Origin of the sequence: Bacillus sp. FJAT-29814 (assembly GCF_001510715.1) — a bacterium.
Lineage (GTDB): Bacteria > Bacillota > Bacilli > Bacillales > Cytobacillaceae > Neobacillus.
The window spans coordinates 241,494-356,836 of record NZ_LMTJ01000006.1; the positions used below are offsets into that span (position 1 = coordinate 241,494).

Annotated in this window: 119 protein-coding genes, 1 tRNA gene and 1 riboswitch (2 of these 121 cut by a window edge); of the genes, 26 read left to right on the forward strand and 94 right to left on the reverse strand. The window is 43.7% G+C overall.

Translation table 11 applies throughout. From position 1 onward, the window contains the following. From gpmI to rpoN, 7 genes are all read right to left on the reverse strand, one after another. Positions 1–677: the 5' portion of a 2,3-bisphosphoglycerate-independent phosphoglycerate mutase gene (gene gpmI, locus AR334_RS18010; RefSeq protein ID WP_066314497.1), read on the reverse strand. It extends 856 nt beyond the left edge of the window; only the first 677 of its 1,533 coding nucleotides appear in the window; the start codon lies at positions 675–677; its stop codon lies beyond the left edge, outside the window. Then, a complete protein-coding gene (gene tpiA / locus AR334_RS18015; protein WP_066314500.1) occupies positions 670–1,431 on the reverse strand; it encodes a triose-phosphate isomerase in 762 nt (253 codons plus the stop codon). The genes gpmI and tpiA overlap by 8 nt, the downstream gene beginning before the upstream one ends. Before the next feature lie 101 nt (positions 1,432–1,532). Further along, a complete protein-coding gene (gene pgk / locus AR334_RS18020; RefSeq protein ID WP_066314502.1) occupies positions 1,533–2,717 on the reverse strand; it encodes a phosphoglycerate kinase in 1,185 nt (394 codons plus the stop codon). Between the two features lie 144 nt (positions 2,718–2,861). Beyond that, entirely contained in the window at positions 2,862–3,869 is a 1,008-nt protein-coding gene (gene gap, locus AR334_RS18025) for a type I glyceraldehyde-3-phosphate dehydrogenase (RefSeq protein WP_066314505.1), read from the reverse strand. An 84-nt stretch (positions 3,870–3,953) separates the two neighbouring features. Beyond that, a complete protein-coding gene (locus tag AR334_RS18030) occupies positions 3,954–4,976 on the reverse strand; it encodes a sugar-binding transcriptional regulator (RefSeq protein ID WP_066314507.1) in 1,023 nt (340 codons plus the stop codon). Between the two features lie 133 nt (positions 4,977–5,109). Further along, positions 5,110–5,367, reverse strand: a complete 258-nt coding sequence (locus AR334_RS18035) for a glutaredoxin family protein (RefSeq protein ID WP_066314508.1) — start codon at positions 5,365–5,367, stop codon at positions 5,110–5,112. Between the two features lie 192 nt (positions 5,368–5,559). Beyond that, entirely contained in the window at positions 5,560–6,882 is a 1,323-nt protein-coding gene (gene rpoN, locus AR334_RS18040; protein ID WP_066314511.1) for an RNA polymerase factor sigma-54, read from the reverse strand. A gap of 500 nt (positions 6,883–7,382) precedes the next feature. Here rpoN and AR334_RS18045 point away from each other — a divergent pair. The 4 genes from AR334_RS18045 (at position 7,383) to AR334_RS18060 (ending at position 9,936) form a co-directional block, all read left to right on the forward strand. Next, positions 7,383–7,454: transfer RNA gene (locus AR334_RS18045), tRNA-Arg, on the forward strand. Between the two features lie 149 nt (positions 7,455–7,603). After that, positions 7,604–8,566, forward strand: a complete 963-nt coding sequence (locus AR334_RS18050; protein WP_066314513.1) for a tyrosine-type recombinase/integrase — start codon at positions 7,604–7,606, stop codon at positions 8,564–8,566. Positions 8,567–8,764: 198 nt separating this feature from the next. Beyond that, entirely contained in the window at positions 8,765–9,664 is a 900-nt protein-coding gene (locus tag AR334_RS18055) for a hypothetical protein (RefSeq protein WP_066314515.1), read from the forward strand. A 71-nt stretch (positions 9,665–9,735) separates the two neighbouring features. Next, positions 9,736–9,936, forward strand: coding sequence for a hypothetical protein (locus AR334_RS18060; protein ID WP_066314518.1), 201 nt, complete (start codon positions 9,736–9,738; stop codon positions 9,934–9,936). A 117-nt stretch (positions 9,937–10,053) separates the two neighbouring features. Here AR334_RS18060 and AR334_RS29565 read toward each other — a convergent pair whose 3' ends face one another. The 4 genes from AR334_RS29565 to AR334_RS18075 form a co-directional block, all read right to left on the reverse strand. Beyond that, positions 10,054–10,218, reverse strand: coding sequence for a hypothetical protein (locus AR334_RS29565; protein ID WP_156431310.1), 165 nt, complete (start codon positions 10,216–10,218; stop codon positions 10,054–10,056). 645 nt (positions 10,219–10,863) lie between these two features. Further along, positions 10,864–11,121 carry a hypothetical protein gene (locus AR334_RS18065; protein WP_066314520.1) on the reverse strand — a complete coding sequence of 86 codons (258 nt, stop codon included), beginning with the start codon at positions 11,119–11,121 and terminating at the stop codon, positions 10,864–10,866. A 53-nt stretch (positions 11,122–11,174) separates the two neighbouring features. Further along, positions 11,175–12,245 carry an HK97 family phage prohead protease gene (locus tag AR334_RS29045; RefSeq protein ID WP_253701315.1) on the reverse strand — a complete coding sequence of 357 codons (1,071 nt, stop codon included), beginning with the start codon at positions 12,243–12,245 and terminating at the stop codon, positions 11,175–11,177. 286 nt (positions 12,246–12,531) lie between these two features. Continuing rightward, the gene (locus tag AR334_RS18075) at positions 12,532–12,750 is read right to left on the reverse strand and encodes a hypothetical protein (protein ID WP_066314522.1); all 219 of its coding nucleotides are present in this window, start codon (positions 12,748–12,750) and stop codon (positions 12,532–12,534) included. 216 nt (positions 12,751–12,966) lie between these two features. Between AR334_RS18075 and AR334_RS18080 the strand changes: the two genes are divergently transcribed. Next, positions 12,967–13,671: a hypothetical protein gene (locus AR334_RS18080; RefSeq protein WP_066314524.1), complete on the forward strand. Its 705-nt coding sequence runs from the start codon at positions 12,967–12,969 to the stop codon at positions 13,669–13,671. A 36-nt stretch (positions 13,672–13,707) separates the two neighbouring features. Here AR334_RS18080 and AR334_RS18085 read toward each other — a convergent pair whose 3' ends face one another. The 7 genes from AR334_RS18085 to AR334_RS29570 all read right to left on the reverse strand — a co-directional run bounded on the left by AR334_RS18085 (position 13,708) and on the right by AR334_RS29570 (position 17,191). Next, positions 13,708–14,214, reverse strand: a complete 507-nt coding sequence (locus AR334_RS18085) for a phage terminase small subunit P27 family (RefSeq protein ID WP_066314526.1) — start codon at positions 14,212–14,214, stop codon at positions 13,708–13,710. A gap of 129 nt (positions 14,215–14,343) precedes the next feature. Further along, on the reverse strand, positions 14,344–14,727 hold the full coding sequence (locus AR334_RS18090) for an HNH endonuclease (RefSeq protein ID WP_066314529.1): 384 nt from the start codon (positions 14,725–14,727) through the stop codon (positions 14,344–14,346). 54 nt (positions 14,728–14,781) lie between these two features. Further along, a complete protein-coding gene (locus AR334_RS18095) occupies positions 14,782–15,417 on the reverse strand; it encodes a hypothetical protein (RefSeq protein WP_066314531.1) in 636 nt (211 codons plus the stop codon). Beyond that, complete coding sequence (locus AR334_RS18100; RefSeq protein WP_066314538.1) at positions 15,407–15,949, reverse strand: NUMOD4 motif-containing HNH endonuclease; 543 nt, start codon at positions 15,947–15,949, stop codon at positions 15,407–15,409. Before AR334_RS18100 ends, AR334_RS18095 begins: the two co-directional genes overlap by 11 nt. Before the next feature lie 67 nt (positions 15,950–16,016). Beyond that, positions 16,017–16,517 carry a hypothetical protein gene (locus AR334_RS18105; protein WP_066314540.1) on the reverse strand — a complete coding sequence of 167 codons (501 nt, stop codon included), beginning with the start codon at positions 16,515–16,517 and terminating at the stop codon, positions 16,017–16,019. A gap of 56 nt (positions 16,518–16,573) precedes the next feature. Continuing rightward, positions 16,574–16,993 carry a hypothetical protein gene (locus tag AR334_RS18110; protein WP_066314541.1) on the reverse strand — a complete coding sequence of 140 codons (420 nt, stop codon included), beginning with the start codon at positions 16,991–16,993 and terminating at the stop codon, positions 16,574–16,576. A gap of 54 nt (positions 16,994–17,047) precedes the next feature. Then, complete coding sequence (locus AR334_RS29570) at positions 17,048–17,191, reverse strand: hypothetical protein (protein ID WP_156431311.1); 144 nt, start codon at positions 17,189–17,191, stop codon at positions 17,048–17,050. Between the two features lie 491 nt (positions 17,192–17,682). Here AR334_RS29570 and AR334_RS18115 point away from each other — a divergent pair, with 491 nt between their 5' ends. The 3 genes from AR334_RS18115 (at position 17,683) to AR334_RS18125 (ending at position 19,338) form a co-directional block, all read left to right on the forward strand. Continuing rightward, on the forward strand, positions 17,683–17,925 hold the full coding sequence (locus AR334_RS18115; protein WP_066314543.1) for a hypothetical protein: 243 nt from the start codon (positions 17,683–17,685) through the stop codon (positions 17,923–17,925). 340 nt (positions 17,926–18,265) lie between these two features. Further along, a complete protein-coding gene (locus AR334_RS18120; protein ID WP_066314546.1) occupies positions 18,266–18,874 on the forward strand; it encodes a hypothetical protein in 609 nt (202 codons plus the stop codon). 116 nt (positions 18,875–18,990) lie between these two features. Continuing rightward, positions 18,991–19,338: a DUF1878 domain-containing protein gene (locus AR334_RS18125; protein ID WP_253701316.1), complete on the forward strand. Its 348-nt coding sequence runs from the start codon at positions 18,991–18,993 to the stop codon at positions 19,336–19,338. Positions 19,339–19,371: 33 nt separating this feature from the next. On the opposite strand, the gene AR334_RS29985 is transcribed toward AR334_RS18125, so the two are convergent. The 3 genes from AR334_RS29985 to AR334_RS18140 are packed head-to-tail and all read right to left on the reverse strand — an operon-like array spanning position 19,372 to position 21,871. Further along, entirely contained in the window at positions 19,372–20,229 is an 858-nt protein-coding gene (locus tag AR334_RS29985) for an HNH endonuclease (protein WP_066314554.1), read from the reverse strand. A gap of 26 nt (positions 20,230–20,255) precedes the next feature. After that, entirely contained in the window at positions 20,256–20,843 is a 588-nt protein-coding gene (locus tag AR334_RS18135; protein WP_066314555.1) for an AbiV family abortive infection protein, read from the reverse strand. 26 nt (positions 20,844–20,869) lie between these two features. Beyond that, positions 20,870–21,871 carry a restriction endonuclease gene (locus AR334_RS18140; RefSeq protein WP_066314558.1) on the reverse strand — a complete coding sequence of 334 codons (1,002 nt, stop codon included), beginning with the start codon at positions 21,869–21,871 and terminating at the stop codon, positions 20,870–20,872. Positions 21,872–22,086: 215 nt separating this feature from the next. Between AR334_RS18140 and AR334_RS18145 the strand changes: the two genes are divergently transcribed. The 3 genes from AR334_RS18145 (at position 22,087) to clpP (ending at position 24,206) form a co-directional block, all read left to right on the forward strand. Beyond that, on the forward strand, positions 22,087–22,575 hold the full coding sequence (locus AR334_RS18145) for a hypothetical protein (protein ID WP_066314562.1): 489 nt from the start codon (positions 22,087–22,089) through the stop codon (positions 22,573–22,575). Between the two features lie 126 nt (positions 22,576–22,701). Next, the gene (locus AR334_RS18150) at positions 22,702–23,160 is read left to right on the forward strand and encodes a hypothetical protein (RefSeq protein ID WP_253701317.1); all 459 of its coding nucleotides are present in this window, start codon (positions 22,702–22,704) and stop codon (positions 23,158–23,160) included. Between the two features lie 443 nt (positions 23,161–23,603). Continuing rightward, the gene (clpP, locus tag AR334_RS18155; protein WP_066314571.1) at positions 23,604–24,206 is read left to right on the forward strand and encodes an ATP-dependent Clp endopeptidase proteolytic subunit ClpP; all 603 of its coding nucleotides are present in this window, start codon (positions 23,604–23,606) and stop codon (positions 24,204–24,206) included. A gap of 303 nt (positions 24,207–24,509) precedes the next feature. Here clpP and AR334_RS18160 read toward each other — a convergent pair whose 3' ends face one another. The 39 genes from AR334_RS18160 to AR334_RS18350 form a co-directional block, all read right to left on the reverse strand. Beyond that, entirely contained in the window at positions 24,510–24,767 is a 258-nt protein-coding gene (locus AR334_RS18160) for an HPr family phosphocarrier protein (RefSeq protein WP_066314576.1), read from the reverse strand. A 77-nt stretch (positions 24,768–24,844) separates the two neighbouring features. Beyond that, positions 24,845–25,792 (reverse strand): DNA-binding protein WhiA, encoded by a 948-nt coding sequence (gene whiA, locus AR334_RS18165; RefSeq protein WP_066314580.1) that lies wholly within the window; start codon positions 25,790–25,792, stop codon positions 24,845–24,847. Positions 25,793–25,964: 172 nt separating this feature from the next. After that, positions 25,965–26,948, reverse strand: coding sequence for a YvcK family protein (gene yvcK / locus AR334_RS18170; RefSeq protein WP_066314589.1), 984 nt, complete (start codon positions 26,946–26,948; stop codon positions 25,965–25,967). Continuing rightward, positions 26,945–27,841 carry an RNase adapter RapZ gene (rapZ, locus tag AR334_RS18175; RefSeq protein WP_066314590.1) on the reverse strand — a complete coding sequence of 299 codons (897 nt, stop codon included), beginning with the start codon at positions 27,839–27,841 and terminating at the stop codon, positions 26,945–26,947. Before rapZ ends, yvcK begins: the two co-directional genes overlap by 4 nt. Before the next feature lie 21 nt (positions 27,842–27,862). Beyond that, complete coding sequence (locus AR334_RS18180) at positions 27,863–28,321, reverse strand: 8-oxo-dGTP diphosphatase (protein WP_066314591.1); 459 nt, start codon at positions 28,319–28,321, stop codon at positions 27,863–27,865. Positions 28,322–28,761: 440 nt separating this feature from the next. Then, positions 28,762–29,712, reverse strand: a complete 951-nt coding sequence (trxB, locus tag AR334_RS18185; RefSeq protein ID WP_066314592.1) for a thioredoxin-disulfide reductase — start codon at positions 29,710–29,712, stop codon at positions 28,762–28,764. 138 nt (positions 29,713–29,850) lie between these two features. Beyond that, a complete protein-coding gene (locus AR334_RS18190; RefSeq protein WP_066314595.1) occupies positions 29,851–31,341 on the reverse strand; it encodes a tetratricopeptide repeat protein in 1,491 nt (496 codons plus the stop codon). Positions 31,342–31,546: 205 nt separating this feature from the next. Continuing rightward, the gene (gene hisIE / locus AR334_RS18195) at positions 31,547–32,176 is read right to left on the reverse strand and encodes a bifunctional phosphoribosyl-AMP cyclohydrolase/phosphoribosyl-ATP diphosphatase HisIE (protein ID WP_066314600.1); all 630 of its coding nucleotides are present in this window, start codon (positions 32,174–32,176) and stop codon (positions 31,547–31,549) included. A 15-nt stretch (positions 32,177–32,191) separates the two neighbouring features. Next, on the reverse strand, positions 32,192–32,953 hold the full coding sequence (gene hisF, locus AR334_RS18200; RefSeq protein ID WP_066314602.1) for an imidazole glycerol phosphate synthase subunit HisF: 762 nt from the start codon (positions 32,951–32,953) through the stop codon (positions 32,192–32,194). A 15-nt stretch (positions 32,954–32,968) separates the two neighbouring features. Continuing rightward, positions 32,969–33,688: a 1-(5-phosphoribosyl)-5-[(5-phosphoribosylamino)methylideneamino]imidazole-4-carboxamide isomerase gene (gene hisA / locus AR334_RS18205; protein ID WP_066314606.1), complete on the reverse strand. Its 720-nt coding sequence runs from the start codon at positions 33,686–33,688 to the stop codon at positions 32,969–32,971. Then, positions 33,685–34,317: an imidazole glycerol phosphate synthase subunit HisH gene (gene hisH / locus AR334_RS18210; RefSeq protein ID WP_172799260.1), complete on the reverse strand. Its 633-nt coding sequence runs from the start codon at positions 34,315–34,317 to the stop codon at positions 33,685–33,687. The genes hisA and hisH overlap by 4 nt, the downstream gene beginning before the upstream one ends. Before the next feature lie 87 nt (positions 34,318–34,404). Next, on the reverse strand, positions 34,405–34,992 hold the full coding sequence (gene hisB / locus AR334_RS18215) for an imidazoleglycerol-phosphate dehydratase HisB (protein WP_066314618.1): 588 nt from the start codon (positions 34,990–34,992) through the stop codon (positions 34,405–34,407). A 187-nt stretch (positions 34,993–35,179) separates the two neighbouring features. After that, a complete protein-coding gene (gene hisD / locus AR334_RS18220) occupies positions 35,180–36,457 on the reverse strand; it encodes a histidinol dehydrogenase (RefSeq protein ID WP_066314624.1) in 1,278 nt (425 codons plus the stop codon). A gap of 1 nt (position 36,458) precedes the next feature. Further along, positions 36,459–37,097 (reverse strand): ATP phosphoribosyltransferase, encoded by a 639-nt coding sequence (gene hisG, locus AR334_RS18225; protein ID WP_066314626.1) that lies wholly within the window; start codon positions 37,095–37,097, stop codon positions 36,459–36,461. 34 nt (positions 37,098–37,131) lie between these two features. Further along, positions 37,132–38,298 carry an ATP phosphoribosyltransferase regulatory subunit gene (locus AR334_RS18230; RefSeq protein WP_066314628.1) on the reverse strand — a complete coding sequence of 389 codons (1,167 nt, stop codon included), beginning with the start codon at positions 38,296–38,298 and terminating at the stop codon, positions 37,132–37,134. Between the two features lie 533 nt (positions 38,299–38,831). After that, positions 38,832–39,359: a DapH/DapD/GlmU-related protein gene (locus AR334_RS18235; protein ID WP_066314631.1), complete on the reverse strand. Its 528-nt coding sequence runs from the start codon at positions 39,357–39,359 to the stop codon at positions 38,832–38,834. A 5-nt stretch (positions 39,360–39,364) separates the two neighbouring features. Beyond that, positions 39,365–40,015 carry a pyrophosphatase PpaX gene (gene ppaX / locus AR334_RS18240; protein ID WP_066314634.1) on the reverse strand — a complete coding sequence of 217 codons (651 nt, stop codon included), beginning with the start codon at positions 40,013–40,015 and terminating at the stop codon, positions 39,365–39,367. Beyond that, the gene (locus tag AR334_RS18245; protein WP_066314636.1) at positions 40,008–40,952 is read right to left on the reverse strand and encodes a nucleoside recognition domain-containing protein; all 945 of its coding nucleotides are present in this window, start codon (positions 40,950–40,952) and stop codon (positions 40,008–40,010) included. Before AR334_RS18245 ends, ppaX begins: the two co-directional genes overlap by 8 nt. 27 nt (positions 40,953–40,979) lie before the next feature. After that, positions 40,980–41,795 (reverse strand): prolipoprotein diacylglyceryl transferase, encoded by an 816-nt coding sequence (gene lgt / locus AR334_RS18250; protein WP_066314645.1) that lies wholly within the window; start codon positions 41,793–41,795, stop codon positions 40,980–40,982. 46 nt (positions 41,796–41,841) lie between these two features. After that, entirely contained in the window at positions 41,842–42,777 is a 936-nt protein-coding gene (gene hprK / locus AR334_RS18255; protein WP_066314648.1) for an HPr(Ser) kinase/phosphatase, read from the reverse strand. Between the two features lie 225 nt (positions 42,778–43,002). Then, positions 43,003–43,380, reverse strand: coding sequence for a phage holin family protein (locus tag AR334_RS18260; RefSeq protein ID WP_066314650.1), 378 nt, complete (start codon positions 43,378–43,380; stop codon positions 43,003–43,005). 64 nt (positions 43,381–43,444) lie between these two features. After that, complete coding sequence (locus tag AR334_RS18265) at positions 43,445–44,551, reverse strand: DUF4097 domain-containing protein (protein WP_066314659.1); 1,107 nt, start codon at positions 44,549–44,551, stop codon at positions 43,445–43,447. A 41-nt stretch (positions 44,552–44,592) separates the two neighbouring features. Beyond that, the gene (locus tag AR334_RS18270) at positions 44,593–44,907 is read right to left on the reverse strand and encodes a DUF4870 domain-containing protein (protein ID WP_066314668.1); all 315 of its coding nucleotides are present in this window, start codon (positions 44,905–44,907) and stop codon (positions 44,593–44,595) included. Between the two features lie 372 nt (positions 44,908–45,279). Next, positions 45,280–48,153 (reverse strand): excinuclease ABC subunit UvrA, encoded by a 2,874-nt coding sequence (uvrA, locus tag AR334_RS18275; RefSeq protein ID WP_066314673.1) that lies wholly within the window; start codon positions 48,151–48,153, stop codon positions 45,280–45,282. Positions 48,154–48,206: 53 nt separating this feature from the next. Beyond that, the gene (uvrB, locus tag AR334_RS18280) at positions 48,207–50,186 is read right to left on the reverse strand and encodes an excinuclease ABC subunit UvrB (protein ID WP_066314683.1); all 1,980 of its coding nucleotides are present in this window, start codon (positions 50,184–50,186) and stop codon (positions 48,207–48,209) included. A 232-nt stretch (positions 50,187–50,418) separates the two neighbouring features. Next, positions 50,419–51,672, reverse strand: coding sequence for an exo-beta-N-acetylmuramidase NamZ domain-containing protein (locus tag AR334_RS18285; protein ID WP_066314686.1), 1,254 nt, complete (start codon positions 51,670–51,672; stop codon positions 50,419–50,421). Positions 51,673–51,767: 95 nt separating this feature from the next. Beyond that, the gene (locus AR334_RS18290) at positions 51,768–53,837 is read right to left on the reverse strand and encodes a glycoside hydrolase family 3 protein (RefSeq protein ID WP_066314695.1); all 2,070 of its coding nucleotides are present in this window, start codon (positions 53,835–53,837) and stop codon (positions 51,768–51,770) included. 130 nt (positions 53,838–53,967) lie between these two features. Next, entirely contained in the window at positions 53,968–55,647 is a 1,680-nt protein-coding gene (locus tag AR334_RS18295) for a serine hydrolase (RefSeq protein WP_082693008.1), read from the reverse strand. 247 nt (positions 55,648–55,894) lie between these two features. Then, positions 55,895–56,842 carry an N-acetylmuramic acid 6-phosphate etherase gene (gene murQ / locus AR334_RS18300; protein WP_253701318.1) on the reverse strand — a complete coding sequence of 316 codons (948 nt, stop codon included), beginning with the start codon at positions 56,840–56,842 and terminating at the stop codon, positions 55,895–55,897. Beyond that, on the reverse strand, positions 56,829–57,653 hold the full coding sequence (locus AR334_RS18305; RefSeq protein ID WP_066314707.1) for a carbohydrate ABC transporter permease: 825 nt from the start codon (positions 57,651–57,653) through the stop codon (positions 56,829–56,831). The genes murQ and AR334_RS18305 overlap by 14 nt, the downstream gene beginning before the upstream one ends. 12 nt (positions 57,654–57,665) lie before the next feature. Next, entirely contained in the window at positions 57,666–58,616 is a 951-nt protein-coding gene (locus AR334_RS18310) for a carbohydrate ABC transporter permease (protein WP_066314709.1), read from the reverse strand. Between the two features lie 34 nt (positions 58,617–58,650). Next, the gene (locus AR334_RS18315; RefSeq protein WP_066314710.1) at positions 58,651–59,955 is read right to left on the reverse strand and encodes an ABC transporter substrate-binding protein; all 1,305 of its coding nucleotides are present in this window, start codon (positions 59,953–59,955) and stop codon (positions 58,651–58,653) included. A 168-nt stretch (positions 59,956–60,123) separates the two neighbouring features. Next, on the reverse strand, positions 60,124–60,978 hold the full coding sequence (locus AR334_RS18320; RefSeq protein WP_253701319.1) for a MurR/RpiR family transcriptional regulator: 855 nt from the start codon (positions 60,976–60,978) through the stop codon (positions 60,124–60,126). A gap of 260 nt (positions 60,979–61,238) precedes the next feature. Further along, entirely contained in the window at positions 61,239–61,865 is a 627-nt protein-coding gene (locus tag AR334_RS18325; protein WP_066314729.1) for a hypothetical protein, read from the reverse strand. Positions 61,866–61,924: 59 nt separating this feature from the next. After that, entirely contained in the window at positions 61,925–62,239 is a 315-nt protein-coding gene (locus AR334_RS18330) for a hypothetical protein (protein WP_066314730.1), read from the reverse strand. 26 nt (positions 62,240–62,265) lie between these two features. Further along, on the reverse strand, positions 62,266–62,910 hold the full coding sequence (locus AR334_RS18335) for an SMI1/KNR4 family protein (protein ID WP_066314732.1): 645 nt from the start codon (positions 62,908–62,910) through the stop codon (positions 62,266–62,268). A 197-nt stretch (positions 62,911–63,107) separates the two neighbouring features. Next, positions 63,108–63,347 (reverse strand): CsbA family protein, encoded by a 240-nt coding sequence (locus AR334_RS18340; RefSeq protein ID WP_066314734.1) that lies wholly within the window; start codon positions 63,345–63,347, stop codon positions 63,108–63,110. 71 nt (positions 63,348–63,418) lie between these two features. Continuing rightward, positions 63,419–64,861, reverse strand: coding sequence for a sodium/pantothenate symporter (panF, locus tag AR334_RS18345; RefSeq protein ID WP_066314747.1), 1,443 nt, complete (start codon positions 64,859–64,861; stop codon positions 63,419–63,421). Continuing rightward, positions 64,858–65,142, reverse strand: coding sequence for a YhdT family protein (locus tag AR334_RS18350; RefSeq protein WP_066314749.1), 285 nt, complete (start codon positions 65,140–65,142; stop codon positions 64,858–64,860). Before AR334_RS18350 ends, panF begins: the two co-directional genes overlap by 4 nt. 400 nt (positions 65,143–65,542) lie before the next feature. Between AR334_RS18350 and AR334_RS18355 the strand changes: the two genes are divergently transcribed. Then, positions 65,543–67,918: an immune inhibitor A domain-containing protein gene (locus AR334_RS18355; RefSeq protein ID WP_066314761.1), complete on the forward strand. Its 2,376-nt coding sequence runs from the start codon at positions 65,543–65,545 to the stop codon at positions 67,916–67,918. A 29-nt stretch (positions 67,919–67,947) separates the two neighbouring features. Here the strand turns inward: AR334_RS18355 and AR334_RS18360 are convergent, their stop codons facing one another. Together AR334_RS18360 and AR334_RS18365 are read right to left on the reverse strand one after the other, a co-directional pair. Further along, positions 67,948–68,481 (reverse strand): TVP38/TMEM64 family protein, encoded by a 534-nt coding sequence (locus tag AR334_RS18360; protein ID WP_066314765.1) that lies wholly within the window; start codon positions 68,479–68,481, stop codon positions 67,948–67,950. 95 nt (positions 68,482–68,576) lie between these two features. Continuing rightward, positions 68,577–70,226 (reverse strand): M20/M25/M40 family metallo-hydrolase, encoded by a 1,650-nt coding sequence (locus AR334_RS18365; RefSeq protein WP_066314769.1) that lies wholly within the window; start codon positions 70,224–70,226, stop codon positions 68,577–68,579. A 175-nt stretch (positions 70,227–70,401) separates the two neighbouring features. Then, positions 70,402–70,583, forward strand: a riboswitch (Lysine riboswitch). Between the two features lie 80 nt (positions 70,584–70,663). On the opposite strand from AR334_RS18365, the gene AR334_RS18370 reads away from it, so the two are divergent. The 3 genes from AR334_RS18370 (at position 70,664) to AR334_RS18380 (ending at position 72,941) form a co-directional block, all read left to right on the forward strand. Then, positions 70,664–71,458: an ABC transporter substrate-binding protein gene (locus AR334_RS18370; protein ID WP_066314776.1), complete on the forward strand. Its 795-nt coding sequence runs from the start codon at positions 70,664–70,666 to the stop codon at positions 71,456–71,458. A gap of 80 nt (positions 71,459–71,538) precedes the next feature. After that, complete coding sequence (locus tag AR334_RS18375) at positions 71,539–72,222, forward strand: amino acid ABC transporter permease (protein ID WP_066314779.1); 684 nt, start codon at positions 71,539–71,541, stop codon at positions 72,220–72,222. Beyond that, positions 72,219–72,941: an amino acid ABC transporter ATP-binding protein gene (locus AR334_RS18380; RefSeq protein WP_066314788.1), complete on the forward strand. Its 723-nt coding sequence runs from the start codon at positions 72,219–72,221 to the stop codon at positions 72,939–72,941. The genes AR334_RS18375 and AR334_RS18380 overlap by 4 nt, the downstream gene beginning before the upstream one ends. 137 nt (positions 72,942–73,078) lie before the next feature. On the opposite strand, the gene AR334_RS18385 is transcribed toward AR334_RS18380, so the two are convergent. Then, positions 73,079–73,420: a zinc ribbon domain-containing protein YjdM gene (locus AR334_RS18385; protein WP_066314790.1), complete on the reverse strand. Its 342-nt coding sequence runs from the start codon at positions 73,418–73,420 to the stop codon at positions 73,079–73,081. Positions 73,421–73,791: 371 nt separating this feature from the next. Between AR334_RS18385 and AR334_RS18390 the strand changes: the two genes are divergently transcribed. Genes AR334_RS18390 through AR334_RS18400 form a run of 3 tightly spaced genes read left to right on the forward strand, consistent with a single transcriptional unit; the run spans position 73,792 to position 76,890 of the window. Next, on the forward strand, positions 73,792–75,021 hold the full coding sequence (locus AR334_RS18390; protein WP_253701320.1) for an efflux RND transporter periplasmic adaptor subunit: 1,230 nt from the start codon (positions 73,792–73,794) through the stop codon (positions 75,019–75,021). Next, positions 75,005–75,688: an ABC transporter ATP-binding protein gene (locus AR334_RS18395; RefSeq protein ID WP_066314792.1), complete on the forward strand. Its 684-nt coding sequence runs from the start codon at positions 75,005–75,007 to the stop codon at positions 75,686–75,688. The genes AR334_RS18390 and AR334_RS18395 overlap by 17 nt, the downstream gene beginning before the upstream one ends. Then, complete coding sequence (locus AR334_RS18400) at positions 75,685–76,890, forward strand: ABC transporter permease (RefSeq protein WP_066314802.1); 1,206 nt, start codon at positions 75,685–75,687, stop codon at positions 76,888–76,890. Before AR334_RS18395 ends, AR334_RS18400 begins: the two co-directional genes overlap by 4 nt. Positions 76,891–76,926: 36 nt before the next feature. On the opposite strand, the gene AR334_RS18405 is transcribed toward AR334_RS18400, so the two are convergent. From AR334_RS18405 to AR334_RS18415, 3 genes are all read right to left on the reverse strand, one after another. Beyond that, positions 76,927–77,868 (reverse strand): cation diffusion facilitator family transporter, encoded by a 942-nt coding sequence (locus AR334_RS18405; protein WP_066314812.1) that lies wholly within the window; start codon positions 77,866–77,868, stop codon positions 76,927–76,929. Positions 77,869–78,130: 262 nt separating this feature from the next. After that, complete coding sequence (locus AR334_RS18410; RefSeq protein WP_082693009.1) at positions 78,131–80,194, reverse strand: heavy metal translocating P-type ATPase; 2,064 nt, start codon at positions 80,192–80,194, stop codon at positions 78,131–78,133. Then, positions 80,187–80,558: a metalloregulator ArsR/SmtB family transcription factor gene (locus AR334_RS18415; RefSeq protein WP_066314818.1), complete on the reverse strand. Its 372-nt coding sequence runs from the start codon at positions 80,556–80,558 to the stop codon at positions 80,187–80,189. The genes AR334_RS18410 and AR334_RS18415 overlap by 8 nt, the downstream gene beginning before the upstream one ends. Before the next feature lie 295 nt (positions 80,559–80,853). Here AR334_RS18415 and AR334_RS18420 point away from each other — a divergent pair, with 295 nt between their 5' ends. Then, the gene (locus AR334_RS18420; protein WP_216638032.1) at positions 80,854–81,234 is read left to right on the forward strand and encodes a VOC family protein; all 381 of its coding nucleotides are present in this window, start codon (positions 80,854–80,856) and stop codon (positions 81,232–81,234) included. Positions 81,235–81,480: 246 nt separating this feature from the next. Here the strand turns inward: AR334_RS18420 and AR334_RS18425 are convergent, their stop codons facing one another. From AR334_RS18425 to AR334_RS18460, 8 genes are all read right to left on the reverse strand, one after another. Continuing rightward, positions 81,481–82,668, reverse strand: coding sequence for a chromate transporter (locus AR334_RS18425; protein ID WP_066314825.1), 1,188 nt, complete (start codon positions 82,666–82,668; stop codon positions 81,481–81,483). A gap of 79 nt (positions 82,669–82,747) precedes the next feature. Further along, positions 82,748–83,389 carry a response regulator transcription factor gene (locus AR334_RS18430; protein WP_066314830.1) on the reverse strand — a complete coding sequence of 214 codons (642 nt, stop codon included), beginning with the start codon at positions 83,387–83,389 and terminating at the stop codon, positions 82,748–82,750. Continuing rightward, positions 83,361–84,182 (reverse strand): sensor histidine kinase, encoded by an 822-nt coding sequence (locus tag AR334_RS18435; protein WP_066314837.1) that lies wholly within the window; start codon positions 84,180–84,182, stop codon positions 83,361–83,363. Before AR334_RS18435 ends, AR334_RS18430 begins: the two co-directional genes overlap by 29 nt. A gap of 54 nt (positions 84,183–84,236) precedes the next feature. Next, entirely contained in the window at positions 84,237–84,941 is a 705-nt protein-coding gene (locus AR334_RS18440) for an ABC transporter ATP-binding protein (RefSeq protein ID WP_066314843.1), read from the reverse strand. After that, positions 84,938–85,750, reverse strand: a complete 813-nt coding sequence (locus tag AR334_RS18445; RefSeq protein ID WP_066314847.1) for an ABC transporter permease — start codon at positions 85,748–85,750, stop codon at positions 84,938–84,940. The genes AR334_RS18440 and AR334_RS18445 overlap by 4 nt, the downstream gene beginning before the upstream one ends. A gap of 42 nt (positions 85,751–85,792) precedes the next feature. After that, entirely contained in the window at positions 85,793–86,365 is a 573-nt protein-coding gene (locus AR334_RS18450; protein ID WP_066314855.1) for a nitrous oxide reductase accessory protein NosL, read from the reverse strand. Continuing rightward, positions 86,362–87,648 carry a nitrous oxide reductase family maturation protein NosD gene (locus AR334_RS18455; protein ID WP_066314870.1) on the reverse strand — a complete coding sequence of 429 codons (1,287 nt, stop codon included), beginning with the start codon at positions 87,646–87,648 and terminating at the stop codon, positions 86,362–86,364. The genes AR334_RS18450 and AR334_RS18455 overlap by 4 nt, the downstream gene beginning before the upstream one ends. Positions 87,649–87,874: 226 nt before the next feature. Continuing rightward, positions 87,875–88,492, reverse strand: a complete 618-nt coding sequence (locus AR334_RS18460) for a putative ABC transporter permease (protein WP_066314879.1) — start codon at positions 88,490–88,492, stop codon at positions 87,875–87,877. Between the two features lie 301 nt (positions 88,493–88,793). On the opposite strand from AR334_RS18460, the gene AR334_RS18465 reads away from it, so the two are divergent. The 4 genes from AR334_RS18465 to AR334_RS18480 all read left to right on the forward strand — a co-directional run bounded on the left by AR334_RS18465 (position 88,794) and on the right by AR334_RS18480 (position 92,818). Next, the gene (locus AR334_RS18465; RefSeq protein ID WP_066314882.1) at positions 88,794–89,411 is read left to right on the forward strand and encodes a TetR/AcrR family transcriptional regulator; all 618 of its coding nucleotides are present in this window, start codon (positions 88,794–88,796) and stop codon (positions 89,409–89,411) included. A gap of 96 nt (positions 89,412–89,507) precedes the next feature. After that, a complete protein-coding gene (locus AR334_RS18470; RefSeq protein ID WP_066314885.1) occupies positions 89,508–90,251 on the forward strand; it encodes an ABC transporter ATP-binding protein in 744 nt (247 codons plus the stop codon). Further along, positions 90,229–91,284 (forward strand): ABC transporter permease, encoded by a 1,056-nt coding sequence (locus AR334_RS18475; protein WP_066314894.1) that lies wholly within the window; start codon positions 90,229–90,231, stop codon positions 91,282–91,284. Before AR334_RS18470 ends, AR334_RS18475 begins: the two co-directional genes overlap by 23 nt. Before the next feature lie 274 nt (positions 91,285–91,558). After that, positions 91,559–92,818 carry an MFS transporter gene (locus AR334_RS18480; protein WP_066314905.1) on the forward strand — a complete coding sequence of 420 codons (1,260 nt, stop codon included), beginning with the start codon at positions 91,559–91,561 and terminating at the stop codon, positions 92,816–92,818. Positions 92,819–92,842: 24 nt separating this feature from the next. Here the strand turns inward: AR334_RS18480 and AR334_RS18485 are convergent, their stop codons facing one another. Next, on the reverse strand, positions 92,843–94,762 hold the full coding sequence (locus AR334_RS18485) for a glycosyltransferase family 2 protein (protein WP_066314915.1): 1,920 nt from the start codon (positions 94,760–94,762) through the stop codon (positions 92,843–92,845). Positions 94,763–95,030: 268 nt separating this feature from the next. Between AR334_RS18485 and AR334_RS18490 the strand changes: the two genes are divergently transcribed. The 3 genes from AR334_RS18490 (at position 95,031) to AR334_RS18500 (ending at position 97,492) form a co-directional block, all read left to right on the forward strand. Beyond that, positions 95,031–95,468 carry an ATP-binding protein gene (locus tag AR334_RS18490; RefSeq protein ID WP_066314917.1) on the forward strand — a complete coding sequence of 146 codons (438 nt, stop codon included), beginning with the start codon at positions 95,031–95,033 and terminating at the stop codon, positions 95,466–95,468. A 25-nt stretch (positions 95,469–95,493) separates the two neighbouring features. Further along, entirely contained in the window at positions 95,494–96,378 is an 885-nt protein-coding gene (locus AR334_RS18495) for an ROK family protein (protein WP_066314924.1), read from the forward strand. 187 nt (positions 96,379–96,565) lie between these two features. Then, a complete protein-coding gene (locus AR334_RS18500; RefSeq protein WP_066314928.1) occupies positions 96,566–97,492 on the forward strand; it encodes an urea transporter in 927 nt (308 codons plus the stop codon). Positions 97,493–97,531: 39 nt separating this feature from the next. On the opposite strand, the gene AR334_RS18505 is transcribed toward AR334_RS18500, so the two are convergent. The 19 genes from AR334_RS18505 to AR334_RS18600 form a co-directional block, all read right to left on the reverse strand. Beyond that, on the reverse strand, positions 97,532–97,750 hold the full coding sequence (locus tag AR334_RS18505) for a hypothetical protein (RefSeq protein ID WP_066314935.1): 219 nt from the start codon (positions 97,748–97,750) through the stop codon (positions 97,532–97,534). A 62-nt stretch (positions 97,751–97,812) separates the two neighbouring features. After that, positions 97,813–98,487: a sulfite exporter TauE/SafE family protein gene (locus tag AR334_RS18510; protein ID WP_066314942.1), complete on the reverse strand. Its 675-nt coding sequence runs from the start codon at positions 98,485–98,487 to the stop codon at positions 97,813–97,815. Between the two features lie 69 nt (positions 98,488–98,556). After that, entirely contained in the window at positions 98,557–99,381 is an 825-nt protein-coding gene (locus AR334_RS18515; protein WP_066314948.1) for an urease accessory protein UreD, read from the reverse strand. A 1-nt stretch (position 99,382) separates the two neighbouring features. Further along, positions 99,383–99,994 (reverse strand): urease accessory protein UreG, encoded by a 612-nt coding sequence (gene ureG / locus AR334_RS18520; protein ID WP_066314954.1) that lies wholly within the window; start codon positions 99,992–99,994, stop codon positions 99,383–99,385. Between the two features lie 95 nt (positions 99,995–100,089). Continuing rightward, the gene (locus tag AR334_RS18525) at positions 100,090–100,776 is read right to left on the reverse strand and encodes an urease accessory protein UreF (protein ID WP_066314963.1); all 687 of its coding nucleotides are present in this window, start codon (positions 100,774–100,776) and stop codon (positions 100,090–100,092) included. Continuing rightward, positions 100,769–101,224, reverse strand: coding sequence for an urease accessory protein UreE (gene ureE, locus AR334_RS18530; RefSeq protein ID WP_066314971.1), 456 nt, complete (start codon positions 101,222–101,224; stop codon positions 100,769–100,771). The genes AR334_RS18525 and ureE overlap by 8 nt, the downstream gene beginning before the upstream one ends. An 11-nt stretch (positions 101,225–101,235) precedes the next feature. After that, on the reverse strand, positions 101,236–102,948 hold the full coding sequence (gene ureC / locus AR334_RS18535; protein WP_066314975.1) for an urease subunit alpha: 1,713 nt from the start codon (positions 102,946–102,948) through the stop codon (positions 101,236–101,238). Beyond that, a complete protein-coding gene (locus AR334_RS18540) occupies positions 102,945–103,274 on the reverse strand; it encodes an urease subunit beta (protein ID WP_066314981.1) in 330 nt (109 codons plus the stop codon). The genes ureC and AR334_RS18540 overlap by 4 nt, the downstream gene beginning before the upstream one ends. A gap of 18 nt (positions 103,275–103,292) precedes the next feature. Further along, positions 103,293–103,595 carry an urease subunit gamma gene (locus AR334_RS18545; protein WP_066314982.1) on the reverse strand — a complete coding sequence of 101 codons (303 nt, stop codon included), beginning with the start codon at positions 103,593–103,595 and terminating at the stop codon, positions 103,293–103,295. A gap of 244 nt (positions 103,596–103,839) precedes the next feature. Further along, on the reverse strand, positions 103,840–104,751 hold the full coding sequence (locus AR334_RS18550; protein ID WP_066314983.1) for a pseudouridine-5'-phosphate glycosidase: 912 nt from the start codon (positions 104,749–104,751) through the stop codon (positions 103,840–103,842). Continuing rightward, positions 104,748–105,845: a carbohydrate kinase gene (locus AR334_RS18555; protein ID WP_066315388.1), complete on the reverse strand. Its 1,098-nt coding sequence runs from the start codon at positions 105,843–105,845 to the stop codon at positions 104,748–104,750. The genes AR334_RS18550 and AR334_RS18555 overlap by 4 nt, the downstream gene beginning before the upstream one ends. Positions 105,846–105,895: 50 nt before the next feature. Then, entirely contained in the window at positions 105,896–106,975 is a 1,080-nt protein-coding gene (locus AR334_RS18560) for a BMP family protein (RefSeq protein WP_066314989.1), read from the reverse strand. A gap of 236 nt (positions 106,976–107,211) precedes the next feature. Beyond that, positions 107,212–108,405 carry a PDZ domain-containing protein gene (locus AR334_RS18565; RefSeq protein WP_066314991.1) on the reverse strand — a complete coding sequence of 398 codons (1,194 nt, stop codon included), beginning with the start codon at positions 108,403–108,405 and terminating at the stop codon, positions 107,212–107,214. 232 nt (positions 108,406–108,637) lie between these two features. Beyond that, entirely contained in the window at positions 108,638–110,095 is a 1,458-nt protein-coding gene (locus tag AR334_RS18570; RefSeq protein WP_066314993.1) for a S41 family peptidase, read from the reverse strand. 844 nt (positions 110,096–110,939) lie between these two features. Then, positions 110,940–112,217, reverse strand: coding sequence for a murein hydrolase activator EnvC (locus AR334_RS18580; protein WP_066315391.1), 1,278 nt, complete (start codon positions 112,215–112,217; stop codon positions 110,940–110,942). 74 nt (positions 112,218–112,291) lie between these two features. After that, entirely contained in the window at positions 112,292–113,185 is an 894-nt protein-coding gene (ftsX, locus tag AR334_RS18585) for a permease-like cell division protein FtsX (RefSeq protein ID WP_066315000.1), read from the reverse strand. After that, positions 113,175–113,861, reverse strand: a complete 687-nt coding sequence (ftsE, locus tag AR334_RS18590; protein ID WP_066315011.1) for a cell division ATP-binding protein FtsE — start codon at positions 113,859–113,861, stop codon at positions 113,175–113,177. The genes ftsX and ftsE overlap by 11 nt, the downstream gene beginning before the upstream one ends. A 306-nt stretch (positions 113,862–114,167) precedes the next feature. Next, on the reverse strand, positions 114,168–114,491 hold the full coding sequence (cccB, locus tag AR334_RS18595) for a cytochrome c551 (RefSeq protein ID WP_066315020.1): 324 nt from the start codon (positions 114,489–114,491) through the stop codon (positions 114,168–114,170). Positions 114,492–114,547: 56 nt separating this feature from the next. Continuing rightward, positions 114,548–115,343 carry the 3' portion of a YitT family protein gene (locus AR334_RS18600; RefSeq protein WP_066315022.1) on the reverse strand. It continues 71 nt past the right edge of the window, so 796 of the gene's 867 nt are visible here — the last part of the coding sequence; its start codon lies beyond the right edge, outside the window; the stop codon is at positions 114,548–114,550.

Genomic DNA, 115,343 nt, shown 5'->3' on the forward strand with positions numbered 1-115,343 from the left:
TGAGAGTATGAATCCTCGACAAGCTCCAATGGATTGGTATAGGTCGGGCCTTCGCCGTATACCATTGAACGATACGATTTTTCGACACGCTCCCAGCGCTTATCACGATCCATCGAGTAATAGCGGCCGGAAATCGTCGCAAATTCGCCAACGCCATACTCTTTCATTTTGTCCAGGGTTTGCTGAATATATGTTGGCGCCGTTTTCGGGCCAACATCACGGCCGTCAAGGAAGGCGTGAATATATACTTTTTCTAAACCTTCTTCTTTAGCCAGCTTCAGCAGGGCGAACATATGATTAATATGGCTGTGAACCCCGCCATCGGATAGCAAACCAAACAAATGCAGGGCAGTTCCGTGCTTTTTCGCGTGCTTCATGGCGTCGAGGAAGGTTTCATTTTTCACAAACTCACCTTCACGAATCGCAATGTTGACACGAGTAAGGCTTTGGTAGACAATCCGGCCGGCACCGATATTTAAGTGGCCAACTTCAGAGTTCCCCATTTGTCCTTCTGGCAGACCCACTGCCTCACCACTTGCCGTCAGGTGGGAGTGCGGGTATGTGTCCCAGTAGCGGTCAAAGTTTGGCTTTTTCGCATGGTAAACGGCATTACCTTTATGCTCATCCCGGCAGCCGAAACCGTCCAGGATAATTAAAGCTACAGGAGCTTTACTCATATTTTCCACCTTCTAGTAATTGTAAGAATGATTGTGGCTCCAAGCTTGCGCCGCCGACTAGGGCGCCGTCAATATCCGGCTGGGCCATGTATTCTTTAATATTTTCCGGCTTTACGCTGCCGCCATACTGAATTCTGATAGTTTCAGCTGTTTCTTGTGAAAATTGTTGTCCTACCACTTGGCGGATATGGGCGCAAACTTCGTTGGCATCTTGTGCTGTAGAAGATTTGCCGGTGCCGATTGCCCAGATTGGTTCATAGGCAATCACGGTTTGTTTTACTTGATCTTCCGTTAAGCCAGATAACGCTTTTTGGATTTGAGAACCAACAAGCTTCATTGTTTCTCCGTTTTCACGTTGTTCTAACGTTTCACCGCAGCAAACGATTGGGGTTAGGTTATGATTGAATGCTGCTAGAACTTTTTTGTTTACAGACTCGTCTGTTTCATTAAACATTTCACGGCGCTCAGAGTGGCCGATGATAACGTATTGTACGCCAAGATCAGCTAGTGCCACCGGGCTGATTTCACCGGTAAACGCACCTTTTTCTTCAAAATGCATGTTTTGCGCGCCAATTTTTACTTCAGTGCCTTGAACTGTGTCCACTAAGCTTTGTAAAAATAACGCAGGGGCGCAAATGACAGATTCCATCTTGTCTGCCGCTGGCACTTGCCCCTTCACTTCTTGGGCAAAGCTTTTTGCTTCGGAAAGTGTCTTATGCATTTTCCAGTTACCGGCAATAATCGGTTTACGCATGCTGAAACATCCTTTCTAAAAAGCGGATTTGTAGATATCTGCTTAGAATTGTAGATATATTTGAAAAATTGTAGATATCCTTCAAAAAATTGTAGATATAATTATTTATCGTTCAACGCCACAACGCCAGGAAGTGCTTTTCCTTCGATAAACTCCAGTGAAGCGCCGCCGCCTGTGGAAATGTGGCTCATTTTATCCGCCAAGCCGAATTTTTCAGCAGCTGCTGCGGAGTCGCCGCCGCCAATGACGGAATACGTGTCGCCAGCATCAGCCAAAGCTTCAGCAACAGCCTTTGTACCTCCAGCAAACTTATCGATTTCGAACACGCCCATTGGTCCGTTCCAAATCACAAGCTTTGATTTTTGAATCACGTCACGGTAGATTTCTGCTGTTTTTGGTCCGATATCAAGTGCTTCCCAATCAGCCGGGATTTCTTCGATTGCTACCACTTTTGTGTTGGCATCTGCTGAAAAATCATCCGCAACGACCGCATCAACCGGCATATAGAAATTAACGCCCTTGGTTTTTGCTTTTTCCATAAATGACTTGGCTAGATCAATCTTGTCCGCTTCAAGCAGCGATTTGCCGATTTCATGGCCCTGGGCCTTCACAAATGTATAAGCAAGACCGCCACCAATGATTAGGTTGTCAACTAACTCTAAAAGATTTTCAATTACGCCAATCTTGTCCTTAACCTTTGCCCCGCCAATAATCGCTGTGAACGGGCGCTCCGGATTCGATAATGCCTTACCAAGAACATCAAGCTCTTTTTGCATTAAGAAACCAGAAACTGCTGGAAGATGGTGCGCGATTCCTTCAGTAGAAGCGTGCGCGCGGTGGGCAGCGCCAAATGCATCATTGACATATACATCTGCAAGCTCGGCAAATGATTTAGCCAACTCATCATCATTCTTTTCTTCTCCAGGATAGAAACGGACGTTTTCTAGTAACAGTACATCGCCTTCGCTCATCTCACCAATTAGCGCTTTAACGGAATCTCCGTAAGCTTCATCCGCTTTTTTTACGTCTTTTCCAAGCAACTCGGATAAGCGGGCTGCAACCGGAGTCAAGCGCATTTCCTCTACCACTTTGCCTTTTGGACGGCCGAGGTGGCTTGCCAGAATTACCTTTGCTCCTTGCTCGATTAAATATTGAATCGTTGGCAGCGCCGCACGAATCCGTGTTTCGTCGGTGATTTTTCCGTCCTGCATCGGTACGTTGAAATCAACCCGGCAAAATACGCGTTTACCCTTCACATCGATATCTCTGACTGACTTTTTGTTCATCGAAAAAGGACCTCCTATGTAGTGGCTTTTTTAAAAATCCTGAAACGCAGTAAAAAAGGAGAGGGGCAACCTCACCCACTCCCCTTTGGAATACCATTACTCATTATATATAGTTTGTGGAATAAATTCCAACCTTATCCAATATTAAAGTCCTTTTTTAGCAAGGTAATCAACAAGGTCTACAACGCGGTTAGAGTATCCAACTTCGTTATCGTACCAAGAAAGTACTTTCACCATGTTGCCTTCCATTACCATAGTAGAAAGGGCATCAATCGTAGAAGAAACAGGTGCACCATTGTAGTCAGTAGATACTAATGGAAGTTCACTGTATGCAAGAATACCTTTTAAATCGCCTTCAGCAGCAGTTTTCAGGGCAGAGTTTACTTCATCAGCAGTTACGTCTTTTTCTAACTCGACAACAAGGTCAACGACTGATACGTTTGGAGTTGGCACGCGCATTGCCATACCGTTTAACTTGCCTTTAAGTTCTGGTAATACTAACGCAACCGCTTTTGCTGCACCAGTTGAAGTTGGAATCATGTTCTCAGCTGCAGCACGGGCACGGCGGTAGTCTTTATGTGGCAAGTCAAGAATTTGCTGGTCATTTGTGTAAGAGTGAATCGTTGTCATCATACCGCGCTTGATGCCAAACTTGTCATTTAATACTTTCGCGAATGGAGCCAAGCAGTTTGTTGTACAAGATGCATTAGAAATAACATGGTGGTTAGCCGCATCGTACTTGTCTTCGTTAACGCCCATTACGATTGTAATGTCTTCGTTTGTTGCCGGAGCAGAGATGATAACTTTCTTTGCGCCTGCTTCAAGGTGTTTCGCTGCATCGTCACGCTTTGTGAAACGGCCAGTTGATTCAACAACTACATCGACACCAAGTCCGCCCCAGCCAAGCTGTGCAGGGTCGCGCTCAGCAAGAACCTTCACTTTGCGGCCGCCAACTACTAAGTATTCGCCGTCAACAGTTACATCCTCTTGAAGTGTACCGTGTACGGAATCATATTTTAAAAGGTGAGCAAGCATATTTGCATCTGTTAAATCGTTGATTGCCACGATTTCAATATTGCTATTTGTTAATGCCGCACGGAATACGTTACGACCGATACGTCCAAAACCATTAATACCAACTTTTACTGTCATGTTAATTTCCTCCTTAATTGGGTAAGGTTTTTATTTTTTAAAAAGGAAAAATCCTTTTCAATACACTGGTGCTTAAAAATGATGTCAGCCCTTCAACAACTTTGTCGCAGCCCCCTCATCGGTGATGAGAATCGTTGATGCTGGCGCTTTTTTCATATAGGCTTTGATTGCCTTGGCCTTGGATGCTCCGCCTGCAACGGCAAGCACATTAGGGATTTCAGCAAGGTCCTCTAGCTGAAGACCGATTGTCAACACTTTATGGACAATCTCGCCATTTTCGTCAAAATAGTAGCCGAATGCCTCCCCGACTGCTTTACCCACCTCAAGCTTTCTCAAAACATCCTGGCTCGTGTTTCGCCGCTCGGCCATTGTTATAGCATCTCCAATTCCGTGCAAAACCATGTTGGCTGAACGGATTAATTGCAGAATTTCATCAATTGCCGGCTCTTTAATCAAGGAATTGTAAATTTCGGTGCTAACTTGATCAGGAACATAAAACACGCGATGCTTGGAATGTGTTTTTTCCGCCATATTCGCGCAAATGGTGTTAGCTTGGTTATGTACATCCTCGCCTATCCCACCGCGGGCTGGAACAAACAGCAATTCCCTTTTGTCTTGCATGGGAGTCAGTCGTTCTGCGACAGCAGCCATTGTTGAGCCGCCAGTGACAGCGATGATATTTTCCCCTTTGAATAGTCTTTTCATGCAGGACGCGCTGGCTTTACCAAGCTCAGCTTTTACCATCGGGGACTCATCACTATTCCCGGGAACGATGATGACCTTTTTAATGCCAAGCCTGTGCTTAAGCTCAAGCTCCATGACATCGATTCCCTTCCACTCTCGCATGAACCCTTCTAAATCCTCAAGCAAATTTTTTCCATCAGCTGTTAAACTCATGCCAATGTTGTTGCTGTAAATAAGATTTTGCTCTTTGAGGAATTCTACTTCACTACGGAGAATTCTTTCGGTCAGGCCGAGACTTGTCGCCAAACTCCTTCTGCCTACCGGCTGCATAAATCCTATGTACCTGAGAATCGTGTATCGTTTTTGCAGGACTTGAAAAAAATCGGGTAATAATCTTTTTGAAATTTCGATGAATGACTGCATGATCTCATTCTCCTTATATTATATGTCGTTGGTCAAAAAATGTCCACCATAGACATATTATGTCCCACGACATCCAAAAAAAATCACCCTGTCTACGTTTTTCATTGTAGCAGGAGTGAGAGGGTATTTCAACTCATAAACTCTGGCTTTTTTCATGTAAACGGTTGCTTATGTCAAATTTGGTAACAAACCCATAAGCGACCTCTTCTCCGTCGATATGAACGACGGGAATCATTAAACCATACCTCTCATGCAACTCGTCATCTTGCTCAATATCCACTTCCTCGAGGGTAAAGTCCCATTCACCCTCCAGCTCTAAAATAGCCGCCTTCGCCTTGTCGCACAAAGGACAGCCTTTTCTTGTATATAACGTGATGGTTGACTGTGACATACTCATAATCCTTTCTAAAAATAGCAGTTAGTTAAACCGTAATTGGTGTCAGGCACCACAAAAAGACAAATACGCGATTTTGTCCTCGCTACGCGGACACTTCCTGAATTCATGGTCAATAAATGTCCTTGCTAGGTGGACAAATTATCTGTTTTGTCCACGGATGGTGTCAGGCACCATTTAATGCACCTTTCAGTTAAACCGTTTCCTCTTGGAAGAAGACGGAATTCCGAGTTGGTCTCGGTATTTGGCGATGGTTCTTCTGGATACAACAATGCCCTCCGATGCTTTAAGCCGGTCGACGATTTCTTGATCGGATAGCGGTTTTGCTTTATCTTCCTCAGCGACAAGTTGGCTGATGGCGTTCTTCACTTGGCTGGAGGAGGTGGCTTCATCCTCGGATGTTGTTTGGATTGTGCTAGTGAAGAACGTTTTCAACGTAAATGTCCCTACCGGGGTTTGCACATATTTCTCCCGGACAGCACGGCTCACCGTCGACTCATGAACTTCCAATTCCACGGCGATCTCCTTCATCGTCATCGGCAGCAACCCTTGAGGGCCTTTCTGGAAAAATGCCGGCTGCTTCTCGACAATCTTGGCCACAACCCGTGTGAGTGTCTCCTTCCGCTGCTCAATGCTTTTCAAAATCCACTGATAGTCCTGGACCTTATCCTGAAGATACTTGCTGACTTGCTGATCTTGATCCTTGAACTTTTTATAGTATTGGTCATTAAAGCTAATTTTCGGTATTGGATCATCAAACATTCTGACCGTTAATCCCTCGGGTGTTTGCTCGACAATTACATCGGGAATGATGTAGTGAGCTTCCTCCCGTCCCAGCATCGCCCCCGGTTTCGGATTTAGCAGCTGGATGCAATCAAAGACATCCTGGATTTCCTTCAATGATACCTGGAGTTCCTTTGCAATTTGCTTCCACTTTTTTTCGGCAAATGGTACGAAGTGATCCGAGATAATTTTTTTTGCTAATTCATTGTCAGGGAGTTCATACTCCACTTGAATGAGCAGGCATTCCTGAAGATCTCTTGCACCGATTCCCGCCGGTTCAAGCGTTTGGATAATCACCAGGCAATCCTCCACCAGCTCCTCTGAAATGTTTAACTTACCGGCAATTTCCTTTAAATCACCAGTGAAGTAACCGTTTTCATCAAGGTTCTGAATCAGACGCCGGATGACTTTCAGCTGCTCCTCTGGCAGTTTCTTTATGTTTAATTGGGAAATTAATTGCTCTTCCACTGAAAATGGCTTGGCGGCAATCTGGTCCATCCAATCTTTTTCCGCCTTTTGATATTTTCGGCGGTTTCGATCGATCAAAGGATTCATCGGCCGGACATTGACCTGTTCAATTTGCATAAGGGGATTTTCAAGTGCTTTATTTTCTAAAAAATCGGTCAGTTCTTGGGCCGAATATTGCAGCAGGGCAATCGCCTGTGACAGTTCCTGTGTCATTGTCATCTTCAGCGTCTGCTGTTGCCATAAACCAGTCTTAAAATTCATTCCCTCTCCCCCCTTATCGTTATTTTACATGAAAGATGGGGTTTCTGGTACCGGAAAATTGTTTTATCTTCAATAGCTGGATTGGCAGGCTTCAAAAAGACTTCGTCAATGTATCTTCATTATGAAAAACCATTCTTATAAGGATTTTACCCACTGCTGCAGCATTATGTATGATTATGAATACGAAACATCAAATTATTTATTCGAATTAATATCAATTTTACCGTCTTTCCACAAAACCTTTTTAAACCTGGCAAAAACTAGGTCATCACGCATCCTTTGACAATAATTTGCCCATTTTCGTTTAAATACGCTTGGACCATTATACATCGTAAGCAAGGCGACCTTGATAACATCCCCCTAAAAACACCATGACATCATATATATACAAAGGGTAGCTTTTCCTGTGCTAGAATTATGCCATTATTCAAAGCTACCTATAATAGGCCCTTGCAATTTCAAATAAATTATTCTATAATATAAAAGTCGCTAATAATTTTGCCCTCGTGGTGCAACGGATAGCACGTAAGATTCCGGTTCTTAAAATGTGGGTTCGATTCCTGCCGAGGGCGTCTATAATCATTTGGTATCACTGCGTTTATTAAAACGTGGTGATATTTTTTTTGCCCAAAATTTTTGGGTACAGTTGAACTAAAAATACCACGAAAAATACCACGAAAAATAAAGCGAACCCGACCAATAAAATTGGGAGGTTCAAGCCATGAAACGAAGGAGTACCGTCACCAATTCACTCGCTCAAAAACTAGAAACCACGCTAGAGGAAATTGAGCAAACATCATCATTTCAAAAAGCCACCACAGAATTTTTCAAACATTGTCGTATTAAAGGACTGTCATCTGAAACGGTCAAGTTTTATCAAAAGGAATTAAAACAGATTGGCAGGGCATTTGCTGAAATTTCCGTTCCATTATCAGACGTAAGAAAAATTAATACTGTTCACATTGAGAATTTCATTGAATACCAACAAGAACAAGGAAGGGCAATTAACACCATCAACTCAAGATTGCGAGCTGGCAGGACATTTTTTAACTATTGTCTGCGGAAAAAGTACATTTCAGCTAATCCATTCGATGGTATTCAGCAGTTGAAAAAAAGGCATGAAGTTGGAGCGACTTTCAGTAAACAACAATTAAAACGGTTACTAAATGCACCAGACGTATCAAGCTTCGTTGGTTTACGTGACCTCGCAGTTATGTTGACCCTTGCCCATACAGGCGTCAGATTGACCGAGTTAACGTCACTACGAGTACAAGACGTTTCATTTGATGGTAAAGGAGCTGTGAACGTTCAACGAGCAAAGAACAGATACGCTCGCAGAATACCACTCACAAACCGATTGAAACAGGTTCTAAAGGCATATATCGAGGAACGTGGCACTTTAGACCATGACAGCTTATTCATTAATATCGAGAATCAACCATTGGGAGCTAGAACTGTTCAAGAGCGATTAAAACATTATGGCAAAGAAACTGGAGTTGAAAATCAGGTGCCAGTTTCACCACACGCTTTTAGGAGAACATTTTGCCGATTAAAAGTAGAAGCTGGAACTAATATTTTCGTTTTACAGCGATTGAGTGGACACCAATCATTGGAGATCCTACGGAGATATGTAGAAATTTACGGGCGTGACCTTGAACAAGCCATTGAACAAGGGTTTGATTAACCACTGCAAAATTGCAACCGTTAAAATCCGCTAACAAAGGTATTTAGAAAAAAATAAGCTCGTGTTAGTATAGAAAAGTTTACAAACAAAAAGAAATGCCTTCCCAGAGTTTGGCGACCAGAGAAGGCATTTCACAAATAAAACTGACTTCATTTTAGCATGATTTGCTTGGTGAAGTAAAAAAGGAGAAATTGCCAAGTGAATGGAATTATAAAAAGACGGCAAACAAGCAACTATGCCCAGATACACAATGGAGCATTACAACAATTGGAAGATATTCGGTCTATCGGTCTTATCAGCCACCTAATGTCCTTACCAGAAAGCTGGGTAATCAGCAAAATGCAACTATACAGCAAGTTTGGTCGAGGTCCGATAACCAATGCAATTAAGGAACTGGAAGCGAAAAAATACTGGGTCACTATCACTTATCGAGATGGTAAAAAGACTTTGTATTATTACAACGTCAGTGACGTAGCTTTTGACGATAGCCACGTTTTAAATATGATTCAAGAGGTAAATATAGGGGGATTTAAAATAATCGCAATATCGGAAAGCTTTACGCATTTGTTAAATGGTTCAATTGCTGAAATTCAGCAGCCCAAAAATGAAGAAAAAGAGGTAATTACTTCTTCTGAGGATTTTTGCGTTGTTGGAAATGAACAATTCACCATCAACAATTCATTTTGCGCAGTTGAAAATCGACACCTATTAAATAAACATGGACAAACAAACAAAGAAAAACAAAATAAAGATAAAGGAAACATTGTTAATGATATTAACAAGAATTTCTTAAATCCAATTCAATTTAAAATAGCTCTTTTAGATGCCTGTAATGAGTTTTACACCTCCTATGCTCCAAATAGGTGGTCAAAACAACAATGGCTGACTTTAATTGAAAAGTTCGTTAATGAAAAAATTGAAGACGGTACACAGTACCGAGTACCAGCAGATAAAATTAAAGCTTATGCCTACGCTTCAATCAAAAACATGGCGCATAAGGTCGATATTAAAAACGGAAAAATTGAATTAAGCAGCAGTGGTGAAATTCCATTCTACAATTGGCTCGAAACCACTGAAGATGATGAAATGCCTTATTAATTTTTGAATATTAATATTCAAATTTGAAGGTCTTGCAAACAGCAAGGCCTTCCCTCAAAGGAGTGGCACCGTTGAAGGACATACTTAAAACCACAGCTTTAGGTCTTGCTTTAACGTTAATGTTTTGTTTGTATGCAGTGATATTATACCAAGGATTTTTCCCTAAAGACCCAGTAATGGAACAACGAACAGAATCTGTAAAGGAAAGCGCAAAATTACGAGCAGAAGGCATTAAACAAATGCAGAAGGAATGGCTGGAGCAACAGAGATAAAAAGTATATATAATGTATATGGCCTAATATTCATTCAAAATACGTATATACAGAATATGTATATTTTTAGTATCAAAAATATATAAAAACAGTCACCAAGCGAATTAACGGAAGGTGCTAATTACGACAATAAGCAAAACGATAGCCTGAAAAATGTTCTTTGCCATTATTGATAAATTGTGTGATGCTCTGGCGAGGAATGTTTAAAATCTTGCTTGCTTCAGTGATATTTTCAAAGACAATTTCTACATTAAAATAAATGGCTTTAAGTGACTTGTTCATGTTGATTCTCCTTTGTATTGAGATAGTTATGTAAAAAAATAGACCGCCAGCAGTTGCGCTAAGCGGTCTTAATTCAAACTTTGCGTATAAATCGAAATACAACTTAAAAAAATCGAAACTACCAGTGATAAGCGCTCGTCCTGTTAAGGAGTCATGGCAACATTAATCATCGGTAGTTTCATTGACAACAATGCTAATCTACATAAAAACAATTGAAACTAAAACTCGAAAAAATGATTTAGCTAAATTGTGTTTGACTTCATAATATCTTTGCTTACAGCAAAGCCGTTCAAGTATTATCGCAAGTCAAACTTTAGCTATACATAGCCTAAGTGTACAAAAGTGGGAAGGTTTTGTTACCAAAGGTAATCTTATTATTAAGCTTGATTAAAGTTTGATTTTGTGAAAGACCAGTGTAAGGTCAAGCAATAAATCACCTTTACATGGCACCATTTTTTACGATCTCAATTTCATAGTCGACAAAGAAATGATCTAGTATCAAAAGGCACCAAGCACTCCGTCATGAAGGACTAAAAATGACGAAATGCTTGCTAGCTTCTGATAATGTAAAATACGGATTTTACCCTAAAAAAAGGAACTGGTTTCCCAGCCCTTTCGGTAATGAATTATTAAAATGCAAATTTATTAATATGGATAGTGTACTCGAGATGGTCTGTTAGGATATGTCCACCAATTGTCATAATAAATTGCCCAACCTTGTTTAACAAAATAATCGGCAGCTGCATCTACCGATATGTCTTCAATCCATGAATAAACTGTATTTTTAGCAATGTATGTTGGCCAAAGGTTTTGTGATTGACCAGCGAAAGCTGGATATTTAAATGCAACACCATTAGTTGCATTGGTAGCCCATGATTGTAACCATACTATTTTTTTAGCCATTAATATTCCTCCAACTTATTAAATGAATAAAGAGCCTCCCGAAAGAGCTCTCATTAAACCGTTTTAATATCAAGACGAACAAAACAATCCTTGTTGATTACTTTTCCGCCAAAAAAAGCGTGCATTAGATAAACTGGTGTTCCGCTAACTTGACGAGCTGTATCAGTTGCTTTTTGTAAAACAAACGAACGTTGGTCAATAATAGTTGGTTTACCGAAAATATCTGTCGTTTGATATGGGTCAACACCTGTTGAAAGTAAAGTTCTGTAGCCATCATACATGTTACCAAAGATAATTTGATTAAGACTGGCATTGTCGTTTACAACTGCTGGATAACCAAAAATGAAATACACTGATCTTTCTTCCTGTTTTTCATTTTCAACAGTAGCAGTTTGTGATTTTAATTGTGTTTCCATTTGTCTAATTTCTCCTTTTAACTTTTCAGCTGTTTTTACTGATTCTTTATCGCCATTAGCAACTAACATTTCAGCCAATTTCAAGCTGCATTTTTTATTTTCAATTAGTTCTTGGAGTGGGTGTTCATCAGTTTGCGGTTGTTGGTTTTGCTGAGTGTGAGCTTCTTGTTTTTCTTCTGTTGGTTCAACGTCTTCAACAATTTCAATAGAACGTGCTGCTATAGTTGACTGAATATAAGCTGGGTTTCTTACTGCAGAAACTTCAGCAAGAAAAATGTCACTGATTGAGCGTTGATATGTTCCATCGTTTAATTTCTTCCAACTGTCTTTAAGGACTTTCATTCCGAAGCTCATGTTTTGAATAATTCCGTCACTAATGAGCGTGTGGTAGTCTCGTCCCCAGCTTGTGTCGCTGATTTTTGCAGACATAAAAAGACCTTGCTCATCTTCTCGAAGTTCAAGTGAACCGTTTCGAGTTGAAGCAAGGATTTTTGTAGGGTCATGTTCAGCATAAAAATGAATTTCATTACCATTTTGCAATGCTCTTCTGAAAGCTCCTGGTTCAATTCTTTCAACAAATTTTTTACGAACACCAAGCACTTGACTCCATTGGTTCGTTTTATTAACGTAGCCAGACACTTTTAATCCTTCGTCTGTGCCTGTTAAATTCATATTTTCAAGGCGAAGTTCCATTTTATTAATCGTCATACTTTGTAAAACCCCTTTGTTTATTGATTTCGTATAAAATAAAAAAAGCAGAGTCAATTAAAGACTCTGCTGAAAGTTCGGAAAGGTGACTTGAATTTAATCAAGTCACAAAATCAAATGGAAAATTAGAATTTGCGTTCAATAGCACTGAACAAAGCGCAGTGAAACACTGGTGTAATGAGCAAAAAACACCAAAAACTCTGCCATTCATTTGAAGCAAATTCCTACAACGGATTCAGATGCTTTTTCATGACAAAGTTTTTGCTGTCTTCCGACAACAATAATGTTAATCATTGAGCCAATGATGTTTTACACAACCCATAGTAACTTGTTTTTCATTTATTAAAGTTAAAGCTTGATTGAGGAAATTCAAAGTTTCGGTTTGAGTGTAATTTTCTCGTTGACAAAAGTGGACTATTGCCTTTTTAACTTCTACCATAATGTTAGGATTCATATTTTTTAAATCTGCAATTGTATTTAAAACTTCAATCAACTTATCTTTCATTTTACTTATCTCCATTCGATTCAATTTAGTAGATGTTCATTAGATGTTGGACATCTACAATTTATATATACAGTGCCAATGATAAACTAAGGGTATTTCTGAAATTTATTTTAAATAAATTGGTTGGGATCTGGCTTCGCCAGATACCCAACCTAATGACATTTCTGATATTATTTAGTTGAATATTAATATACAAAAAGAGGGAGTGGAAATGATATGGAGCCAGTTAATTACATTAAAGATATGCTGAATATCGTGGAAGGAACAGTAATAGATACAGCAGTGGACGTTGGTTTAGAGGCAATCCCAACTGTTGGACAAGCGTTACAATCGTACAAAATAAAGAAACTTGAAAAACGAATGAATACGCATGAACCACAATTACAAATTATCAAAGAAAAAATTGAACAAAGGGAAAATGAAGTTTTCTACAAGCAAGAAATATTTCCGTTGATTGTTAATAGTTTAATGGAAGATGATGAAGATTCAAAAGCAAAAGTAATTATTGATGGATTTGAATATATTATTGATAATGATATACATGAAATTGAACGAATTTATCATTATTACGATGTGCTTTCAGAGCTAAGATACAGCGATATAATGATTTTTGTGAAAAAGTACATGCCATATGAAATGAGAAAAGAATCATTAAAAGCATCCATTGTATTATATAAGCCTGAAGATATGAATAAACATGAGCGGAACTTATTTTATGAAAAAGAAGCTATTGGAGTTTATCAGCAAAATAAATTAATTCGATTGGGACTTGTTGAGAGTAAAGTTGCTAATGTTGATGGCGGCGATTTTAATGAAAAAGGACAAATGAGCCTAATTGAAGAAAAAAATGTAATTACTCCTTTTGGTATACGCTTTTTAATATTTTTTGCACTAGAAGATACACCTGAAGAAACAATTTAAGCTACAAAGGGAATAGCAGCTCAAAACTGTCATTCCCTATGAGTGCGCTTTTAATAATTGCAGCAATGGGTCTTGCTCTTCTTCTTGCTTTTGTATTTGCATACCAGCGAGTTGTGCTCTTGAAGCTGGAGACATTCCGAGCTGACCAGATAAAGCTTTATATGCGTTCATGTATTGCATTTTTGTTTTAACGGTTGGGTGTTCTTTCACCTGTGTGTGTCCATAGCGGTCTATTTGAGTGATTTTAATTCCTTCAGCATTAATTATATCGTCACATTGTCTTAATTTGCTCAATGCGTCAGCAGTTTGTTCAAGCAACGGTATATCGAGATTAGTTAACAAACCACTGATTTCCATTTCAGTAACGATAAATTTGTAATAAGCTTTTGCTAATGGGTCAAGGTAGTCTGGTACGTTTTTAACCATATCTGTATTTCCCATTAAACGTTTTTCCTGCTCTTCACGAATTTTAAGTTCCTTTTTATTTTCGGAACGGCCTTGCTTCATTAAAGCTGGTTTTCTTGGTCTACCTACGTTATACATATTAATTTTTTCTCCTTTTTACAATTTCACCGTATCTTTGAGTTTAGGGAGGTTCCATGTAAAGGAAGCCTACCTTGTCTTCGATTTTCCTTCACTAATTTTAAGTTTGCTATACCGGGGGACTAGCAATCACAAATGATACTCTTCTTCAGGTGCTGTCCAATCAAAATCAAGTGTTCCATCTTTAACCTTCTTAAGCTGATTGTTACAAGTCATACATACACAAATGAGATTGCTATCTTCCCACATTAATTCAGGATAATTCTTTCTCGAATGAATATGATGAACAGTTAACTCAGTAATGTTGACCGTTTGATATTTCCAAAAACACCGCTGGCACATACATATATCACGGTCAATGATATATCTACGTTTCTTTTTCCAACGGGAGCTTCGCATAAGCTTATCCGTCTCACCCTCGGTTGACTTATTCCTAATATGATTTTTACAGTTACAAGTAGCATTGTATTCAATCCGTTTACCACAGCCACTGCATATTTTAGTCCATGCCATTTATATCAACCTTTCTTAAAGAAAATAACACCAGCAAATGTTTGCCGATGTTATTCAATCCACATAATAAAGTTTATAGCCCTTAACAATGTTATTTTTCAGAGCATTACGAACGCTACCACTACTCATTCCCAAAAGCATAGCGACTTGTTTTATTTTATACCCAGCAATAAATGGTTCAGATCCTTCACTGTCTTTGCCTTTGACTTTCAATGCCCATATTGGTTTACGCTCAACAGGTGTATACCAAGTAGTTGCATCTTTCCCTCGTGCCTTAAGGAATAACATTCTAATATCATTAGCTAATTGCCCAAAAATCCGATTTTCTTCTTCAATGGCTTTCTTTTGTTGTTCGCACAGCTCAACACTTTCCACTTCATTCCTTTGTGTCCGTAAACAGTCCTTAACATGAGTGATTGCTAATGTGATAGCGTTCATTTGCTCAACAGTATGAGTGAAGTACGTCAACATACCATAGTTCCGTTTCACATTGACCATTGTTGCTAATAGCGTATGACGCTGATAACTACTATCAAAAGCCAGTTCCTTTAATACCAAATAGAAACCGTTAAGCACCCTGTCAGTATCTTTGCTCATTAAAGGTGAATAGCTGTTTAGTGCTATTATCAGTTCCTCGGTATTCTTAAAATCTTTAATATCGAATAATAGGTCTAGCACCTTATTTCTCATGATTAGCACCGTCCTCAGCAAAATCCCAAATGAAGCCCTTGTAAGTTTTAAGTTTCTTTTGACAAGCATACTTTATGCCATTAAGAGCAGTAGTAGGGTCAATTACCCGAGCAGCTGAGCTAAGACTTGGGTGAATTGCAACTATTTCTCCGTTTAAATCCTTTTGAACAACTGGCCTTTTAGAACTAGAAAATTTAAATCCAGCTGGTCTTGATTTCGCTGTATTTTCTCCGTAAGTAAGCCATTGTAAATTCCAATAACAATTATTTAAAGGATTTTCATCTATATGGTCTGGAACATGATTTTTAGACGGTTTATCTCCGACAAATAACGTGCAAATCAAAACATGAGGATATAATGTTCTTTTTTTACCTTTTAAACAAGCGATAAATGAATAGTATCCTCGGGTGTCTTTGCCTAATTTCAATAGTTCCCCATTTTTATTTCTTTTAAAAGAAAGTACATTTACGAAATTGCTAATTTTGTAGTGTCCCTCAAAGCCAGGTACCCACTTGTAAATTTCCTTTTCCATTGTTTATTTCTCCTTTGATAAAATAAAAGGAGAGCCACTTCAGCAGCCCTCGTCCGTTTGATTTGATTTAAAATACAAGTTCTTTTTTATTTCTTGGTGTTGCTCGAATTATATTCTTTGGGTCATAATAATCAACAATTGTTGGTTCGTTAATCCATTTGCCATCAGAATAAAATCCATTTTCCAATGTCCAAATGTCCCAAGGTTTAACGTAAATCCTAGAAGCGACACCTTGTTTCTTTTCTGCTTGTTCTTTGAAGTGAATTAAGCCAACTCGTTGCAAAAACTTTTTTGCTTGTTTATAGGTACTACTTTTGATTCCAATCTCTTTCAGAGCATCTTTTTGGGGTAAACAACAAAAGTATTCACCGTTGCTATCGACAAAATCTTTTTTACCTTCTTGAGTGTGTTTGTACTTAGACAAACCAATTTTATCTTCGATGGCTGCATAGAGCATTACCGCCCAAATACCGCCTTCTTTGTCGTCTTTGATTCTATCGTCAACCATCATAGTTTTTCGTGGCTGATAGAACGTATTGTGATTAACGTTTTCATCGTGTAAATACATTATTTGCTACTCCTTTAGCTCCAATATTAAAGAGCTACCGAAGTAGCTCATGTTAGTTAACCGTTAATTGCAAGGTTGAATTCAATGGCATTCATAAGAAAATTAATTGAATTAAATTCTTCACCGTTTAACAGTAATACGCCATCGACAAAATCAACTTCAAATTCGTCTTCGTAATCTCCGTAGTAACTTTGAATTAAGACCGAACCATCTTCGTAAAATACTAAATCGTGTTGAAAATCATATTCTTGATTATCAAGCGCCCAATCATAAATCAGCTCAATTAATTCCAACCATTTTTTAGCTTTTTCAACATTTGTGATACCGCCTAATTTGATTGCTTGTTTTAATTGTAGTTTGTGAGCAATTAAATCTTGCTCAGGTACTGGCAATTCCTCAAATGATGCTGTTCCATAAGATGCTAAGTTTAATAATGCTAAAATCTCATTCATTTCGTTTGATAATGTTGTTGTCATAAAAATTCATTCTCCTTTTGATTTGATTTGATATTTTTGAATATTAATATTCAATTATTTGTCTTCCTTTAAATTTCTTAATGCCATTTCTAACAAGTATTGAATTGCATTTGATTTGGAGCGTTTTTCAGTTTTCGCATAAGCTTCAACTTTTTTAATTACGTTTGATTCAATGTAAACCGAGATATTTTCTTTCATAGCACGTTTCCTTTCTACCGTTATATTTGATATATACAGTTCTCGATTAGAAGTAAGTAGATTCTAATAGAAAAGAGTAAAAAAATATTTGTTTTTCAAGGTGCGTTTCTTATTACACCGTTATTATATTGAGGTCGTTTTCAAACGTAAGGCGACTTCCGATATTTTTTAAAAATAAATAGTTTCTTCATTATATTGATTTGAAAACACCTTCCCACAGGGAAGAAAAGCAGCGGGCGAGAAACGCTAGTTTCCTCGCTGTGTCGTTTTCTTTTTTGTTGTTTTAGTTTAATAAGTTTAGTTATTAAGTATAGTTAGAAGTTGTCTGGCAACTACCTAGTTAGTTGCTCAGCGACTACCTAGTTATTTGTCTGGCGACTATGCGTAGTTGTCTGGCACCTACCCCAAAAAAGTTAGATTTTGAAAAACTACCCTCTAGTCCAATTTCGTGCCATTTCTTACAATAATGGCAAAAGGAGGAATGATTACATATGACAGATTTAACCCGTACAGCAATAAAAATCTTGAACAAATTGTATTTTCACCCAGAAAAACAAGATGAATGGTTAGCCGTAGCCACTACAGAGCTAGTGATTGATATTGGTTTATTTAACAATGTCGATGAAATGGCGTATTTGATTTATCACGAAGAAGCTTATGGATTGCTGGAAAAATTGAAACTGTTTGATGCTAAATTGGTCTGGGATATAGAAATGAAATTGAAGGAAGTATAATTGAGGTGGGTCTGGGCTTTGCCCAGATCCCACCGATACAAAAGGGGAAAATTGCGAAATGGGATTGAAATTAATTTATAAAAAGTCGATGGCTTTATCATTAATACGAATGGGGAATGATTTAGAATATACCAGCTGGAATCGTATAGATCCACGCTGGCAAGTTTATTCTTTTTGAACATACAGAAAAGCCTAACCAAGATTTAGCGATATTACAGAACGGTTAGAAAACGAAAGAAAACGTGCCGATTGATGGCACGTTTATTTTTTGTTTGAAGGACTTTGGTAATCATTTTCCGAATATTAGAAGAAGAATATATTAGGCTAGGAGAGGATAAGATTGGCTACAGAAACATGGAATGCACCATTAAATAATTTAGAAAGTATTTTACCCATAAAAGAAATAAAAGACGTATTAGGAAAGGATCCCAATATCAAAATATATTTTGATAATGAGGTAAGAAAAATGAATCCCACTAATTATAATATGTCTATTTCAACAAGAGCATACAACGATAACATGGATTCAAGGTTAAATAGATACTTTAAAAAATATAGTGATAGTTTTGAATATAAAGACCTAATGAAAATCAATCTTCCTCAAATATTATGGAAAGACACTTTAGGTTTAGAGCATACGATAATTGGATTACACATTTCAAAACTAAATAAAGAAGAATTATTTATTAATGATGTGGTTTTAGCTAAAAATGAAAAACTTGATGGATTAAAGAATGGAATTTTTGAGATTGTCCTTAATAACTTGGAAGATTTCGCAAAAAATCAAGGGTTAAAATATATTTCAGGCCATGCTACGAACAACATAGTATTTAATATATTTAATTCAAAAGGTTTTCTACCAGATAAAAGAAAATATAATCGAAATGATAAATTATGGGCACAATCTCAACTTAATGGTTTTCAAGTTCCATTCTTTAAAGAAATTTAAAGCACTCCTTCGGGAGTATTTTTGTTTTGACCTAGTAATTTGATTACGAAGTTCGTCTTTTATTGAAGGACTTTTGTCGCTCGATGGCGAATAATGGAAAGTTGGGAGGTGATATTATGACATTGGAAGAAAGATTGGATTTTATCGAATTTCGTCAACAGCTTTTGTTTGATAATGACGCTGTATCCAGAATGCTTTTCGAGTACAATGTAACCAGACAACAGTACCGTGCCATCATAGACATTTTTAATGAATACCGCAATAAGATTGAAGTTGGTGAGGACGTCAATCATAACCTTTATGAGCAACGAATTTACGAAGTAGTTCCTCAACATGATGGAAATTATCATTTTGCTGAGGCAGTTGCTCAAACTTTCCATGAGGACGACCGCTGGACGGAAGTGTTTGAAGCACTTTACGGAGATATGCAAAAGTTTCAATCATATATGCAAAACCGTGAGTAATCACATAAAACGTCAGTGCTTGGCGCTGACGTTTTATATATTCATATTTGCTAATGCCTTTGCTTTTAATGCTTTAGTATCTTCAACTAATTCTAAATAATGAACCTTTCTGTGACAATTCGGACATAATGCCACCACGTTATCAATGGTATCAGAACCACCACGAGATAAATAATGAATATGGTGAATTTCCAAAAATGGGTTGCCCTGCTTGTCAGTAAATGGGGCTTCATTTTCACATAACTGGCAAATTCCTTTGGCTACCCGTCTAGCAAATTCTTTTACAAATACATTCCTGTCATATACAGCAGTTGATACTTTATGAGTGTTTTTAGTTGCTTTTTTATGTGAGAGGTTTCGTTTCAATTCTTTTAATGATAAGCTTTCAAAATATCCTGATTTCATTTTTTGAAATTCTTCATATACTTCAGGAAAAAAATTTAATTCATATGATTCCCGATATTCTTTCCACACTGCTTGGTCTCTTTTGATTTCCCACATGGAATTACACCTGTTAGCCCAATCCTCGTGTAAATTAACACCATACAGTTTAGCTTCGTTTATCACTTCTAAAGCTTGTTCCTTTGATTTACTTAACAATATTTGCTGAATGAAAAAAATGCTTTCTTGTCGAGCCCTGTTTATAAATTTATTCCGTAAGTTAATACAGTCATAATAATCCTCAATGAAATGTATTAAGCAGCCATAATAAAAATTTAGCGGCAGTTTAAAATTAAGATCGTCGATTTTTTTGATAAATGTCTTTACCTCTTCGTAATTCTTAAGGAAATATAACATTATATTAAGTTCTTTTAACCCTGGCTTGTTTTTGTTCCTTTGCATTAATTCCAAATACAAAAGTACTTCAGACAAATTCATTGTAATATCCAAAATTTCTCCTCCATTACTCTAATGAATTATTTAATTAAGCCAGCTTTTCTGAAAATTTCCCTTTTTATTCTTGCACCCTCATGGTCTAAGGATTTTTTTATACCGCCTTTATTTTGAAAGCCAGTAAGAGAAAATATTTCAAACATCCCTTCTACTAATTGTAAAAGTTCCTTAGCTGTATGCTGTTTTATTTCCATTGAAGGCTTTGTAAATTTATTGTTTTTTACGTCAGCGTACAAACTCATGTTTTTCATGTCATTAAAATATTTCAGTGTTTGCTCCAACTTATTAAATTCAAAATCAGGATGTTCTCCTTCAGTCACGTCTAATATTGTTCTAAAATAAACGAAATTTTGCCTATTCTTAGCTTCGTGGCTCCGTAGACGTTTATAAAAGTGCTTCCAGTCGTGTGGCTCTTTAAAAAATGACCGAGTAGCTTCTTGATAAATAATCGGAAGTTTCGCCAATTCTTCGATTGCAATTTGAGCTAAGGTATAACATCTTGCATAGTTTTTATGTTCAAATAATAATCTTGACTCATCCAAAAGTTCCTTTGCATTTTCATATACGAAAATATATGCTTCTTCTAATTTTCCGAAAGATAATGCGGTCAATTTACACACCTCAACTTCCTGTATTTTCATAAACTATCAAATTTAAACTCAGCTTGATATTCAGTTTTGCCTTGTTGGATGTTGTCACTTACTTGTTCAACCATATCAAATAATCGCTCTCGGTCAATTAGCTTAACTTTTAACTTCCTAGCTAGTGTGACAGCATTTTCAGTGAACTGTGAATTGGTTATCACATAGGCTTCATGGCAGTCATAAAAACTTTTTCCTGAGTAAACTTGCTGAACAGCGCTGTTTGATATTTTGGCTTTGTATCGCTTACATTGAATGGCGATTTTTTTGCCATTTCGGTAAGCAATAATATCCACGCCTTCATCACCGGAAGCTTTTGTGGTTTCAACATTTGTATAACCACTTTTCTTGAGCAGATTTTCTACAAACTCCTCAAATTGTATGCCAGTCATTTTATCAATTTCTTCAAATGAGTAGTCCATTCTTTCTTCTTTTATTCTGGCCTGTTCCATTCTCCAATTAAAAATGATTCTTGATTCATCATCAACAAATGTTCGAGCGTTTGAAACAAAATGTAAATCTTTTGTAAGTTCCTTACGATATTCAAGATATTTCTTTTGTAAAGATTCGCCTTGCAAAGCTGTAATAACACCTAAAGCAATTATAAAACCACTTGGCACTAATGCCTCAAGCCAACCCCATAAATACCAGAAATAAAAATAACCAAAAAATCCGCCATTATACAGAATAATGCCTGTTACTTCTAAAAATTTTGCTTTTCTCCCATAGGTTTTTAAGCTTTGTTTGTCAGCTTTTGCGTATTCAGTTGAATAATGCTCTTGTGCCACTTTGGTTTCCTCTTCTAGACATTTGAAACACTTTAATTCAACTTTATTTTTTTGAACATTTAAAGATTCGTAAATTACTATTTCATATGAGTTAGCATAGCCAACAAGCTCCCCATGTTTTGGACAGTACATTTGAAGTTTTCTGGAGGGAAGGGAGCTACCCTTTGACTTCTTTTTATAGCCACTATTCCTTCGATAGTAATATGCCATATGTATCATACCTCCTTTAGACAATTTTACCATTTTTGAACTAAAGAAATGACAATAATTGTATGTGAATTTAATCATTCATTGAGCTTAGGTTTTTTATTTTCCATATAAATGAAGAAAAAATTTTTAAAAAAATATTCGACTCTACCTAACATCTAGAAATGCTTTCAATATAATCATATTGTAAAATCTACATTTTACGGAGATGAAACTTAATGAATAAGATTGAAAAATTTGAATTGCCGATGATTTATGCTCAAATAAATAACGAAACAATAGGTCCGTTTTTTACTACAACTGAAGCCAGCAAACATTTTGGATTGCATATTGAAGCAGCAGCAAATGCTATCAAATCGAATAGCAAAGTTAAAAATATAAAATTCTTCATCAATGGCACCAAAGAATTTGTATTTAATGTACCTGATGTTATTGGAGCCAAAAATGAAGGACTGTTAATACGTGCCACCAACAAAAACCCACATACTGAAGAATCACTTTTGTATAACATGGAAATCTGTGGCTTTGAAAATGTTAGCATTCTGAAATTTGATGGAGTGAAATCTGTCATGCAAGTTGATTGCTGTAATGTGGAATGTGATGGCATTGTTGATAAGCGCAATTACAATCATTTAACACAAACTCACCAATTCATGGCTCCAAGGTGTGAAAAATGCAAAGGTTTGTATAAAGCTAATTCTGCATAAAATAGGGCAATGTAGTACACCACCAGACCGCAGGCTTTGATGAGCTTGTGGTTTGTTTTTTAATAGGATAGGAAACCTAACAGACCGATTTTCCTTCAATATAATAGCGGTATTGGAGGGATTAGTATGAGAAAACGAAGACACGACCACCCATTGTACAATCGTTGGAAATCAATGCACGACAGATGTTACAGACCCAAGCACGTAAAATATAAATTCTATGGTGGCAAAGGTATAACAGTCTGTGAACGTTGGCACGATTTTTGGAACTTTGTTGAAGATGTTAAAAATCATATGGAAAACGGAAAATTGCTTTATCAAAAAGGCTATCAACTGGACAAAGACAGGAACGGTGCCACAGTTTACAGCTTGGAAAATTGTCGAGTGATTACTGCCGAGGAAAATCGAAGAATGGCTAACGAATCGCAAAGCAAAAGCGTTATTGCAATCCGAGGTAATGAACGAATTAAATTTTCTTCTCTTGCAGATGCTGGCAAACATTTGAATTTGAACAAAGCGATGATTGGTCGTTATGCTAAAAATGGCAGACAACATTATTCTGGTTATCGTTTTGAATTTTGTTAAGACAGGTAAAAATATCTGTCTTTTCTCTTTACACTAAAATGGCTATTTAGTATCATTTGGGTAAGTCGAGGTTCGTCTTTTGCGTAAATAACACGCAGTGAAAATAGCGAAATCATGCTAAACCATTGATATATAGCCATTATCGAGGACTTCTTAACCACAAGGCGACAACGGATAGCACGTAAGATTCCGGTTCTTAAAATGTGGGTTCGATTCCTGCCGAGGGCGTCACTAAAAGAGACAGTCTAGAGTCATTAAACAAATGACCATTAGACTGTCTCTTTTCGTTTTATCAATAGGGTTTTAAAAAGCCATGGGATTGGTTATGCTTATTGAGGGAGTTGTCGAAAAAATTTCAAGGTGAATTGTTTGACCTTTATTGACCATCATTGTATGATAACTATACATAAGCTTTTACATTTCCATTCAGAGGAGGAAGAAAAATGAATTTGATTCCTACAGTTATTGAACAAACGAACCGTGGCGAACGTGCATATGACATTTATTCCCGTTTATTAAAAGACCGGATTATCATGCTTGGCAGCGCGATTGACGATAATGTGGCCAACAGTATCGTGGCGCAATTATTGTTCCTGGAAGCAGAAAACCCTGAAAAAGACATTACCCTATACATCAACAGCCCTGGCGGAAGCATCACAGCCGGAATGGCGATCTATGATACAATGCAATATATCCGTCCGAATGTATCTACTGTTTGTATCGGTATGGCAGCATCCATGGGTGCCTTCTTACTTTCTGCAGGGGAAAAGGGCAAGCGCTTTGCATTACCGAACGCGGAAGTCATGATTCACCAGCCGCTCGGCGGGGCACAAGGCCAGGCAACTGAAATCGAGATTGCCGCCAAGCGTATTTTGTTCCTTCGTGAAAAATTAAACGGCATCTTAGCTGAGCGTACCGGCCAGCCAATCGAGGTCATCCAGCGCGATACCGACCGAGATAACTTCATGACAGCTGAAAGAGCCAAAGAGTACGGCTTAATCGACAATATCGTAACACGCAACCCTATCGAAAAGAAAGATAAATGAAAACTCGCCGACTGACGAGTCCGTTAGGACGAAGACAGAGGCGTAGTTGAATTTATGCGTTCAGAATTTATGGATATAAATTCTGATTAGCTAAATAATGTTGACAGAGACAACCGGCCTTGAGGGCCGGTTGCTTTTTTATGAAAAAGAGGTTATTCGCCGAACTGGTCTAAGTATTCGCCAAACTAGCCGAGTTTTTCGCTGAATCCCATCACTTATTCGCCGAATATCAAAAATTATTCGCCAAACCCTTTTTTAGACACAAAAAAGGTCCAGCCATCCACAACAGCCGAACCTCTCCTATTAATGATCTTTTTCAATAAATTGTGCCAGTTCGGTGATGGCTTTTTCTTCGTCATCGCCGTCCGCAATAATGTTGATCACCACGCCAGAACCAACCGCCAGGCTCATTAAGCCCATGATGCTTTTCGCGTTGACCTTTTTGCCGTCCTTCTCTAGAAAAATGTCGGCCGAAAAGCGATTCGCTTCCTGCACAAACAGTGCCGCAGGGCGGGCTTGCAGACCTGTTTTCAACTTGACTTCTACTTGTTTCTCCAACATGACAAATTCCTCCTCAAATATGTTCCTTCTATATATATTATTCCAAAAAAATAAATTGACAATTTCTTCACAAGAAATTATTGCTTAGGCACTTCCCCGGCTCGCAGTTTCTCAGCAATCTCATCGATTTTCCGCAACCGGTGATTGATGCCCGATTTACTTATTGTTCCGCCGGACACCATTTCCCCCAGCTCTTTCAGTGTCACCTCGGTGTAGTTCATCCGAAGCTCGGCGATTTCCCGCAATTTATCAGGCAAAATCTGCAGACCGACAGTTTGGTCAATAAAACGGATATTTTCAACCTGCCGGAGCGATGCGCCAATGGTTTTATTCAGATTGGCGGTTTCACAGTTTACCAGGCGATTGACCGAATTCCGCATATCGCGGACAATCCGCACGTCCTCAAAGCGGAGCAAGGCGTTATGAGCCCCGACAATATTTAAAAACTCGGTGATTTTTTCTGCCTCTTTTAAATAATTGATATAGCCTTTCTTCCGCTCCAACGTCTTGCTGTTGAGCCCAAATGTATTCATTAATTCACATAAGGAATCATTATGTTCCTTATAAAGTGAAGCAATTTCCAAATGATAGGAAGACGTTTCCGGGTTGTTGACAGAACCGCCGGCGAGAAATGCGCCGCGTAAATAAGAACGCTTACAACATTTCTTCTTGATGAGCTCCTCTGAAATATCGTGGATAAAGGTAAACCCTTCTCCGATGATTTTCATGTCTTCAAGAATTTCTTTGGCCTGTTCTGCCAGCCGGACAATGTAGACGTTGTTCTTTTTCAAGCGCATTTTTTTCCGAACGAGGAGTTCGACCTGCACCTGGTAATTCCTTTTCAATAATGTGTAAATTCTTCTGGCAATCGCTGCATTTTCGGTTTGAATATCGACGACAATTTTTCGATTAGAAAAGGAAAGGGAACCGTTCATGCGAATCAATGCCGACAGCTCGGCAAGGCTGCAACAGGGTTTCACTTCCAGGTTCGTTAATTCCTTTTTCGTTTCCGAAGCGAAAGACATTCCCTCACCTCCAACTGAAACAGACACTTTATTAAATGTAAACGCGCCGACTGGCAAGTCCGTTAGGACGGACAGAGGCGTAGTTGAATTTATGCGTGCAAAGCTGAAATAAAAAAATTTCCTAAAATTTCATTATTTCTTATTAGCTAAAAAAATAATACAGACACCTTATTTACGCTTCATAACGCTTTTTGGTTTCAGCAATTAATAAATTATATAAAATTTTTGCGACTTTTTTTGGATCATGCCGAAGCGCACCGTTTTCGAGGTTAGCGATGTCGGCGTGCACCACCTCAAGTCCAAGCTCGGAAAGGCCCGGCAAATCGTAGGAAACAGGGTTTGCCAATTCCTCTTTATAGCGAAGCTGAACATCCGGCGGAATCTCTTCATTATTCACCAGAATTGTGTTGATAAACGCACAACTCATATGGTCATACAGCGCCCGCACATGGTCACTTGCTGAATAACCATGCGTTTCTCCGGCCTGTGTCATCAAGTTGCAAATGTACACCTTTTTGGCTTCCGAGCGGCAGACCTCATCCCCCAATCTTGGTACGAGAAGATTGGGTAAAATGCTGGTATATAGGCTGCCAGGCCCAAGAATAATCAAATCTGCCTGACGAATCGCTTGAACCGTCTCAGGCAGCGGACGGATATTTTTCGGCGTCAAAAAGACCTTTTTAATTTTTTTCCCCGAGTAAGGGATTTTCGATTCTCCAGAAACAATAGTGCCGTCCTCCATTTCCGCATGGAGTACGACGCTTTGATTGGCGGCCGGCAGAACCTTGCCGCGCACGTTCAAAAACTTGCTCATTTCCTGGATGGCGTGAACGAAATTACCGGTAATCGAGGTCATCGCCGCCAAAATCAGGTTCCCGAGCGAATGGCCGGAAAGCTCATTTGATGTTTTAAACCGATGCTGAAACATTTCCTCCACGAGCGGTTCAACATCCGATAATGCCGCCAATACATTGCGGACATCGCCCGGGGGAGGTATTTGCAGGTCATCACGTATTCTGCCAGAACTGCCGCCGTCATCGGCCACGGTGACTATCGCGGTGATGTCTACGGGGTATTGCTTTAGGCCCCGCAGTAGCACCGGCAGCCCGGTTCCCCCACCAATGACAACGATTCTTGGCTGACCAATATAGCTCATGTTGTCTTTTCCTTTCTCCTCTCAATGTCACGGTGTGAAACAACAGTTTTATAATCCTTTTGGAAAAATTGCCCGAGGTATTCGGCTAAGGCGACAGAACGATGCTGCCCACCGGTACAGCCAATCCCGATCACCAACTGTGCTTTGCCTTCCCGTTTATAATGAGGCAGCATAAAGCTGAGCAGGTCGGTGACCTTTTCCAAAAACTTCTGAGTTTCCGTCCATTTTAAAACATAGCTGGAGACTTCTTCATCTATGCCCGTTTTTGGACGCATGTGCTCGATATAATGTGGGTTTGGCAGGAATCGTACATCAAAGACAAGATCGGCATCAATTGGGATTCCGTGTTTAAAGCCAAACGACATGACATTGACGGTAAAGATTTGATGGTTATTCGCAGTAAACTCAGATAATATCTTCTCACGTAATTCCCGTGGTTTCATCTGGGAAGTGTTGTAAATGATCTGGGCTCTTCCTTTTAATTCCTCTAAAAGCTCCCGCTCAAGCTTAATTCCTTCAAGCGGTGAAGCTGACTTTGCCAGCGGATGAGACCTCCTAGTCTCCTTGTAGCGGCGAACGAGTGTCGAATCATCTGCATCAAGGAAAAGAATTTGCGGGGTAACCCAAGAGGTCTCCGCGAGATCGTCATCCAATGCCTTAAACAGATGGTCGAAAAATTCCCTGCCGCGAAGGTCCATGACAAGGGCCACTTTATTCATTTTATTCCCTGATTCTTTCATAAGTTCAAGGAACTTTGGCAGCAATGTAGGAGGCAAATTATCGACACAGAAGAACCCCAAATCCTCAAAGCTTTGAATTGCAACTGTTTTTCCTGCGCCAGACATTCCGGTAATAATGACCATTTGAATATCATTTGTCGAACCGGTACTCATTTGTATTCCTCCTATTCAATATTAACCTGGATCTAAGCGATAACCGATAAGCTGGAAGTCTTTGGTGTATGTAAAAGTACCGTAAATCAAGCCCTTGCCGTGGATCATGTAATCAAGAATATGGAGGTCACCGGCGGCCATTGGTAGACCTTTAATTTGGTCAACCGGATGCCACTGGAGTTTCCCTTCTTCAGATTCATCAAGGTCGAGGCCATCCGAATCCGTAGCCACAAACGTAAACATCATCCACTCTGAAAGAAGCTGATCCCCTTCCTTCATAATCATCGTGAAAATTCCTTTTAACTGTGGGTTCTTTAAGTATACGCCCGTTTCTTCACGGTATTCCCGGATGCAAGAATCCCGGACCGATTCACCCGGCTCCATCTTTCCGCCCGGTGCCACCCACCAGCCCCGCCGCGGTTTCTGCAGCAACAATACCTTATTATCTCTAATCAACACACAATTGGTGACCCGTTGCACAACAATTCACCCTCTTTATAAAAACGGTTGGTTACGCTAATATCCCAATATAACATAAATATTGATTCATACCATTATACTATGTTTAGAACACCGCCACAACGAATACAAAATTGATAATTCTGTTAATTATTTGTTAACAGTGATGATAGTAGTTTTGGTGTCAGGCACCAATCTATGACTTTGCACCTTGTTAATGGTAGTATCACGTTTCCCTTTGTGCGGAGCACAAAAAAATAGCACAGGCTGCTGGTCCTGTGCGGAAAAGGTATATATTTTAAAGGGGGTCAATTTATATAAGCATACAATATTTTTGTTTCACTTCTGTTACAGTTGGGTGAAAAACGGGTTACTTTTTTCACTTTTTTGTTTACAAAATTTACAAAAGGATAGTTTTCCCCTTCGTTTCCTTGCTTCTTCCCTTAGTGACCCTATTACTTTTATTGCTTTAATTTCATTTCTTCCTTTAGCTCTTCCACATAGTACTGTACACTTCGTGCGGCAATACTTCCGTCCCCAGTGGCCGTTACAATTTGGCGAAGCGATTTCTCGCGAATATCACCGGCTGCAAATATGCCCTTTACTTTTGTTTCCATTTCTTCATTTGTTTCGATATAGCCGTTTTCATTGGTAATGCCAAGGCTTTCGAATGGCTTCGATAGCGGCACCATGCCGATGTATACGAACACCCCATCAGCAGGCAGGGTTTGTTCGGAGCCATCGACTGTCGATACCAATGTTACGCTACCCACCTTGCCATCTTTATCATTAATTGATTTCACAGTATGGTTCCAGATGAAGTCTACTTTTTCATTAGCAAAGGCCCGATCTTGAAGAATCTTTTGGGCGCGAAGTTGGTCGCGACGATGGACAATCGTTACTTTTGATGCAAAACGGGTTAAGTACACGCCCTCTTCAACAGCGGAATCGCCGCCGCCGATGACATAAAGCTCTTTCTCTTTGAAAAACGCTCCGTCACAAACGGCGCAATAGGAAACCCCACGGCCGCCAAGCTCTTTTTCACCTGGTACGCCGATTTTCTTATACTCGGCACCGGTTGAAATGATAACGGAGTAGGCTTTGTACTGTTTTGAACCTACGTTGACCACCTTGTAATCACCGTGGTCCACGATTTCTTTAATATCCCCGTAAGCATACTCAGCGCCGAACTTTTTCGCGTGTTCAAACATCTTTGTAGATAAATCCGGTCCTAAAATGCTCTCAAATCCCGGATAGTTTTCAACATCCTCGGTATTGGCCATTTGTCCGCCCGGCATTCCGCGTTCAATCATAAGCGTCGACAGATTCGCACGAGATGTATATACAGCAGCTGTCATACCCGCAGGACCGGCGCCAGCAATAATGACATCATAAATTTTTTCTTCAGACATGGTTTTCACACTCCCTATATAAAAAAACGATTAAGTCTAGTATTCCCGACTTAATCGTATTAAACATTCTATTTTAAGTCCAAAAATCTGCTCATCGTCCGCGATAATTGGGCTAATTCTTCTGATTTTCCTAAATTACTAGTCCAGCAATTCATTAACTAACTTCGCATATTTTCCAATCGTCGCTGACGACACGCCGTAGCGGTTGGCCAGCTCCTGCTGTGACACCTTTTCACTGCGGAGACGATGCCAAACGTACTCCACTGCTCCGGCCCAGGCGTGTTTATTTTTCAAGCGGATGTTGGATTTAGCGACCTCTACAAACACCGAGAACCACATCAAATACAGGCCTGCTTCAACGGCGCCAATTGGCTGATAATTTTCATAAAATAACTCAGCAACCTCTTGTGCCTCGGCCGTCCGGGATGGTTTCCCTGACCTGAGGAGCGAAATATATTCCTTTTCCAGCTTCGTAAACTTCTGATTTTGGAACAGTCGCTTTGAAGTAATGATTTCGTCTTTTTTACTCGAAACCGATGTCAGGAAAAGGGCAAATAGCCGCTCCTCTACATAGTCACTTTCAAGCTTTTGAAAAATCGACCGAGACAGGTCTTCAAATCCACTGGCTGGCCGTTCGACATTCCAGGGCTCGTGACCTTCCTTATCTGGATTAAGCTCGAGAACCTTTTTCCATATCGTCACGGCAAATGTTTCCCGTCCTGTAAAAAACGCTGCATGGGATAGCCAGTAATAAAACGGGCCATCGCCGTCAAACCCGGTTTTATATAATTTTTTCAACCAATAATACGCAAGTTCATATTCCCCGACCAACGCGAACGAAGTACCAAGCTTGAACTGATGCTCGCTCAGAAGCGGCTGGACCTTTTTCAATTTTTCCAGCATCTCAGCAACATATTTTAGCTGCCCTTGGTAGTGGGCAAACACCATTTTGTTGCAGAACGCGTGCAGATTGCCCGGATTTCGTTTCACGACGTCATCTAGTATCGACTCCGCTTTTTCGTTCTTGCCAAGGTAAAAATACGCAAGAGCCAAGTTATTGTAAGCCGACCAATATTCCGGATACTCCTCGACCACTTCATGCAGGAGTTCAATCGCTTTATGAAAGTAGCCCGTTTCCAACAGCTCGCGGGCCTGCTCTTGCTTGACGATTAAATCGTCCTGGTGGTAGAACTCCTCCTCCAAGTCATCCGATTCAAAAGTCAAAAGCTCCAGCAATTCCTCTGCATCTTCGGAAAAATCTCCGTCCGGATCGAGTTCCAAATATAGTTTTACATGGTGATAAGCATCTTTAAAAAATCCCAAGTGGGCATAATTATTTGCTAAAAAATAGTGGCACTCCACCATTTCGTGCTCAAGATCTTCAAGGATGAGATGCAAGAGTCGGTTGGAATTTTCAAATTCGCCAAGTTCGGTTGACACAATCGCCAACTGGCAGGCAATCATCGGTTCACCCGGCTCAAGCTGCAGCGCCCGTCCCAGATATTTTTTTGCTTTGAGGAAATCACGTCGATGGTATGCCTTTATTCCTTTTTTGAAATAATATTCCCCCGTCGGGACAAATGTAACGAGATTCCCTTTTTGCAGTCTTGCTTTAGCGTCCTTAACCATGAAGTCCTCCATCTTCCTTTTAATAACTTAAGTAGTATAACACAATTCGGGCTTGTACGAGAAGGGATTGGCTTTGGTAAGGGGATGGGAATTTTTTGTTTCGGGGATGGGTCGGGGGGTTTTGGAGTTGCGGAATGCGATAGGGCCAGATAGTTTGTCATTTTGGCCAGAATAATTAAGAAAGTGATCAAAAAAACCGGCCCATTTAGGACCGGCCTTTGTGCCGTTCTTCTAACGTTCGCAATACTTCTTTAAACGGAAGTCCCTGTTCGACCAATAAAACTTGGAGGTGGTACAGTAAATCGGCTGCTTCCCACTTCAATTCTTCATGATCACGGTTTTTCGCAGCTATGATCACCTCGGCGGCCTCTTCGCCCACTTTTTTCAAAATCTTATCGACGCCTTTTTCAAAAAGATAAGTGGTATAGGCGCCTTCCGGGCGTTCCCGCTCACGATCCAAGATTACTTTTTCAAGAGACTGCAGGATTTGATAATCGGCAAGGCTTGATGTTCGCTCCGTAACACCCTCACCGGAAAAACAACTGACGGCTCCCGTATGGCAGGCCGGGCCTTTTGGCTGCACTTGGACAAGCAGGGCATCCTGGTCACAATCGTACTTGATGCCAACAACTGATTGGGTGTTGCCGCTTGTTGCCCCCTTATGCCACAACTCCTGGCGCGAGCGGCTGAAAAACCAGGTTTCGCCTGTTTCCAGCGTTTTCGCAAGAGACTCTTTATTCATGTAGGCCAGTGTCAACACTTCCAATGTCTCGGCGTCCTGAATGATCGCTGGGACAAGACCCTTTTCGTCGAAACGTATTTCTTCTATATTCATTGTCCATACTCCCTTTCAGCGAACCAATATTCCTTTATCACGCAAATGACTTTTGACTTCATGGACCGATGTTTCTTTATAATGGAAAATGGAGGCAGCCAATGCAGCGTCTGCTTTTCCCTTGGTAAATGCGTCGGCAAAATGTTCGGCGTTGCCGGCCCCGCCTGAAGCGATAACAGGAATCGACACAGCTTCACTGACTGCCTTTGTTAAAGAGAGGTCAAAGCCGTTTTTCTCTCCGTCGCTGTCCATGCTTGTCAATAAAATTTCTCCGGCGCCAAGCTCCATTGCTTCCTTCGCCCATTTAATGACCACTTTATCGGTCGGCGTTCTGCCGCCGTGGGTATAGACCCGCCACGTGCCAAGCTCTGCGTCAAACTTTGCATCAATTGCGACAACAATGCACTGTGTACCGAAGTAGCTTGCCCCTTCTTTAATGAGGTCAGGATTCTGCACTGCCGCTGTGTTGAGCGACACCTTATCCGCCCCGGCGCGCAGAATTTTTTTCATGTCTTCAAGTGAATTGATTCCGCCACCGACTGTAAAAGGAATTGCCAGTTCGGAGGCAACTGCTTTAACGACCTCGACAATTGTTTTTCTGCCCTCGACCGAAGCCGAGATATCAAGAAACACAAGCTCGTCTGCCCCTTGCTCATCGTAAAACCGGGCCAGTTCTACCGGGTCGCCGGCATCACGAAGCTGGACAAACTGAATCCCTTTGACCACGCGCCCGTCCTTTACATCAAGACATGGGATGATCCGTTTTGTTAGTGTCAAAAAAATCCCCTCCCCTTACACCAAAAGTGCTTCTTTTAACGTAAACCGCTTTTCATACAGCGCCTTGCCAACAATTGCCCCGCCAATGCCCATTGCGGCGGAGAGTGCCTTTAAGTCTTCGAGACTGCTGACCCCGCCTGACGCGATAACATTTTTGCCAGTTATTTCGGCCAGTTCTTGGACAGCCGTGATGTTTGGACCGGAAAGCATTCCGTCTGTCGCAATATCGGTAAAAATAAACGTTTCCGCTCCAGCGTCCGCAAAGCGTTTGCCAAGTTCGGTCGCTTTAACCGCTGAGGTATCGAGCCAGCCGTGGGTGGCGACATAGCCATTTTTCGCGTCAATACCGACTGCAATTTGTGCGCCATATTTTTTAATCATCTCAATAGCGAAGTCGGGATTAGAAACTGCGATACTGCCGATAATCACGCGGTCGATGCCATTTTTGAGATAATGGATGATATCCTGTTCGGTACGGATTCCTCCGCCGATTTGAATTTTTACATTATGTAGCTGTTTTGCCGCTTGGATCACAAATTGGTCGTTAACCCGCTTGCCGTCCTTGGCGCCGTCGAGGTCAACCATGTGAATCCACTGTGCTCCGTCTGCAGCAAAGCTGCGGGCCATATCAAAAGGCGAATCGCCGTAAACCGTTTCCTTTTCGTAATCACCTTGGAGGAGGCGGACGCATTTGCCGCCCCGCATATCAATCGCCGGATAAATCGTGAAGCTCATCGTACCGCCTTCCTTTCCACTACCATTTTTAAAAAGTTATCTAGTAAGGCCATTCCCAATTTGCTGCTTTTTTCAGGATGAAATTGCATGCCGAAGATATTATTCCTTCCAACAACGGCTGCTACCTGCTCGTGGTAATCCGTTTTCGCCAGCAGCACATCGGATGTGCCGGCATCGACAAAATAGGAATGGACGAAATAGACGTAATCCTCTTCCAGGTTTTTTAGAAGCGGGGAGGGTTGCACAAATTCAAGACGGTTCCAGCCCATATGCGGCACTTTGTACGGAACGCCATCCATGGTTCGACCTGGGAACCTGCGAACATTTCCTGGCAGGAGGCAGAGACCTTCTGTAAAGCCATTTTCATCACTGCTTTCAAACAACAGCTGCATGCCGAGACAAATGCCGAGCACGGGCTTTCCAGTTGCCACAAACTCCTTAATTGTGTCTTTTGGCAGGCGCTCCATCGCGTCGCGGAAGGAACCTACCCCCGGCACGATCAACGCATCTGCCGCAAGCAACTCCTGGTTATCGGCCGAAATAAAATAATCCGCCCCCAGCCGTTCCAACGCTTTACTCACACTAAACAAATTCCCCATGCCGTAATCAACAATCCCGATCATCGAAATACATCCTTTCTAAATTGCGGTGCCTGACACCCACAGCTGCATTACCAACGTATCTATCGTGCCAAGCCACTCCTTGGTGCCTGACATCTAGAGCATTCCTTTTGTTGACGGAACGCCTTTGATGCGCGGGTCGATGGTGGTGGCTTCGTCTAATGCCCTGCCAAGTGCTTTGAAGACTGCTTCAATCATGTGGTGCGTATTTTTGCCGTAATGGACGATCACGTGAAGGTTCATCCGGGCCTCCAAAGCCAGCTTCCAGAGGAATTCATGAACAAGCTCGGTATCGAAGGTTCCTACTTTCTGCCCCGGAAACTCGGCGCGCATCTCAAGGTGCGGGCGGTTGCTAAGGTCGACCACTACCTGAGCCAGCGCCTCATCCATTGGCACAAACGCATTGCCGTACCGCTTAATTCCCCGTTTGTCGCCAAGCGCCTCGCGAAGTGCCTGCCCAAGGCAAATTCCGATATCCTCAGTTGTATGGTGGTCATCAACCTCGATATCACCTTTGGCATCAACGGTTAGATTGAATTGTCCGTGCTTAGCAAATAAATCGAGCATGTGAGTGAGGAATGGCACACCGGTTTCAAGGTTGGAGCGCCCCTCACCGTCCACATCAAATACTAGTTTAATATTTGTTTCATTCGTTTTTCGATCAACTCTTGCCACTCGTTCCATGAAAGACACCTCTTTTTTTAAAATAAGGCAGTTTATATAAAAATTCTTTGGTTGAATTTGATATATCCGTGGTGATTTAACATATATCCGCGGAAAAACCATTTATATCCGCGAAAATTTAGATATATCCGCGATTATTTAAATATATCCGCGGAATTTCCAATATATCCGCGAAACTGGAATAAAGTTACTTCCGATCGTTTTCAAGTCTGATTTCAACGGCCCGGGCGTGGGCTTCCAAGCCTTCTTTTCGGGCGAATTCCGCAATTTTTGCGCCGTTCTCCTTCAAAGCCGTTTCACTATAAATAATGATGCTTGATTTTTTTTGAAAATCATCGACGTTAAGTGGGCTGGAAAAACGGGCCGTTCCATTCGTCGGCAGCACGTGGTTCGGCCCGGCGAAATAGTCGCCGACTGGCTCCGAACTGTAACGTCCGATAAAAATCGCCCCTGCGTGACGAATTTTTCCAAGCAACACCATAGCATTGGCTGTCATAATTTCAAGGTGCTCCGGAGCCAATTGATTTACAGTTTCAACCGCTTCGTCCATGTCGGCAGCCAAATAAATCGCCCCGTAATCGGCAATCGATTGGGCGGCAATCTCCCGGCGCGGCAGCAGTGCCAATTGGCGCTCCACCTGCGCTGCTACAGCTTCTGCTAACTCCGTAGAAGCTGTCACCAACACGCTGCAGGCCCGCGGGTCGTGCTCTGCCTGGGACAACAGATCGGCCGCCACTTCATCGGCATGGGCTGTTTCATCTGCTAAAATGGCAATCTCGCTTGGGCCGGCAATCATGTCGATGTCAACATCGCCAAATACCTCTCGTTTGGCAAGCGCGACATAAATATTGCCGGGACCAGTGATTTTATCGACCGCTCGAACCGTCTCCGTTCCGTAGGCGAGCGCCGCAATGGCCTGTGCGCCCCCGACTTTATAGATCTCCTCCACACCTGCTTCTTTCGCGGCAACCAGTACCGCTGCCGGCAGCTTTCCGTCTCGGTCAGGCGGCGAGACCATTACAATTCGTTTGACTCCAGCAACCTTTGCTGGGATAACATTCATCAGCACTGACGACGGGTAAGCTGCTGTGCCGCCTGGCACGTAAACTCCCACTGAATCTAATGGAGTAATTTTTTGCCCAAGAATCGTGCCGTTCTCTTCGGTCGTCATCCATGACGGGCGGAGCTGTTTCTCATGATACGTCCGGATATTCTGAGCCGCCTCGCGAACAATCGAAATAAATTGCTCGTCCATTTGCTCATAGGCATCGGTGATTTCTTTTTCATCAACAGAAAAATCAGCCAAGAACACGCGGTCAAACTTCTCTGTATACTCCCTTAATGCCGCATCACCGCGCTCACGCACATCGGAGATGATTCTTTTTACTGCAGCCTGCTGCTCGGAGGTACCTGCTTCAATCGAACGCTTCAGTGAAATCTGCTCATTTACTTTTACGATTTTCATCTTAAAATTCCTCCGTCGAGACAACTTGATGAAGCCGGGCAACTAGGTCATCAATCAGTGTATCTTTCAATCGGTAGCTGACGGGATTGACGATCAACCTTGATGTAACATCGCCGATTCTCTCGTATTCGACTAGGCCGTTTTCCTTTAACGTCCGGCCGGTGGAAACGATGTCGACAATCCGGTCTGAAAGCCCGATTAACGGGGCCAATTCGATTGAACCGTTCAGCTTGATGATTTCAACCTGCTCCCCCTGCTCGCGAAAATAAGCCTCGGCGACATTTGGATATTTCGTCGCCACTCTTGGGGCTACGTCATTCATTTTCGTATCCGGCATGCCGGCAACCGCCAAATAGCAGGTGCTGATTTTTAAATCAAGAAGTTCATACACATCGCGCTCTTCTTCAAGCAGCACATCCTTGCCGGCGATTCCGACATCGGCCACGCCGTGCTCGACGTAGGTGGCCACATCCATTGGTTTTGCCAGAATAAAACGCAACCCTTCTTCGGGAACATCGATTATCAATTTTCGCGACTCGTCAAATTCAGGCGGCAGCTTGTAACCTGCTTTTCGTAGCAGTTCCGCTGCTTCTTCAAAAATTCGTCCCTTTGGCATCGCGATCGTCAGTATGCTATTCATCGGGCCGCACCTCCGGGGAATTGTTTTTCGAACATCACTGCCCACCTCCGATTAAAAAGGTCGTCTCGGCGAATTTTTTCGTAAAGGCATCAGGGTTTTTCACACCAGTAATATCTTGAAGTACCGCCTGTTTACCCTCTTCATGCAGTTTTTTAGCAAGCTGGAAAGCTTCCCAGCGCCGCTCCTGGCTGTAAAAAATGCAGTGCGCCACGGTTTCAGTTTTCCCGCCGCCAAGGGCCTCGAGCAGCATATCGGTCCGAACCGCAAACCCGGTTGCCGTGGCATTTTTCCCAAATTTCTCAAGCAGGCTGTATCGGCCGCCGTTGCCAATCGGAAAGCCGACGTTCCCCGCGTAAACCTCAAAGAGAATTCCAGTGTAGTAGCTCATATGGCTAACGATGGAAAAATCAAATTTCACATGCTCCTCGACACCGTAATCCTTGATTACCTTCCAAAGTTCCTGGATTTCGAGAATCGCCTGCTTCCCCCTGTCGTTTTCGATGATTTCCAGAGCCTGGCCGATGACCTCTTCCCCGCCCCTTAATTGGAGCAATTTGAGCAGCCTTTGCTTGTCAATCGAAGATAGATTAAGAGATTGGACATTTTCACGGTAACCGACGTAATTTTTTTCAAACAAAAATTTACGCAATGCCGTTGCCCGTCCGTTCGTCCCAAGGATTTGCATGAATAATTCCTGGGCAAAACCGACATGGCCAACCGATACCTGAAATTGCTGTAAGCCTGCTTTTTTTAATGAAGAAATCAGTAGGGCGATGACTTCACCGTCGCAAGAAATCGTCTTGTCGTTTATATACTCCACACCGATTTGCTCAAACTCTGCCGGACGGCCGCCTTCGCGCTGCTGGGCCCGGTAGACGTTGGCCGAGTATGCGAGCCTGACGGGTAGGTCTTCGTTTAATAGCTTGGCAGCAGCAACCCGGGCGATCGGGGTCGTCATTTCCGGCCTTAGTACGAGTGTATGCCCTTCCTTGTCAAGCAATTTAAAAAGCTGGGCATCGCCTATTGCCGAGGCGGCGCCAACCGTTTCATAGTATTCAAGAGTAGGGGTTTCGATAAATTGGTAACCCCAAAGCTTCATCGTCTCCGCAATGGACGAGCGGACACGGTGCTTTTTTTCGAGCAGTTCCGGGAGCGTGTCCCGCATGCCCAAAGGCTTTTCAAACATAAACAAGCGGCTCATTGTGCTCATTCCTTTTCGTTTGCTTTAGTCTGCTAATGTATTAGAGAATTAAAGTTAATTATTAGTAGTTTAACGCTTGGGTAAGGTTTCGTCAACCGAAAAAAGTTCGGTTAGCGGTCCGCCAAAAGTTATTCGCCGGAATTGTCTGGTTATTCGCCAATCATTGGAGGATATTCGCCGAATGTAGTGAGTTATTCGTCGAAAATGGTACCTTATTCGCCGACTAGGGTAACTTATTCGCCAAACCTTAATTAAAGGGTACCTCTATAAGGGTAATTTTTGCAAATCTGGAATAGATTTCACCAACCTTATTAAGATTTCGCCGGATTCCTGATATATTTCGCCGAACTTGCTATCTATTTCGCCGAACTAGGCCTGTATTTCGCGAATAACAGGCTACATCCCGCCGAATTCAAAAGAGATTTCGCTAAACCTTGTTTGGCACACCGAACCTTTTCCAGAATCCGTATCTTTCGCAAATAAAACAGCAAAAAACCCGGTCACATCCAGTGACCGGGCAGAAACTAAATATTCTATTTTCCATAAATCGGGTCATCAGCCCAGCGTTCGGCGAGCTGTTCCTTCGTATAGATCATCCTCATCGGGTTGCCGCCAACGAAGCACCCGGCCGGGACGTCCTTGTGTACCAAAGTTCCGGCAGAAACAATGGCGCCGTCGCCAATTGTGATACCGGGCATAATCGTCGAATTTGCGCCAATCATGACCTCATTCCCAATCACGACTTCACCGAGCCGATATTCTTTAATCAGATACTCGTGCGCCAAGATGGTCGTGTTGAAGCCGATCACCGTGTTGCGACCGACGCTGATTTTTTCCGGGAACATAATATCAGGCATGACCATTAAAGCGAATGCAGTCTGCTCTCCGACTTTCATCTGGAGAAACGTCCGGTACAGCCAATTTTTCACGCCCAAAAACGGCGTATAACGCGCAATCTGAATCACGATAAAATTTTTGGCGACCTTCCAAAATGACACGGTTTTATATATTTGCCACAGCGAGTTTGCCCCTTCGACAGGGTAGCGGGTCGTGTTCCTCATTTTACTTATACCTCGAGAATGATTAATAATTCAGTCATATTCTCTAGGATGTAATCAGGCTCATATTTGGCAATGTAGTCCCTGCCTTTGATCGACCAAGCGACACCCACCGTAGTAGTGCCGGCATTTTTGCCCGCCAAAATATCATGATAATTGTCGCCGACCATCACGGCCTCCGCAGGACTCGAACCCAGCTCTTCCAATGCTTTAAAAATCGGCTCCGGGTCAGGCTTTACTTTTTCAACATGGTCCAAGGCAATGACCACTTCAAAAAATTTGTCCAAACCTGTTAACCGCAGTCCTTTCAAGGCAACATCGTGCCGCTTTGTTGTGACAATCGCCAGCTTATAACCTTTTTCATATAACGTTTGGATCGTTTCGAATACACTCTCAAATTCTTTCACAAGCAAGTCATGGTTCGCGATATTAAAGGTGCGGTATACCTTCACCATTTCCTCAACACGGTCGGGGTCAGCTCCAACCGTGGTAAATGCCTCATGCAGCGTAGGCCCCATGAACGGCAGGACATCCTCACGCTGAAATTGTCCGGGATAATATTTTTCAAGTGTATGCAGGTAAGAGGTAATAATCAGTTCATTCGTATCGATTAATGTTCCATCCAAATCAAACAGCAGAGTGGTAATTTTGTTATTCATAGCTTGCTCCCTTTCGTCTTAACATTCCAGTGCGCCGCCAAATCGTACCCACAATCAGTGTGAGCGTAATCGCTACTCCAAGCCGGATGAGGAACAGCGGCCAGACCGGAATGCCCAGAGGTACGAAAATCAGCGTATCCTCAACAACGGCATGGCAGGCTACCAGAAAAATAAATGCCAATGTTACGTCTTTTTTGCTGACCCCATCCTCTTGAACGGCCTGAATCATCACGCCAGCGCCGTAAGCAAGGCCAAACAATAATCCTGCCGCCATAGTGGTCGAGGTATTTTCCTGCATGCCAAGCGACCTCGTAATCGGCGCCATTGTCTTGGAAAACTTATTCAGCCATTGAATATCCTTCAGAAATTGAATCACGATCATAAGTGGAATGACGATCAGCGCCAACTGTAGGATGCCAAGCCCTGCTTTTTCAAGCCCTTGTAATAAAATCTCCACTAACCCCGAAGCCTGTGCCGTATTAGTGTCAATCAAACCGTATTTGGCCTGCTCGCTGCCGCCATGCCAGACCAGATTAATCACCGCTGCCGAAACAAAGGCAAGACCAAGCCTGGTTGTCAACACAATCCAGATCTTGACGCCCGCTTTCATGGCGACCCCGGATTCAATAAACAAGTTATGTGAAAATGACAGCATCACTGCCAGGATGAATACTTCTTTTACCGAAAAATCGAGCGTCAAAATCGCACCAATCGCCGCGTATAGGTTTAAGAAATTCCCGAGCACGAGCGGAATGGCTGCATCCCCCGACAGGCCAATCAGCTTCATTAGCGGAGAAACGACTTTAATAATCCTCGGCAAAACCGGCGTATACTGCAGTACTGCCACAATGAGTGTAACAGGAAAAATGACTTTCCCTAATGTCCATGTTGTTTTTAAACCAACCAATAGTCCTTTTTTTACTGAGTTGACTAGCATTTCTCCCGTGCTCCCCTTTAGATGTCTCTAGTTTTCCTGGGCCAAATAGCGAGTTTCAGAAATCCGTGCTACTCGGCGGTAAATCAAGATTGCGATCGCGCCAATGATTAACGCAATCGAGATGGTTTGCGCCATCCGCAGGCTGCCGAGCATCAGGCTGTCTGTCCGCATCCCTTCCACAAAAAAGCGCCCAACTGAGTACCAAATCACGTAGGTTAAAAACATTTCCCCGCGGCGCAAGTTGACACGGCGCAGCAAAATCAACAGAATAAACCCGGCGAGGTTCCAAATCGATTCGTATAAAAAGGTCGGGTGGTAATAGGTGCCATTGATGTACATTTGATTAATAATAAAATCCGGCAGGTGCAGGTTTTCCAAAAACGCCCGCGACACCTCGCCGCCGTGGGCTTCCTGGTTCATAAAGTTGCCCCAGCGCCCGATTGCCTGGCCTAGAATAATGCTCGGCGCGGCAATATCGGCGAGCTTCCAAAACGAAATCCCGCGTTTTTTTGCAAACACGTACGCCGTCAGTACAGAACCGATGAGAGCCCCGTGAATCGCAATCCCGCCATTCCAGATTTGCGGGATGGCCCCAAGGTTGTTTTTATAAAAATCCCATTCAAAAATAACGTAATAAATCCGGGCGGAAATAATCGCAATCGGAATTGCCCACAGCATCAGGTCGGCAAACGTGTCCTTAGGTAGGCCGCGACGGTCACCTTCACGAATCGCTAGATATAGAGCAAGTGCCAGACCGGAACCAATAATGATTCCATACCAATGCACCGGAATCGGCCCAAGCGAAAAGGCTATCGGGTTAAGCGGCTGAATATTTTCGTTCATATTTCATCTCCTCTTCCTATTAAAACTGTTACTAGTGCATCGTTATTTACATTTCCTCATGGTCGCCATCTTCGATGACATCGGAAAGCCGCTCGGTAAACTGCTGTGCAGCATTTACGCCCATCCGCTTGAGGCGGTAGTTCATTGCCGCTACCTCGATAATGACAGCGAGGTTCCGGCCAGGGCGAACCGGAACAGTCAGTTTAGTCACTTCAGTATCGATAATTTTCATTTTTTCCTCGTCCAAACCAAGTCGGTCATATTGCTTTTTCGGGTCCCATAATTCCAAATTGATGACCAGCGTAATCCGCTTATTGCTGCGGACGGCACCGGCACCAAACAGCGTCATCACATTGATAATTCCCAATCCGCGAATTTCCAGCAGATGTTCAATCAATTCCGGCGAGGTTCCGACCAAGGTATCCTGGTCTTCCTGACGGATTTCGACGCAGTCATCGGCGACAAGCCTGTGGCCGCGCTTGACCAATTCAAGGGCAGTTTCGCTTTTACCAACGCCGCTTTTTCCGGTGATGAGCACACCAATTCCGTAAATATCGACGAGAACCCCGTGAACAGCCGTGGTTGGGGCAAGCTTACTTTCCAAATAGTTGGTCAGGCGGCTGGAAAAACGGGTTGTTTTCAGGGGTGTTCTCAGAACGGGCACGGATTCGCGCTCGGAGGCCTCAATCAGTTCCTTTGGAACCTCCAAGCCCCGGGTGATAATGATGGCCGGGGTGATGTCGGTGCAAAGTCGCTCCATCCTGGATTCCTTATCCCGCTCGGAAAGCCCTTCAAAAAAAGTCAGCTCGGTCATTCCAAGCAGCTGGATCCGTTCTGCAGGATAGTATTCGAAATAACCGGCAATCTCAAGACCCGGCCGAGAAATATCACTCATTGTAATCGGGCGGTTAATTCCTTCTTCGCCGCTGATCAATTCCAAATCAAACTTTTCAAGAATATCCTTGGTGCGTACTTTTAACAAGGAAATGTCCTCCTTCAATTATGAAAACTTTAGCTGTTTTCTATGTAAAAACCAATTTCCTCTTATTTTAACATTTTTTTTATAAGAACCATACTTTAGTGGATTAAAAAACAAAGGGTCGGATTAGAATCTTTGCACCGTACAAAACGTAGCTTCGGTGCCTGACAGCCATTTCTAGAACATAAAAAAGGTGCGGCTGCTCAATGAGCAGGCACGCACCCTTTGTTATTTTTTTGATTTTCTGTTTGCGGATCTGGATGGGTCCATAATTGTTTTTTGGATGACAAGGTTGACAAGTGACATTAATACGGCAAAGAACAGGGCCATGCCGAAGCCAGAGATTTCAAATGCGTCCCCCATTAAATAGTCCGTCAGCTCCAGTGTGATGGCGTTGATGACAAACAGGAACAATCCCATCGTCAACACCGTAACAGGCAAGGTAAATAATATCAGCAGCGGACGCACCAACACATTTAAGATGGATAAGAGAATGCTCGCCTGAAGTGCAGCCCAAAACCCTGTCAGGTAAAAGCTTTCATGAAAATATCCGGCAAAAGCCATAAATAAAACTGCATTAATCAAACATCCAATTAACCATCTCATATTCCAAAACTCCCATTTTTATGTTCGGCAGACTTTTTTCCTCGGGTAAAGTTCTGCTTCTCCGCTATTCAAATGCTTTCTGAACCGTAATCGACCCCGATTTGGAATCTGCGTATATTTTTAACATTTTATCAGGATGATTGACAGATTGGAAGCGCAGCGATTTTTGAATCATTTCGCTCTTTTCCTCAAGAATTTGCACGCCTACAAGATTGAGGTGGAAGCCGCCTAAGTTGGTCTTCAGCTCGCCATCGACCGGCGTTCCCTCTGGAACATACAATTCAATTGGACCAGTCGTGGTCTTGGCGTGGACCCACTCGCTGCGGTTGCCCTTTAATAGCACACTGATATTTCCGTTGAACGACTGGGTATCGACCTTTTTAAAATCGCCATCGACCTTAATCGCGCCATTGATGGTCTCCGCCTCAAGCTCATCGAACTGGCTATGCTTCAGCTTAATTTTCCCGTTCGCCGTTTCAACCTCGGCCTTATTGCCCACCACATGCTCAAGATTAATTTTTCCATTGCCGGTTTTTACTCGCAGGTCGGCGACATTCAATTGGCCGCCAGTGACAGAACCATTAAAGATGCGCACCCTAACTTTTTCGTACTGCACTTTCGGTACAAACATCACGGCCTCTACCTTCATCCACTTTTGCTGGGTTAGAAAGCGCAGTTTCCCGCCTTCCACCACAAACGTAACGTCCCTAAGGAAGTTTTGACGGGCTTGGTCCTGATTTTCGACCCGATACACCTTGGCCTGGCATTCAACACGGACATCCGGCTGGTCCCAGGCAACGACGTTGACTGAGCCATTGGCCAAATCAATATCGATATTGTTCAGCTCCGCATTGCCATGTTGAAAAATGTGGGAAATGTCGACTGATTGCCCGAAATTTAAATCAAGGTCGAGTTCCTTGATTTTTTTCAATGCGGAATCGACAAATTCAAAAATCTTTTCCTTTGTGGACTGATACTTGGCGTAGGCCGCGTCGTCTTTTTTCGCTTCCTCAAACTGAACCGCGGTGGATAGCTCGTTGATAATATCCGCCTGCTTTTGCTCCATATTTTTTTGATCCTTTTGCAGTTCATCAAGCAGCGTTAACGCTTCATCCACTGACAGTTTTCCCTCTTCCACCATGGTTAGTATCCGCTTACGTTCCTCTTTCATTTTTTCCACCCTCAATAAATTTTATTTGTCCTACTAAAAACCTATTCAGCTATGAGCACCTTTACGCCTTTAATAATATTCCAAATGACTACATTAATTGAGACAAGAACCATCAGAATGACAGCAATAATGGTAAAAACAGGTATTTCCGCTTCCATGCTGGCAAATTCATAAACTAGTGAAAAAATTAATAACGGTACCGTAATCAGTGGGATTAAATGCGACAGCAGCGCGCTTTTGGCGTGTTTCTTCGTTATTTCATCTCCAGAAGCGATCAGCACAACTAGCGGAAAAATAAACCCCGCGAAAAAAATACTAAAATAGCACAAACTGGAAAGGACTTTTCTCGATTCCATAACTATCACCTCTTCCCATACATACGAAATGAACAGGGCGAAAGTTTCGTTTTTTAAAACAGCTGGAAACCAAAATTATTAATCGGCCCGAAAAGTACTGACAGGAAAAATCCGTGTCGTACTTACCCCGGTATTTCAAATTGCTCCAAATTTTATGACGGGTTTGAGAAGTGGTTGGTTACACTGCTCTGGGGATTTCGCTGAAATTGGTCTGGTTTTCGCCGAAATGGGCTGGGATTTCGCTGAAATAGTGGTGTTATTCGCCGAATCGGGTCCATTATTCGCCGTTTTGAAGCGGATATTCGCCGAACGATCTTCAAGGGACAAAAAAAAACTGCCAGCCCGTATAACAGGGCCAACAGTTCTTCAACATTATGATTTTATCGTGCTTTTTTCCTCGACCTGGTGCTGCATCCGCAACCGGTCGCGCTCGAGAATCGGCTTTAGGTATTTACCGGTATATGACTCGGGTACTTCAGCGACTTTTTCCGGTGTGCCTGTCGCGACGATGGTGCCGCCCTTGTCGCCGCCCTCAGGTCCAAGGTCGATAATGTAGTCGGCAGCCTTGATGACATCAAGGTTGTGCTCGATTACTAGGACAGTGTCGCCGTTTTCAACCAACCGTTGCAACACAACAAGCAGTCTGGAAATGTCGTCGACATGCAGTCCGGTTGTTGGTTCATCCAAAATGTAGAACGTCTTTCCATTGGAGCGCTTGTGCAGTTCAGAAGCTAGCTTCACCCGCTGTGCCTCTCCGCCCGACAATGTTGTCGCTGGCTGGCCAAGCTTGACGTACCCCAAACCGACATCATAAATCGTCTGAAGCTTGCGGCTGATTTTTGGATGGTTTTCGAAAAACTTAACCGCATCCTCAACGGTCATCTCAAGGACATCGGCTATATTTTTTCCTTTGTACTTTACTTCGAGCGTTTCACGGTTATAGCGTTTGCCGTGACACACTTCACAAGGAACATAGACATCAGGCAAAAAGTGCATTTCAATTTTTATAATCCCGTCACCGCGGCAGGCCTCACACCGGCCACCCTTGACGTTAAAGCTGAAACGTCCCTTTTTGTAACCACGAACCTTTGCTTCATTCGTCGACGAAAACACGTCGCGTACATCGTCAAACACACCGGTATAAGTGGCCGGATTGGAGCGCGGCGTTCTACCGATTGGCGACTGATCAATATCAATGACTTTATCCAAATAATCGATACCCTTAATGCTCTTATGCTGCCCCGGTTTAGTTTTCGCACGGTTCAGCTTTTGCGACAGCGATTTAAGAAGGATTTCATTAATCAGGGTACTTTTACCGGAACCGGATACACCGGTTACCGCAATGAACATGCCAAGCGGAAGCTTAATATTGACATTTTTTAAATTATTTTCGGCTGCACCCTTAATTTCAACATAGCGTCCATCCGGCTTGCGTCGCTCCAATGGCAGCGGAATAAACTTTTTCCCGGACAGGTAGTGACCTGTAAGCGAGTTAGGGTCAGCCATTACCTCTGCTGGTGTCCCGGCAGAAACTACTTCCCCGCCGTGAACTCCTGCACCGGGACCGATATCAATTAAGTAATCCGCCGCCAGCATCGTATCTTCATCGTGCTCGACGACAATCAAGGTGTTGCCGATGTCACGCATATGTTGCAGCGTGTCGATCAAACGATCATTATCACGCTGGTGAAGACCAATGGATGGTTCGTCCAGAATGTAAAGTACTCCGGTTAACCGTGAGCCAATTTGCGTAGCTAGGCGAATCCGCTGAGCCTCGCCGCCGGAAAGTGTTCCGGCCGTGCGGCTCAAAGTCAAGTAATCGAGTCCCACATTAACGAGGAAGCCTAGCCTTTCATTGATTTCTCGTAAAATCAATCTGGCAATCTGCTCTTCTTTTTCCGAAAGCTGTAAACCTGAGAAAAATGCTTGGGCCTCTTCGATGGAAAGGTCTGTTACATGAGCGATATGCTGTCCGTTAATCAATACTGCCAACGTTTCCTTTTTCAAGCGGAAACCTTTACAGGCTGGGCACGCCTGATGCCCCATGTATTTTTCCATTTGCTCACGTATATAATCGGAGCTTGTTTCTTTATAACGGCGTTCAACATTGCGTACGACGCCTTCAAATTCGATATAACCTTCGCGGATTTGGCCCCAATCATTTTCATACTTAAAATAAATTTTTTCACTGCCTGAGCCGTAAAGTATTTTCTCAAGATGATGTTCCGGGATATCCTTGACGGGGATATCCATGTCCACTCCGTAATGATTGCAAACCGCCTCTAGCAGCTGTGGGTAATATTGCGAACTGGTCGGCTCCCACGGTGCAATGGCATGCTGCTTTAGAGTTAAATCCTTATTAGGGATGACAAGGTCGACATCAACCTCGAGTTTCGAGCCGAGGCCATCACATTCCGGGCAGGCTCCAAACGGGCTATTGAATGAAAACATCCGCGGCTCAAGTTCACCTATGGAAAAACCGCAGTGCGGACAGGAATGATCTTCGCTGAACAGCAACTCTTCCTCACCAATAACATCGATAATCACTTTTCCTTCGCCCAGACCTAGTGCTGTTTCAAGCGAATCAGCTACCCGAGCCGCAACCCCGTCTTTGACAACAATCCGGTCGACAACCACTTCAATAGAGTGTTTTTTATTTTTATCAAGCTCAATATCGTCACCAAGGTCAAGCATTTCTCCATCAACGCGAACACGGACAAAACCTTGTTTTTTTATATCTTCGATTACCTTGATGTGCTGGCCTTTTCGTCCGGAGACGACAGGAGCAAGAATTTGCATTTTGGTCCGCTCTGGATATTCAAGAATTCGGTCGACCATCTGTTCAATTGTCTGTGAAGAGATCTCGATACCATGATTTGGGCAGGTAGGATGGCCTATACGCGCAAATAATAATCTCAGGTAATCATAGATTTCAGTCACCGTACCGACGGTTGAGCGCGGGTTCCGGCTCGTAGTTTTTTGGTCAATTGATATCGCCGGGGATAACCCTTCAATCGAATCTACGTCAGGTTTATCCATTTGGCCGAGGAACTGGCGCGCGTAAGCCGACAGTGATTCGACATACCGGCGCTGTCCTTCTGCATAAATCGTATCGAACGCGAGTGAGGACTTTCCTGACCCGGAAAGTCCCGTTAAGACAACAAGCTTATCTCGCGGTATAGTAACATCAATATTTTTCAAATTGTGGGCTCTGGCGCCTTTCACAATCAATTTTTCCATCGCCATTTGTTCATTTTCCTTCCACTTTTAAAAAGTTTTTGGACGAAGGACAGTATTGCTTATCCTTCGGCCTTCAATTCCAAAATCAAATCGCGGAGCTCGGCGGCGCGTTCGAAATCAAGCGCTTTGGCGGCGTCCTTCATTTCTTTTTCCATATTGGCAATCAACTTATCTCTTTCTTTCTTAGACATGGCGGCAAACGATGCTGCTGGCTTGTAATCTTCAGCCTCCTCCGCAGCATGGGTAGCACGGATAACATCGCGGATTCCCTTCTGAATCGTTTTTGGTGTAATCCCGTGCTTCTCATTATACTCCTCTTGAATCGCACGGCGCCGTTTTGTCTCGCTGATCGCCAGCTCCATCGAGTTCGTCATCCGGTCCGCATACATGATAACGTGACCGTTGGCATTTCTTGCTGCCCGGCCGATGGTCTGAATCAGCGAACGTTCCGAACGGAGGAAGCCCTCTTTGTCGGCGTCTAGAATCGTCACGAGAGAAACTTCCGGAATATCAAGACCTTCTCGCAGCAGGTTAATCCCGACAAGAACATCATATTTACCAAGACGAAGCTCGCGGATGATTTCAATCCGCTCGAGCGTTTTGACCTCAGAATGCAAGTATTGGACCTTGATGCCGATTTCCTTGAGGTAATCTGTAAGGTCTTCGGACATTTTTTTCGTTAGGGTTGTAACCAAGACGCGTTCATTGCGTTTCACCCGCTCCTGAATCTCGCCAATGAGGTCATCAATCTGGCCTTCAATCGGCCGGACATCAATGGTCGGATCAAGCAATCCGGTCGGACGAATGATTTGCTGTACCATTTCCGGTGTATGTTCGAGTTCATAAGGCCCAGGTGTTGCCGATACAAAGACAATATTTCGAATATGCTTCTCGAATTCATCAAACGTCAGCGGCCGGTTGTCGAGTGCCGACGGCAGACGGAAGCCGTGCTCGACAAGGACTTCCTTCCGCGCTTTGTCCCCGTTAAACATACCGCGAATCTGCGGCAGGGTCACGTGCGACTCATCGATGACAATCAGGAAATCATCAGGGAAATAATCGAGCAAGGTATACGGCGTCGAGCCTGCCGGCCTTAGGGTCAGATGGCGTGAATAGTTTTCGATACCGGAGCAGAAACCCATTTCGCGCATCATTTCCAGATCATAGCGGGTGCGCTGCTCCAAGCGCTGGGCTTCGAGTAATTTGTTATTTTCACGGAGTACGGTCAGACGTTCCTCCAGTTCTTTTTCAATATTTTCAATTGCCACGCGCATCTTCTCTTCGCGAGTTACGAAGTGGGAAGCCGGGAATACGGCCACATGCTCGCGTTCGCCGATAATTTCCCCGGTAAGGGCGTCGACCTCACGGATCCGGTCGATTTCATCACCGAAAAACTCCACTCTTAGACAATGCTCATCACGGGAAACAGGAAATATCTCGACAACATCGCCGCGAACACGGAATGTACCCCGTTTGAAATCAATATCATTTCGTTCATATTGGATGTCGACAAGGCGGTGTAGCAGCTGGTTACGTTCAATTTCCATGCCGGTACGGAGGGAAACGACCATCTCGCTGTATTCTTCCGGTGAACCGAGGCCATAGATGCAAGAGACGCTGGCGATAATAATGACATCCTTGCGCTCAAACAGCGAGGAGGTCGCTGAGTGACGCAGCTTATCAATTTCATCATTGATACTGGCGTCTTTTTCAATAAAGGTGTCTGTCGATGGAACATAGGCTTCCGGCTGATAGTAGTCGTAGTAGCTGACAAAGTACTCGACAGCGTTATTCGGGAAAAACTCCTTGAACTCACTGTATAGCTGGCCGGCAAGTGTCTTGTTATGGGCGATAATCAGGGTTGGTTTGTTTACTTCTTTAATGACATTGGAGATTGTGAACGTCTTCCCTGTACCTGTTGCACCAAGCAGGGTTTGATAGCGTTTGTTCTGATGAATGCCATTTACCAGCTGTTTAATCGCCTTGGGCTGGTCTCCCTGCGGCGAGTAATTAGAGACTAATTCAAATTGATCCATTATCCTGGTTCCCTCCCGTTCCTCAAAATCAATACTACCATTTTACCACAATCCCCCTAATACAAACCAATAATATGCGAACTAATATTCGATTTTCCGTTTATTTTCTTCATTCAACACGAAAAAACCAGCCCCAAAGTGATTGGGACTGGCCAACTCGCATAGTCATAGTGTTAATGTCGCTAATGGTGTCAGGCACCACGCGTGGACACTGTCCACCCCAGATGGACAATGATTAGTACAACAGATACTGTTCACGCACGTCCATGAATTTGTCCAATTCAGGCTGCCATTGTTTTTTCATTTCTTCTATAGATTTGCCAGCTTCGATTCCGTCACGGACCCAGCCGTTTCCGACGAGCAGGTCGAAGTGGGAAACTCCCTTGCTGTCACGCGCACGGAACTTAAAGTCGTTCGGATACATGTCATGGATAGTTTTTACAATGTGCAATCCGGTTTCAAACGGTTTAAAGGCATTGCGATTGGTGACATGAATCTGGATTCCATGGTTTAACTTGCTTACATTCTTTGAAGTTGTCGGGATGAACGAAGCGGAACGGAACTTTACACCTGGTAGATTCAAAGCATTTAGTTCTGCAGCCAGCTCATCTCCATCTATGAAAGGTGCCCCGATTAGTTCAAACGGTCTTGTAGTCCCGCGGCCTTCAGAGACGTTATCAGCACCTTCAATCAAAGCAGCACCCGTATAAACAAGAGCAGTATCCAACGTTGGCATGTTTGGTGACGGCATTACAAAATGCAATGGGGTGTCATCGTAATACAAGCTTCGGTTCCAACCTTCCATTTCGACCACTGTTAAATTAGCGCCAATGCCAAATTCCTTATTAAATAACTTTGCTAACTCGCCTACTGTCATCCCGTGGCGGACGGGTATGGCATATTTGCCCACAAACGAAGAGTACTTACTTTCCAAAATTGGGCCTTCTACCTTTGAACCGCTAACTGGATTCGGGCGGTCGAGAACGATGAACGGAATATTTTGCTCCTTAGCTGCTTCCATAGCTAATGCCATGGTGTAAATGTATGTGTAAAAACGTGCTCCAACATCCTGAATATCAAATACTAATACATCGACATTACTTAACATCTCAGGTGAAGGTTTTTGCGTCTTTCCATAAAGGCTGTAAACAGGCAAGCCTGTTTTTTCATCCACGTAGGATTCTACATATGCTCCTGCTGGCGCACTCCCGCGAACGCCATGCTCAGGGCCATATAACGCAGTAAGCTGGAAATCTTTATGAGTATAAAATAAATCTACGATGCTATTCAGCTCTTGGTCTACACCTGTCGGATTGGTAATCAAGCCAACGCGCTTCCCTTTAAGCAGATCGATTTGATCCTTTAACAGCACTTCAACCCCTAAGCGAAACTTCCCTTTCTGCTTCTCCTTGCCGTTCTGGGCAATCGCCGCCGTCACTGTAGAAAGCACCAACAGCAACGTAATAATTCCCGTAAGCCACTTCTTCACACAAATTCCTCCCCGCTTTTTTTTGAAAAATAAAAGCCTTTATCTTTGGGGAATAGCCGCCAAATACCGACTATTCCCAATGGAACTTGGAATTCTTAATACCCTAATCCGTGGTCAAAACCGTATAAGACGCTGCCGTCATGGTTGTAAATCGTTACTGGAAGTTTTCCAGTCGGACTATTTTTACCAAAAATGGTGTTAGCAGATGCTTCAAAGCTTGCCGGTCTGTATCCATACTGTACAAGTGCTGCATCTACAGTCTGATAAGACATCACATCATACGGATTTCTAATTCCCACCGCAATAACTGGTGCATCGAGTTCAGTGATGAGCTGATTTGTCATCAGCATTTGTCCGGCACTTGGCGCTCTACCGCCAACGCTGGAAGTGTATGTTCCAACAATGATGTATTTTGCATCTCTTATTTGATCCAACTGCGCTGCCGTAAGTTTGGTCTGCGTATTAATATAAGTCACATTCTGATGATGCTTTTTCACTTCAGCCAACAAAGAGTCCACATAAAATCCGCTATAACCGACAACCGCAATTTTATCTCCAGCTGCTGCCTTCAACGGAAGAACGCCGTTATTTTTCACTAGCGTAATCGATTTCTCTGCTGCTTCTTTTTCGATTGCTCTATGTTCAGGAGAACCTACAACCTGAAGGGCATTGGCTACCTTTTCATCCAAGCTCACTTCTTTCTCAGCTTTTACAATGCCTCTATTTAATTTCAAGGTTAAAATGCGTTCAACTGACTTTTCTACTCTTTCAATTGAAATTTCACCAGTATTAACCTTGTCATAGAGTCCATTAGCCACTGCTTCAATTCCAACTGGCATTAATAGAATATCGGCTCCAGCCTGGACGGCCCGAATAGCTGCATCAACCGGACCAAAGTGTGTCGTAATCGCACCCATATTCATCGCATCCGTAACGATGACACCGTTAAAGCCCATCTCTTCACGCATAAGCTCCGTTAACACCTTGTAAGAAAGCGTAGCCGGAACAGCAATTTCACTGCCGTCCATTTTCGAAATCGCCTTTGTGTTATCGATTTTCGGGAAGGTAACGTGAGCGGTCATAATTGCATCAATACCTGCATCCATCGCTTTTTGGAATGGATATAGCTCCACTTTCTTGAGACGTTCTTTATCATGTGGTACTTCATTTAAGCCAATATGCGAGTCAACTGCTGTATCACCATGGCCAGGGAAATGCTTTGCTGTTGCCGCAGTTCCTGTTTCATGAAGCCCTTTAATATATGCATTACCCAGTTTTGCCACTAATTCCGGGTCTTCACCAAATGAACGAACGCCGATAACCGGGTTGTCAGGATTATTATTGACATCCAAAACTGGACCAAAATTCATATTGATGCCCTGCGCTTTAAGCTCTTCACCAATTGCTTTGCCGACTTTCTCCGCCAGTGCCTCGGAACGTGCTGCCCCTAATGCCATGTTTCCTGCAAAATCAGTACCTGTTTGCAGACGCGTGACAATTCCGCCTTCTTGGTCAATCGAGATTAGCAGACCGTATTTTTCGGCTGCATCTTGATAAGCACTTACGAGTTTGGTTGTTTGGTCAGCATTTACCGTGTTTTCGCGGAACAAAATGACGCCGCCAAGATGATAGTCTTTAACAACTTGGGCAATTTCGTCATTCATGACGGTGACATTTTTGCCCTTCCAGCTTCGGAAGTCTGGCATTAACATCTGCCCAACTTTTTCTTCCATTGTCATGTGCTTGATGGCATGGGCAATCAGGTCATAGCGCGCGCCTTGCTCTTTTTCAACAAGAATCTCTTCTTGGTTGCCTTTGAATTGAATCGCGATTCGGTCAGTGAACGTGCCGTCGCTTACAGAAATGAATGTTTTTCCGTTATGGCCTGATAATGTGACCAAACCATCTTTAACGGACGCCACATTCTTGTTTGAGGATTTCCAAGTCACATCGGACGCCTTCATGAATGGGCCGTCCTCATAGACATGCAGAGCATTCAGCTGAATTTGGTTATCCTGAACTTCTCGTTTTACCTGCGGAACGTTCAGGTCAATGACCAAATCCTTGATTCCTGTGGCTGCTGTTGCCCCTGATACCGGGATCCCGGTTACCAATAACACTAGAGCCAAAGCCGAAACCATCATCATTTTGAAAAATTTACGCATGCTTTCTCCTCCTCGATTTTGATTTTCCTTAGATGTGTATGAATCGCCAATAGAAAGCCACAAACGCTAATAGAAACTAAATACTCGACAATAGGGGGGATTTTTTCCCCACTACTTTGATTTTAGAAAATTAATAATCTCTCAATTCCCAATCATTGCTTTCAAATTGCAGTGTCTTGTTATCAAGAATTGGATTCAGTATATACCAGCCGCGGCCGTTGTATAGGGTGTCTGTTTTATAAACAAAACGTAATTTGGATGCTTCTTTCGGGACGGTGAGCTCCTGGTGTTCCCAGCCTTTGCTTATGCCGTTAAATGCGGCGAGTCTTTGCCACGCCCCATCCTTATAGACCTCGACATAGCCGTAATCTGACTGATACTCTGTCATATACCAAGTCGCAAACGTCAGCTTGGCATCTTTATTTAAGGAAATATCACTTTCCATGACCTTGTCCTGCTTGTCGCCATAGCCGGCAAACCATGCTGATGCCCTGCCTGGAATCGACACTGGAATCGAATCGGCGACCTGTCTCGCAAACAATCTTCGCGGTTCGTTAATCGATCCCATATTTCTACTCGGATGTACTCGATTCGTCAGCAAAATGGCTATCGTTTTGTTGTTCGGGCTGACCACTATCGATGTACCGGTATATCCTGTATGACCAAATGAATACGTCCCTTCTGACAAAGCATCCATGTACCAGGCCTGGCCAAGCTCCCAGCCAAGTCCATGGTCATTGCCTGGAAAAGCTTCATTCTGGTTTTCCAGAAGTAGTTTCACCGTTTCCGGTTTCAAAATGGCCTTGCCGGCATATTTTCCATCATTGATAAATACATGTGCCAGTTTCGCCAAATCCTCAGCGGTGGAGAACACTCCGGCATGGCCGGCAACTCCGCCAAGCGACCAAGCGTTTTCATCATGAACCTCGCCCCAGACAAGTCCGCGGTTCGGAACAGCTTGGTATTCTGTTGCAGCTATCCGGTTTTTCAACGAGGCCGGCGGATTGTACATCGTATCCTTCATTCCCAGCGGGTCGGTAATATGCTGCTTGACAAATTCATCCAGGCGCTGGCCTGATAGGCGTTCAATCAGTGCACCTATTGTAATCATGTTCAAATCGCTGTACTCATAACCGGTTCCTGGCGCCCTTTTTAGCCCTTGTTTAAAAACTAACCCCATGCGGTCTTCGCGTGATGTCCCTTGTGAATAGAGCGGAATCCAGGAAACAAATCCGGAAGTATGCGTCAACAACTGGCGGATGGTGACGTTTTCCTTCCCATTGGCGGCGAATTCAGGAATATGCTTGGCAACCGGGTCATCAAGCTGGAATAATCCTTGTTCATAGAGCTGCATCACCGCAACTGAGGTGAAAATTTTGCTGATGGAGGCTAGGTCGAAAATCGTGTCTTCTTGCATCGGCACCGGATTTTCCATCTCGGTAAACTTTCCGTCCACATACTGGGCGGCATTGCCATAGGCCGTATGCTTGACGATTTTTCCGCTGCGGGCGACAAAGGCCACCGCTCCTGGGAAAAGTTTATTCGAAATGTACTGGTTGATGATTGGGTCGATTTGTTGTAGCGGCGCCTCGACCATTCCGGCTCCTCTGGCCGAACTTGGGTGCAGGACAGGTGTTACTGGTATGACGTTTGAGTTCCATGTAAAAGCTGGGTGTGGTTTCTGTGATGGGGATACTTTCTCTGCTTTTTCAAGCGAAGGAACAACGGACGAATCATTACTGGCGGCTGCAGTGGTTGTTCCTAAAAAAACAGTGCAAATGGCGGAAATCATCAGCTTACTTCTTTTCATAAATCCTCCTTTTTTCCAATTGGATTTCGACTGTAAGCGTTTGCTGTTTAGCATAAACACTTAGAATCTTTATTTCAAGCATACGAAAAAAGTGGTATAGTCGTCTATACCACCTTAGTACCATCTTCTGTTTTTTTGACTAGGTATAAAGTCGCTTTTTCTTAAAATTTACCTAAAATACTAGGTCTTGAGGCAGTTTTTTAATTGGAAGAATGGGGCGGAAAATCAGCAATGAAACCCGGCCCGACTATGCGGGACCCTGCTCACCCGCTTGTTTTTGAAGTTCTGCTAACGCATTAGGAAAATGGTCATTGTTTTGTTTTAGCGCATTAAGGGCAGTTTCATAATCTACTAGGAATAAAATCATAAGAATAGCCGCCCGTGTATTGCCATTGGCCCGGTCATTCATCGTTTTGGCGGTCACTTCATCCACACCTGTTATGTCTTGGATAATCGATAGTGACCGGTTCCGGAGTTTTTCATTGGTAGCCTGTACGTTTACCATCAGGTTTTTGTAAACCTTACCAAGCTTGATCATTGCCGCGGTAGAAATCATATTTAGCACCATCTTTTGGGCAGTGCCGGCTTTTAGGCGGGTTGAACCGGTTACCACTTCCGGTCCGACCGGAACCTCAATCGGGAATTTTGCGAGTTCTGACAGCTCGGAACCATTATTGCAAGAAATTCCGACCGTGGGAATTCCCCGTTCGTTTGCCCGATTAATGGCTCCAAGAACATACGGGGTTCTGCCGCTCGAGGCAATTCCAATGAGGACATCTTTTTCGGTTACCAAAGAGTCGACAGCCGCTTTCCCTGCTTCCTGATTGTCCTCCGCATCCTCGATCGCATAGCGAATCGCTTTTTCCCCGCCGGCAATGATTCCATTGACCAACTCATGTGGAACGCCAAACGTCGGCGGGCATTCGGAAGCATCGAGAATCCCGAGACGACCGCTTGTTCCCGCACCCATATAAAACAATCTCCCGCCTTGCTGGAGTGCGTTTACCGCCACGTCAATCGCATCGCGAATTTGCGGCAGTGCCTGCTCGACAACGAGCGCCACTTTCTGGTCCTCCTGATTCATCAACCGGATAATTTCAAGTGTAGATAATTGATGCAAATTCTCAGAATCCTTATTTCTCATTTCTGTCAACAACATGGGATCAAATCCTTCATAATCATTATTTAACCGCACCGGCAGTCAGTCCTTCCATAAATTGCTTCGATGCAATAAAGAACAGAATCATCATTGGAAGTGACGACAAGGTCAGGCCGGCAAACAATGCGCCCCAGTCAGCGGAATATTCACCGAACAGGCTCAGCATCCCGACCGGAATGGTCTTTTTCAAATCGTCGGTAATAAAAATCAACGGGAAGAAGAAGTCATTCCACGATTGAATAAAGTTAATGATCATCACAGTGCCAAGCGCCGGGCGCATCAGCGGCAATACTACATTCCACAAGATTCTGAGGTCTGTCGCTCCGTCGATTCGCGCCGCTTCCTCCAATTCTGCCGGCATCGTCCTGAAAAATCCGGTTAAAATCAAGATGGACAGCGGAATGCCTGTCGCCGTATACATCAGAATCAGCGACCACAACGAGTTCGTCAGCCCAAGATCCTTCATTAGCATGAACAGCGGCACAATCCCGAGTTTAATCGGAATCATCATCCCCATCAGGAAGATGAAAAACAGGACGTTGTTCCACCAAAACGTATAGCGGGCAATGTAAAAAGCCGCGAGCGACGTTGTGATGAGGATTAGCGACACTGAAACCACACTGACGAACACGCTGTTGTAAAAATAGGTCATGAACGGAACCCGATCTAACAGGTTTTGATAGGTTTCAAGACTGAAGCTTTTCGGCAGCGACAGCGGGCTCATCATGATTTCCATATTCGGTTTAAAGGATGATAAAATCATCAGTATAATCGGATATAGACTGATAGAGGCGAATAGAAAGGCAACGATGTAATAGATTGGCTTTGTCCAGATAGTTTGTTTCACCTTTATTCACCCCTACATTTCCACTTGTTTTTTCTGCATTGATTTCAAATAAAACGCCGTTACGATCGAGATGAAAATAAATAATACGACTGCCAAAGCTGACCCAAGCCCTATTGCCGTGGAATCCCCGGTCGACCCGCCAAATGCGAGACGATAGAAATAAACGGCCAGCGTATCAGTTGATCGGTACGGCTCCCCTTGCGAGCCTTGCATCGCATAAACGAGTTCGAAGGCTTCGAAAGATTGGATAAACGTCAGCACCGTCATAATCGTGATCGACGGCATCATTAGCGGCAGCATAATCGTCCGGATCATCGTGAATCCTTTGGCCCCGTCCAAGCGCCCTGCTTCGATCAATTCTTTCGGAATCGCCTGGAATCCGGCGAGGAAAATTAGCACAGCAAAGCCGATTCCAAACCAGCAGTTGACGAGAATAATCGCCAGCAGCGCGGTATCGGGGTCACCAAGCCAAGCCTTCTTCAGGTTCTCAAGACCCATTTTGCCAAGCATCACATTAAGCGCTCCGAAGTTAGGGTTCAAAATCAGCTTCCAAAGAAAACCGACCACGATGACCGATAACAGCCGCGGCAGGAAATAGGCCATTTTAAAAAATTCTGCCCCGCGGATTTTTTGATAGATAATAAACGCGAGGAAAAATGCCAGCCCGTTTTGGACGACCATCTGGACGACAAAATACAGGACGTTGTGACCGGCGGCGTTCCAAAACATGCCGCTGAATGGCTCGGCCGTAAACAGGTTTTTATAGTTTTCCAACCCGATAAACGCGCCCTTTTTGATGCCCTTCCAGTCATAAAAACTGTAGGTTAGGGCCGCCACCAGCGGGTAAACAATGAACATACCATAAATGACAAGGGCGGGAATAGGGAAGAGATGGATGCCCCACCGCTTCCGTTTCTTATGTGTTTTCTGTGTGATTACTTCTGGATTGATTTCTGTTTGCATATTCACCGCCACCTACTTTTCATTTAATGCGCTACTACTTTTGAAACGGTTTAAACCATGTTTCAGCATTTTCTTGGACTTTTTTCGCGACGCCTTCAGGAGTTTGCTTGCCTAAATACATACCTTGAAGTTCCGTTTCGAGCGTTGCCTTTGAAGTTGGGTTACCGCCGGCAAAATGAACGACCATCATGTATGGAGTCGAAATTTTTTCAACAGCTTCGCTTAAGCCGGTAACCAATTCATCCTGTGACTTCACGCCAGGCATGGCACTGATCATCTTAAATTCGTTTGTAAACAGCGTTGCAAATTCTTTTGTTGCTAAAAATTCCATGAATTTCTTTGCTTCTTCTTTGTGCTTGGATTTTGCATTAACAGCAAACGATCCATCAACCCATGCGGTAATGGTTGCTTCTTTTCCAATAGCGGATGGCATTGGAAAAAAGCCGATTTCAATATCAGGATTCAGTCCGCGTACGACTTCAATTTCCCAGCTTCCCATAGGGAACATTGCTGCCGTGCCAGTAGCAAAAAGCGTACGAATATCATCCATTCCTAGTCCTTCATAGTTATCTGGGAAGAATTTCTTCAGTTCATCCATTGCTTTAATTGAGTTGACAAATTCTGGGCTATTAAAATTGGTCTCGCCTTTGGTAATCTTTTCGACAAACTCATTGCCGCCATAATGGGCCGGTCCAACAATCCCATGTACTGCGGACAATAACCAGCCTTCTTTGCTGCCTAGGGCAATCGGAACAATTTTCTTGTCTTTTAATGTTTGGGCAAGTTTAATGAATTCGTCCCAAGTCTTTGGTTCTTTCAGGCCGTTATCCTTGAAAATTTTCTTGTTATAGAACATTTGCGTTGTACTCATGTTGAGAGGCACGCCATATTGCTTGCCGTCAGTTCCTTTTGAGGCATTCAGCGCAGCTTCCGGAAAATCGTTAAGGCCTGCTACACCATCAAGTGGTTCCAGATAACCTGCATCAGCTAGCGCGATTCCAGGTGTGTATGGGCGCAGGTGGATAATGTCCGGACCTTCACCGCTTTGTAAAGCAGTGTTCAGGATTGTGTTGTACTCGGTATTTTTCGAAGGCTTAAATTCCACTTTAATGTCAGGATTTTTCTTATTGAATTCGGCAATAACCTTTTCGTATTTGGCCGTATCCTCTGTGCGCCAGCTACCGATTGTGAGTGTGACGGTTTCTTTACTGCCGCCGCCCTCATCTTTTGGCTTGCCTTCAGTTTTTTCAGTGCCCCCTTTGTCATTTGAACACGCTGTTGCCAAAACGAGAATCAGTGTGAACAAGCCAAACAGCCATAGTTTTCCCAGTTTTTTCATCGAAAAAATTTCCCCCTTAAAAAATGTTTTATTTTTTCCTCGGCAAGCCGAGGGAGTTACTAATTTTACAGGACAGCCATGCTTTGACGTCCTAAAGGTTTCTTGGGTGTCTGAACAATGATGGAAAATGAAGTAGTGTAATAGAATGGCAGACAGTAGACAGACTGTCTATCTGCCGGTTGTTTTTTTTAATGTGTTAACAGCTTTGCGGGTTCTTTCAAGTGCTTCAATATTTTTAGATTGATTAGATCGGGTGACGCCAAGGAATAGAATATCAATGACATTCAGTTGGGCAATCCGCGAGCTCGTTGCCCCGCTCCGGACATCCCGTTCCAGAGAGGTTGTATGCAGCTTTACATCCGCCAAATCGGAAACATGATTATCCCCGGACTTCGTCAGCGAAATTATTTGGGCGCCACTTTCCTTGGCAATCCTTAACGCCTCGATAACGTCCTTCGTTTGTCCGCTGTAGGAGATACCAATCGCCACATCCTGTTTCGTCAGGTTGGCAGCAATCGTAATTTGGGTATCGCCGTCAAAGCCTTCCTCACACCAGCGGCCAATTCGCGTCAGCTTTTGCTTTAAGTCCATGCCCACGATGGCAGATGCGCCAATTCCAAATACCGCCACCTTTCTGGCCTGGGATAAAAGGTTGACCGCCTGTTCAACTTCCTCTTCTGACAAAACCAGCAACGTGTTTTGAATCGATTGGATATTGTTCTGCGAGATCGTCTGAATGAAGGATTTTGCCGAATCATCGGTCGGGATATCTTCATAAAGATTATTTTGCGGTTTAGCCAATTCATAGGCGATTTTAAGTTTCAAATCCTGAAACCCCTTACATTTCAGTGACCTCGACATCCGAATAATCGTGGCCTCACTGACCTTGGCCTTTTCGGCCAGTTTTTGAACAGATAGGTTTACTACCTCTTGTGGGTGGCGCAGGATATATTCTGCAGCCTTCTTTTCTGAGGGCTTGAAGCTGTGCATGCCCTCTTGGATAAAAATAATTTCTTGGTTCATCGTCTTCACCATATGTATGTGTCTTACTCTCATTATATTAAACAAAATTTCAAAATTCAACGAAATTTCCGAAATTTTATTTCATTACTAATCTACATAATTCGATATTTTTCTACAATCATACTTTCATTTTACTAGCAGTATCCTTCGCAGCCTATTGGGAAAAAAGCCGCGACTTCTTCTTTACCGATGTAGGAAAACTAAAAAACCCAGCAAACAAAATCAATGATCTGCTGGGCTTAGAATTTTACTATTTTAGACTAAATTGTCCAAATAAACGGTTTGTTAAGTAAATCAAAATGGAGATACTTCTCTATTTTTTCTTTTGCTTCTTCTGGGGTAATTAATACATAGTATCCACCAGTATTATGAGTATAAAACTTTAAATCTGAATCAATGATTTTATCAAGTTCATCGTTCCATTCCTTTTTAAACCACTTTTCAAATCTAGTTCTCCAATTTTTCAAATGCCTTTTTGCATCAAGGATACTCATTTCCCAAGATCGTCCAACTTCATGATAAAAATTGTTTTGGGATGAAAATTCAATTATCTGTCTAAATAAAGCGCCTTGGGTATTTTCAGCATAGAATATTCCTTCATCATCGTCATGTGGGCAATACACTACAGGCAAACCTTGTTTTTCTATATACCAAGCCCATTTATCCCCTCCTCCACTTACAGCAAATGGCACGATTGACCTAGATTCATATTCTTCATAATCATAATGTCTGATTTTTTCACATGTTAACCATTCCATATCATATAACCATAAATACTTTTGTGACTCTAAATCCTTAAAATCAATAAAATTCTCTGTATCTAGCCATCCTAGTTCATTCATTTCTAGAAATATTTCTGGAAAATGAAAATTATTTGGTATGGTCATGTAAGATCACCACTTGAATTTTAATTTAAACGTACTAATAAAAATGAATCATCTCTTCATCATAATGAAATAAAAGCATCGTTTCGACAATAGAATAGAAAAGCATCAAACAAATCATTAACTGAACATTTTTCTCGTTGTTGATTTGCATTTTCTACAATATCTTGTACCTCTTGAATACTAAATACAAGAATTAATTTATTATCTAATGCGAACTGTGGGGATACTTCCCCTTCTTCTAAATCATCCAGATTTAATACAGCAGCTGGACTATTAATATTCCAATTTTTGTTTTCTGGAAGAAATAAAGAATCTGCCCATGAATAATCATTTGGATTTAATAAAACTTCTTCCAATTTAATTAATTTCTCCATATGCTAGTTTTCCTCTCTTTTAATCTCTATAGTATCTTTTTAATCAAGCAAAAAATTTTATTATCAAAGTCAACACCATTTTCCATTGATACCTCATACCAGTCATAAATATCAACAAAACCTACGTTACACCAGTTCTTAAATAATTTATCAAAATCTGTAGCAATCTTTATTCCGTGTAAATTAGGTCCCCCATCCATTACATCATGTTCTAGGAAAAAAACAGGATATCCAGGTTGTCTTGTATCAAAACAAAATGCATCTCCATTACGGAATTTTATAACTGGTATCCAATAAATCCAATCATCTAGAATTGCCTTTACCGCTTCATTTTCTTCGTAGTCTTGTTTATTTTTAAGGAATTCCTTTACCTCAAAACGAATGTCTTCTACCATACGTACTATTTCTGCAGGTGAAATGAGGTTAATTTCCCCGTATTTACAATACTCTCCAAAACCTTCACCTGTAGCATTCCATATCATAGATATACTAGCTGCCTCATTTAAATAAAGATTTTTTAAAGTATCGGGAAATATAAAATTAAGCTTTCCTTCTATTTGATCGAAATCATCTACATCCATTGGTTCGCTTAGTGCAATTTCTTCTACATCAATATTCGGAGTTTCTTTTAGTTTTTGATAAACATGGTAAATTTCTTCTTTAATCCTCATAACATCACTTCCTATACAAGTGTATATTTAATCCAAATAAACTGTATTCATCCATCATTTTCCCGGTAAACTGAAAAATATATTATCCCATTTCTTCTTATTCCATTGGCCCTTCCCGTATGTGAACTCCAAATGATGACTAGCCTTACCATGAGCAAACAAAAAAAGCCTACCTGGATTTCAGGCAGACTTCGATGTTAGCTCCTTTTAATGGCGCGTTGCTTCATCTTTGACGCCAGCCAGAAGCCAGCCGTTAATGAAAATGCATCCACCACGATAAGCCAAAATGCATTTGTATAGCCTTTATAAACGGATGCGGCGATAAGTGCCACGGTCAATACCAGTCCGATCACCCGGTTGTACGTGACCCGAGTAAACAGCAGGACCAACAGACCTGGCAGGAACAATGCCGACATAAACCTGATTACTTCTACCATAGTGGAGCCCCACCTCGTTCATTTCTGATTTCATTCTAGAAATTAACTGTGAAAAATGCAACCAATAAAGTCTAGATGTGGGACTCCACAATCGTTTTTCGTTGAGTAAACAGACTAACTGCAATAAAGCCGAGAAAGGAAATCAGTATCGGCAGCACTACCGTATGCAGCCCAAGCGCATTTGGATAAAACCGGTCAAACAGGATGTAGGATCCCATCCCTAAAATCATCGAAGTAATCGCACCGTACTTATTCCCCCTGCTCCAATACAATCCGAAAATCACCGGCCAAATAAAGACCGACTCCAAGCCGCCAAACGAAAACAGGTTGAGCCAGATAATCAGATCTGGGGGACTTAGGGCAAGCAGAATCACAATTATGCCGATAATAGTCGTTACGCTGAAGCTTATTTTTTTTATCTGGTGATCAGCAGCATTCGGTTTGATGTAATTTAAATAGATATCCTTGACCAATGCTGAGCTTACTAAAATCAACAGAGCATCGACTGTCGACATGATTGCCGCCATCGGAGCAGCGAGCACAATTCCTGCCACAAACGGCGGCAGTACCTTCAAAGACAAAAGCGGCATGACCGTGTCACCGATTTTTATACCAGGCAAGACCGGCCTGGCAAACACACCGATCAGGTGCATGCCGAGCATGATGAACCCAACGACAATTGTCCCGATAATAATGGCGCTGTGCATCGCCCGTGAATTTTTATAAGACATCGCCCTGACGGCGATTTGCGGCAGGCCGACAACCCCCACGCCGACTAAAATCCAGAATGAGGAGACATAGGCCGGCGTCAAGGTACGCTCGGCGCCAAACGGACTGATGAGATTCGGATTTTCTGCAGCTAGGTCGGAAATGATCCTTGGAACCCCTCCGCCCGCTTTGATGGTCGCGATTAGGAGAATCAGCGTTCCCATAAACATTACCACCCCCTGAACGGTATCGGTCAAGGCCACTGCCCGAAACCCACCCACAATCACAAATACCAGAACGGAAAAGGCAAAAATCATCAGTGCCGTTGTATAGGGGAGCCCCGTTAATGATTCGACAAGGCGGGCGCCGCCAATCCATTGCGCCGTCATTGACGAAAACAGAAAGATGATAATGCTTGCCGCCGACAGGATGACGACAGTCTTACTTTGATACCGCTCTTTCAGGAAATCAATCAAGGTAATCGCCTTATATTGCCGTGAGACAATCGCAAACTTTTTCCCCAACACCATCAGGACAAAATAACCTGTCGCTAACTGGGCCATCGCCAGCAGCACCCAGCCTAGCCCCTGAGTATAAGCGACGCCCGGTCCGCCGATAAAAGAGCTTGCACTGCCATAGGTAGCCACCATCGTCATAGCCAGGATAAATCCACCCATCTGTCGTTCACCGAGAAAATACTCCTCCAAAAATGAGTTGGATTTCAGTACAAATTTATTCGACCAAAAGCCTACAGCAAAGATAATCAATAAGAAAAGCAGCAATGGAGTAATCACCGCCCAGTTCATTCGGCTCCACCCTCTTTCTCTTCAAAGGGCACTTCTTTAAACAGAAATTTTAAGGCTAGGATGACGAGAATGATCATAAATAAGGTCCCGGCAATGCAGCTGTAAAAGAACCAGGCCGGGAGACCCAATATGTATGTGTAATCTTCAACCTTGGCGGAACCGAGGCCATAAGCAAATCCGTACCAAATGATGAAGTTAATGATGACCAGGGCGACGCCGATCAACGCTTCACGGTGGGCAATTTTAAATCGCTTATCCAGCGGTTTTTCCTGCTTTTTCATAAAATCCTCCCTTAGGGATTGAAACTTTGAAGTCCCTGTTGTCTATAGTCTTGTTAGTTTATGCAATAAAGAATATATTACCAAAGTTAACCGCAGGGAAAAGGGGCTAATCAAAAAAAATAACGAAAAAGGTCTATTTTCATAAAATATTGGAATTACCTGTCAGTAACCACGAAAGAGTTTTGGAATTTTATAGTACATTTCGACTAATTTTTCCGATAAACCATTAAAATATTTACAAATTTTCATAATAATTTTACTATTGTGGTATACTCTTATTTCTTCGGGATACTAAATTTCAGCAGGCCGCGTATTCAAGTAGAGCGAAGGAGGGAATATGTTAAAAATACATATTTCATAGGTTGCAAGTCTTGTAAAAAATATTTTGAGGGGGAGTAATATGAAAAAGAGAAGGTTTCTTTCCACAGCGCTGGCGTTGTCTTTAGGCCTAGGACTGGTAAACGCTGCAGCAGCGACACCAACTAGCAAAGCAAGCAGCCCTGTTGCCAAACTGTCGGCAAACGGAGCACCAGTCGATTTGGGGATTGCCAATGATGAGAGATTGATAGAAATGCTAAAGCGCGAAGGCAAACTGGCAAAAGACGCGAGCCCTGCCGAGGCAGAAAAGGCATTGCAAAAGTTCTTAAAAGGAAAGAGTAAACTTACCAAGACAAAGGACAAGCTTCCGGAAAGCCTTGGCACACTGAAGGAAAGCGCCAAGCCAAAGGCAGATGGACTTAAAAATGGAAAAGGAAATAAACTGGGGCAAGCTAAGAAAAATACCGTGGATTCTGTTCAAAAGGAAACTTATGCTGGTGATGTTCGTCATGACAAAGTTCTCGTTCTTGCGATCGAATTCCCAGATTACGAGAAGAGTTCCATTACAAAAAACGAAACTGATATGTGGTATGAAGATTATACTCACGACCATTTCCAGGATATGATTTTTGGCGAACATGGCTATACAGGCCCTAATGGCGAAAATTTAGTTTCCATGAAACAGTATTATGAACAGCAATCAGGCGGTAGCTATACAGTTGATGGAACGGTAGCCGGCTGGTATAAAGCAGATCATCCGGCCGCTTATTATGGCGGGAACTACCCGGATGAAAATGGAAGCGATGCTCGTCCGAGAGAACTCGTAATGGAAGCACTTAAAAAAGCAGCCACGGATCCTAATATCAATTTAGCAGATTATGATGTTTGGGATCGCGATGACTACGATGGCGACGGTGTCTACAATGAGCCAGACGGAATCATTGACCACTTAATGGTCATTCACGCCGGTGTCGGTGAAGAGGCTGGCGGCGGTTCTCTTGGCAGTGATGCAATTTGGTCACACCGTTGGAATCTCGGTGCTTTAAGAGCAGTACCTGGCGGAACCTCCAATAGTGATCGTTTTGGCGGCCTATTAGGCGCATATGATTATACGATCGAACCAGAAGATGGCGCTGCCGGAGTATTTATCCATGAATTTGGGCATGACCTAGGTCTTCCAGATGAATATGATACTGTTTATAGCGGTGCTGGTGAAGCGATTGCTTACTGGTCTGTTATGTCAGCAGGCAGCTGGGCAGGAAAAATTGGCGGAACCGAACCAACCGGTTTCAGCCCTTATGCTAAGGAAATGCTGCAAAACTTGCATGGCGGCAACTGGTTAAGCGGTTCGACACTACATGCTAATGATATTACAAAAGCAGGCACGACTGTTCTTCTTGATGAAGGGGTTACAAAAGGTACCAATAACGACGCTGTTCGTGTTAATTTGCCGAACAAAGTGAATGTATTGAATACGCCAGCGGCTGGTTCATATGAATACTATGGCGGCAAGGGTGATGAGGCCGACCATAGGATGGTTGCTGCAGTTGATTTAACCGGTGCATCAAGCGCAACACTAGACTTCGACACTTGGTACAACATCGAAGAACATTGGGATTATGCAATGGTTCAAGTATCAACGGATGGCGGGGAGACATGGAAATCGTTATCTAGTGACAGAACCAGCACAACTCTTGACCCTAACGGCTATCCGGCAATAAAAGAGAACCTTCCTGGTTACACAGGTTCAAGTAAGGGCTGGGTCCATGAAACGATTGATTTAAGTGCTTACGCCGGACAGAAGATTCAGCTTCAATTCCGTTCCATGACAGACTGGGCGACGAATTTGGATGGCTTCTTTGTTGACAATGTAAAAGTTAGTGCTGATGGAAAAGAATTGTTTACTGATGGTGCAGAAGGTAAGCCGCAATTTATATTAGACGGTTTTGAAAAGCATGATGGAAAATATACGACTAATCACTATTATCTTTTAGAGTGGAGATCCCATAACGGTGTCGATGTGGGCTTAAAGAACATCCGCCGTGGCGCTAGCTTAATGAGCTATGATCCTGGTTTAGTTGTTTGGTATGTTGATGAATCCTATGATAACAACTGGACAGGCGATCACCCTGGCGATGGTTTCCTTGGTGTTGTCGATGCAGACCAGCATACGGTTTCCTGGAGCGATAAGTCAGTCGGTGCCACTCGTTACCAGCTACACGATGCTGCATTTGGTCTTGAAAAAACCAATAAAATGTATTTGGATTACAAGAATCTATTAGGGACAACGATGACTGATAACTTCACTCAACGCAATCCGTTATTTGATGATAGTGCTAATTACAGTAATCCTGGTCTTGTTGATGCTGGACGTAACGTACCAAACTACGGATTAAAATTCCGAGTCGTCGGCCAAAGTGCTGATGGTACTGTTGGTAAAGTGTTAATCTTTAAATAAGAGAGTAATAGGGTGTCCCGCGGGGCACCCTATTTTCTTTTTAAAAGAAATCCTATTATAAAAATCGATGCTGCCGCCATGATGATTTTCCCTTGAATACTCCAATCCAGCACCTGTTTCACCGAGTAGGCTTCGATGAATAGTGCGGGAATTTTTCCAACTGTGCTGGCGATGGAAAAATTAATGATGCCCATTAGGCTGCCGGCACTAACAAATGTCACCAGTCCGGATGGAATGAATGGAAAAATCCTAAGGGCAATAACCAGCAAAAATGCTTCCGTACCTTTCGTATGCTGGAGTTTTTTTAAGAAAGTGTGTTTGATTTCGGGTTTGACCTTGTTAATGCCTTTTCGGTATAAATAGAAACTGATCACGGCCCCGGAGGCTTCTCCGAGGATGGAGATCACCAATCCTTGCGTAAAGCCGAAAAAGGTAATATTGGCGGCTGTGAGAAAGACACTCGGTACAACCCCAAGGACGCTGATGATAATATTTATGATAATGCTCAACCACACAGCAAAACTGCCGCTTGTATCAAACCATTCTAGCATCTGTGTTTCCATGTCTACCTCGTCCCCCAAGATCCCCGTTGCATTCATTTTATATCTTTAGGGTAAAAAAATATAGGTGCCCCTGGAAAAAGGGACACCCTTAATTATTATGACAATAGCTGTTGGATCACTTGCTTGGTCAGGTTTGGCACGATTTCAAGCGAGTAGGTCATTTCCATTCTTTCGAGTTTTTTGTGGGCGTCCAGACCATAAGGACCGATATTAATAACCGGCACATTGATGTCGCGGATGTCCTGATATTCCACGTAATGCTTGGTCCCCCAGCCCGGATTATTATTCGAAACGGCTTGGATGCCTTCTTCATCATCACTAAGGGCAACAAAGCTCATGTCCGAAATGTACGGGAAGAAATTCCGTGTCACAATCGGATGCGGATAGGACGGCTGGACCGTTTCCACCGCTTGACTCAAAGCATTAAGCAGAGTCTGCTCCTTGTCATTCTTGCCGGACAGTTCAATCCGCGGCGAATATAGAGACGAATAGAATACGATAATCGCAGGATTTTTATCCTTCATCCATTTCCAGGCTTCCTCGACTACACGAGCGGCAAACATCCGTGTATCAAGGTCTTTGTCCTCAAGAAGCGCATTTTTAAATTGGCTCATATGAGAAACAAAGGCATCGCCATGCTCCGCAACCAGCATCTTTTCCATTTCTTCATAGGTGAACACTCTCGGTGTCCAAGGCTGTTTCACGTACGGCTCGCCGCTTAGGCTCGCGTATTTCTTATAGCGTTCGTCAAACGAGTTTAACGCTTTTTCAAAGGCAATCCCTGCTTGCTCCTTCAGCTTTTCCAGCACATCCTTCGGCGACCAGGAATGGATGAAAAAGTTGTAGTAAACATACGCAGATAAGGCTGTTTGAACTGTATAGGACGGTTTCAGGTCTGTCTGCTTCAAGGAAACAGGAGGCACCGTCAGCTCGCCAAAGGCTTCGTTGCAAAGCTCGGGTTTATAATCGATTTGCTTTGTGAGCTCCGCGGCAATGAAATTGGGATCGAGCCCTTCGAACGCAGATCCGACGTGGGTTTCTGCACCTGTTATAAAAAACGATGGCAATAGCTTCCCGACTGTACCCAAATAAATATATCGATTGTCATCGCCCTGATAGCGCGGAGAAACGAAATCTGCATTGATGGCAGCCACGTAGTCAAAGTCATGCTCCTCCCTCCAGCTTTTCAGCACCTTTAACGACGATAAAACCCCATGCGAGCTGTCTTCCTCATCACATTCTGACAAGAAGACAATATTGCCATCCAACTCTTCCGGATGCTCCGAATAGTATTTTAAGAGATAAAGATTGCTAGCGACACCGCTCTTCATGTCGAGGACGCCTCTGCCGAACAGCCAGTCACCGGATTCGAGGTGCTGTCTAGCCGAAGCAGGCAATTCCTCGCCCCTCAAAGACTCCATCAATTGGTCCGGGTAGCAGGCATGCTCCTTCAGATGGGTAAAATCATCAATTCCAACCGTGTCCATGTGCCCCATCAGGATCACTGTCCGGTTGCTCTCCCCTTTCGTCCCTTTTACAAAGGCCAGCACATTGTAGCGCTCATGCTCATCCTGAAGCGTTTGCTGGAGCAGGAGATGAGATGGGTTTTGCGTAAAATACGGAAATGTGGATAAAAGTGTGTATAAAGAATGAGCAATTGTTTTTTCGCCATTGGTATTTACGATACTTTCAATATTCACAAGTTGATTCGTGAATGCCAATACTTCCTCGCGGCAATTCAGCATGATTAAAGACTCCTTTTTTCATAGATTGTTATTGTAAAAAAATTTATACCATTCAATCAATATTCGTCAAGCTTTTTCCATTACGATAATTCATGCTTGCAGATGAATAAATATTACTATATACTAAAATTATCGAAAAAACAGAATATTAAATCCTCATCTTTTCAAGCGTTTGAGATGGGGTAGAGGTCGCGATTAGTAAGAGTATCCTATTGGAGATTTAGTGAAATCTATGAAAATAGGAAAAAGGATTAATCGCCGAAGCATCTGGAATCACTGTTTTCGGAGAGCTGGGGCTGCACTCGAAAGGGGCAGAACTGTCACAATTTTTGCAAATTGTGGAGAACTATCTTTATTCAAAGCTTAGGATGAGGGTGTCAGGCACCGTCATATCCAAACGACGGTGCTTTTTTATTTTAAAAAGGGGGAAAAACATCATGAAAAAACTATTAATTGCCGGGGTTTCTGCACTCATGTTGATGTTATCGGCATGCGGAACAGACGAAGGAAGCAAAACAGGACAAGCCAAAGGGGAAGACCTTAACCTAATCAAAAAAGGAGAGTTCTCCTTTGCCATGAGCGGACAATATCCGCCATTAAACTTCAAAAAGGACGGAAAATTGACCGGCTTTGATGTGGAAATCGGCACAGAAATCGCAAAAAGAATCGGCTTGGAAGCAAAACCTGTAACAAACCAATGGGAAACCATCATTCAAGGCTTAAAAGCTAAAAAATACGATGCCATTATCGGGAGCATGACCGCAACACCTGAGCGTGACAAGCAGGTTGACTTCACCGAGCCATATTATCTATCAGGCGCCCAGATTTTCATCGCTGACGGCAACAATGAAATTGCCTCAAAAGAAGATTTAAAAGGAAAAACAGTTGGGGTCATCCAAGCTAGCACATGGAAGGACATGGCTGAGGAATTATCCGATCAGGTAAAAGGCTACCCATCCGATGTCAACGCACTTCAGGACTTGGAACTAGGCCGTCTCGATGCGGTAATTACCGATAAAATTGTCGGCTTAAACGCTAAAAATGAAAAAGGGTTGAAGATAAAAGAAATTGGCGGCCTGTTAAATGAGGACCGCGTAAGCGTGGCCGTTGCAGAAGGAAACAAGGAGCTTGCCGAAAAGATCAACAAGGCAATTGACGACATGCTTGCGGACGGTACGTACGAAAAGATCAGTAAAAAGTGGTTCAACACTAACATCATGGAGAAGCAATAATTGATTTTTCCAAGAAACAACCAGATAACGTAAGCTCGAATGCACGGGCTTGCGTTATTGTTTAAGGAGGCAAGAACATCATGGATTTTTTTCAAAATATTATTGGGATTCTGAGTGAGCATGGCCTTGCATTCTTGCAAGCCTCTTGGATGACCATTTCTATCACCATCATATCCCTCCTATTTGCGATGATCATTGGCATCATCTTTGCAGGGTTTAAAATCTCTTCCGTTAAATTTCTTAATCGGGTCTCAGACCTTTACATCGGCATTATCCGGGGAACGCCGTTAATCGTGCAAATTATGTTCCTGTATTACGGGATTGCCAATATCTTAACGCTGAACAGCTTCACCGCCGGCGCCCTGGCGTTGAGCATCCATACTGGAGCCTACATTGCGGAAATCTTCCGCGGGGCGGTCCAATCGATTGACCGCGGCCAGATGGAAGCGGCCAGATCTTTAGGGATGAGCTATCCGCTGGCGATGCGGAGGATTATTTTTCCACAGGCATTAAAACGGGCAATTCCGCCGCTTGGGAACCAATTCATCATCAGCTTAAAGGATTCTTCCCTCGTTGCCTATATTGCCGTAACAGACTTATATAATACCGCCCTCACCGTCCAAGGGGAGAACTATATGCCGTTTGAGACCTATTTTGTTGTCGGGCTATATTACTTAATCATCGTGTTAATCTTCACCTGGTTCTTCAACCGCTTGGAGAAGAAGCTCGATGTCAGTAAACCGAAGGGAGCGGCGATTGCATGATTAATGTTCGTAATTTGTCTAAATCTTTCGGTGGACTTCAGGTTTTAAAAAATATCGATTTAGATGTGAAAGACAATGAAGTTGTCGTTCTGATCGGGGCGAGCGGTTCAGGAAAGAGCACACTACTCCGTTGTTTAAACTTTTTGGAAACCGCTGAAGCTGGTGAAATTACCATCGGGGATGAAAAAATTAATCCGGCCACAACGAATTTGAATAAGATGAGAGAAAAAGTCGGAATGGTGTTTCAGCATTTTAACCTGTTCCCCCACATGACGGTGTTGGAAAATATTATCGAGGCTCCCGTCCATGTAAAAAAGATGGGGCGTGATCAAGCCACCACTCTGGCCGTGGAACTGCTTAAAAAAGTCGGGCTGCACGATAAGGCGCATTTCTACCCTGATCAATTGTCAGGCGGACAAAAACAACGTGTCGCGATTGCCAGGGCTCTGGCGATGCAGCCGAAAGTAATGCTGTTTGATGAGCCGACTTCAGCCCTTGATCCCGAGCTTGTTGGGGAGGTCCTGCAGGTTATGAAGGATTTGGCCCTTGATGGCATGACGATGGTCATCGTGACCCACGAGATGGGCTTCGCCAGAGAAGTGGCCAGCCGCGTTGTGATGCTCGCTGACGGCCATATTATAGAAGAAGGCAGGCCGGAGGAAATCTTTGCAAATCCAAAGCATGAGCGGACGCAGAGGTTTTTAAACCAGATTTTATAATTATTTAATGAAAAAACATGGTACTTCGTTTAAGTCCATCGTATCACTGAAACATTGCGATCTTTGCGGAATTTTTTCAAAAAGCGCCTGCCTCTACTATTTTAGGGGCTGGCGCTTCCCTTCGTGTTACTTGTTATTTATACCTTTTTTACAAATTCAGATTTTAGTTTCATCGCTCCGAATCCGTCAATTTTACAGTCAATATCATGATCACCTTCAACTAGGCGGATATTTTTAACTTTTGTACCTATTTTTAAAACGGAAGAACTCCCTTTCACTTTCAAATCTTTGATGACTGTTACAGAGTCTCCATCGGTTAAAACATTTCCATGTGCATCTTTAACGACTTTTTGGTCATTATTATTTTCCGGTGAAGATCCTGCAGCCCATTCATATGCACATTCCGGGCAAACTAGAAGACTTCCATCCTCGTATGTATATTCTGAATTACATTTTGGACAATTTGGTAAATTTGACATCATACATTCCTCCCGTACCTGGTACCACCCAGCTATGTTTGAAATAGTGGTATCCAGGGCGATATTTTCTAGCTACCATCCAGCATACCCCATATCTATTCCTTTTGCTAATAATCCAATTGTCATTACTCTCCTAATTATCCTACTTAAAGAGAGTCTTTTCGTTTATCAGGTGCTCCTCTTTAATACTTAGAATATTTTCCGGAATATTTTTAAAATATTGAACCCAAAAAGCTTAAAAAACCGTCTTCAATAATGGATACTATTCAATTATTAATTTTGCCAATTTTATAATAATATTGAAATATTATCCAAATGCTTTATAGTAAAAAATAAGAGAAAAAATTACTAGACGGGGGCGCGTAGCTGAAATGATGAAAAAGAAAAAAGTTTGGATTTGGATTGTGTCATTACTTGTATTACTGGGGATTGGTGGAACGGTCACGTATTTTTTAACAAAGGGTGAAGCAAAAATGGCCGGTGGAGAAACAGAAGCACCGCCCCTTACCGTTCAAAAAGCGAGCGAACGCGAACTGGCCCAATCGATCCTTGTAACTGGAAAAATAGTCCCGGAAAGTGAGCAGAAGATCTTTATCGAGCCCGAAAAAGGTGCGATTAAAGAAATGAAGGTGACTGAAAACCAGGCAGTCAAAGCCGGAGATGCCCTGCTAGTTTATGATTCTGCAAAAATAGACACCGAGCTTGCTAGAGCAGTTCGAAGCAAGGACCTGCTTACGAGTAGAGCCAAAACGGAACAAAACCAAATTGCCGATGTAACGAAGCGCCATAATGAGGCGAAAAAGAAGTTGTCATCAACAAGCTCCAACTCAGAGAGTACCGAAGAGGTTCCTGTAAGCCAAGAAACTGTCAATCAGCTCGCGAACGAAAAAATTCAGCTGGAGATGCAATATGAAAGCACCAAATCGGAAATTGCCTCTGCTGAAGATCAAATAAAAGAGCTTAACGCTCAGAAAAATGCCATGACGGTTGTGAGCAAAATGGACGGGATTGTCGTTAAAGTCAATCCAAACGTTGCCAAGACGGAAGCCGGGTCAGCAGAACCAGTCATCCATATTATTTCAAGCCAGCCCTATAAAGTAATCGGGACGATGAGTGAATTTGATGCTGTCAAAATTCAGCATGGACAACCGGTCATTATTCGGCCTAAAGTCTTTAAGGACCGGGAATGGAAGGGTTCAATTGAATCTGTTTCACAATTTCCGACTGAGGATGGCGGTGGTGGCGGAGAATTCGGCCCCCCTGGCGGCGGCAATGTAACGATGTATCCGTTTAAAGTCGCCATTACCGATGATACCTCCGAGCTACGCCAAGGCTTCCATGTTTCGTTGGAAATTAAAGTCGGCGGCGGGCAAAAACCGCTCGTGGTCCCACACCCGACACTGGTGGATGAAGGTGGCATCAAGGTTGTCTATGTTTTAGTAAATAAAAAGATTGAGCGTCGGGAAGTAAAGACAGGCGCTATGAACGATGAATTCATTGAAATTACTGAAGGAGTAAAGCAAGGTGAACTGGTCGTGATTACGCCGAATGAACAAATGCATGACGGAATGGAAGTGACCTCCTTTGATGAAATTGAATAATATCACCAAAGTTTACGGCAAGGGTTCACTTGAAGTTCCTGTATTACATGGAATAGATCTGACGGTTGAAGATGGGGAATTTATTGCGATTATGGGACCCTCGGGATCCGGGAAGTCGACATTAATGAATATTATTGGCTTTTTGGATTACCCAACAGCCGGAACATATGAATTAAATGGTGAAGTGATCAGCTCCGCGAAAGAAAGCGTGCTGGCCCGATTGCGCAATGAGCATATCGGCTTTGTTTTTCAACAGTTCTTCATGTTTCCAAGGGATAATGCGTTGAAAAATGTCGCCTCCCCGCTCATTTATGCCGGTGTTTCCAAACGGGAACGAACCGAACGGGCCAAGCAGATGCTAACAAAGGTGGGCTTGGAAGATCGGATGAAGCATTTGCCGAGTGAATTATCGGGGGGGCAGAAGCAGCGGGTCGCCATTGCCAGGGCACTTGTTAACAATCCCTCGATTTTGTTAGCGGATGAACCCACCGGAGCGCTTGATTCGAAAACAAGTGCCCAAATCATGAAGCTGTTTACCCAACTAAACGAAGAAGGCAAAACCGTTATTATTGTTACCCACGAAGAGGAAATTGCCGCTTACGCCGATCGGATTATTACGATAAAAGATGGGATGATTACTGATGACCGGAAAGTGGTGGCTTCATGAATATTTGGGAAAGCTTCAAAATCGCCCTTTCCTCGATTTGGAACCATAAGGTCCGGTCGATTTTAACGATGCTTGGCATCATCATCGGTGTGGCCGCGGTTATCATTATTGTTGCAATTGGACAGGGCACAAGGACACAGATGACAAATGAATTGTTTGGCACCGATAAGAATGCCATCCAATTTTACTATGAATACACCCCACCTGAGGGTGAGGAGCCTACGTTTTGGATGGAGCCGGAACTGACGAGCGAAGACGTGCAAACATTGGCTGAGGTGCCCGGCGTAAAAGCGGTTATCGCCACCAATCAAGGCTGGGGTCAGATGGTACGAAATGATGTCCAAGGGGATATGCAGATCACTGGTGTCGGAGGTGAATACTTCTTAGCCAGAAAAATTCACGTCCTTGAAGGGCGGGCTTTCTACGCTGCCGATAACGACGGCCTAAATCGTGTGGTGATGATTGATACAATCGCCAGAAAGAAATTTTTCAAAGAAACTGAAAATCCCATCGGTGAAATCATTGATTTAAATGGCAATCCGTATAAAGTGGTCGGTGTTTATGAGTCGCCGATTCCTGAGCAATTCCGTAATAAGGAAACGGGCGAAATGATGATGCCGCGCGCCGTGATCTCGATGATGTTTGGCAATCGAGAAATTGAGCAATTGTCCGTGATTGCCAGCGACCCTGAACAGGTTTCCGAAACGGGAAGGCTGGCGGCCGAGACGCTTACGGAAAAGAAAGGGCTTGAAGACGGACGGTATAGGACCAACAGCTTCGAGGATTATGAAAAAGAATTAAACAAGATGATTTCATTATTGACCTTGCTTATTGGGAGTATTGCCGGGATTTCCCTGTTAGTAGGCGGCATTGGCGTCATGAACATCATGCTAGTATCGGTAACGGAACGTACAAGAGAAATTGGGCTTCGAAAAGCAATCGGGGCGACACGAAAAAAGATCCTTCTACAATTTCTAATCGAGGCAATCACGTTAACCTCGTTAGGTGGTCTGATTGGAATGGGCTTAGCGGCAATCGGAACCATCCTTGTATCCAAACTTTCTCCAATTTCCGCATCCATGAGCCCGTTAATTGTGCTGATTGGCATTAGTTTTTCTGCTCTTATCGGCATCATTTTCGGCCTGCTTCCGGCCAATAAAGCATCAAAGCTTAGTCCGATTGATGCATTAAGATATGAATAAGAAAAACCGAGGATTTTTTCCTCGGTTCTTTTTATTCTAATTACACGTGCCGTGTGGGCTCGGGCAGCCAACGGCGTCTTTTTCAACTTGGATGGTACTGTGCTCAATATGAAATTCGTCATGGAGGATTTTTTGCGATTGGGCTAGGATTTCATCGTGCACGCCGCCGTCTGTAATCGTAATATGGCAGCTTAACACTGGATAACCGGAGGTAATCGTCCAGATATGCAAATCATGGACTTCCTTTACAAACGGAATCTTGCCGAGCGCAACCTTTACTTGGTTCATATCGATTTGCGTCGGCGCCCCCTCCATTAAAATATGGAACGAATCTTTTGTGACACGATAGCCGCTGATCAAAATCAACACGGCGACAATGATGCTAGCAATCGGGTCTGCGATGCCCCAACCGAAAAACATGATGAGTAATGCAGCCACGATTGCCCCGACAGAGCCGAGCATATCGCCAAGCACGTGAAGAAAGGCGCTACGGACATTAAGATTTTCATCCTTGTCGCCCCGCATTAGAATCCAGGCGGCAACAATGTTTACAATCAGGCCGGTCACAGATATAATCAGCATTCCTGTACTTTGAATCTCTGGCGGTGCGAAAAAGCGTTGGAAAGCTTCATAGAAAATGTAAATTGAAATCAGAATAAGCGTTAACCCGTTTAGTGCGGCGGCGATAATTTCAAACCGCTTGTAGCCGTACGTTTTTTCCTGCGAAACCTGTTTTTCCCCAAGCTTGATGGCGAAAAAACTCAAACCCAATGCCGCAGCGTCGCTTAGCATATGGCCTGCGTCCGAGAGCAGCGCCAGGCTGTTCGTTAACAATCCGCCGATGACTTCTACGACCATGAATGCGGCAATTAAGATAAAGGCGCTGAATAAAGCCTTTTTATTATTGCTGCTATGTGAATGGCCATGCGAGTGGCCGTGTGAGTGTCCATGTCCATGATGGTGATGATGGTGCCCCATGTTTATCCCCCCATGAGCCTTTTTGTTTCTGGCTCAACTATTTTTCTCTAAATCGAAAAAGTTACGATTATCGCTAGTTTTTTCCTATCTTAATAATTCGATACATCCCGCCGAATAAGACGGGGGTGTTAAAAAGGTAATTTATCCGCGGGAAAATTGAACATATCCGCGATTATTTCAATATATCCGCGTAGTTTTTAATATATCCGCGTTTAAGTTCAAGATATCCGCGAAAAATTAAATATATCCGCGAACTCCTAAATTACTCCTTTACCCGTAACAGCCGTAACCCGTTCAATGTGACAATCAAGGTCATCCCCATATCGGCGAAAATCGCAATCCATAGGGTTAGCCAGCCGGGAACGACCAGCAACAACGCCAGAAATTTCACAACAAGTGATAAAGCAATATTTTGTTTGATAATCCGTAATGTTTTCCGGCTTAGTTTGATCGTAAACGGCAACTTATCGAGGTCATCGTTCATTAGCGCGACATCGGCTGTTTCCAGCGCAGTGTCGGTTCCGGCGCCGCCCATCGCGATTCCCACACTAGCTGCCGCCAGTGCCGGAGCATCATTGACGCCATCGCCGACCATTGCCACTCTTCCAAACTGCGACTTTAGCCTTTTAATGAAATCTAATTTTTCCTGTGGCAACAGTTCTGCTTCAATTCCGGTGACTCCGACTTGACGCCCGATTGCCTCGGCAGCTGCCCGGTTATCGCCTGTCAGCATAATAGTCTGCTGTATGCCAAGTTTGTGTATCTGTTGGATCACACCACGGCTTGTTTCGCGAATCTCATCGGCAACGGCAATCAGGCCAAGGATTTCACTTTGGCTCCCGGCAATCATCACCGTTTTACCTTGATTTTGTAGATCAGTGATTTGGCCCAAGATGTTGCTAGGGATTTCAGTGAACAGTTTCGTATTGCCAACTTGATACTCAACCCCGTTAACCGATCCTCGTATACCTTTTCCAGTAAATGAGGAAAAGTCTTCAACCTGATAGTCTGCGTATCGGCCAGCTTTTTTGATAATCGCTGAAGCAAGAGGGTGCTGGGATTTGGCCTCAAGCGCTGCTATTTTTTCTAACAAACTCTCATCATCGCTAAAATTGATAAAATCCGTTACAGCCGGCACCCCTTTTGTCAACGTGCCAGTTTTGTCAAAAGCGATCGCCTTTAACGCTCCGGCTTCTTCCAAAAAGCTGCCACCTTTGATTAAGACGCCTTTGCGGGCGGCATTGCCGATCGCGGTCACGATGGAAACGGGAGTTGAGATGACTAACGCACATGGGCAGCCGACCACGAGTACCGCTAACCCTTGATAGATCCATTGCTGCCAATCGACCCCAAACAACAGCGGTGGGACAATGGCGACCAATGCTGCAACTATCATAATGACTGGTGTGTAGTACTTGGCAAACTTGTCAACAAACTGCTGGGACGGGGCCTTCTCCGCCTGCGCCTCTTCGACAAGATGAATGATTTTGGCAATCGTCGTATCATCGCTTAGCTTGGTGACTTTAATTTTCAAAAAGCCTTCTTCATTTAAGGTTCCGGCAAACACTTCGTCATCGATTGATTTTTCAACCGGCACGGACTCGCCAGTGATGGCCGCCTGATTGACGGCTGACGCCCCCCCAATGACGACTCCGTCCATGGCAATCCGTTGGCCGTGTTTCACAAGCATAATATCGCCGACTTCGATGTCTTCTGCCTTCAGTAATATTTCCTGACCGTTCCTGATTACCAGCGCCTCCGATGGCGCAAGCTCCATCAACGATCGAATCGAGGCCCGCGCTTTATCCATTGAATAGCCCTCCAGCACCTCGCTGATGGCGAATAGGATGACGACCACTGCGCCTTCACTCCATTCACCGATGATGGCTGCGCCGATAATCGCGATGGTCATTAGTGTTTTCATATCAAACTCGAAGCGAGTTAAATTTTTCAATCCTGTTTTAAACAGCGGGTAGCCTCCCAGTAAAATTGCTGCGGCGAACAGGAGGTTTTCGTTAATGAGATAGCCGGCCATCAGGAGGGCCATTGACAGCCCAAGCAGGCCGTAGCGTTTCCATATTGGCTCCTTTGCTTGTGCCGGCAGCTTATCTTTTTCTGGATAAATAGTTAATTTTTCAAAAGCGCCTGCTTCATGCAGTTCTTCAATTGTGGCGTTACCGTAGACTGTCAGTTTGGAAGCGCCAAAGTTTACTTGTGCATCGACAACACCATCCAGGTGTTTTACGTTCTTTTCGAACTTGGCGGCACAGCTCGTTCAGGAAAAACCTTGGACACGGTACACTTGTTTTTCGATTGCTTCACCCACGAGTTGTCACCTCTTCCTGGTGCTCGAAGGCAATATGGATTAATTGTTTTACATGGTCATCGTCGAGGGAATAATATACAAGCTTGCCCTCTTTTCGATATTTGGCGAGGCCAAGATTTTTCAGATGCCTCAGGTGATGGGATGCTGTTGCGGTTGTGGCGCCAACAATATGGGCCACGTCGCAAACGCACAGTTCATCCTCAAGCGTCAGGGCGTAGGCTATTTTCATCCGTGTTTCGTCGGATAGTGCTTTAAAAAGTTTGGTCACTTCGAGTACATGGTTGTTTTTTTGCAGTTGTTCCTGAACTCTTGCCGTTTTCTCACTATCGACGCAGGCAACCTCGCAAACATCGCGCTCTTTCATACTGCCACCTTCTTCATTCAAATGTTCGTTTGAATATATCATATTCAAACAGTGGTTTGAATGTCAATAAAATTGTTAAGTTTTTGGAAAAAATATTCTAACGCATGTTTGAATGTTTGTTTTGAGGAAGAGGAAAATTATCTGAGCAAATAAAAGGGAGGAATTCGCAAATAAATCGACCGTTTGTGTGAATTAAAAAGGAAGCCTTTATCCTGACGGTAAAAATCCAAAAGGATAATCACTATCTAAAATAGAATATTATTATTAACCAATCTTACTTTCGAGAGGGATAAGCATGAGACTAACGCACACGCGGCTTTTGGTGAATAATTATCGGGACTGCTATCATTTTTATAAAGATATTCTAGCTTTTGAGTGTACCTGGGGTGATGAACATTCGAATTATGCCCAGTTTCGGGTCGGGGGCACCCAGCTTGCACTATTTGATAAGGCACAAATGCTTGAAGATGTGGGTGAAATAAATAATTCAACAACAGTTCCATTAAACGAAGTCGTGTTAATTTTTGCTGTGGATGATGTCGATGAAATCTATTATTCTTTAAAATCGAAGGTGTCGTTTATAACGGAGCCGCACGACAGAGAAGATTGGGGCATAAGGGCTGCCCATTTTCGCGATCCGAATGGGACCTTAATTGAAATTAATAAAAATATTTAGGTCTCTGATTTGAGTTATGGATCGGTTTGGCGAAAACATTCAGGGATACGGCGAAATGTGCTTAGTATTCGGCGAAATACCATCACGGTTCGGCGAAATAAACTAAGAAATCAGCGAAAACAAAAGCCAATTTGACGAAATACCAAGAAGGAGACCGATTCTTTCAAAAAAACAAGCCGCAAATAGTAACTATTTGCGACCGAAAATTTCACGTACCTATTTATTAACTAAATTTAAATAAAAGACCTATAAAAAACCGAGCAGGGAGCCGCCCACAGCACCAGCAACCACAACCACCCAAGGCGGCAGTTTCCAATAGGCCAGCATGCTGAACAAAATTGCGGCCAAAGCAAAGTCAGCCGGTCGTAAAATCGAACTGGTCCAAATCGGGTTGTAGAACGCTGAGACTAATATGCCGACAACAGCAGCATTGACTCCAACCAAGGCTCCTTTTATCTTGGGATTACGGCGCAGCGTATTCCAAAATGGCAGTGTGCCTAATACGAGCAAAAATGCCGGTAAAAATATCGCAGCGGTCGCGATCAGGCCGCCCTGCCAGCCATTAATGACTGCACCGATATAGGAGGCAAAGGTGAACAACGGACCAGGGACGGCTTGAGCGGCCCCATAACCTGAGAGAAATTCTTCCTTCGTTAACCAGCCGGTTGGGACTACCTCCCTTTCCAGTAACGGCAGCACCACATGCCCGCCGCCAAACACGAGCGACCCGGAACGGTAGAAGCTGTCAAACATCGCCAGCCAACCCGATGCCATAACACCCCTAAGCAATGGAAGTGCAAACAACAAGCCGAAAAACAAAATCAAACAGACCGCAGCAAACCGTCTGGAAATCGGAAATTTCAAATCGGGCTCACCCGCTTGATCTGCCTTGTTATTTTTAAAAAGAAACAGTCCGGTTGCTGCCGCCATTAAGATTACTCCAACCTGGGTAAACGCTCCTGGCAGAAGCAGTGTTCCCACGACCGCAAATAGGGCAATCGTCTTTGTCGTTATATCCGGTGTTAATTTCTGCGCCATTCCCAAAATTGCATGAGCCACTACGGCAACGGCAACAATTTTTAACCCTTGAATCCAACCCGCCCCACTGACATCAAAGCCTTGCAGCAGTAACGCGAACAGAATGAGGGCGATGGCGGATGGGGCAGTAAATCCGATAAACGCAAGGATTCCGCCCAGCAAACCGCCGCGCATCACACCGATGCCAATCCCGACTTGGCTGCTCGCCGGGCCGGGCAAGAATTGGCACAATGCCACCAAGTCGGCGTAGCTTTTCTCGTCAAGCCATTTCCGGCGTCGGACGTATTCTTCATGGTAATAGCCTAAATGGGCAATTGGCCCGCCAAATGAAGTCAATCCGAGTTTGGTGGATACAAGCCATATTTCAAGTAATGCCTTTCCCCTGTTTTGCGCCAATGCATTGTCCTCCGATGATTATACTTATTATTCATTTTTTCATATACTCGGTGCAAGGCGCAAGCCAAAAGCCACTTTATTAGTTCGTAATATATTTAACCGCATAAGACGCGAGCTGGACACGGTTTTCAAGCTCCAGCTTTCCCAGCAGATGTTTGATATGATTTTTCACCGTATTTTCGGCAATAAATAGTTGCTCGGCAATTTGCTTATTCGTCAACCCGTCCGATACCAACAGCAGGATTTCCTTTTCACGAGGCGTCAGTGAATTGATTTCCGGGGTGTTCTGCAGGTCGCGCTCGCGAAATTGGTACAGCAGCTTGCCCGCCAAATCCCTGGTTGTAGCGCTCGAGCCGTCGACAACCGAATGAAGATATTGCAGCCAGTCATCGGGGTCCATGTTTTTCAGCAAATACCCCTGGGCGCCGTACTGGATGGCGGTAAACAAATCGCCGACATTGTCGGAAACGCTCAGGATGATCACTTTAATAAACGGAAATTTCTCTTTGATGAGTTTCGTCGCTTCAAGGCCGTCCATGATCGGCATTTCTATATCGATCAGGAGGATGTCGGGAAGTTCCCGCTCGCAAAGCTGAATCGCTTCCCGGCCGTGTTTCGCCTCGCCAACAATTTTAAACAAGGAATCTTCCTCTAGAATCGCCCTTATGGCCAGACGCGCATGGGGGTGGTCATCAGCGATTAACACTCGATACGGTACCATACTTCCCGCTTCCTTTCACGGTAATGATCGTTCCTTCATTATTTTTGGAGGTAATTTCAACGGCAGCGTCGATTTTTTGCGCCCGCTCCCGCAGCATCGCCAGACCGTAATGAATGTGGGTGGTTTCATTTTTTGAAAAACCTTTCCCGTCATCCGCGATGGTCAATTTCCAACCTTCGGAGCCCGTTTGCAATTCCAGCGAGGCGGCCGCAGCCTCCGAATGCTTGCGGATATTGGTGAATGCTTCCTGGATAATGCCAAACAACTGCACTTCCTCTGACGGACTGAAATAACCATCCGGCAGCCTCATCGCGAGCTTCGGTTCTATTCCCGAGACCGTGCTCCAATCATCGAGCCATTTCTCCACTCTTTTTGAAAAAGAAATCAGTTCCTCCGGGCTCATCCGTAAATTATAGATTGCCTGGCGTACATTGGCGTCGATAGAATTTACGAGGGCCGACGCTTCGTTCACTTTCCCCTTTTTTAAATTCACTTTTAATAAAAATAACGTCTGGGCGATATTATCATGCAGTTCCTTGGCAAGCCGTTCGCGCTCCTCAAACACGGCCCGCATTTCCCGCTCCTGGGCGAGGCGCCTGTTTTTTTCCTCAATTGTTTTGAACATCCAGGTGGCGAATATGTAGAAGATGAATAGAGTTAAGACGATGATCAAATAATTGCCGACGTCCATCGACAGGTTATGGAGCCACACACTATGCCTTAGTAGTTCAAAGCCGCCAATCAGCACGGTAGGCAGCAAAATTGTTATCCATTTCAGCTTGCGGTAGGACACGCCTGAGCCCCCCTTTTTTATCCTTCTACCTCTATTAAAACATAGCTGACTCTCTCAGGCTTCTATTTTTCGATAACGATTCAACAAATCAACCATAAATCGGTCGGGATTTCCTCCGCTATTTTCGATAATTTCGAGTTGCGTCCCGTTTTCCATGAAGATAATCCTGTCGGCAACTTCAGCGGCTACGTCCATCATATGGGTGGAAAACAGGATCGTCGTTCCGGTTTGTTTGATTTTTTTCAATAAGTCGATAAAAACATTAATCCAATATGGGTCAAGCCCGTTTGTTGGTTCATCGAGAATCATCAGAGCCGGCTGTGCCAGCCATGCCTGCCCGAATAAAAGCCGCTGCCGCATTCCTTTTGACAGATGCTTGAGGCGTTCGTTTTGCTTTGTTTCCAGGCCAAGGGTTCCAATGACCTCTTGAATGCGCTTTGCCGGAACGTTCCGAAACCGGCCGTAAAACGTTAGAAACTCGGCTACTGTCAGCATTTCCTGCGCGAAAAATTCATCGGGCATATAGCCGATGGCGGAGATATAGTTTTTTCGGTCGGTATGCAGGTCGACCCCGGTAAGTTTGACAGTGCCGGAGCTTGGTGCCGAGATGCCGGCAACAATATCGAGCAGCGTGCTTTTTCCGGCGCCATTCCCACCGCATAGGGCGATGCACTCGCCTGGCCTTGCTGATAAGGAAAACGGCTGCAACGCGGTTTTCTTTTTAAAGGCTTTTGATATACCGTTGATTTCAAGTGTCAATTCGCCCGCCTCCTCATTAAGGAAAATAGCGGAATCACGGATACCGCTCCAAAATAAATCGGGAGGTAAATCAACAGAACAAGCCATCCCGTTCCCGATTGGAATAATCCAACGATAGAATCATAGGACTGGCCAAAAATTGAACCGCTGTCCCACTGGACAATAAAAAAAATGCGCAAAAATTCTGCAGGATTGACAATCATCGCCACTTTCATCAATGGCTCAATCATTGGATAAGGTACAAGCCCCAAAATAGTAATTAACGCGGTCGGCCAAATCATAATCAGGAGAAACCAGACGGCAACCGAGACGGTGAATGCCTGCCACCGCGTGTTGACAATGGTTCCAATCGACATGCCGAGAAACAGAAAAACGATGATTAGCATTAGGGAAAACAAGTAAATGAGCAGGAGCCAGTTTAGCCCAAGCGCGATGCCGGCGATGAGGCCAATCGCCATACTAATTCCGTAGCTAAGGGTGAACACCACCGTTTGGGCCGTAATCAGCCCGAAAAATTTGCCGAATAAGTAGGCGGGAACGCTGACCGGATAGGTGCAGAGCAGATGCCACTGCCCGTTTTCCAGTTCATTAGCAATCGAAAAAGAGCCGGTCATCAACATCAATAACGGCAGCAAATACAACAGGATATTAACGATGGTTCCCGTTGTGTTGGTAAACCCAGAGACGTTCGGGTTATTTTTTTCAAGTAGAAACAATAAGGAAAAAACGATGACCCACAGGACGAGAAAGGTATAGTAGGAACGCTGCCGAGTCATCGTTTTCCATTCGGAAAGCCATAAATTAACCATAGAAAAATTCCTTTCGAGCTGCTTAGATTCGATGTCCTGGAATTAATGCTTACTGTCGGAATCGCCCTTGTTCATATCGTGTTGGTCACTGGAACCATTCATATCCATTTCGCCGGAATTGCCATGACCTTGCATTTTTTCCTTCATCTCCTTGACCATGTCCTGATTGCGCTCCCAGGAGTGATGCTGAAGTTTTTCATAGCTTAATAGGTCACCGCTGCCATGTTCCTCAATAAAGCTTTTGGCTGCTTTTTCATCAGAAAAGGCGATGACATTGTAAGCCATCGGCGTTTTGATTGGCTTGTCGTAGACGAATGAGGCCTTTTCAAGCTCAAGCCATTCCTTGGAATCATAATCTTTGACGTAGGAGTTAGCGACCTCCTTGCCCTCGTTTTCTCCCATCCATTTGTACATGCAGCCGATGTCGTCAAACAGCAGTGCCTTTCCGTTTTCAAGAATGACTTCTGTAGCGAACCCGTCATCCTTCACGGCCATATGGCAAACCTCGCATTTATCGCTCTGTTCGTTGATCGCCACCGGCTTGATTTCCTTTTTGCCGCAGCCGGCGATGAGAATAATAGAGATGATTGTAAATAGTAATAGGCGTAGTTTCATAATTGTTTCCTCCCGAAAAAAATGATTAATAGACTGGTTGAAATCATGACGAAGCTCAAGGCCCCGGTAAGGTCTGATGGCTGCGATTCGAGTGGCTCGTGGGTGGATTGCTCCATTTGCGGCGCCACATCGGTCACGACCATCCCCGCAGGGCTTTTTAGCATTTTTTGCAGCAGAATCAGTCCCGGATGCTGAAAAAATAGCTGGTACTCTGGTGTTTCCTTAATAAGTGTTAAAAAGTAGGGATCGGCTTGGTACGGCAGATTGCTTTTTCCATCACCATCGGTATCCAGCTTAAGGGCAGAATCCCAATAGTTGTGGCGGATTTGATTGGTGCCGCCACCCATGCCGCCGATGGCTTGAAAATGGTTGACATTTCCGATAAAGGCATTGTCCTCGATTGCATTTTCCGCCGTTTTCATGATTTGCGCGCCTACAAAGTTTGCCGTTATTTTGTTGCTAGTAATCTCGTTCGCCGTGGAATTTTCAATAAACAGTCCCACCCTGTTTTCGGAAATCAAGTTATCGCGGATTGTCGAGTCATGAACATCGAAAAGAAGCATTCCTTGGGCGTTTACGCTTTCATTATTTCCATAGAATTTGTTATTTTCGATCGTGGACCCGCTCGTTTCCATCACCATCGCTCCGGTCACATTGCGGGTGGAGGTATTCTTTTTAATCGTGGCATGATCGGAAAACATCACGTGAATTCCATACCGTGACTCCTTAATGTGATTTCCCAGCAGCGTATTATTATGGCTGTTTTCGAGGTAGAATCCGTCTTGGACTCGAACGATTGTGATCGTTTCAAAGGCATTCTGATGGGATTCCCATAGCTCGATGCCATTCTCTATGCCTTGACCGGATATTTCGATATTTTTAAAACTGGAGTTTACGGCACTTTCCAACTTGATGCCGATGCTTGCCGAATTGATGACCAGGTCCTTCAGGTGATGATTCCTACCGTTGACAGTCACCGCTGCCGGAATTTGTCGGCATCCGATGACACTTATGCCCTTCAGTGTGACATTTTTCCCGGTAATAGTAATCGCGGGTTGATCAGAGCATGCTTTGATGAAGGTGCCTTTCTCGCCGATCAGGGTAATCGGTTTCTTTAAAATCAGTGGTTCTTCATAAGTTCCGGCCTTGAGTGTCAATGTCCCTCCCTCGGGTGTCGCGTTTATCAAAGCCTGTAGCGAGGTTTCTGCTTCTACGGCAGCCCCCTTTCCTCCGAAAATGGTCAGTATCCCCGCCAATAAAAGCAGATTCATAATAGTCTTCATGGAACTGATGTCCTTCCTATAGGCACCAATGATACTTAGTGCATGGGAAATTTAATATAACAACCTATAACTTAATCCAATTTGGATACTTTTCCTATGACTCAACCGGGCTATTTTTCCATTCGGATTTGAACAGTTTTGGAAAGCGAGGGTAATGGCGGGTGTTGCCGGCGGACACAAAAAAGCTCCTTCTAAACTTAATTAGAAAGAGCCTAAAAAGATTGAGTTATTCCGGGTTTTTTATCATTTCTGTATTTGCAATAGTGTCAGTATCGCTTATGGTGTCAGGCACCATTATATGACTTCGCACGGTAAGAACCATGTCAGCGATGAAATAGAGTCCGACTGCCGGCCATGTCCATGACCATAGTTGCTCAACTACCCCATAGGTGGCACCTACTGCTGGATGGACCCATTTTAGGACGATGAATGACAATACGCCCCAGCATAGGGAAAAGGGCAGGCAAATGTGGCCGTGAAGCTGCATCGGGGTGTCGGAGTAGTCCCAATATTGGCGGTGAAACAGTTTTTGGAGCATGGCACCGCTCACATATTCGATGAGTGTTGGGATAATGAAACAAAGAAGAAGCACCAACGCCCAATGTGTTTCCGGTGTGATCAAGTACACCAGTATGATTGGAGCAAAGCCGTACATCGGTTTAAACGGTCCGTATAAAAAATTGTCTTTGATGAATTTGCCTTTGGTTAAAAAGTTGTAGCTGTTTTCCAACAGCCAGCCCAGAAAGGAATACACAGTAAAATAAAACACAATCACGGCTGCTGCCTGGGTAAAAAGGACATCTGAATTTTGGTATTCAAACCCTTTTAACAAGTTAATAATCATGGCTAATCCACCTTTCATAGGTTAAAAATTCACAACTTAGTTTAGCCGGGTGACAGAAAAGTATACCAAAATAATCCTGTTTGAGATTTCGCTGAAATCGGCTGGGTTTTCGCCGAAATATGGAGTTGTTTCGCCGAATCAAGGCGTTATTTCGCTGAATTTAGACGGTATTTCGCCAAATCAAAGAGAGATTTCGCCGAACGGATTTCGGGACTGCTCTTTCAAAAAATAATCAACATCGTGTTCATTAATCTACAGGAATTTCGTATAATTTTAACAAAACTAATCGAGGTGAATCATATTGACTGAAAAAATTGCCGATAAGCGCGTGGCGCGTACGAAGCGAGTCATTCGCGACGCCCTCACTCAATTAATGGAGGAAAAAGGGTTTGAAGAAATCACAGTCCGGGATTTGACCGAGAAGGCGCAAATCAATCGGGGGACCTTCTATTTGCATTACCGCGATAAATACGATTTGCTCGAGCAAAGTGAAGAGGAGATTCTCAAAGGAATCGCAGCTATTACGGAAAACATTGACCCAGTGGATGCAATGGCCTATACCAGCAATGATGAACCCTTTCCCATCATTCTCAAACTCTTTGAATTCTTTCAAGAGCATGCCGAGTTTTTAGAGGTCATTCTGGGAGCGAATGGCAACGCATCATTCCAGGTAAAACTTAAAAGCTTCATAAAAAAAATCTTCTACAGTAAATTAGTCACCAAGCTCGATAAAGAAGGCATTCAAGTGCCAGTCGAAATCCTGCTGGCCTACCTGAGCTCGGCCCATCTTGGCGTGGTCCAGCATTGGCTTGAAACTGGAATGGAAAAGTCGCCTCGTGAAATCACGCTCATTTTAACAAAAATGACATTATTGGGCCCTGGCTATGTGGCAGGTTTAAAACCGCCTATTGAAAAATGAACATAATCCACTGTTTTGTTTATTGTAATTCACCCGGGAGCGCTCTAATATTAAATTAGAAACACTCAACACAGTGTTGATTAAGGAGGATTATCAATGAATCCAGCCATCAAGGTAGAGCAGGTGAACAAAAGCTTCAGCAAAAAGGCAGTTCTCGAAGACGTCAGCTTATCGATTGATAAAGGACAGCTTTACGGACTGATCGGGCCTTCTGGTGCCGGGAAGACGACGTTGGTCAAAATGATTGTCGGCATGGAAAAAGCAGATTCCGGGGCAATTCAAGTTCTCGATAAAAAAATGCCGAACCTCGCCATCCTTCAGGAAATTGGCTATATGGCCCAATCCGATGCCCTCTACGCAGAATTGACCGGCGAAGAGAATTTAAAGTTTTTCGCCTCGCTTTATAAATTAAATAAAGAAGATCAGAAACAGAGGATTGCTTACGCGGCAGGGTTGGTCAATCTAACCGCCGACTTAAAAAAGCGTGTTTCCGCCTACTCCGGCGGGATGAAGCGGCGCCTTTCATTGGCAATCGCCTTGATTCAGGACCCGAAAATTTTGATCTTGGATGAACCGACCGTCGGAATTGACCCCGAGTTGAAATTATCGATTTGGAATGAGCTGCTGCGGTTAAAAACGGAGGAAGAAAAGACGATTATCGTCACGACCCATGTCATGGATGAGGCGGAACGCTGCGATTATGTCGCCATGGTCCGTGATGGACGGATTATTACTAGCGGGTCCCCGGCAGCATTAAAGGAGCAATACCAGGTTACTCATTTTGATGAAGTATTTTTAAAAGCGGGGGTGAAACAGCATGAGAATTTGGGCGCTAATTAAACGAATTTGTCAGCAAATGCTGCGCGACAAACGGACGTTGGCATTAATGTTTGTCGCTCCGCTATTAATCCTGACCTTGATGTACTTTTTATTTAATGGGAATACGGTCGATCCGAAATTAGGTGTAGCAGGAATAGATGAAAGCCTTGTGAAGGTTTTGAAAAAGGCTGACATTAAGGTGGAGAAATTGGATAACGCGACGAAAACCGCAATTACAGACGAGGATCTCGATGGATTACTACTGCAGGATAATGGAAAAATGGAACTGACCCTGCAAAACGATGACCCAACCAAGGCGAAAGGGCTGCAGGCAAAGGTAAATCAGGCGGTTGCCTCCTTGACCCAAACCAATTTGATTCAAAAAAATCCCGCTCTAGCCGGGATGACGCCGCAAAAAATTGATACCAAATATGTTTATGGCGATAAGGACACGGTCTTTTTTGATGTGTTAAGCCCGATATTGGTTGGCTTTTTCGTGTTCTTCTTTGTTTTCATTATTTCGGGAATCGGCCTGCTGCGCGAACGAACGACCGGAACATTGGAGCGGTTAATGTCGACCCCGATTCGCCGGGCAGAAATTATTACTGCTTATTTAACGGGCTATGGAATCTTTGCTGTGGTGCAAACAATTATTGTCGTGCTGTATGCGATCAATGTGCTCGATATCGTGCTGGTGGGTTCAATTTTTCATGTGATTCTAATTAATTTACTGTTGGCATTGGTCGCACTTTCGTTAGGGATTCTGTTATCCTCGTTTGCATCTTCGGAATTTCAAATGATGCAATTCATTCCGATTGCCGTCATTCCGCAGGTGTTCTTTGCCGGGATTTTCCCGCTTGAGGGGATGGCCGAATGGCTTCAGGCCTTTGCTAAAGTCATCCCGATGTACTACGCGGGCGATGCTTTAAAAAGCGTCATGTATCAGGGAGCAGGATTGAGCGAAATCAGCGGTGACCTTCTCGCCCTAGGCATCTTCGCCCTTATCTTTATCGTTTTAAATATTTTTGCACTGAAGAAATATAGAACATTATAGAAAACAAAATCCAAAGGACTCAAACTCCTTTGGATTTTGTTTTTCTACCATAATAAAAAACGCTTCTGGCTAGAAGCGTCTTAAGCATTTAGAACAAATGTTCGTTTTGTGTGACAATCAAATTAAAATGGCCTATATTCGCCTTCTATATTATTAGTATAAATGATTCATAATTTTAAGTCTATATCTTTACAAATAATTAGTTTATAGTTTTTATACCGGCCGGGAAAACAGTGGAAGCACGGAACCGTTCTCTGCTCCAAGGAGGAATTAGATGCAAATTCGTTTATGGGATACTAATTTGAAGGTTCGCTTGCTTGGCGAAGGCTTGTTTAATATGTTGTTTTGGATGTACTTTCCGTTTATTACCGTGTATTTCAGCGAGGAATTAGGCAGCCGTGCGGCCGGAATACTGATGACCGTCCCGCCGATTTTTAGCCTAATCGGCAGCCTCCTTGGCGGGGCCTTGACTGATCGGTTCGGCAGGCGGCCCGTGATGCTGCTGGGCGCCTCACTGCAGACCTTGATGTTTGTTATGTTCGCAGTGTCTCCATCCCCGTGGCTGGATTACATTGCCTTTATTGGGATAGGACTTGGAGGTGCAGTCTATCGTCCGGCCAGCTCCGCGATGGTGGCCGATTTGGTTCCAGCGGAAAGCCGCCGCGAGGTTTTCGCGACCTTTATGACCGCCAATAATATTGGTGCCGTGCTTGGACCCGCACTTGGAGCGATCTTCTTCTTCCATTACCGGCAAGAGCTACTTTGGACCTGCGCATTGGTCTTGCTTATCTATTTTATCGCTATTTATTTCATTGTTCATGAAACAATGCCGCCATCTGCAAGGGAAGCGGCATCAGAAGCAAAATCAACAAAGATAACCGCTGTGTTCAAGGAACAGTGGCAAGGCTATGGGATTATTTTTCGAGATAAGATTTTCCTAATTTATATTTTGGCAGGAATTTGCTCATTGATTCCGATTATGCAGCTGGATATTTATTTGCCAGTCTACGTATTTAATCATGTCCCTGCCCAAACTTTGTTCACATGGGGGGATGCTGCCTTTACTCTGTCCAGCAAGGAGATTTTCGGCTGGCTGGTGGGGTTTAACGGCCTCTTGTTTGTCATGTTTATCCTCCCGGTTACAAAATGGTTCGGAAAATGGAAAGAGCGGAATGTGTTCATCCTGTCATCAGTGTTGTCCGGATTTGGTACATTTTTCGTCGGGCTCACTACCAATGTATGGCTGTTGTTTTTCATCACCATCATTTTCACCTTTGGAGAGATGGTCCGCTCCCCGGTCATGCAGAGCTTTATCAGCCGCTATGCCCCAGAGAATGCCAGAGGACAGTACATGGGCGCCGATAGCCTACAGTATACCATCGGGAAATTTCTGGCGCCGCTCACCGTATTCCTATCCAGCTGGGTGGCACCAATGGGCATATTCAGTATCGTTTTACTGTTTGCACTGATTAGCATCGTCCTATATATACAATTATTTAGAATCTGGATAGAACAGCCAGCAGCAACGGATTAAGCACTGCCGCGCCACGCTTAGGCCTCACTCCAATGGAGATGAGAAAAATGTATCTCCTGTGTCATCGAGATGAGATAAGAGAACAGTCCCCATCGTGTAACCCGGTATTACGCCGTTTTCATCGCAGTGCCAGAGGTAGACGCTCCCGTTTTCCATTTTACTCACGATAGCGATGTTCCCGTTGTGAGTTTCGTAGATAATAGGAATACCTACTGCCCCGGTGGCAAAGGCTCCCGTTTTGTGCCACTTGCCGTCCTGGTCCTGCCGGTAGTGAACCAGTGAAGTACCTGAACGAGTAATCAGCTCCATTCGGCCGGACTTACCTTTAACCGGAATGGAGACGGCATAATTTTTAGGATTGTCTTCATACCATGGGTATTCCCTGCTTTTATATGCTTCCGTTAGCTCCCTATTATGATAAAGGCGGATCATTTCCCTAGCAGGGTTAGCCATGTCCCTTATAACCGGATGGCATAAGTAACCTTTGTTGTTCGACAATTGATAAACCATTTCATCCAAGGTATAGTATGGGCGATAGCGAATCATCATCGCATCTGAAGGATTCGAATATTTTTTCAGCCGGAAACCCAGCTCCTTCGCCATATTAACATAGACAATTTCATCCATTCCCCAGGAAGACGTTTCAATTAAAGCTTGTTTTAGCTGCTCCTTACGTTCTGGCGCCAGTAATGCTTTGACAAGCGGCCGCGATATGACTTGGGCAACATTGAAAGTGCCGTACAATGGTTTGACCTTAAAAATTCTGCTCCAGCGTTTGACATCCTTTTGAAGTTCTTTGCCAATAGGCCACTGACTGCCTGGAATCCTGAAATCCACTCCCATGTAATCCGTATCTTTCATTTCCGCTTTTATATATTCTTCATAGCCTTTTCCGATAAATAAAGCATCAGAGTCAATATTGATAAAATAGTCATACACAATCCCCAATTCTTCCAGCCATTCCATCGTTTCCAGAAAATAAACAGCTGTATGGCCATAATGCAATTTGCGGCTTGAAGGACAGACAGGCACCCCTAGTCCTTCACAAAGTCGCCAATCATAGCCCCCGTTGTATAAGACAATCGTACTGTTTGGACAAAAATAGCGGACATTCTCCACCAGTTCCTTAATCAATTCCTTTTTTTCATGGGCAAGGATGGCAAAACATATTCCGCTCTTTGGCGCCTTCATATATTGATTTTGGCTTCTGCTTAAAATCTTAGCATTCATCCTATTAATCTCAGCGATTGGTTTCTTCCGTTCGGCAATAAGCTCACGCATTTTCTCTTTATTTCCATTCGCCCGCTTATAACGGTCAAGAAGTTTAGAATTCGAATTGCCATATGGATTGGTCCTATAGTTTGAGGCCGGGTGCCAAACGTGATAGATGGAGCCATTCACTTTAGTTGCTGGTCCGCACAGCGTCTCAACCGAAAGGGAAAATGCATCATCCTCCCCGCCCCAGCCGAGAAACCGTTCATCAAAGCCCCCGACAGCCTCAAAGTGCTCTCTCCGGATAACAATAAGCTTTCCGGCAAAGCCCTTGTACAACCAGTTTGCCTTTGTAAATTTCTTCGCATTAATTCCCATCGGCCAAGAGGGAATCGTCGTAATTAGCTGTTTCGTCTCCTCTTTTTCAATATCATAAATTTCCGTAAATGGAATCACCCAAGGCGAGTGATTCAGCTCATTAATCGCATCCACAATAAGCTCCGGACCATAAACCACATCGGCGTCGGCAATAACAAATATATCTCTTGTAGCCTTTTTAGCGGCGGTGTTAACTGCCTTGGATTTATTCACCACTGGATCGTCAATTGTACCCACGCAAAGTTCCGCCCCAGGCATGACTCGCTCATAATACTGCTTAATCCATTTAAACGCCTCTGCTCTTGGGCCATTATCTGTTTGGAAAGGAATAATGATTGACACATTTTCTAACATAACCTCTCCTCACCTTTCCTGATTAGTAAAAAAACCGTATGTCGACGTTATAGGATATGTTCTCCGCTATGGCTGGCAACGGCAAGTATCCATGGGGGACAAAAAATGACCAAGGTCCCTAAACCAGTTAAGCCGACAACTTGTGGCCATTCCAAAAAATTGTCTGCTAGTGAACTTGTCCCTTTCAAATCAAGGCCTGCCTGCATTTTATAAAGTACAGCATTTTGCGAAAGCCGAATGCTAAGTCTTTCCGACAGGGAGGGAATCCATGGTGAAACTAGGTATTATGTGCGGCATCCCCCTAAGCGGGAAATCAAAATATGCAAAGGGTTTACAAAGTCAAGGCTGGGTGCGCGTGTCGCTTGATGACCTAAGACTGGCAGTACATGGCCAAATTTATAAAGCAGAGGCCGAGCCCAAGGTGTGGGAAACCGCCGAACTGATGGTGCGGACGCTGTTAAAAAGCGGCCACTCTGTTATTGTGGATACCACAAACCGTTCAAGAGAACGCCGCAGGAGATGGAGGCGGGTGGCCAAAGAGTTTGGCCTTACATTGGAAATTTACCAGGTGCATACTCATTATGAAACTTGCAAAGCACGGAACAAGACCTTGAAGCGGCTGTCCCAAGATATGTTAAAGAAAATTCACCAGGAGTTTGAAGGACCGACGGCCGATGAAGGGGCGATTATCCATGTGACTTTATAAGGCAATTGGGAGGTGTGAAAGGCGAGTGAAAAAATATATTTGTTTTGATGTTGGCGGGACAAACGTGAAGCACGGGATTTTACAGGAGGATGGAACAATTATTTCAAAAAGCAGTTATCCAACTCCGACTGACAATCTCGAACAATTTTTAACTAAAATGACAGAAACCATTATGTCATACTTAAAAAATCACCAAGTGTCGGGAATCGCTGTCAGCCTGCCAGGATTTATCAATCCCTATACAGGTTTTTCCGAACAAGCCGGTGCGGTTACAGCTTTAAAAAATCAGAATTTAAAGAGTTTGCTAGAGGCTAGAGTGCCACTGAGGGTGGAAATTGAGAATGACGGAAATTGTGCGGCCATCGCGGAAAAAATCAGCGGCAATGCCAAAGGGTGTGATGATGTTATTTGTGTAACGATCGGTACCGGTATCGGTGGCGGAATTTTTGTCAACGGCAAGTTTTTACGCGGCCATCGCTTCCGGACAGGCGAATTCGGCTTTATGATTACACAGGCGAATGAACATGATTATGGTGATAACTGGCATGCAACAGCCTCCACTACCGCATTAATCAGCGCCTATAAAAAACTCAAAGGTGGAGATAGCCAAACAAACGGGGAGGCTGTTTTTTTGCATGCAGCCCGAAGCAAATCAGTAAAACAACTCATCGACAGTTGGACTAGGAATATCAGCTACGGCATTTTCAACCTTGCGGCCACATTAAATCCGGAAAAAATCTTAATCGGCGGTGGGGTTTCCTCCCAAGACAATTTGCTGCCCGCGATTCAAAGACATTTGGACGAGCTTCCGTGGTGGAAGGACTTAAAGGTTCCCATCGAAAGATGCAAACACCAAAACGATGCAGGAATGCTCGGGGCGATGTATCATTTCATCAAAAAACAACAGTAACCCCGAAAAAAATGGTGCCAAGCTAGTACTGGCGCCGTTTTTTATTCAAATCGACCAATCACAGGAATAACTGCTCTTTTTTTAGGAAAAATACTCTAGAAAAACAACAAGCCCGATAAGTAAATGTTCATAATAAGGAACCAGCTGCTAGAATTTTTTCAAACACAGTCCTGGACCTGTAAAGGAGTTGTTTTCGATTTTCAAGAACAAATGGAATGGGGTTATTGTAACAACCTTAAAAGGAATCTCTCAAGTTATGTTAATTGAAAATGCGGTCTCAGGCTTTATGATCTTGGCAGCGATCACGATTGCATCGTATTCGTTGGGAATCGTCGCCTTTTTATCCAGCTTGATTGGAACCTTAATCGGTAAAATAGGTGGTGCAAATGACGAAAGCATTAATCAAGGTTTATTTGGGTATAATTCGGTACTGGCGGGAATGGCTCTTTCCTTGTTTTTAACAGGAAACAATCGATGGCTGATAGCCTTGGCGGCAGCGGCCATCGCAGCTTTTGTTACCGCTGCCATGATGCATTTTATGCGTCAGACCAACATCCCTATTCTTACCTTTCCCTATATTATACTTACCTGGTTTTTACTGTTGACGACTTACCGATTCGTCTCCCTAAACATTAGTCCCACACTTAAGCCACAATCATTATCTAATTGGACGCTCGATATTGAAGGAGAAATAAATTGGGTTGATGGCATCGCGAATGGTATAGGGCAAATTTTCTTCCTTGATTATACTCCCTCGAGCGTTTTATTTTTTATTGCGCTTTTTTGGGCAGGCTGGAGAATGGGACTTTATGCGATCGTTGGAAATGTTGCTGCTTTATTAACAGCATACGGTCTTGGCGGTGAATATTCCTTAATCTTTGCCGGGTTGTACGGGTATAATGCCATTTTAGCCATTCTTGCAGTATCGGCAGTATTCAAAGGTAACTCTCGATATGGTCTATTAACCGGAATTATTGCTGCGTGTTTAACCGTCCCAATTACAGCAAGCATTGATACGTGGCTTATGCCATTAGGACTTCCGCCACTTACTATGCCATTTGTGCTTTCTAGTTGGATTTTTTTAGCAGCAAGAAAGATTATGCCTCAAATTTGAAAAAATGGCTGCCTCTACAAAATTGAGACAGCCATTTGTTTATTCCCCTGCATCATCACTCATCATATTCATAACCTTGGATTCAATGGCATCAACATGTTCCTCTTCCAGCGATTGTTTTGGGTGTGGATGATACCAATGCACCTTATCTCCATGAATCATCCCTTTATATTCGTTGCCTTGCACATTTAATGAAAAATGCCGACGTTCTCTGGCAGTGCCTTCAAACACAGGATTTATTTCAAAATCTTCAAACATATATTCCCTCCTTTCAGTTGTCAAAAGAAGTTTCTCCAATTAAATAAGCAAATATGCGGTGATTATAACCAAAGACTAAATAAACCGTCATTCACACCAAGATTATACATATAATAAAATCCGAAAATGGTACTTAACGCACCCGTTGTTAAAATCAATGCTTTGCTCGTAATCATCCGTTTCATGCTTAATATAAACGGAATTCCAATAATCGTTGTGAAAATTAACATCCCGGCGACGGTTCCTACTCCAAATATTAGAATATACAGAGCTCCCTGCCAAACGGACTGAACCGTGCTCATGGTCAGAAGCACCATGGCTCCGCTGCCGGCAATCCCATGGACAAACCCGATGATAAGGGACTTATAATATGTAACCTTCCTCCTGCCAGGTGGTAACTCTTCATGTGCATGATGATGGGGTTGATGTTTCTGTTTTTTTCTAATGGATAACATGGCAGCGATTCCTAGGTAAACCAGCATAATTCCGACAAAAAATTCTAACGTGAGCGACCACTTTTCCGAAATATCATTTTTCATTAAAATCAGGATAATCCCCACAACAAATAGTGTGGCCGTATGACCGATTCCCCAAAAAACCCCTGCAAGAGATGCCTGCCATAATTTTTTGCTTTGACTTGCAATTGTGGATACCGCAATCATATGGTCCGGTTCCAACGCATGCCTAATTCCTAAAATAAAACCTAAGGCCAAAACTGACAACATCGTTACATCCATGTTTCATCCTCCCTGTAAATCTATATCTATATAAATACCCGGCAACCAGGATACATTGCCGGGTTATGCCTAATATTTCCTAAGTGAATTTGGTTTCATTTGATACCATTCATGGCTAATCTTACAGTGAATTTGCGAAAAAATTCTTTCAATATCCTGAGTGGAATGGGCAAAAACTCGGACTGTGAATCCAGGCACGGATAGCAGGGACAGTCCAAATCTATATTCAAATGTATTCTGATCAAGTAGGCAATATAACTCATCAAGAAAGGCATTATTTATTTTTTCGTCTATTACAATCATGGAACCTAAATGAGAGTAACCTTCCATGAACCCTAATCCTTCAAGATTTTGAATCGCAGGTTTTAGCTTTAAATGATCATAAACAACCAATTCACCATCCATGTAAATTTCATTTAATACTTGAACTGTCTTATAACTAAACCGTTCGCCTTCCGGTGACCATCCAGGAGTAATGATATCCGAATAAAGCAAGGTAGCACTCCGGTCCATTTGTATTACATTTTTTTGTTTGTAATGGGCATTTTGATAGGCAATCAAAGGGTCAGGAAAATACTCAAGATAACTTCCGGCATGTAAGCAAATCTCTGATTCTTGGTAGGCATATTGCCTCGGGGTCTTATAAACCTTTGTAGCTCCCTGGGTTGTAAGAGTCAATTGGGCATTCTCCTCAAGGCATATCTTCATTTGATAACGATCCCCGTCCAAATAGCCGCCTCCGGGATTCAATAAATAGTAACAAGCCCTTCCGGAATTATCATGGTAAATAGGGCGCATTACTTTAAATGCGCCCTGAAAATATACGTTTTTTGCGACTGTCTTTCCTTGTCTGTTTTCTGCATTTAAATGTAAAACGCCTGTCCATTCCCCCATATTATGCCAACCCTTTTAATAACGCATTCTCTTTCAGCCAATCAATCACATGATCGAGTCCGGATTCGTCTTTTAAGTTAGTGAATGTAAACGGCTTGTCCCCGCGAAACACTTTTGTGTCAGACTCCATGACTTCAAGGCTTGCTCCAACATGCGGCGCCAAATCGGTTTTATTAATGATAAATAAATCCGACTTGATCATCCCTTGGCCGCCTTTTCGCGGAATTTTTTCCCCTTGGGCCACATCAATTATGTAAATTGAAAAATCAACTAGCTCGGGACTGAAGGTAGCTGCGAGATTATCCCCACCGCTTTCCACAAAAATTAATTCTACATCCGGATGTTTTTCCTTTAGCTCATTGATTGCTGCAAAATTCATCGAAGCATCTTCACGAATGGCGGTATGCGGGCATCCCCCGGTTTCCACACCTATAATCCTTTCGGCAGGAAGGACACCGTTTTGCATTAAAAATTTTGCATCTTCTTTTGTATAGATATCGTTTGTTACTACCGCCATACTAATTTCATCATGTAAACGCCTTGTCAGTTTTTCCACTAACATCGTTTTTCCAGCTCCTACTGGACCGCCAACACCGATTTTAATTGGTTCCATAGAAAAAACACGTCCTTTCTAATTTGCTGATTGCACATAAATTTAACAACGCTTGATGAACTGTACTAATAGATTCGGGAATCGGCAGGGCTTCATTAAGACATAAAAATTCTAATATTTACGCGCTCGTGTCTCATTTGTGACAGCTCAATCCCGGGCGAGACAATGCCAAAGTCCTCCTCGCCCAAGTTGCTGATGGCCTCAACTGCCTCCATCAAATCAGTTTGCACATCGCGTATCAATTTCTGTCCCGCCGTTTGCCCCAACGGAATACCTCTTACTGCATTTTGAACAATGCTAGATACGACAGAGTATAGGTAAAATAGAATGGATGTGGAGTTGGGCACTCCAAGATAATGAGCAACCATCGTAAAAACGATAGCTGGATGTCCAAATGATTGTTTTGCCTCTATTCGCTTTCTGTAACCAGAAAGAACCGGTATCCTATATAAGGACTGAACCAAATGTAACATCCGTTCCCCCATTCTCATGGCACCCTCTCTCGTTTCTCGAGGCAGGTTTTGCATGGTCAACAAACGGTCCAGTTTCCATACTTTTTGAAGGTCGTCCTCTTCCAGTGCCTGATACACAAGATGGCATGCCAAGCCATCCGAATAAATGAGCTGCTCATCAATATAAACCCGAAGCCATTCTGAAAAGGTATCGATGTTATGCACCGTATTGTCTTGAATATAGCTTTCAAGGCCATATGAATGGCTAAACGCACCTGTTGGAAAATTTGAATCACAAAGCTGAAATAGTGCCAGGATTTTTTCATCCATGACTATGACCTATATGACGAAAAGCCTGCTTTACTTTTCGATTTTCCCGATTATAGGGAATTTCCAGCTCTTGCAACAGTTCCTCCACAAGATAATCATATTGAACCATCATCATTTCATCCTCGAATTGAGCAGGAAGGTGCCTGTTTCCTAACTGATGGGCAATTGTCCCCATTTCTTTGATCGTGCGTGGAGTAATGACCAATAAATCATCCGCAAGCACATCAATGACAATCATATTTTTTTCATCCATATACAGGACATCGCCTGCAACAAGGTCACGCGGCTCTTTTAAGCGAATGCCGATTTCCCGACCGTGGTCAGTGGTGACCCGCTGAATCCGTTTTACTAAATGGTCACTTTCAAGGTAAACTCTTTCAACATGGCGCTTAAAGATTTCTTCTTTTTCCATGTCTTCTATATTTGTTTCAATTCTTTCAATTAGCATACCTATTCACCTCAAAATAGAAAATAACGCTGAGCCATCGGCACTTTTTTAGATGGTGAGCTTGTAATAATCTCCCCATTGACTTTAACCTCATATGTTTGCGGGTCGACCGATAGTTCAGGGGTTTCTGAGTTCAATTTCATGTCTTTTTTGGTTAGTTTTCTGATACCGTGGACGGGCAGAATGATTTTTCCCAATCCCAGTTTTTCATGCACTTTCCCTTCATAGGCTGCCTGTGAAATGAAGGTAATCGAACTTTTGGACAGCGCTTTGCCAATTGTCGCATACATCGGTCGATTGACAATCGGCTGCGGCGTTGGAATCGAGGCATTTGCATCTCCCATCATGCCATAGACAACCAATCCGCTTTTTAGGACCAATTCCGGTTTCACACCAAAAAACGCCGGATTCCACAACACAAGGTCGGCTATTTTTCCAACCTCAATCGAACCTACGTAGTCGGAAATTCCATGAGTAATCGCCGGATTTATCGTATATTTTGCAATGTACCGCTTGGCCCGATTATTATCAGAAAGCTTGCTGTCCCCTTGTAAGGAACCCCTTTCTTGCTTCATTTTATCCGCTACCTGCCATGTCCGTGTAATCACCTCACCGATACGGCCCATTGCCTGGGCATCTGAACTGGTCATACTAAAGATCCCCATATCCTGCAGGACATCCTCTGCGGCAATCGTTTCCTTGCGAATCCGTGAATCTGCGAAGGCAATATCCTCTGGTACAGATGGGTTCAAATGGTGGCAAACCATCAGCATATCCAAATGCTCATCGACCGTATTAACGGTATACGGCAGCGTTGGATTCGTCGAGGATGGAAGGACATTCATAAAGCTGGCAGACTTAATAAGGTCAGGTGCATGACCGCCGCCTGCTCCTTCGGTATGATACATGTGAATAACACGGTCTTTAATCGCTGCCATCGTATTTTCAACAAACCCAGCTTCATTTAGGGTATCGGCATGAAGCGCAACCTGTACGTCATATTCGTCTGCTACCCTTAATGCATAGTCTATAGCGGAAGGAGTTGCTCCCCAGTCTTCATGAACTTTGAGACCGATGGCGCCAGCCCTAATTTGTTCGGCTAAAGGTTCTTCTGTAGCTGCCTGTCCTTTGCCGGTTAAGCCGACATTTATTGGCAGTCCCTCCACTGCTTCAAGCATTCGGTGGATATTCCATTCTCCGGGTGTAACCGTGGTCGCTCTGGAACCGGCAGTGGCACCTGTTCCACCGCCAATTAGAGTGGTAAGGCCTGAGGTTAAGGCAACATCGACCTGTGCCGGGTTGATAAAATGAACATGCGTATCAATACCGCCAGCTGTGACAATCATCCCTTCACCAGCAATGATTTCCGTCGAAGCACCAATGATAATATCCACCCCATCCATCACCAAGGGATTTCCCGCTTTACCGATTCCGGAGATTTTCCCGTCACGAATTGCAAGATCCGCCTTGTAGATTCCGGTGTAATCTAAAATCACGGCATTGGTAATCACACAATCAGGAATCCCGTCACCACGGGTTACGAGCGGATGTTGGCCCATTCCATCGCGAATGACTTTACCGCCGCCAAATACTACTTCCTCACCATAGGTCGTATAGTCTTTTTCAATTTGAATCATCAAGTCCGTATCCGCCAGCCGGATGGAATCTCCTGTAGTCGGACCAAACATCTGGGCATACTGCTTCCGCGGCATTTCAAAGCTCATTTGATACGCCCTCCTTCAATTGAGCCATCGGTTTTGTTGTTAAAGCCGTAAACTTTGCGTTCTCCCGCGTATGGAACCAATTCCACTTCTTTTTCATCGCCCGGTTCAAAGCGGACTGCAGCACCGGCCGGAATATTTAACCTTTTGCCAAAGGCTTCTTCCCTGGTAAATTGCAAGGATTCATTCACTTCGAAGAAATGATAATGCGACCCTACTTGAACCGGTCGGTCTCCTGTATTCGTCACCCTCATTTTGAATACGTCTCTTCCTTGATTACAAATAATCGGCTCTTCCTGTAAAAATAATTGTCCTGGTTCCCATTCCATTGTGTATCCCTCCAGCAGTTAACGAATTGGATCGTGCACAGTTACTAGTTTTGTTCCATCCGGGAAGGTGGCTTCTACTTGAATATCATCGATGATATCTGCAATCCCTTCCATTACATCCTCGCGTGTTAAGATGGTGGCGCCATATTCCATCAGCTCCGCTACAGTTCTTCCATCTCGGGCACCTTCTAAAACCTCATAGGTTATGAGTGCTACTGCTTCTGGATAATTTAATTTCAATCCTCTCTCTTTTCTTCTTTTGGCCAGGTCGGCCGCCACTACAATCATGAGCTTGTCGATTTCTCGAGGTACCAGTAACATTACCCATCCTCCTTTTGTCGTTTTTTGTAAAAATTTCCACCCTACAATATAATTCTCTATATTATTGGAAATTAAACACATTTAAATTTCTTTATAAAATAAAAAAAACGGGAATTTTTCCCGCCATCGTTTTAAGTTCAAAATAATGAATAGAACAGCTTTAAGTGTTCCTTTTATAGGCTAACAAAAAAAGCATGTAGACTAATCCAAAATTAGATTAATCTACATGCTTTTTAGTTTTTAATTACATTGCATTAAAGCTTACCGCAAGTTTTGCTCCGACTACGGCATTGTTTTTCACTAAAGCGATGTTTGCTTCCAAGCTTTTTCCTTCTGTCAGGTCTTTCACCTTACCAAGCATGAACGGCGTTACATCTTTACCGGCAATATGGCGTTCTGCCGCTTCTTTCAATGCAGACTCAATGATGTTATTAATAAATTGCTCATCCATTGCGTGCTCTTCAGGAATCGGGTTGGCAATGACGGCGCCGCCTTTTATGCCAAGATCCCATTTTACTTTCAATGTGGAGGCGATTTCCTCCACATCGTCAGCGCGCAGGTTCAATGCGAATTCGCTTGTCCGTGTAAAGAAAGCTGGAAGGACATCAGTTTGGTAGCCGATAACCGGCACGCCTTTTGTTTCAAGATATTCCATCGTTAAGCCTAAGTCGAGGATGGATTTCGCGCCCGCACAAATGACGGCTACGTTTGTTTGCCCTAGTTCTTCCAGGTCCGCTGAAATATCCATAGTGGTTTCGGCCCCGCGGTGAACCCCGCCAATACCGCCGGTCACGAAGATATGAATATCAGCCAACTCGGCGCAAATCATCGTTGCGGCAACAGTTGTGGCACCCAGCTTTTTCGTAGCAAGTAAATAAGCTAAATCACGTCGGGAAGCTTTCGCCACATCTGGGCTTTTTCCGAACATTTCCAACTCTTCATCTGATAGGCCAATCTTGATTTTTCCATCAATAATTGCAATTGTTGCCGGAACCGCGCCATTATCACGGATAATTTGTTCCACTTCACGGGCGGTCTGAACGTTTTGTGGATAAGGCATTCCGTGAGAGATAATCGTTGACTCAAGAGCCACGATTGGTTTCCCCTGTTCCTTGGCGGTACGCACTTCTTCTGATAAGGTAATATATTGTTTCATGATCCTTCCTCCACATCTTTAAGTAGTTGTTCTGCGGATAAATCCTGTCGGACAGTATATGGTGATTGCAGTGTTTTCGATGCATTGATATTTCCGGCCCTGGCGATTTCAATTAACGGTTTCCCCTCAAGCCAGGAGTAGATAACCGCGGAGGAGAACGCATCTCCAGCCCCGGTTACATCCAGGATTTCCTTTGTTTCAACTGAAGGAATATGAAATATTCCCTCTTCCTTGTTGCCAATCATCGATCCCTTTTTTCCATTGGTAATAATCACATTGGCAACCCCATTTGACAGCCATTTTTCTACAGCATTCTTCCAATCATCATCATTTCTGATTTCAGTATGGAAGTAGGTTTCCGATTCATCCCGGTTCGTGATCAGCCATGTTACGCCATTTAAATCATCCGGTAGACGGCTCATCTTTGGTGATGAAACGGGGATAATGGCAATTGGAATATCATGATTTTTAGCAAAATGACATAAGAATTGAACGGTTTCCTTTGGACAGTTTAAGTCGACCATAATGCATTTGGCGCGGCTCAACAACCCTTCGTGTTTTAATAACAGGTCAGGTGTGATGGCATCATAGATGTCCATATCCGCTAACGCAATAACCAAATCGCCCTCGGAGTCTAAAACCGCAGTGTAGGATCCGGTTGATTTTTCAGGGAATTGAATCACGGTTTCCAAGTTCATATAAAGACCTGATGTATCTTCAATGATGGACCAATCCTTATCCGCCCCACTTGCTGAGATGAGTGATACCTTCAGTCCGAGACGTCCGAGGTTTTCGGCAATATTCCGGGCCACCCCGCCAGCATTTTGTGTCACGTAAATCGGATTGGAGGTACCTAATTGAACTTTGTCTTTGATATGAAATTTCCGGTCTATATTGGCCCCGCCTATACAGATCACTTGTTGAGCCTCATTCAGAATGTAAGCTCGCCCGAGAATATTTCCTTTTTTCATTAAGCCAGATATCATGTTGGCAATTGTAGGCCGGGATAGTCCTAATATTTCCGCCAGCTCCTGTTGAGAAACATATGGATTCTTTCGTATTAAATCAAGAATCAATTGCTCCTTCTCGCTCATCCTTTCAGGCAACTAACTCACCTCATAACCTTATACATTTGTCATCCAAATTATTTTGGATTAAAGGCCGATAATTCGTCACGGGTTTCCGGAACCTTTACATCGCCTGATTTAATTTTGTCTGTCCATTCCTGGACTAATGATTCAATTTCAGCTTTGTTTGCTGCTTTCTCGTTAATTGCAGCCAAGCCAACACCGTCTTCAGCTAAACCAAATAATGTAACCTTTCCGCCAGGGAATTTGCCATCTTTCGTTAGTGTTGCCAAGTCCTTAACCGCTACATCCACTCGTTTCAGAGCCGATGTCAGAACAACATCCGCACCCATATCCGCTTGGTCACGGTCTACACCAATCGCCCAAAAATCTTTGCCTGGATCTTTAGCTTTACGGTCGTTGGCTTCTTTAAACAGACCGACACCAGTGGCACCTGCGGCATGGAAAATCACGTCCGCGCCTGAAGAATACATTTTCGAAGCGATGGCTTGGCCAACCTCAGCCTTGTCAAAAGCACCTGCAAATTGTACATCGACTTTTACATCTGGATTTACAGCCTTAACTCCAGCCAAGAAACCAGTTTGGAAACGTTCAATTACAGGAACATCCATCCCGCCAATAAAACCAACATGGTTCGTTTTAGTTGTTTTAGCTGCGGCGATTCCCGCTAGGAATCCTGCCTCATGCTCTTTGAATAGAATGCTCGCTACGTTTGGCTGGTCTACTTCAGCGTCAACGATAGAGAATTTTGCATCTTTTTGCTGCTTTGCGATTTCCTCCACAGCAGATGGCATTAAGAACCCAATCGCATAAACTAAGTCAAACCCTTCGCGGACAAGTCTATTCAGGTTTGTGGTATAATCGGCATCCGATTTCGATGCAAGGTAGTCATAACCGCCCTTACCTTTTTCCAAACCATTTTCTTTACCGAAATTTTGCAGGCCCTCCCAAGAAGATTGGTTGAATGATTTATCATCTACACCGCCGACGTCAGTTACCATGGCTACTGAGAAATTGTCCTCTCCGCCTTTATTTCCAGCTTTGTCATTGTTGTCATTACCTTTTCCGCACGCACCCAAAAGTGTTCCTGCAGCCAAAATAAGAGATAATGCAATTCCTGCTTTCCGCTTAATCATTTTTTTGCCTCCTCATGATGTTGGTTTTAAACTTTTGTTTACCTTATAAACTTTCGTTTGTATTATATACCTAACAAACTGGTTGGTCAACCTTTTTTGCAAAGCAAAAACATCCAAACCCTACCTAAAAAGTGAGCTGTTAAGATTATCTTGAACTAATTATTGGCATCTATTCCTTCACTTTTTCTGCTTATAATAAAAACAAGCCCGGCAAAAGTGCCGGGCTTGTTGAAAAATTATCCTGTCTTTTTATCAAACTTTTTCTGGTCCTGAACGAACAGGATGCCAAGTTCATGGTGGTCACCTTCGAACAATGCCCGCTGGACAAAGCGGATTTCACCGTTTGTGTCGAGGACGTCGAGCTTGCAATGAGCCCGATTTTTTTGCAGTGCCTCATAGAATGTGGTTTCATCCTGCACCTGCTGACCGTTTACTTTGGCGATAATTTCTCCGACCTTAAGTCCCATTTTCTCGGCCGGTGTCTCCGGGATAATCCCGATAATCATCAAACCTTGATTCTTTTTTGAAAAATAAACTGGTTTGTTTTCATCCTTCATATACGCCATCAGCGAGATGAATTCGCGGCCGATGACAGCCAGCGCCACTGTCAAAATCGAACTGAGCGGATACCAGTAACCGGCGATGGATAGCAATAAAATGAACACACCCAGCCCAATAACCTGGCGGCCGTGAACTTGGATCGCCTCGCGCGGCAGCATTCCTTTAATCTGCTGGCTAAAGCCCATGGCAAATGGCACGAGAATAAGCGAATATTCCTTGGCTCCGATCTGAAATACTGGCCACCAATCGAAAGTAGATGGAATCGCCTCGCCCGGAATTAGCAGGAACATGGGCAGCAGCCATAGCCGCTTTACCTCATGGATGCCAATGCTTTGCCCTCGTTTGCTCTTTGTTAGTTTAGGCGAAGTTCCCTTACTGCCATTTTTTAAAATGAAAATTCCTTCGGTAATGAGCAGAAGTCCCAACACAATGACAATTGATGGATAGATTTGTGTTTTTAATGTCCCAAACGCATTTTCAAAAAACGGAAACGGCCAGCTGTTTTTGGCGAGCATTACGATAGCAAAAAACGCGGCCCCGACCGTGTAGGCCGGAGACATCCAGCGGACGTTGGCTGTTAACGACCATAACAGTGTAAAAGCCGCAATCAGCAATACTGCTGCGAACGGGATTACAATTCCTGCTCCTACGACTATGACTGAAAGGACTGCCCCGATTAAAAGCCCCAGAGGAAATAGCTGCCGTAGTTCGAAATAGGCATCCTCTGCCCGGACATGGAAATTTTTCCGCTCACGTTTTACCCTCATGACTCCCAATATTCCAGCCAGGAAAACGAGATAGTATAAAACAGGATGTAAAAATAACTTGCCTGTCCCTTTAAGAAGCTCCACAAGCCATATTTGTACCAACTCCTGTCACCTGCCTCTTGTAAAATTTATCGTAGATTAAAAGTCTCTTAACCTTTATTTTACCAAATTACCGGGGCAAAACATATTGCTAGATATTAAAAATTATATTTCAAAGGAGCGGGGATAGGATTTTATGATTAAAGGGTCGACTATTTCCGTGGAAATTCTTTTTCATTACCCATAATAAGACAAAAAAGCAGCAAACCTTTCTAGGTTTACTGCTTAATATATTTTATTTTCCAATCAACCGCAGTGCCATTTGAAGTTGAGCATCGTTTTTCTCTTTTTTTATTTCTTTAATGGCGGCGTCCTCGAGCTTAGCTGCGGTTTTCGCATCGACTTTTCCGGTGACAGCCAGGTCGTTATTTTCCTGGAACGCTTTCACAGCGGTGGTGGTTTCTGAACTGAAATAGCCATCAGTCCGGCCTGGAGCCAGCCCCAGTCCATCGAGAATTTCCTGTGCGTTTTTCACCTGCTCGTTGTTCATGTCCTCCACGAGTGGTTTGTCGATTTGCAGCGGGTGTGTGGTGAAGATATTTGGCTGCTTGACTTCTACATCCGGCTTAATACCCTTTTTGTGAATCCAGTTTCCGTCTGGCGTCAGCCATTTGAACAGTGTCAGCTTAATATTGCTGCCGTCCTCCATTGGCACTGCCTGCTGGACGGTGCCCTTACCGAAGGTCGTTTCTCCGATTACCTTGTAACCAGTCGCTTCCTGCAGTGCCCCTGCCAAAATCTCCGAAGCTGAAGCGCTCCCCTTATTGGTGAGAACAACGACTGGGTATGGCTTTTTCTCGGTTAATGTTGAGAAATATCGCCGCTTTTCACCATTTCGCTGCTGAATTTGCACAAACGGCTTATCCTTCGGCACAAATTCCTTTAAGATTTCCTCAACGCTCGATAGCAGACCGCCCGGATTACCGCGCACATCAATGATTAGCCCTTTGATCTTGTCATTCTCCAAAGCCTTCAATTCCTTTTTAAAATCAACCGCGGTATTTTCGGAAAAGGACGTCACCTCAAGGTATCCGATTCTTTTGCCGTCATACTGCTTGATATCGGAATGGACAGTTTCTAGCGGAATTTCGTCGCGCTTCACTTCAAACGTCAATGGTTCCTTCAGGCCTTTGCGGGCAATTTCAATCTTGACAGTCGTGCCCTTTTTGCCGCGAATTTTGGAGGTGGCTTTGTTAAGGTCAAGCCCCTCGACACTCTTTCCATCGACTTTCAAAATTTGGTCGTGCGGCTTGAGACCCGCTTTTTCAGCCGGGGAATTTTTGAACGGGGATACGATGACGATCTTTCCATCCTCCATCCCTACTTCAGCCCCGATTCCTTCAAAGGAGGATTCCAAAGTCTGCGTGAATTGTTGAGTTGTTTCCTTGTCCATGTAAACCGAATAAGGATCCTTTAGGACGGAAAGCATGCCTTGAATTGCACCCTCGACCAGCTTTTCCTGTTCGACTTTTTCTACATAGCGGCTGAGGATCAGTTCATAGGCCTGCTCGACTTTTTCAAGGTCGTCCGTTTCGGTTTGGGTAGTGGCTGTTTCTGTTTTGGCTGGCTTTATCGCTTGCTCAAGCTCGGAGTTTGTTTGATCCTTTTGAAAAAATTGCATTCCGGCATAGGTGCCGCCTGCCCCTGTCAGCAGTGACCCCGCCATTAATAGGGCCATCCATTTTCGATTCATTACGTCGTCCTCCTGTTAACCTGCCTGTTTTAACTATTTTGCAAACAGGCAGCGATTTCCTGCCCGAATATTAACTTATATGACGGGAATGGACGAGTTATGAGTCGTTTTCGGGGGGAATGTTGTTGGGATGGGGGGAGGTTAGGGTGTTGAGGAAATTCATAACACATATTGTTGCGATTTTTCCTCGGTCGTGCGCTCTATGGGGGCTTCATAAGACACTTTGATGCTATTTCTTTTTTTGGCGCGCTATTTGACGGTTTCCCATGACGCGCTCGCACCTATTTTTCCCCGTACCGCGTCATGGGCTCTTTATCCATGACGCAGTCGCACCTGTTTTTCTCCGTAACGCGTCGTGGGCTCTCTTCCCATGACGCGCTCGCACCTGTTTTTCTTCGTAACGCGTCGTGGGCTCTCTTTCCATGACGCGCTCGCACCTGTTTTTCTCCGTAACGCGTCGTGGGCTCTCTTCCCATGACGCAGTTGCACCTATTTTTCTCCGTAACGCGCCGTGAGCTCTCTTCCCATGACGCGCTCGCACCTGCTTTCCTCCGTAATGCGTCGTGGGCTCTCTTCCCATGACGCACTCGCACCTGTTTTTCTCCGTAACTCGTCATGGGCTCTCTTTCCATGACGCGGTCGGCCCAGTTTTCCCCCGTAATGCGTCGTGGGCTCTCTTCCCATGACGCGCTCGCACCTGATTTTCTCCGTAACTCGTCATGGGCTCTCTTTCCATGACGCGTCGTCTCTAGTTTTTTCTATCCAAGAGCCCCCCCCGAGGTCACTGAACCCAAACAAAAAAAGAGAGAAGCTACCTGAGCTCCTCCCCACTAATTTCATTTTATTAATATGGCACAATCCCCGCTGGATTAATGGCTGAATGGTACGCCCAGCGGCCTTTGTACAGCTCGAAATGCAAGTGCTGGCCACGTGATGCACCAGTGTTGCCCATCGTGCCAATTTGCTGGCCTTTTTTGACAGTCGCACCTACACCAACACCCATGCTGCTCATATGGGCATAAACAGTCGTATAAATTTGACCGTTAATATTGTGCAGGATATAGATGACATTGCCATAGCTGCTTGAAAAGTGGGCAGCATAAACCTCTCCATCGGCAGCCGCCCAAATTGGAACACCGCCGCCACTCTTGGCGATGTCTACACCATAGTGCATTTTTCCGTTACGCATACCGTATGTCGAGGTAATGACGCCAGGCGCTGGTCTCGTGAAGTTCCCGCTGGAAACAGCAGGTGCGTTGGAACCCCCTGAAGAGCCGCCCGAAGAACTGCTTGTCGAAGGCTTCTGAGCCTGTTTTGCCGCCTGTGCAGCCTGTGCCGCTTGCGCTGCCTGAGCAGCCTGTAGTGACCTCTTAATTGCAGCCTCCTGTGCCGCAAGAATATTCTCCTGTTCTTTCATATCCATGGCGACTTCTTGTTCTTCCGCTTCTTGTTCTTCAAGTGAAGCAAGCAGATTATCCTTTTCCGCCCGCTGCGCATTCAATTGCTGATTACTTCTCTCCAAATCGGCAACCATTTTTTCAATGCTCTCAAGGTTTTTCTGTACCTCAGTCTGCTTCGTTTCCAGTTCTCTTTTATCAGCCTCATGCTGCTGTAAAATATCCTGGTCCGCCGCCATAATCGTAGCCACCGCGTTCGCCCGGTCGACGAAATCGCTAAAGCTGGTGGCGCCGAACAGCACATCCAAATAGGAAATCACCCCGCCGGTTTCCTGGTAGCTGCGAATTCGATCCTTTAACAAGACATTGCGCTTTTCAATCCGCTCCTTCAAAACAGCGGATTCTTCCTGAAGCTTAGCAATCTCAGCTTTGGTTTCGGCAATTTTAGCGGTTTTCTCCTTAATCTGCGCTGCAGCTTGATTAATGGCTGCCTCGAGACGCTTTATTTCAGACTCTACACTATTTTGCTGGTTTTGCAGATTGCTAATCTTATCGTTTTGTTTCTTAAGGTCCGACTTAACCCCGGACCGCTCCTTTTGCACTTTGTTCTGCTGATCCTTCAAGCTGGAAATGGAGGCTGCTTCTGTATGTACTGATGCTCCTCCAAAAATGGTTCCTAGTCCAACCGTCGCAGCGGCTGCTAGCGTGATAACTGTTTTTCTCATGCGAAATTTCTCCCCCATTTCCCTATTTAAAAAGTCAGGAAGGAAATGGCCAGCTTCCTTCCTGACTAAAGTTCTTAAACCTTCAAAAACTTCCTTACTGACATCAAGCTGCCCCAAACACCGATAACTGCGCCCATTAACAGCAATATGCCGGAAAGCTGGAACACGAACGGATCAAACGGCAAAATCCTGATAAACGTGCCGGTTAGCCGTGGGCCAATATAATCGTAGGCGCGATAGTAGGCAATCCCAATCAGGACGATTGGCAGAATCGAACCGATGATGCCGAGCCACAGCCCTTCCAGTACAAACGGCCAGCGAATAAAGCCATTGGTTGCCCCTACTAATCTCATAATCTTGATTTCTCTGCGTCTGGCAATAATCGTAATTTTAATTGTATTGGAAATCAGGAAAATAGCCGTGAAGAGTAAGCCAAAGATTAACACGACGCCGACATTACGGCTCGCTTTAATAAAACTAAACAGCTTTTCCACCTTGCCCTGACCATATTTTACTTTTGCGACATAGTCTAATTTTTCCGCTTTTTTGGCGACCTTCATGGTATCCTGTGGCTTTTCCGTCTTGACGATAAAGACGTCGTTCAGCGGGTTATCCTGCTCAAACAGTTTAAACGCCTTGCCTTCTTCGCCCATGCTCTTCACCAAATCTTGCAATTCCTTTTCTTTTGGTGAAAACTTGACGGTTTTTACTTCCGGCATGGCTTCGAGCCTAGATTTCAAGGACCCTTGGTCGTCTTTGGTTGCCGCCACATCGATGTGGACGCGGATTTGCACATCCTGTTCAATCGTTTCAGCGACGCGGTTCAAGTTCATCATGATAACGAAAAAGACACCAACCAAAATTAAGGTAACGGTAACGGCACTGACGGATGCAAATGTCATCCAGCCATTTCTGCCGATGCTCTTTAAACTTTCACGGGCATGACGGCCAATTGTTCTAATTTTCATAACCGTATTCCCCCCTACTCTCATCGCGGACAATTTTTCCGCCTTCAATGGCGATGACCCGATGTCTAATGCTGTTCACAATATCCCTGTTATGGGTGGCCATGATTATCGTTGTGCCCCGGTTATTGATTTCTTCAAAAATTTTCATGATTTCCCAAGTCGTTTCTGGGTCAAGGTTCCCCGTCGGTTCATCGGCAATCACGACCTTCGGCGAGTTCACGATGGAGCGTGCAATCGAAACGCGCTGCTGCTCACCGCCGGAAAGCTCGGTAGGAAGCATTCTTGCTTTATGTTTTAGGCCTACGAGGTCAAGAACCTCCATTACACGTTTCTTGATATATTTTGGATTCGCTTCGATAACCTCTAGCGCGAACGCAACATTTTCATAGACTGTGAGAGTCTGAAGCAATTTGAAGTCTTGGAACACAACACCAAGATTACGGCGGAATAAAGGAACCTTTTTCATTTTAAGCTTGGCCAAATTGACGCCATTCATTGTAATCGTTCCTGATGATGGAACTTCTTCACGGTACATCATTTTTATAAACGTTGATTTTCCGGCACCGCTCGGACCGACGACATAAACAAATTCGCCCTGATTAATCCGGACGTCTATTCCATTGATGGCAGAAACGCCATTCGGGTACTTTTTATATACCTCTTGCATTTCGATCATGTATATCACCCAATTGTTTTTTATTTTAAAGATTAGATTTAAAGATTAGAGTCACATAATTCGACAATATTTGCAACAAAAACACAATATGAAACAAATTGTGCATAATTCCGCATGGCTTTATTATAACATCATCATTCGTCAAAAAAAGCGGTAAAATTATTACAGTTTCTTTTCAATCAATACAAAAACTGCCAATTTCTTCATGAGAGGCTAGTTTTACATAAAGAAAACGGTAGTTAATGTCGATTATTCTTTATAAAAAAAAAACGCCCCGCAAAAATCACGGAGCGTTTTCGTTATTCATTACTTTTTAGCTGCAAGCCATTCAGCCACTTGGTCAGCGTCGTCACCTGTTACAACATTTGGTGGCATGCCGCCCTGGCCATTGTGAATGATATTTAATATTTCATCTTTAGAGTATTTTGAACCAATTTGGGTTAAGTTCGGACCTACTGCACCCTTCAGGTCGCCGCCATGACAGCTGGAGCATTTTTGGTCATAAATCTTTTGGCCGCCGGCAGATGCAGTATCTCCGCCGCCATCTTTATCATCGTTACCGCCGCCGCAAGCAGCAAGGCCCAACACTAAAACGCTTCCTAAGCACAAAGTCATCCATTTTTTCTTCATTTCAACTACGTACCCCCTAATGTAAATAATCCCATCATTAAGATATTATACCAATATTACGCCCGTTTGAAACCCTCTCCTAACACTTCCGCAGCATCCATAACCACGACAAATGCTGATGGGTCAAGGGTTTTCACCAATTGTTTCAATTTTGTGAACTCCGTTTGGTCTACCACACACATTAACACTGGCCGTTCATGGTCGGTAAAACCCCCGTATGCTGATAGTTTTGTCACACCACGGTCGATTTTATTCAAAATTCCTTGGCGGACTTCCTCTTGATTATTCGTAATAATCATCGCCATCTTTGACCGGCCAAAACCAACCTGCACCAAATCAATTGTTTTACTAGTGACGTACAGGCCGATAAGGGCATATAGCGCTTTTTCAATGTCAAACACGAGCGCCGCGGTCAGAACAATTAAACCGTCAATCATCACCACGCATCTGCCAAGTGTGAAACCAGTGTATTTGTTGATGATCTGTGCGGCAAGATCGGTTCCCCCGGTGGATGCCTTTCCGCGAAAAACAATCCCAAGGCCAAGACCAATGCCGATTCCCCCAAACAAAGCGCCAAGCAGGGCATCATTTGTCCACGGCTCCCAATGTTTCGTAAAAAAAACGACAAACGGCAGAAACACTGTTCCAACCAAGGTTTTTACACCGAATTGCTTTCCTAATAAAATAACCCCGGCAATAAACAAGGGAATATTAAAGGCCCACTGGACATAGGCCGGCTCCCAGCCAAGGATCGATTTGGTTATGGTACTAATGCCACTGACGCCGCCCGAGGCGATCTCGTTGGGCAGCAAAAACACATTAAAGGCAATAGCGATAATGGCCGAGCCAATC

Coding starts and splice junctions, on each gene's coding strand:
- AR334_RS18320 (WP_253701319.1), bottom strand. CDS start 60,978: ATGAACCAAGAAATTATTTTTATCCAAGAGGGCATGCACAGCTTCAAG.
- AR334_RS18110 (WP_066314541.1), bottom strand. CDS start 16,993: ATGACAACAACATTATCAAACGAAATGAATGAGATTTTAGCATTATTA.
- AR334_RS18580 (WP_066315391.1), bottom strand. CDS start 112,217: ATGAGAAAAACAGTTATCACGCTAGCAGCCGCTGCGACGGTTGGACTA.
- AR334_RS18555 (WP_066315388.1), bottom strand. CDS start 105,845: ATGAGCGAGAAGGAGCAATTGATTCTTGATTTAATACGAAAGAATCCA.
- AR334_RS18560 (WP_066314989.1), bottom strand. CDS start 106,975: ATGATTAAGCGGAAAGCAGGAATTGCATTATCTCTTATTTTGGCTGCA.
- AR334_RS18105 (WP_066314540.1), bottom strand. CDS start 16,517: ATGTATTTACACGATGAAAACGTTAATCACAATACGTTCTATCAGCCA.
- AR334_RS18080 (WP_066314524.1), top strand. CDS start 12,967: ATGGAGCCAGTTAATTACATTAAAGATATGCTGAATATCGTGGAAGGA.
- AR334_RS18510 (WP_066314942.1), bottom strand. CDS start 98,487: ATGGATGTAACGATGTTGTCAGTTTTGGCCTTAGGTTTTATTTTAGGA.
- AR334_RS18265 (WP_066314659.1), bottom strand. CDS start 44,551: ATGAAAGAGGAACGTAAGCGGATACTAACCATGGTGGAAGAGGGAAAA.
- AR334_RS18145 (WP_066314562.1), top strand. CDS start 22,087: ATGAATAAGATTGAAAAATTTGAATTGCCGATGATTTATGCTCAAATA.
- AR334_RS18550 (WP_066314983.1), bottom strand. CDS start 104,751: ATGAAACAATATATTACCTTATCAGAAGAAGTGCGTACCGCCAAGGAA.
- AR334_RS18115 (WP_066314543.1), top strand. CDS start 17,683: ATGACAGATTTAACCCGTACAGCAATAAAAATCTTGAACAAATTGTAT.
- rpoN (WP_066314511.1), bottom strand. CDS start 6,882: ATGAATTTTAAGACTGGTTTATGGCAACAGCAGACGCTGAAGATGACA.
- AR334_RS18445 (WP_066314847.1), bottom strand. CDS start 85,750: ATGGTTAATTTATGGCTTTCCGAATGGAAAACGATGACTCGGCAGCGT.
- lgt (WP_066314645.1), bottom strand. CDS start 41,795: ATGAACGAAAATATTCAGCCGCTTAACCCGATAGCCTTTTCGCTTGGG.
- AR334_RS18450 (WP_066314855.1), bottom strand. CDS start 86,365: ATGAAACTACGCCTATTACTATTTACAATCATCTCTATTATTCTCATC.
- AR334_RS18335 (WP_066314732.1), bottom strand. CDS start 62,910: ATGAGGATTAAAGAAGAAATTTACCATGTTTATCAAAAACTAAAAGAA.
- AR334_RS18090 (WP_066314529.1), bottom strand. CDS start 14,727: ATGGCATGGACTAAAATATGCAGTGGCTGTGGTAAACGGATTGAATAC.
- hisA (WP_066314606.1), bottom strand. CDS start 33,688: ATGAGCTTCACGATTTATCCGGCGATTGATATGCGGGGCGGCAAATGC.
- AR334_RS18140 (WP_066314558.1), bottom strand. CDS start 21,871: ATGGCATATTACTATCGAAGGAATAGTGGCTATAAAAAGAAGTCAAAG.
- AR334_RS18480 (WP_066314905.1), top strand. CDS start 91,559: ATGCAAATTCGTTTATGGGATACTAATTTGAAGGTTCGCTTGCTTGGC.
- AR334_RS18385 (WP_066314790.1), bottom strand. CDS start 73,420: ATGTCAAATTTACCAAATTGTCCAAAATGTAATTCAGAATATACATAC.
- AR334_RS18075 (WP_066314522.1), bottom strand. CDS start 12,750: ATGAAAGATAAGTTGATTGAAGTTTTAAATACAATTGCAGATTTAAAA.
- whiA (WP_066314580.1), bottom strand. CDS start 25,792: ATGTCTTTCGCTTCGGAAACGAAAAAGGAATTAACGAACCTGGAAGTG.
- AR334_RS18370 (WP_066314776.1), top strand. CDS start 70,664: ATGAAAAAACTATTAATTGCCGGGGTTTCTGCACTCATGTTGATGTTA.
- ftsE (WP_066315011.1), bottom strand. CDS start 113,861: ATGATCGAAATGCAAGAGGTATATAAAAAGTACCCGAATGGCGTTTCT.
- AR334_RS18150 (WP_253701317.1), top strand. CDS start 22,702: ATGAGAAAACGAAGACACGACCACCCATTGTACAATCGTTGGAAATCA.
- AR334_RS18030 (WP_066314507.1), bottom strand. CDS start 4,976: ATGCAGTCATTCATCGAAATTTCAAAAAGATTATTACCCGATTTTTTT.
- AR334_RS18160 (WP_066314576.1), bottom strand. CDS start 24,767: ATGTTGGAGAAACAAGTAGAAGTCAAGTTGAAAACAGGTCTGCAAGCC.
- AR334_RS18085 (WP_066314526.1), bottom strand. CDS start 14,214: ATGTATAACGTAGGTAGACCAAGAAAACCAGCTTTAATGAAGCAAGGC.
- rapZ (WP_066314590.1), bottom strand. CDS start 27,841: ATGAGTACCGGTTCGACAAATGATATTCAAATGGTCATTATTACCGGA.
- AR334_RS18505 (WP_066314935.1), bottom strand. CDS start 97,750: ATGTTTGAAGATTTTGAAATAAATCCTGTGTTTGAAGGCACTGCCAGA.
- AR334_RS18325 (WP_066314729.1), bottom strand. CDS start 61,865: ATGACCATACCAAATAATTTTCATTTTCCAGAAATATTTCTAGAAATG.
- gap (WP_066314505.1), bottom strand. CDS start 3,869: ATGACAGTAAAAGTTGGTATTAATGGTTTTGGACGTATCGGTCGTAAC.
- AR334_RS18245 (WP_066314636.1), bottom strand. CDS start 40,952: ATGCTAGTCAACTCAGTAAAAAAAGGACTATTGGTTGGTTTAAAAACA.
- hisIE (WP_066314600.1), bottom strand. CDS start 32,176: ATGAATATAGAAGAAATACGTTTCGACGAAAAGGGTCTTGTCCCAGCG.
- AR334_RS18420 (WP_216638032.1), top strand. CDS start 80,854: ATGAGACTAACGCACACGCGGCTTTTGGTGAATAATTATCGGGACTGC.
- AR334_RS18290 (WP_066314695.1), bottom strand. CDS start 53,837: ATGCGTAAATTTTTCAAAATGATGATGGTTTCGGCTTTGGCTCTAGTG.
- ftsX (WP_066315000.1), bottom strand. CDS start 113,185: ATGAAAATTAGAACAATTGGCCGTCATGCCCGTGAAAGTTTAAAGAGC.
- AR334_RS18065 (WP_066314520.1), bottom strand. CDS start 11,121: ATGGCTAAAAAAATAGTATGGTTACAATCATGGGCTACCAATGCAACT.
- AR334_RS18230 (WP_066314628.1), bottom strand. CDS start 38,298: ATGAGCCGCTTGTTTATGTTTGAAAAGCCTTTGGGCATGCGGGACACG.
- AR334_RS18270 (WP_066314668.1), bottom strand. CDS start 44,907: ATGGAATCGAGAAAAGTCCTTTCCAGTTTGTGCTATTTTAGTATTTTT.
- AR334_RS18460 (WP_066314879.1), bottom strand. CDS start 88,492: ATGATTATTAACTTGTTAAAAGGGTTTGAATACCAAAATTCAGATGTC.
- AR334_RS18515 (WP_066314948.1), bottom strand. CDS start 99,381: ATGGGGGAATGGACAGGCGTTTTACATTTAAATGCAGAAAACAGACAA.
- AR334_RS18405 (WP_066314812.1), bottom strand. CDS start 77,868: ATGGGGCACCATCATCACCATCATGGACATGGACACTCACACGGCCAC.
- AR334_RS18365 (WP_066314769.1), bottom strand. CDS start 70,226: ATGCTGAATTGCCGCGAGGAAGTATTGGCATTCACGAATCAACTTGTG.
- trxB (WP_066314592.1), bottom strand. CDS start 29,712: ATGTCTGAAGAAAAAATTTATGATGTCATTATTGCTGGCGCCGGTCCT.
- AR334_RS18380 (WP_066314788.1), top strand. CDS start 72,219: ATGATTAATGTTCGTAATTTGTCTAAATCTTTCGGTGGACTTCAGGTT.
- AR334_RS18315 (WP_066314710.1), bottom strand. CDS start 59,955: ATGAAAAAACTGGGAAAACTATGGCTGTTTGGCTTGTTCACACTGATT.
- ureC (WP_066314975.1), bottom strand. CDS start 102,948: ATGAGCTTTGAAATGCCGCGGAAGCAGTATGCCCAGATGTTTGGTCCG.
- panF (WP_066314747.1), bottom strand. CDS start 64,861: ATGAACTGGGCGGTGATTACTCCATTGCTGCTTTTCTTATTGATTATC.
- AR334_RS18050 (WP_066314513.1), top strand. CDS start 7,604: ATGAAACGAAGGAGTACCGTCACCAATTCACTCGCTCAAAAACTAGAA.
- AR334_RS18095 (WP_066314531.1), bottom strand. CDS start 15,417: ATGAGAAATAAGGTGCTAGACCTATTATTCGATATTAAAGATTTTAAG.
- AR334_RS18035 (WP_066314508.1), bottom strand. CDS start 5,367: ATGTCACAGTCAACCATCACGTTATATACAAGAAAAGGCTGTCCTTTG.
- AR334_RS18390 (WP_253701320.1), top strand. CDS start 73,792: ATGATGAAAAAGAAAAAAGTTTGGATTTGGATTGTGTCATTACTTGTA.
- AR334_RS18125 (WP_253701316.1), top strand. CDS start 18,991: ATGACATTGGAAGAAAGATTGGATTTTATCGAATTTCGTCAACAGCTT.
- AR334_RS18350 (WP_066314749.1), bottom strand. CDS start 65,142: ATGAAAAAGCAGGAAAAACCGCTGGATAAGCGATTTAAAATTGCCCAC.
- hisD (WP_066314624.1), bottom strand. CDS start 36,457: ATGAAAATCGTAAAAGTAAATGAGCAGATTTCACTGAAGCGTTCGATT.
- AR334_RS18455 (WP_066314870.1), bottom strand. CDS start 87,648: ATGAAGACTATTATGAATCTGCTTTTATTGGCGGGGATACTGACCATT.
- tpiA (WP_066314500.1), bottom strand. CDS start 1,431: ATGCGTAAACCGATTATTGCCGGTAACTGGAAAATGCATAAGACACTT.
- AR334_RS18340 (WP_066314734.1), bottom strand. CDS start 63,347: ATGGTAGAAGTAATCAGGTTTATGTCGGCATTGTTCCTGCCAGGTCTG.
- cccB (WP_066315020.1), bottom strand. CDS start 114,491: ATGAAGAAAAAATGGATGACTTTGTGCTTAGGAAGCGTTTTAGTGTTG.
- clpP (WP_066314571.1), top strand. CDS start 23,604: ATGAATTTGATTCCTACAGTTATTGAACAAACGAACCGTGGCGAACGT.
- hisB (WP_066314618.1), bottom strand. CDS start 34,992: ATGGAACGAGTGGCAAGAGTTGATCGAAAAACGAATGAAACAAATATT.
- ureG (WP_066314954.1), bottom strand. CDS start 99,994: ATGGAACCAATTAAAATCGGTGTTGGCGGTCCAGTAGGAGCTGGAAAA.
- AR334_RS18355 (WP_066314761.1), top strand. CDS start 65,543: ATGAAAAAGAGAAGGTTTCTTTCCACAGCGCTGGCGTTGTCTTTAGGC.
- AR334_RS18570 (WP_066314993.1), bottom strand. CDS start 110,095: ATGAATCGAAAATGGATGGCCCTATTAATGGCGGGGTCACTGCTGACA.
- AR334_RS18525 (WP_066314963.1), bottom strand. CDS start 100,776: ATGGATGAAAAAATCCTGGCACTATTTCAGCTTTGTGATTCAAATTTT.
- AR334_RS18430 (WP_066314830.1), bottom strand. CDS start 83,389: ATGGTACCGTATCGAGTGTTAATCGCTGATGACCACCCCCATGCGCGT.
- ppaX (WP_066314634.1), bottom strand. CDS start 40,015: ATGAATAACAAAATTACCACTCTGCTGTTTGATTTGGATGGAACATTA.
- AR334_RS18190 (WP_066314595.1), bottom strand. CDS start 31,341: ATGGTTAAGGACGCTAAAGCAAGACTGCAAAAAGGGAATCTCGTTACA.
- AR334_RS18310 (WP_066314709.1), bottom strand. CDS start 58,616: ATGCAAACAGAAATCAATCCAGAAGTAATCACACAGAAAACACATAAG.
- yvcK (WP_066314589.1), bottom strand. CDS start 26,948: ATGAGCTATATTGGTCAGCCAAGAATCGTTGTCATTGGTGGGGGAACC.
- AR334_RS18100 (WP_066314538.1), bottom strand. CDS start 15,949: ATGGAAAAGGAAATTTACAAGTGGGTACCTGGCTTTGAGGGACACTAC.
- AR334_RS29565 (WP_156431310.1), bottom strand. CDS start 10,218: ATGAACAAGTCACTTAAAGCCATTTATTTTAATGTAGAAATTGTCTTT.
- AR334_RS18360 (WP_066314765.1), bottom strand. CDS start 68,481: ATGGAAACACAGATGCTAGAATGGTTTGATACAAGCGGCAGTTTTGCT.
- AR334_RS18375 (WP_066314779.1), top strand. CDS start 71,539: ATGGATTTTTTTCAAAATATTATTGGGATTCTGAGTGAGCATGGCCTT.
- AR334_RS18260 (WP_066314650.1), bottom strand. CDS start 43,380: ATGAGATGGTTAATTGGATGTTTGATTAATGCAGTTTTATTTATGGCT.
- AR334_RS18415 (WP_066314818.1), bottom strand. CDS start 80,558: ATGAAAGAGCGCGATGTTTGCGAGGTTGCCTGCGTCGATAGTGAGAAA.
- AR334_RS18330 (WP_066314730.1), bottom strand. CDS start 62,239: ATGGAGAAATTAATTAAATTGGAAGAAGTTTTATTAAATCCAAATGAT.
- AR334_RS18545 (WP_066314982.1), bottom strand. CDS start 103,595: ATGTTACTGGTACCTCGAGAAATCGACAAGCTCATGATTGTAGTGGCG.
- hisG (WP_066314626.1), bottom strand. CDS start 37,097: ATGAATAGCATACTGACGATCGCGATGCCAAAGGGACGAATTTTTGAA.
- AR334_RS18540 (WP_066314981.1), bottom strand. CDS start 103,274: ATGGAATGGGAACCAGGACAATTATTTTTACAGGAAGAGCCGATTATT.
- AR334_RS18235 (WP_066314631.1), bottom strand. CDS start 39,359: ATGAGGAACACGACCCGCTACCCTGTCGAAGGGGCAAACTCGCTGTGG.
- AR334_RS29045 (WP_253701315.1), bottom strand. CDS start 12,245: ATGACGATTAATAAAATGGAACTTCGCCTTGAAAATATGAATTTAACA.
- AR334_RS18470 (WP_066314885.1), top strand. CDS start 89,508: ATGAATCCAGCCATCAAGGTAGAGCAGGTGAACAAAAGCTTCAGCAAA.
- uvrA (WP_066314673.1), bottom strand. CDS start 48,153: ATGGCGATGGAAAAATTGATTGTGAAAGGCGCCAGAGCCCACAATTTG.
- AR334_RS18485 (WP_066314915.1), bottom strand. CDS start 94,762: ATGTTAGAAAATGTGTCAATCATTATTCCTTTCCAAACAGATAATGGC.
- AR334_RS18295 (WP_082693008.1), bottom strand. CDS start 55,647: ATGAAAAGAAGTAAGCTGATGATTTCCGCCATTTGCACTGTTTTTTTA.
- AR334_RS18490 (WP_066314917.1), top strand. CDS start 95,031: ATGGTGAAACTAGGTATTATGTGCGGCATCCCCCTAAGCGGGAAATCA.
- ureE (WP_066314971.1), bottom strand. CDS start 101,224: ATGCTAATTGAAAGAATTGAAACAAATATAGAAGACATGGAAAAAGAA.
- AR334_RS18475 (WP_066314894.1), top strand. CDS start 90,229: ATGAGAATTTGGGCGCTAATTAAACGAATTTGTCAGCAAATGCTGCGC.
- AR334_RS29570 (WP_156431311.1), bottom strand. CDS start 17,191: ATGAAAGAAAATATCTCGGTTTACATTGAATCAAACGTAATTAAAAAA.
- AR334_RS18400 (WP_066314802.1), top strand. CDS start 75,685: ATGAATATTTGGGAAAGCTTCAAAATCGCCCTTTCCTCGATTTGGAAC.
- pgk (WP_066314502.1), bottom strand. CDS start 2,717: ATGAACAAAAAGTCAGTCAGAGATATCGATGTGAAGGGTAAACGCGTA.